Source organism: Halomonas korlensis, assembly GCF_900116705.1.
In the GTDB taxonomy this organism is placed as follows: domain Bacteria; phylum Pseudomonadota; class Gammaproteobacteria; order Pseudomonadales; family Halomonadaceae; genus Halomonas; species Halomonas korlensis.
In genome coordinates, this window is sequence record NZ_FPBP01000002.1 from 236399 (window position 1) to 348278 (window position 111880).

The following is a 111880-nucleotide window of genomic DNA, read 5'->3' on the forward strand; positions in this document are numbered from 1 at the left end:
GATCCTCATCGTCCATGAGGATCACCATCTTACCCTGGCGAATGTCCTCGACCAGTTCAGCAATGGGGGCCATGCCCCCGGAGGAGGTGTGCACCATGGTATCTCCAGTGATTCAGCGTGACAGGCCTGGCGGCTCATCTCGAAACGGCGTCAGGGTACCGTGGCGCGGCGTCGGGCGCCAGTAGAGTGCACCGTGGCGCGGCGTCGGGCGCCAGTAGAGAGCACCGTGGCGCGGCGTCGGACGCCAGTAGAGTGCAGCGTGGCGCGGCGTCGGGCGCCGGTTCATACGCTCGGCGCCGATGCGGCAACAGGCCTAGGAGCGGGGTCGGGCGATAATCCGCCAATCGTGACCCACGGCACGGATATCGAGAATCTCGAGCGGCCGCTGGTGGGCCATTTCCGCCAGGCCCGGCAGCGCAAACAAGGGCCTCGCCTCGCCACCCAGCAGGGTGGGCGCGATGAAGAGCTGCATCTCGTCGACCAGGCCGGCATCGAGCATGGCCCCCGCCAGGGTCGCCCCGGTCTCGAGCAACACCTCGTTGGCCTGCTCGGTCTCGGCCAGATAGCGCAGCAAGGCATGCAGGTCCACCCGCCCTTCCGGCCCGGCCGGCATATCCACCACCTCGGCGCCGGCACGCTCAAGCCGCTGGCGCCTTTCGTCGTCATGGCCGGCGCGGGTCGCCACCAGGGTGCGGCCCGGCTCGCTCAGACAGGCCGCCGCCTGGGGCAGGCGCAACTGTGTGTCGACGACGACCCTCAGCGGCTGTCGCCGGGCAATGGCCTCGGCATCGTCGAGGTCGAGCGCCTCCGGTCGCACGGTGAGTCGCGAGTTGTCGAAGGTGACCGAGTCGACACCGGTCAGCACCGCGCTCGACTTCGCCCGCAGGCGCTGTACTTCTCGGCGTGCCTGCGGGCCGGTGATCCATTGCGACTCGCCGGACTGCATGGCGGTGCGGCCATCGAGGCTCATCGCCATCTTCAGGCGCACGAAGGGGCGACCGTGGTTCATGCGCATCACGAAGCCCGGGTTGAGCGCCAGCGCCTGGTCTTCCAGCAAACCGACCCTGACCTCGATTCTCGCGTCACGCAACATGGTGATACCGCGGCCCGCCACGGCGGGATTGGGGTCGGCCATGGCGATTACTACCGTCTTTACTTTCGCCTCGATCAGGGCTTGGGCGCAGGGGCCAGTACGTCCTTGGTGCGAGCAGGGCTCGAGTGTGACATAGGCCGTGGCGCCCCGGGCGGCCTCACCGGCGGCGCGCAGGGCATGGATCTCGGCATGCGGCTCGCCGGCACGGACATGATACCCCTCGCCGACCACGCGCTGGCGTTTGACCAGCACACAGCCGACCCGTGGATTGGGATGGGTGGTATAGAGGCCGCGACGCGCCAGTTGCAGGGCGCGGGCCATCCAGGTTTCCGGGGGCTGCTTGGCCATGCCATGGGCTCCCTTTCTTTCGCGAGCGTTAGCGCTCAGCTGTTAGGCGTGTCGTGCGGGGCGCCCGGCTCTTGAGATAGCCGGTCGATCTCGGCGCGAAACTCGTCGATATCCTGAAAGCGGCGATACACCGAGGCAAAGCGAATGAAGGCAATCTGGTCGAGGCGCTTGAGCGCGCTCATGACTTCCTCGCCGATGATCCGGGCGTTGATCTCCCGCTCGCCGCGAGCACGCAACGTCTGGCGAATCCGCTCCACCGCCGCCTCGATGGCTTCGGCGCTGACCGGACGCTTTTCAAGGGCACGCAACATGCCGGCACGCAGCTTGGCCTCATTGAAGTCCTCTCGTGTCCCATCGCCCTTGATGACTCGCGGCATCACCAGCTCGGCCGTCTCGTAGGTGGTAAAGCGTTCGCCGCACGCCACGCATTGACGGCGGCGGCGCACCTGATCGCCCTCGGCGACCAGGCGCGAGTCGGTCACCTTGGTGTCATGGGTTCCGCAGAAGGGACAATGCATCGAAGGATTCCAGGTCGTCAGGGAAATAACGTTGCCATAGTGTAACGTTTCCCCTTGTATACGCCCAGCCGATGCCGGATGGGAAGCGCCCCAAACTGGCCAAGCTGGCACATACTATGCAGGGAATGCTGTTAAACAATGCGTGCTTTCCCAGGCAACCGACCGGAAATTCTTCATGTCCACGATGCCCACCCTGCCCCGCCATCTCGATCACGCTGAATTCGTCAACCGGGCCCGCGCGCGCCTGACCCTCCTTTATGGCCAACGCGACGAGGAAGTACTGGAGCGCCTTCTCGCGCTGGTGGCGCACCAGGGCAGTGCACTACTCGCCAGACGGCCGGACAGCCCGCGACCCTTGTGGAGCGAGCGAGACCAATGGCTGATCACTTACGGCGACGGCCTGCTCGACGGCGACCGCCCGCCCCTCGAGGCCTTGGCTAATTTTCTCGACAACCGCCTGCCAGGAACCTTCAGCGGCGTGCATATCCTGCCGTTCTTTCCCTGGAGCAGCGACGACGGATTCGCGGTGATCGATTACCGCGAGGTTGAACCGTCACTCGGCGACTGGTCGCATATCCGCCAGCTGGCCGAGCGTGGCGACCTGGCGTTCGATCTGGTGCTTAACCACGTCTCGCGCGAGTCGCTATGGTTCGTCGATTACCTGAGCAACAGCCCACCGGGACGCGACTTCTTCATCGAAATGGACCCGGCCACCGACCTCTCGGCGGTGGTGCGCCCGCGCAACAGTCCGCTGCTGGTGCCGGTGGCCACCCGGCGTGGTACCCGGCATCTCTGGGCCACCTTCTCCGACGATCAGATCGATCTTGACTTTGCCAATCCCGACGTACTGCTGGAATTCATCGACATCCTGCTTTTCTATCTTCAGCAGGGCGCGCGCATCATCCGCCTGGACGCCATCGCCTATCTCTGGAAGCAAATCGGCACCAGCTGTGTTCACCTGCCCCAGACCCATGAGGTCGTGCGCCTGATGCGTACCGTCGTCGACTATCTAGCGCCGGGCACTCTGCTGCTGACCGAGACCAACGTCCCCCACCTCGAGAACATCAGCTACTTTGGCTTGGAACATCTTTCCGGCCCTGACGATGCCCCGGACGAGGCGCACCTGGTCTACCAATTCCCGCTACCGCCGCTGCTGCTGCATACCCTCACCAGCGGCGAGGCCGGGACACTCGCGACCTGGCTCGCAAGCCTGCCCGAGCTGCCGCCGGGTTGCAGTTACCTCAACTTCACCGCCAGCCACGACGGCATCGGCGTGCGTCCGCTGGAAGGCAGGTTGCCTACTCACGAGATCGAGGCGCTAACGGAACTGATGCATCGCTTCGGCGGCTTTGTGAGCATGCGCGCCAACCCCGGGGGCGAGGACACGCCCTACGAGATCAACATCACCTGGTTCGATGCCATGAAAGGCACACGGCGCGGCGCCGACCCCTGGCAGGTCGAGCGTTTTTTGTGCAGCCAGAACCTGATGATGGCGCTGCAAGGCATCCCCGCGCTGTATCTCCACTCGCTGACGGCCTCGCTCAGCGATCACGAAGGTGTGGAGCGCAGCGGACGGCTGCGCTCGCTCAACCGCCGCCGCTGGCAGCGCGAGGAGCTCGACGAGTTGCTCGACAGCCGCAACACGCCGACTCGGGAAGTCTTCATGGCCCTCAAGCGCCGCCTGGCGGTGCGCCGCAACGAGCCCTGCTTTCACCCGGACGCGCCTCAGCGCGTGATCACTTCGCCACCGGAATTATTGGTACTGGAACGAGGCCCACTGCCCAATGGACGTCGGCTGCTGGCGATCCACAACGTCACCGACCGGCGCCAGCCGCTGGCCCTGCCCGAGCTCGACGCACGATGCTGGTATGACCTGCTGGAGAGGGCCACGGTGAAACGGATCGACAGCCTCGCGCCCTACCGCAGCCTGTGGTTGGTCAGCGAGGATCAGTGAGCCTTGTCGTGCGACGCCTGAGGTCTGGTCTGCACCGGCTGTACGGGAGCGTCGAAAGACAGCGTCTCGCCATTGGCGAATTCCAGCGTGATGTTCACCCTCTCGCCTTCCATCAGGGGTTGCGTCAGGTTGATCAGCATCAAGTGCAGGCCGCCGGGGGCAAGCTCGGTGCTACCACCGGCGGGAATGCCCACCTGGGACACGCGGCGCATCTGCATTACGCCATCTACATGCTGATGCTCGTGCAATTCAAGCACCTCGGCCGCCGGCGAGGACGCCGCGACGATCTCGGTGTCCTCATCCCCGGCATTATGCAGCACCATGAAGGCCGCCGAGGTCGTCGACACCGGGGGCACCGCGCGCACCTGGGTATCTTCCACCGTGACCGACTGGGCCATCGCCACGTGACTGGCCAGCGCGAGCATCAACGCTGTCAGGGTGGGCAGGAATAACCGCATATCGTTGTCTCCTCAGTACATGTCAGCCGACTGTTATACCGCACTATCGTCGCGATGTGCTGGTGGATGCGACGTTTCGTCTCCGGCAGCGCCTCTCCCGCCGAGGCCGCCATCACGATGGTCAGGGTCGTGACAGGACCCGCTTCATGGCAGAATCTGACGCGCTTCATTGTCAGGAAACTTCATCGTCAGGAAATTGCCATGCCCTTGTCTGTCCGTTTTTCCCTACCGTCTCCCGTTGCCGTTGCCGTTGCCGTTGCCCTGGCCCTGGCTTGCGCCTTGGCGTTGCCGGCGTCGGCCGATGATCACTGGCCGGCCCCGGTCAAGGCGCTCACCGCCCAGGGGCTGACCATTCATGCCGAGTTCGAGGCGCCCGCCGGGCTGACCGGCTACGCCGCCAGCTACGAGGGTGGCGAGGTTGCCATCTACCTGACCGCCGATGGTCAGCACGCAGTGGTAGGTACCCTGGTGGACGCGGAGGGCACGGATCTCTCCAATGCCGCATTGGACGAGCATATCCGCGCCGCCCAGGACGCCGCCGCCTGGGAAGAGGTCGAGAAAGGGGCGTGGATTCGCGATGGCGACAGCCAGGCGCCACGTGTGATCTACACCTTTTCAGATCCCAACTGCCCCTTCTGCCGCGAATTATGGGAAGCGACCCGCCCCTGGGTCGACGCCGGCGAGGTGCAGATTCGTCATGTGATGGTGGGCATTCTCGCCCAGGACAGCCCCGCCAAGGCCGCCGCCTTGCTGGGTGCCGAGGACCCGGTCGCAGCACTTGACGCGCACTACGCTGGGCGCGTGGAAATCGAGGCCTCCGCCCAGCCCCGCGACATCGAAGAGCAGGTCTACGCTAACAATCAGCTGTTCGAATCGCTGGGGCTGATCGCCACACCGTCGACCTTTTATCGTGACGGCGAGCGCACCCAGAGGGTGGAAGGCATGCCGAGCGAGGAGCGCCTGATCGACATGATGGGCGGCGAAGCCCCCTGAAGCCTTTCCTACCCTGCTCTCCGAACCCTGCTATCCGAACCCCGCTACCCGAAACACGAACTTCCCACCGGCTTGGCCAGGCGGGAGGTTCGCGATGCCGCGAAGGCAGCGGGAGTTACTTCTCTTTTAGATCCTCGAAGCGCGACTGGCCGACGTTCCAAGGCGTGACCTCGTCGCCCTTCTCGCCCCAGTTGGCGTGGTCGCCCAGCACGTGGCTGTCATGCTCGCGCACCTGACCGTAGCTGGAGTTCTTGTGGAAGGTGGGCCCGAACTTCTCCAGGGTCTCTTCCACGTCGCCGGTATAGCGCGGGTCCTGCGGGCGCTCCTGCCGGGTCATGTAGTAGGCAATGTCCCACGCCTGCTGGTCGGAGAGTGAGAGCGGCTGGCCCAGCGGCATGTTGTTCTTGATGAATCCGGCCGCGGTCTCGGTCCGCACGATGCCTGCGCCCCAATTATTGGAACCGTCACCCCAAGGCGCCGGAAAAACGTACTCGCCATCTTGGTAAAGGCCAGAACCGTCCTCGCTGTGGCAGATCGCGCACTGCGCCTGGTAGAGCTCCTCGCCACGCTGGTAGCTCAGCTTTTCGGGACGCTCCGGTGCCGGAAAGCCGCGGCCATAGATCGGCTGGTCGGGATACATCGGCGCGCCCTTGGCCAACCACTGGTGGTAGGCCGACAGCGCCAGCATGTCGTCACTGCCGTACTCGGGCGGCACGCCGTTCATGGAATAGGCGAAGCAGCCGGCGATGCGCTCCTCCAGGTTGTTGACGTGGTCGTTCTTGCCGCGATAGCTGGGCAGAGTGACCGCCGCCGGCCAGATTGGCGCGCTGAACGGTTGGCGCCCCTCGCCGAGATGACAGCTGGAGCAGTTCATCTCGTTGAAGACGTTCTCGCCGCGCAGCTGCTGGGTGTTGGTGAAGAGGTCGTAGCCGCGACGGATGACCTCCTTGGTTTCCGGATGCAAGTCGGCTTTCTCGAGATCCGCCATGGTCGGCGGAATGTGGACAAGCTCGCCCTCTTGGGGGGCCGGGTAACCAAGTTCCACCAGCGTCGCAACCGTCGACGGCATAGGCTCGGCAAGGGTGGCCAGGCTCATCCCGGCGGTCAGGGCTGCACTGGCCAGGGCCAAGGGTATCTTGTGAGCGGTCATTGGCTTTCCCCCTGCTCGGGCGCCACGGACTGGTTGGCCAGCCAGGCGGAAACGGCGCGTATGTCGTCATCGCCCATGCGCTTGGCGATGGCACCCATGAGGTTCTGCGGGTCGTTATCACGCTCGCCTGCCTGCCAGGCATGCAGCTGGCTCTTGATGTAACCGGCGTGCTGGCTGGCGATACCCGGAAAGGTGTCGCCAGCGCCCTCGTTGCGCGGACCGTGACAACTCTTGCAGGAGACGATGTACTCATCCCAGTCGCCGCGCAGGGCGAGCTGCTCGCCGCGGGCCAGCAGCGCCTCGTCGGCATCGCCGCCGCCCTGGGCCGCGGTCACCGGCATCTCGCTGTAGTAGGCGGCCACGTCGGCAATCTGCTGATCATCGAGCATGTTGGCGAAGGGTTGCATGCTGGCGTTATGACGACGGTCTGCCTTGAAGTCGTGGAGCTGCTTGGCGATGTAGCCGGCGTCCAGACCGGCCAGACGGGGCCAGGATTCGCCGCCGGGCACGTTCATGCCGCTGCCGTCGGCCTGGTGGCAAGCCACGCAGGTCCCCGCGGCCGTCTCGCCACGCTCGACGTCGCCGTTCTGGGCCTCGGCCTTGCCGTCGACCAGACCGAGGCCCAGCAGCAGGCCGAGCCCACCGGCGATGTACTTGCTGGTCATCATGGTTGCCCCTCTATGTTGTTATCGACCCTTGCGCGGTCAGCTCTACGGCTCGCCTGGACCAGGAAGCCCAGGTGGGCTTTCCGCTCGCTTACATCCTGAAGGACAGCTCTCTCCAAGCGACGTAAACTCTTATCGTTATAGCCTATCGTCGCGGAAAAACCCGATTATCAGGCGCTGGTGGGCACCGCTCTCGCCAGGAACCAGCCAGCGACCATCGCCACCAGCAGGGCGGCCAATGGAAGCGTTAATCCGGCGATGGAAGCGACGGCCGGCCCGGGGCAGTAGCCGGACAGCCCCCAACCGATGCCGAACAGCGCGGCGCCGCCGATCAGGCGGCCGTCCAGGTCTCGTCGGGTCGGCAGTTGGAAAGCCTCGCCATAGAGCGGGCTGGGACGACGCAGCACCAGCCGGTAGCCGATGAAGTTGGTCACCACCGCACCGCCGAGCACAAACATCAGGGTCGGGTCCCAGGCGCCGGCGACATCCAGAAAGCCCAGCACTCGAGCGGGGTCGGTCATGCCGGAGATGCCCAGACCCAGGCCGAAGATCAGCCCGGCGACATAGCCCATCACTGGTTTCAACGTCGATGTCTTCATGCGCCACCTCCGATGATGTGCCGAACCACGTAGACGGTGATCATTGCCGCCGCCAGAAAGGTCAGGGTCGCTACCAAGGAGCGCGGCGACAGTCGAGCCAGACCGCACACGCCATGCCCACTGGTACAGCCACTGCCGAGTCCGGTACCGACGCCGACCAGCAGGCCGGCGACGAGCATCAGCATTACCCCGCCTGCGGGCTCACCGATGACCTGGCCCGTCACGTCGACCGCGCCGCCGGCAACGTTGCCCAGCCCGCCGCCGGAGAGCATCAGCACGATGGGGCCGCTGATCAGGCCAAGCACGAAGGTGAGGCGCCAGGCGCTGTCGCCCTTGGGACGGGCGGTGATCAGGGTTCCAATGATGCCGCTGATACCGGCGATTCGGCCCAGGGTCGCCATCAGCCAAGTGGCGGACAGGCCGATCAGCACGCCGCCGACCAGCCCATGCAGGGTTGCGCTCAAATCCACGTTTGTTTCTCCTTAAGTGAGTCCTTCAGCGCATCCGCGGATGCGGTTGTGGGAGGTCGTTGATGGGGTCGGGGCGCGTCCCGAGCCGCTGCATCTCGGCGCAGCGCCGCGACAAGCTACCGTCGCTGTGGCCGCGAAGCTCCTGCCAGGCGTCGAAGGTGCTCAGGAACACCTTGCCGGTCATCTCGTGGCAGAAATCGGTGTGCTGCAGGCGATCCATCACCGGTCCCTTGACCTCAGCCAGGTGCAGCATCACACCGGCGTCCTTCAGGCGGGCATTGATCGCCTCCAGGCTCTCCAGCGCCGAGGCATCGATAACGTTGACTGCCTGGCAGGCCAGCACCAGCTGCTCGAGGCTGGGCTGGCGGGTGGCAATATCCATCACGGTGTCCTCGAGGAAGCGGGCATTGGCAAAGTAGAGGCTCTCGTCCACCCGCAGGATGGCCAGGCGCTCGTCGGTCTCGACGGTGTGGCGCTCGACATTACGAAAATGCTCGGTGCCCGGCACCCGTCCGACCAAGGCGCTGTGGGGCCGGCTGGTGCGATAGAGGTGCAGCGCCAGCGACAGCCCCACGCCGACCATGATGCCGACTTCCACACCCTGCAGCAGGGTCATGGCAATGGTCGCCAGCATGGCCGCCACATCGCTTCGCGAGTAGCTCCAGGTCCGTTTCACCGCCCCAAGGTCAACCAGGGAGAGCACCGCGACGATGATGGTAGCCGCCAGGGTGGCGATCGGCAGGTAGGCGATCAGCGGGGTCAGCAGCAGCGCCGCCACGGCGATGCCCACGGCAGTAAAGGCCCCCGCCGCCGGCGTCTCGGCGCCGGCATCGAAATTCACCACCGAACGCGCAAAACCACCGGTCACCGGCATGCCGCCGGTCAGCGAGGAAGCGATGTTCGAGGTGCCAAGCCCCACCAGTTCCTGGTCGGGGTCGATGCGCTGGCGGCGCTTGGCGGCAAGCGTCTGACCCACCGACACCGATTCGACGAAGCCGACGATGCTGATCAGCAGGGCCGCCACGAACAGCTCCCGCCACAGCCCCATGTCCAGCCCCGGCAGCGTCAATGGCGGCAGGCCAGCCGGCACCTCGCCGACCACGGCCACACCGTACTGGTCCAGTCCCAGCGCCCAAGTGGCGAGCGTGGTCGCCGCCACGGCGAGAATCGGTGCCGCCTTGGTCAACATGTCCGCCGGACGCGCCGAGACCCCCGCACGGAGCAACCCCGGCTTCAGCCAGCGTCGTGCGGCATACAGAAAAGCCAATACCGACAGGCCGATCACCAGGGTCGGAAGGTTCACGTCGCTCAAGTGACGCATCATGCTGGCCAGAAGCTGGGGCAGGTGTTGGCCGCTGGCCTCGACGCCCAGCAGGTGCTTGGCCTGCCCAGCGGCAATGATCAGGCCGGAGGCGGTGATGAAGCCGGAGATCACCGGGTGGCTCAGGAAGTTGGCCAGAAAGCCCAACCGCGCCACGCCCATCACGGTCAGGATCAGCCCCGACATCAGCGTCAGCACCAGCGCCGCACCGAGATACTCGGGGCCGCCCTGGGAAGCCACTTGCCCGACCGCCGCGGCGGTCATCAACGAGACCACCGCCACCGGCCCGACCGCCAGGGTGCGGCTGGTGCCGAACACTGCATAGACAACCAGCGGCGCGATACTTGCGTAGAGCCCCACTTCTGGCGGCAGGCCGGCCAGCATGGCATAGGCCAACGACTGCGGGATCAGCATGATGGTGACGATCACCGCGGCCAGCAAATCGCTGGAAAGGGTCCCGCGGTCGTAATGCGGCAGCCATTGCAGGATCGGCAGGTAGCGCTTCGGGTTCATCGCTCAGCGCTGTCCGGCAGCGGCTTCCAACTGCGGGCGCCGCTCCTCCAGGTCATGGCCGGCGGCGTGGGCGGCAGACAGCAGTGCCGGAATATCGCAGCTCGCCTGCTGGCTGCGCGCATGGGCCCAGAGATGGACTGCACGCTTGCCGGTGCGGCAGAAGGCCAGGATCGGTGTGGGCAACGCATCAATCGCGCGGCCGAAGGCTTCAATATCCGCCTCGCCATACTCACCCGGAGCGACCGGGATAGCGCGCCATTGCAGACCAAGCTCGGCGGCCCGAGCACTCAACGCACGGTCGTCGGGATGATCCTTGGCCTCACCGGGGCGACGGTTGCAGATCACCGAGCGGAAGCCGCGGCGGGCGACTTCGTCGAGATCGGTAGGCGAAACGGCACTGGTGATGGCGAAGCCAGGTTCGAGTTCGTGAATTTGCATGTTGCTTCCTCTGCAGGTGAGCGTTGAACAGGGTAGGCCGGGTCAGAACGTATTGATCGGCACCTTGAGATAGACCTGGCCGTTGTCCTCGGCCGGTGGCAGGTGGCCGGCGCGCATGTTGACCTGCACCGACGGCAGGATCAGCTTGGGCATGCCCAGGGTCGCATCGCGCTCGGTGCGCATCGTCACGAACTCGTCCTCGCTGATGCCCTCATGCACGTGCACGTTGTGTTCGCGCTGTTCGGCCACGCTGGTCTCGTGCAGGTACTCCTCTCGATCCGGCGCCTTGTAGTCGTGGCACAGGAACAAGCGCGTCTCGCTCGGCAGCGCCAGCACCTTCTGTATCGAACGGTAAAGAGTACGCGCGTCGCCACCGGGAAAATCGCAGCGCGCCGTGCCGTAGTCCGGCATGAACAGGGTATCGCCGACGAAGGCGGCATCACCGATCACATAGGTCAGGCAGGCGGGGGTATGGCCCGGGGTGTGCAGCACCCGCCCTTCCAGTTTACCGATGGTGAAGGTATCGCCCTCCTCGAAGAGGCGATCGAACTGGCTGCCGTCACGGGCAAACTCGGTGCCGGCATTGAAGGCCTTGCCGAAGATTTCCTGCACCTCGATGATCCTGGCGCCAATGCCAGTCTTGCCGCCCAGCGAGTCGTGCAGATAGGGCGCGGCGGACAAGTGGTCGGCGTGCACATGGGTCTCGAGGATCCATTCCACCGTCAGCCCCTCAGCCTTGACGAAAGCGATGATCTCATCGGCGGAGCGCACGTCGGTACGCCCGGCGGCGTAGTCGAAATCGAGCACCGAGTCGATGATCGCACAAGCCTTGCTGTCGGGATCCTGCACCACGTAACTGAAGGTGTTGGTGGGCTCGTCGAAGAAATGGGTGACTATTGGCTTGGCTACCTTTGCGCTGGACATAAAAATTGTCTCCGTGAGTGTTGCTGGTTCACGCTATGACATGGCGCAGCCGAAAAAGTTCTAACGATATATTTTTTTCGACTACCAAGACCTACTACCAAGACTTAGGGAGCCGAAACCTTCACTATTGGCATTGGCTCGACCAGACCCTGAATGTCTCGGTCACGCCATGGCGCGGGTACCTCAGTCCCAGGCGGCATCTTCCAGCGCATCCAGGGGGATCTTCAGGTAGCGCCGACCGTTGTCCTCGGGCTCAGGTAACTGGCCACCCCGGATATTTACCTGCAACGAGTGCAGGATCAGCTTGGGCATCGGCAACTCGCTGTCCCGCTGGTCGCGCATGGCCACGTAGTCCGCCTCGGAGACGCCGCCGGCCAGATGCTTGTTGGTCTCACGCTGCTCGCGAACCGTGCTCTCCCACTCGGGCTCGCGACCGTCCGGCATGTAGTCGTGCCCCGTGAAAACCCGCGTCTCGTCGGGCAGCGCCAGGATCGCCTGGATGGAATCCCACAACTGACGGGCATCACCGCCAGGGAAATCGGCCCGGGCGGTCCCGAAGTCCGGTTGGAAGAGCGTGTCATGGACAAAGGCGGTATCGCCGACCACATAGGTGATCGAGGCCAGGGTGTGGCCCGGCGAGAACATCACCTCGACCTCGAGTTCACCCAGCTTGAAGGTGTCACCCTTGACGAACAGGCGGTCCCACTGGGAGCCATCCGCCGGGAAGTCGGGCCAGTGATAAAGCTCCTTCCAAAGCGCCTGCACCTCGACCACCTTCTCGCCTATGGCTGTCGGCGCGCCGGTCTTCTCCTTCAAATACTGCGCCGCAGAGAAGTGATCGGCATGGGGGTGGGTATCAAGGATCCACTGTACCTTGAGCCCTTGGTCCGCCACGTAGGCGAGCAGCTCATCGGCGTGATGGGTCGCGGTGGCGCCCGTCTTCTCGTCGAAGTCGTAGACCGGGTCGATGATCGCGCACTTGCGGGTGGCCGGGTCGCTGACCACGTATTGGACGCTGAAGGTGCGTGGGTCAAAGAAGCCGGCCACGTCGGGGCTACCGGGGCCGGTGCTGCGAGAAAGCGCAAAGGTCTTCATGACATTATCCTTTGGTTCTCTTCAGATGCTCAAAAACTGTAAACAGGGATGGACGGATCGCGCATCATTTCCGCCATTGGCCCCGGGGCGGCCACGCCGACGCCCTCGCGAAGGCTCTCCTCGCCCAGGTCGCTGTTAGGCAGGTAGATCGCGCAGACATCCACCTGGGCTCCCTTCTCCATCAGCATGCCCAGGATGCCTTCCGGCTTGACCTGGCCCGCGGGGTTGCTGGGAGGGGTATTGATCGCTTCGGCACTTTCGTATCCCTCGACAGCCAAGTGTCCGGCAGCGTCGCAGAGCAGGATGTGCAGGTCGGTGCCCTGCTGCTGCATGGCGTTGGAGAGGATCATGGCCATGCCTTGGGTTTGCAGCGAATCGCTGGTGAGGATCACCAGAGCCCGGTCTTCCCGTTCATCGCCTCCGTGGTTGTCAGCCAATGCGAGGCCAGAGAAACCAATGGTGGAAGTGGCGGCTGCCAGTGCCAGAGTCAGGATTGTCTTGAGTATCATGCGGTCACCTCATTGGGTTTGGTCAATGTCTCTGGCCCCACCAGAAAAGGCGGAGAACCAGATTTCTGGATATCAGCCGGCGGGGCGCCAGGCGACGTCGGGGTTTATCTCGTAGCCCCATGGCAAGCCCGAATTGCGCCAGCCATCCACAGCCCTTACGCCTTGCGAATCACCCTCATCGAGCTTTCCCCCCTCAAAGCCGTCGGTCATGGAGTAGACGTTGCTATATCCCATTTCGGTGATCACATCGGCAGCAGGGGCACTGCGGGTGGCGCCGGAACGACACATGACGATGATCGGGTCGTCCTCGGCTACGCCCAGCGCTTCAATCTCGGTCCTCACCTGTGCTTCGAAGTCGGAATTCTTGACCATGGGCCAAGTCTTCGCCTCCTCATCGAAGTTATCGCGGTCGGCCAGCACCCAGGGCACATGGATATCGGTGGGCTCGGCGAAGCCGGTGAACTTGATCTCGATGGGATCGCGCACGTCGATCAAGACGGCCCGATCGTTCTTCTGCATGAGTTCATGTGCCTCCGTGGCCGTGACATATAGGCCCAGCTTTGTCTCCCGGTACGCCTCGACTTCTTCGGCAAGGGCCGGTGCGGCTGCCAACATCATTGAAAGCGCCAGCAAGGAAAATGATGGTATCAAGGACTTTTTCATAACTTTTTCCTATAACGTAATAACTTTACTCCCGATATGATAATCCTAGCCGCCTTGCCGTGCCATGACACGCGGCAAGTGGTCGCAGTTTGATCCAGATCAAGCCATTTTGCGGAGATGGATCGCAGGGTGGCGCAGAGTGGCAAGTCGTCGGCAGAGTGTGGCGTAGAGTGGCAAGTTATTGGCAGGCTGTTAGACTGACGGGGTTCGCTTGACGGGGTGCCGGTGAATCCGGCTGAGATGGCGCAGGCTGGCTTCAGGGTCAGCACCAGCGCTGGTCCCGTGGAACCTGATCCGGCTAATTCCCGATAGGGAGGGTACCGGCGTAGGGATTCAGGCGTTGGGCCGTCTTGTCGCCATAGCCGGCTCTCCTCCCTTCCTTATGCTTGCCCGCGCTCCGGATCGTCACTTTCGGAGGAACAAGATGGGCTATCGCTTCGACGACCTCACCACCGCCTGCCGGGACGACTGGCGTGCCTATATCGAGCACGACTTCGTGCGCGGGCTTGGTGCCGGCACCCTGGACCGTGGCGCCTTTCGCCACTACCTGCAGCAGGATTACCTGTTCCTGATTCACTTCGCTCGGGCCTTTGCCCTGGCCGCCTACAAGAGCCGTAGTCTGGCGGATCTGCGCCATGCCCATGAAGGGCTCAAGGCGATTCTCGATGTGGAACTCGACCTTCACGTGGGCTACTGCCGTGACTGGGGGATCAGCGAAGACGATCTGGCCCGGTTGCCCGAGGCGCGAGCCACCCTGGCCTATACCCGCTATGTGCTGGACACCGGCAACCGCGGCGACCTGCTCGACCTTCACGTGGCGCTGGCGCCTTGCCTGGTCGGCTACGGCGAGATTGCCAACTGGCTTAGTGCCCAGTCATTCACGCAACGCGGCGAGGCCAACCCTTTCGAGGCCTGGATCGCCATGTACGAGAGCGATGACTTTCAGGGCGCCATGCGCGCCGAACTCGACTGGCTCGACGCGCGACTGGCCGACGTCACGCCGGCACGCTTCAATGAGCTCGCAACGATCTTTCGTGATGCCACGCGCCTTGAGATCGATTTCTGGCAGATGGGGCTCGACCAGCGCCTCTGAGGCGCCCTGGCCAACCCCCCTTCGCCTTTTTTTGGCCGGCTATCCCCCGCTGGTGTTGTCCTGCTCCACGGCATCAAACATGCGCGCCGGCAGGTCGGGAATCGCCGCCTTGACCCGGCTCCAGCTGGGAATAAAGGGGCGCTCGCTGGGGTTATCCAGAAAGGTATTGCCCGCCTCGAGCAGGTTGGCGGCGAACAGCTCCACCGCACGCTCCTCGCCGTGCCGGTCCAGGCTCAGGCCGTTCATCACGGCGTCGTGGTCATAGGCTTCGATCAGATCCAGTGCCAGCCGGTAATAAGTGGCCTTCAGGGTACGAAACCCTTCGGCGCTGAAGGTCACGCCCTGGGTGGCCAGCTTGCGATAGAGCGCCTTGGCGATGTCCAGGCTCATGCGGTTCAGCCCGCCCGAGGGATCATTTTCCGAGACCGGTTGATGCTTATGATCGTAGGCATCGGCCAGATCCACCTGGCAGAGCTGCTTGGTGGAATAGTTGCGATGCACCTCGGAGAGCACGCCGATTTCCAGGCCCCAGTCGGCGGGGATGCGAATGCCGTCGAGCACCTCGGTGCGCATGGAAAACTCGCCGGAGAGCGCGTAGCGATAGCTGTCCAGATACTCCAGGTAGGGCAAGGGGCCGTACATGAGCTTGAGTGCCCGCAGCAGCGGCGTGACCATCAGCCGCGACACCCTTCCGTTAAGCCGCCCTTCCGCGATGCGCGGGTAATAGCCCTTGCAGAATTCGTAATTGAGATGCGGGTGTGCCACCGGGTAGAAGAGTCGCGCCAGCATGCCGCGCTCATAGGTGAGAATGTCGCAATCATGCAGTGCTACCACGGTGGCGCGTCCGGAAGCCTGCACGTAGCCACCGCAGTACCAGACATTGCGCCCCTTGCCCGGCTGCTGGGGCGCCAGGCCGCGCTCATCGAGCTCGGCATCCAACGCCCGCAGGCGCGGGCCGTCGTTCCACAGCAGGCGGTGATGCTGGGGCAGCCTAGCAAAGAACGCCCGGGCATACCCGAACTGCTCGCGATCGGCAGCGTCCAGCCCGATCACCACCTCATTGAGATACGGCACCTGGGCGATTTCGTCGACGATATTTGACAGCGCCGGGCCTTCCAGCTCGGAAAACAGCGAAGGCAGGATGAGGCTCATCGGCCGGCGCGCGGAAAATGTCACCAGTTCCGCTTCGAGCTCCTCGACAGGCCGCCGGGTCAGGTTATGGAAGTCGGTGATGATGCCATTCTGGTGGAAATCACTCATGAGCATCCCTCCCCTCGGTCGCCAACGGCCCCCACCAGTGATCGAGCCCCTCGGCCCAACCGGCAGGACCGCTCGCCTTGCTGCGATAGAGCGCTGGCTGGTCGGGTGATACCTCAAGATCATGACCCCCACGGATCAATACTGCCTGGTCGACTCGCTCGAGCATCGCGACATCGTTGGGGCCGTCGCCCAGCGCCAGGGTCAAGGGATGATGCCCGCGGAGTGATTCGAAGCGCTCGATCAGCCAGCCGACCGCACTGCCCTTGTCGCACTCCCCCGTGACATGCCAGAAGCGCCCTCCTTGCACTATACGCAGGCCATCCCCGCGCAGGCCTTCGCGCAAACGCACCAGCATGGCGTCCTCGTCCTCCCAGATCAGCGGTTCGCTGCCCTCGCGTAACCGCGCCAGCCGCGCCTCGGGTTCCGTCAGGCCGGTCAGCTCCATTACCTGTTCCAGTGTCATCTCGCTCATTGTGGAGAACGAGGCATCCAGACGCTCCCGCCATACCGAAAGACGCTGGCGGATCAAGCCGATATCCACACCAAGCGTACGTATTACCAGCCCATCAGACCCGGCATCGCGGTCGAGCCGCGCGTGGCACCAGGCATGAGGCAGCCCCACGATGGCGCCGTTCTCGGCAATGAACGGCGTCTGCTGCAGTTCCATGGCCTGGCGCAGCGGTATCAGCTCGCTGCGTGTCTTGCTGGTCACCGGAATTACCGGCACCCCACAGGCACTCAAGCGCTCCAGCCAGCCCTTGGCCGGCGTCCAGTCGTAGCTGTGATGATCGAGCAGGGAGCCGTCCAGGTCGGAGAAGACCAGGCGTGGTCGGCAGGCGGAATCAGGAGAGAGCGGATCACGTGAGAGCGGCATCGGCAGGGTCCAGGTAGGAAGCTCGACAGATGGCTTGCAGCTAACGTGCCAAAAGCAGGAGTGGGTAGGTACGCTCACCCGATATCACACCGCCTCAACGTAGCAGAGGGTAAGAGCCACGGCGATGTCATAATGATTCTCGAGGATCGAAGCATCAGGTTCAGTCAAAGACCTGCCTGCAGCCAAGGCTAAACGTCGAACGGTCCACCTATCCGTGCACCAAACAGGCCTAATGTTCCGCTGCCCATGCCCAACTGGTAAGCTACACGACTGCTTAAACTGACATGACACCGGCTCGAGGCCATATGCCCGACGTAAAACGCTTTGCCTTTGTGGTTTCCGATCTATATGGCGGTGGTGCGCAGCGAGTCCTGCTCAACGCGGCTGAAGGCCTGCGGCAGCGCGGACACCAAATTTGCGTATATCTTTTAAGAGATAAGATAGAGCATCGAATTCCCTCCGGCCTCGAAGTCGTCAACTTGGCCGTGGTGAACAGGATTACGAAAGCGCTGGCAAACCCGTTACTAGAAAAGTGGCAGGCGCACACCATTAAGAGAGCCTTGGAAGCCTTTCGTCCCGATATCACTATTTGTTGTTCTTGCGACAAAATAACCCGTCACATCAAAGGGCTAAACCTCTATCTATGGGTACACTCCAATAGTGTCGAAGGTTTACCGAACCGTGAACAGCAGAAAAAATTAATATATAAGTTACAACGCCTCTATCAAGGAAAAAAACTGATCGTTGTTTCGAAGGGCATAAAGCACGCTCTCGTTACCCAAGCCGGTTTGACAGCTGAAAGCATCAAAGTTATCTATAACCCCTTTGACCAAGATTGCCTAAAAGAAGGTGCCACAGAAGAAACGTTACCCCGCCATCTTCCCAAGGAATATTTTATCCATGTAGGCACCTTCGAAATACGCAAAAGGCACGATCGTTTACTGCGTGCCTATCGTGAGAGCGGCTCGCAAACACCTCTAGTCATCATGGGTAAGGGTTCCGCAGCCGAAACCCAAGCCATTGGCGACTGCATCAAGGATCTAGGGTTGGAAGATAAAGTCATCGTGATGGGTTACCAGGCCAATCCTTATCCGCTGATAGCCAGTGCCAAGGCATTGCTTCTCACCTCGGACAGAGAAGGCCTACCCACGGTCTTGATCGAAGCATTGCTGCTTCACACACCGGTAATCAGCGTCGACTGCCCCAGCGGCCCCAGCGAGATCTTGACACATGAGTTAGTCGACTATCTCATTCCTCCAGAAAACGAAAAGGGCCTGGCCAACGCGATCAAACGCATGGACCAGGCCCCGGTGATTGTCATGGAACGCCACTACAAACAGTTTCTTAAAGAAACCGTACTCCCCCAGTTCGAGGCGCTGTGAAACTGCTTGACATTCCCTTCGATGACCGCCGTCGGTGTTATCTGGTCTTCCGCCCCAATGGACTACCGGATCAGCTGGAATTGACGAGCACCTCTACGACCAAAGCCTTCGAGGCAGTGGGCAGCAGCCGATTTTATCTCTCCCGAGACCAGCGCTTTCTGGCCAAAGTGGTACAGGACAAATTCTCCAAGCGGCGCGCTCCGGTCAAATGGTTATTGCGTGACTATCTGGAAAAGCGTTGGCTATTCCAATCGGACGCCCACAAGGAGTACCAGAGCCTGCAGATTCTGCGCAGAGCGGGCTTGAAAACACCAGATTGCTACGGGTGGGGTGTGTCGTTCAACCCCAGCAATCACAACGGTTCGCTGTTATTGATGGAATGCCTACAAGACGCACGGCCTGGGGGCGAAGTCTTTGACAGCTTGGATGAAAGCGGTCGAATGGTGCTCCTAGAGTACTTCTGCGAGGAAGTCATGCAACTCGCCCGTGCCGGCTACGTACACCGTGACTTGCACTACAACAACCTGTTGCTCGATCGGAATAAGAACATCGTCTGGATTGACGCTCATGTGCGTCCCCTACCCCGTGATCAAGCCTCACAATGGCCGATGCTTATCGGCTCTTTAACTGAACAGAAGTTAAGGGGAGAAGTCTATCGACAATATATGGAGAAGCGTCTACATGATGCTTGGCTCTGAATTCAGGTTATTTTGTGAGTTCAATGTATTGGCTGGCGACAACAGCCGGCAGAAAGGCTTGGTAGTGTTCAGAGGTAATGACAGGGGGCTCACGCAGGATATCTGTAATCCTTCGCCCAAATAGACAAGGGTCACCCATCGGCACTAGGCAAGTCTGCAAACCTGCTTTGAGAATCTCTCGAGGCCCCGAAGGGCAATCGGTACTTACCACTGGCGTACCACATACCAGAGCCTCGGCAATGACCCTCCCGAACCCTTCATAATCGGAGGAAAGAAGTAAAAGATCCGCATGATGGATATAAGGATACGGATTGACCTGCTTGCCAATAAACTTGACCTTATCTGCCAGACCCAAGGTATGTGCTAATGCTTTGGCTTGTTCCTGTTCACCATCCCCTACAATGACAAGCGGATGGACGACGCCACTCACCCGATAAGCCTTCAACAACACGTCATAGCGTTTCTGCCTTCGGTCTAGACGACCCACATACACGATATATTTCTCGAACTCCACTTGCTGAAGCATCAATTGCTGTATGGAAATCGCGTCAATCACATTATAAATAAGGCGTGCTTCGCGGGGAGCTACTTTATACTGTTTTAAGGAATCGAGTATACCTTGTGAAATAGCAATCACGCGCCGCCCATGATACAGGCGGCTAAGTTTTCGTAGCTTCCTATGGCTAGGCCGTTTATGTCCGAAAAAAGCTGCCACTGGGTCCGTTCGTATGCACAGCCAAGCCTGTTCTGCGAGAGATGAGCGATTCACGACCTGATGGCTATAGTGCAGGTTGGCAATAACGAGGTCATAATGCTGTGGGTCCTTATCGACCCATTGGTCTAATTTCTTTGCATGGAGACGATAACGATGCAGCTTTTGCCAAAAATTACGGTAGCGAAACGGAATAGCATGCACCGTCATGGCTTCTGTATCGTGTCGCATAATGTCATCACTCAGCACCACGATAGTAACCTTGCAACCCTGTCCGATCAGCGCCCTTGCCAAATCGAGAATCGAAATAGGCGCACCACCCCCGCCCAGATGATCCGTGATAAATAAAAATCTTTTGTTCGAGCATGCGCTATATTCATTCATGGGAGTTATCTGTCAACAGACGAGACATTGAGGCTTTGCGTGAACCTGTTCTATCATTTTCATTCAAACTTCTGATGATTTTAGCTGGCATACCTGCCAATACGATATTATCCCCGAAGGGCTTAGTGACAACTGCATTGGCACCAACAAGCACGTTATTTCCGACACAGCCATTCCCGACAAATTTGGCGCCCGGGTAAATGGTAACGTTATTACCTATACGCAAAATGCGATTGTCCTTTTTTTGAGGTGATGCCCCAATCGTTACTTGCTGGAAAATACGCACATTGCTGCCTATCTCCGCACCACCACCAATAACAATTGAGGTAGGATGAGGAAACTTCAGCCCAGCGCCGATTTGGGCATCGTGGCCGACATGCACGCCATAGCGTCGAGCCAGGCGATTCAAACTCCTTTCAGACAGCCATACAAAACCAAGACCTTTCAGCAACTGACCGATACGAAGCATGACGACCGCCTGACGGTTAGGTGAACCAAAAAATCTGACCTTGAGTAGTCGCAGCAATCTCCAACGCGACTTGGATTTGAGAACTTCCTCATCACAGCAATCGAGAAACTCTTTCCACCTCATCGCTGGTTATTCCTTTTGGTCACTCGAAACTGCGCCCACAACACCACCAGCCAGAAGGCATACACCATCACGCCACTGTTGTGTTCCATCAGCGTCTGGGTCAGGCCAAAATCGATATAGGCGACCGGTAATAACACTCCGGCCACCGCCAAAGCCCGTACTTCCAGATTGGCTGCATGGATTTGCCTCGCAAACAATGTCATCGGCACCAGATAGAGGGCCAGCAAGGCCATCAGGCCGATCACACCACGTTTGGCGGTGGCGTCGATGAATTCGTTATGGGCATGGTCATAACGTTGAGCCACATAACGGTTGACCACACCCTGCTCGCTCAGCTCGAGCATCGCCTCGTGGTAGCCGTTGCTACCCCAACCGACCAGGGGCTTCTCCTGAATCAAGTGCAGCGCACCTTTCCACATCTCGAATCTCGCTCCCACCGAAGACGTTTGGCTCTCGCCCGAGAGATAGCGCGAAACGTCACTGAAGGCCTCCTTCGATCGCTCCTGAACTCCAGTCTGTGGCAAGGCATACACTGACCCGGCGCCTACTAATACTATGGCGATGACACCAAGTTTAAATTTGGTCGGCAAGTCGCGCCCATAGCCCCGATAGAGTACCAACATGATGAAGGGAATACCCACCCACCCCCCGCGGCTGCCCGAGAACAGCGAGCCCAGAATGCCCCCCAGCGCACCAAGTAACAAGAACGTTACCCACCACTTGGCGCGTGCTTGCACCACGGCCCAGCCCAGGCCTGCCAGACACAGGATACCCAGCAGCATGCTGATGTTGCCGAACTGGATCACATAGGTGAATCCTCCTGCTCGCCACTCGCCTTCAACCAGCTTTTGCCAGCTTGCCCAGCCACCCGACGATAAGGCTCCAACTGCCGCCCCCGACCAGAGCGCCGCCTGGCGAGGCGGATATGTCATCAGCAGCAACATCGCTGGCAAAGCAAATAAAAAACGGCTGGGTTTATCAAGGCCGCTGGTTCCCTGCCCGTCGATGAGGGACTCAGTCATCCAGATCAGCGCATAAGCAAGCATGACCGCGATGATGCACCAGTCGTCTCGCCCTAACGCGACATGCTGCCGATTCAAGATCAGCACCACGCTCCCCAACAGCAACAGCCCTGCCCCCAGCGAATACCCACTAGGCACAATCAAGGTGATGGCACCGAACAGGAACACAGCCAGGCTGGTGTAATACTGCATCGGAAGGAAGGCGGGTACTGAGCGGAACAGTGACGACATCGTGTGGTATGGCTCCAAGTGAAACGAAATGGCCGGCATGAAAGCCGGCCATTCTAGCAAATTCAGGAAACGTTGCCGTGACTCAGCCGCGGTAACCGTCCGGGTTATTTGACTGCCAGTGCCAAGTATCGCGGATCATGTCATCCAGCGAGAATTCCGCTCGCCAGCCGAGTTCTCTGGCCGCCTTGTCCGCATCCGCCCAGAAGGCCGGTAAATCTCCATCGCGCCGGGGAGCAAAGCGGTACGGCACCTTCTGCTTCGTCACACGCTCAAAGCTTCTGACCATCTGCATCACCGAAAACCCACGCCCAGTTCCTAGGTTATAAGTATGGACACCCGGCGTTTCGACTTGTGCCAACGCCTTGAGATGGCCCACTGCCAAGTCCACGACATGAAGATAGTCCCGCTCGCAGGTGCCATCCTCTGTCGGATAATCATTACCGAAGACAGAAAGTTCCTTGAGTCGCCCCACGGCCACTTGCGAGATGAAAGGCATCAGGTTGTTGGGAATTCCTTTGGGATCCTCCCCAATTAAGCCGGAAGGATGCGCACCGATGGGATTAAAGTACCGCAACAAGGTAACAGACCAACGAGGGTCCGTGGCACTTAGGTCTTCCAGTATTTTCTCGACCATGGCCTTGGACGCCCCGTAAGGATTGGAAGTGGACCCTCGCGGCATTGTTTCCTCATAAGGTATGGGCGCTTCGCTGCCATATACGGTTGCCGAAGAGCTGAAGACGAGGCGATGAACGTCGGCAGCCGCCATTACCTCGCACAGTGACAAGGTGCCATAGACATTATTCTCGTAGTATTCAATTGGCTTGGAGACGCTCTCACCCACAGCTTTCAATCCGGCGAAGTGAATCACCGCATCGATATCATACCGGGTGAACACAACCGTCAGGTTTTCGCGGTCACGTATATCACATTTTACAAATTCGAATGATTTGCCGGTGATCTTCTCAACCCGCTGAAGCGCCAACTCGGAACCATTGCAGAGGTTATCAACTACCACCACACTATGGCCCGCATTCAACAACTCAACCACTGTATGAGAACCGATATAGCCGGCACCACCAGTCACCAACACTTTCATGCAATAGCCTTTGAGTGGTTAATAAGCATGAGGATGAAAAAGCCCACGCCAAACAGTCAAGAATAGAATCTTAAGGTCAAGCCAGACTGACCAATTATCGATATACCAAAGATCATACTCTATACGCATCTTTAGGTCGGTATCGCCCCGCCAACCGTGCACTTGGGCCCAACCAGTAATACCTGCATGTACCATATGTTTTTGCATGTAACCTGGGATTTCGTGCTTGAATCGTTCAACGAAAACTGTCCGTTCCGGTCGCGGCCCCACAAGGGACATATCCCCTTTTAGCACATTAATCAACTGGGGCAACTCATCAAGACTCGATCGCCTTAGCCAACGGCCAATACGTGTGGTTTTCTTGTGCATGGCATTCCCCCAATTGATACCATTACTCTCGCTATTCAAAGGCATGGTGCGAAATTTCAACATTTGGAAAGGCACACCATTCCAACTAGTGCGTTCCTGACGATAAAGCACTGGCCCTTGGGATGTCAGCTTGACTGCGATAGCGATGAGCAACATCAGTGGAGAAAGAACCAACAATGCAATCCCAGCCAAGATTTTGTCTTCAAGTGCCTTGATGAAACGGGCCGCCCCGCTCATCGGGCTACAACTCATATCCAGCAAATAGAGCCCCGCCACTGTCGAGATATCATGATTCAACAATCGTAATCCCTGCATATCCGGCAAGTAGCGAACATTACCAATACAGTGAACAAGATCGCGCAATACCTTCTCCACCGCCAAGCCACGCGAAAGCGGCAGGCAAACCCAGATTTCATCCGTGCTCACATTGGCATCCATTTCACTATCGAACGCACGGCAGTCTTTAATCTCAAGCGTTGAGCATCCTGCCGCATCCATCAGTCGAACGGCCACAACGTCGAAACCAGCTGATGGCTGTTTTCTGATGTGTTTCAGAGCTGTCCTACAGGACTCAAGGTCCCCGACCAGCATGACGTCCTTGCGATTACGTCCTTGGCTGCGAATCCGATTCAAGATGGGATAAGCAAGTGTACGAACTCCTACGCTCAATACGAAAGAATTGATCAGCCATAACCCCAGCCAGATGCGCGAAAATCTTGCCCCTGTCTTGCTGAAGTAGAGGTAGGCAAAAATCATCGCAGCGAGTATTACGAAAGCATGAGCGATGCGCACTACCAGCTCGACCCGTACGGCTCCGCGCCATGAGCGATAGATGCCACAAGAGGAGAATACAATAAGCCCCAACAACGTCCCAGAGAGCATCATCCATTGATAGCGCTCCACCATATCTACCAATGAGCCGAAACGCATCAAGTAGGCAAGAAAGCCTCCACCGAGAAATGCTGTGGCATCGACCGTTCGAGCAGCAATATGGGAATATGGGCCAAAGCCCGACAATGTCTTGGCGTTCTTGGCCATGATCAGGAATACCGCTTAACAAGTTCATCGTGTGAGCGTCGCGTTCGGCCACGCAACGCGTCACTCACTGCTGTCCACCAAAGCTTCAGATAGCGACGCTTATCATCATAATGGCGCACCGCAAACAGCCAACCCAGCACCTTGATAGGCACAACCAGGGCGAACCAAGGCCCCGCCGCAATGCGATACATCACTAGGCCATTGCGATAAGTATAGTAAGCCTTCCACAAAGGAGCATAGGCTACTACGTTATTGCTGAAGGTAGAGCAATCATGAACAAAATGAATATTAGGAAGGAACATATGTCGCCCCCCCGAACGGCTTAGCATTAGCGTGTAAATAATGTCATCGCCGTATATGAACAGTTCGCCGCGTGGTAGTCCAATGCGCCTTACCGCTTCTGCACTAACGAAACATCCCACAAAAGATGATGAGTCAATCGCCACCCGATCAGCATCTTTACGATAGTAGCCATCAGGAATATGGAAGCCTTCACGCGAACGCCCTGTCGTTACCCCCAAGATGGTGCGCAACAGCAATCGCCCATGCCAGAATGGATTCCAGCTAGGGCGATTCATTTCACAGATGCTGCCATCGGGGTAAAAGACAGCTGCAGCGGCGCTATCGACTCCCTGCAGGTCCTGAGCCATGAACTGCGCGAGAGCACCTGGCGCCGGCCGGGCATCGTCATCGAAACACACGAGCCAGTCAGGGGAAAACCGTTCAAGCACTTCACGGAAACCGATTTCGAAGCCTCCGGCCCCGCCCAGATTTCTCTCGGGTGTGAGGACAATCAGCCTCGCCTCATCAAGTGCGGCTAACCACTCGCGGCTTCCATCGGTAGAACCATTGTCTACCACCACCAGACCGCACACTGGCTCATCGAGCACGGCACACACAGCTTGCTTTAGGTATTCAATACGATTGAAAGATACAACGACAGCGGCCAACCGTATCGGGTTGGCCGCCGACTCGCGATGCTTTTGCTCAGGCATTCCGTTGGCTAGCCTCTTGGCCTAGATCTCGACAAAAAACGCCGGGACAGGTTGTTGATTTTCATTACAATTTAGAAAGTCGCGTGCAGTATCCAATGCTTCGCGAATGGTCACATCCATATCGAGGTAACGATAAGTTCCCAAGCGGCCGACGAAGGTGACATTCTTGACCTGCTGGGCCTTGGCCACATAATCAGATAACAGTGCCTTCTCCTTAACCAGACGAATCGGATAATAAGGAATATCATCTACCTCACAAAACCGACTATATTCGCGATAACAGATGCTTCCTTCGTGTTCCTCCCAGGGCGAGAAATGCTTGTGCTCGGTAATGCGAGTATAAGGCACCGATTCCTCTCCATAGTTCATCACTGCACAGCCCTGGTAGTCGCCCTGATAGGTGAAGCGCTCAAAATCCAAGGTCCGATAGCCCAAGCGCCCTAGCTTATAATCGAAGAAGCCATCCAGGGGTCCAGAAAAAAATACGTGATCGAAGTCGGCGGCTTGGTTGCGTTCGAAACGAGTATTCAATTGCACAACGATATTCGGATGATCGAGTATGCCCTCCACCAATCGGGTATAACCATGCTCCGGCATGCCCTGGTAACGGTGAAAGAAGTAGTTATCGTTGTAGTTGAAGCGAACTGGCAGGCGCTTGAGAATGCTGGCTGGCAGCTCGCTAGGGTGACACCCCCACTGTTTCTGGGTGTAACCCTTGAAGAAAGCCTCATAAAGCTCGGGCCCCACAAAACGTAACGCCTGCTCCTCGAAGGTCAGGGGGTTCTCGATGGACATGTCCGCCTGGGCCTCGATGAAGTTTCGGGCCTCGTCGGGGCGCATCGTCTTGCCGAAGAATTGATTGATAGTGTGCAAGTTTATCGGTAGCGAAAAGACCTGGCCACGCGAGGTCGCCTTCACTCGGTTCACATACGGCTTAAAGGCCGTGAAGCGATTGACATATTCCCATACCTCCTGATCGTCGGTATGAAAGATATGCGGGCCGTAGGTGTGGACCATTACGCCGGTTTCAGCGTCGCGTTCGGTATGGCAGTTGCCCGCGATATGTGAACGCTCGTCCACGACAGTGACTTCGTGGCCTGCCTCGGCCAATTCCCGGCCAATTACAGCTCCTGAAAAGCCAGCTCCGACCAGGCAATATTTCATTTGCCACCTCGCAGCCGCGCCCAGAGAACCCTTGGATGAAGACTACGGAGCTTTGGATAAAACAGATTCAACTTTTCACCTAATCGATTGGCATGGACGCCCGGCTCAGCCGCGGCCATGATATGGCCCAAAGTAAGCGAGCCATTATCCATAGCTTGGCGAATATGTCGATTGATGATCAATGTTCGGTAGTGCTGGTGCGTTTTCGACTTGGTGATCGAGTTGTCGGAGCTGTCCCCACGGGCCGTATCGCGCACATGGTAACAAGCCGTGGTATCCGGAACATAGGCAATATCGAAATGCTTGATGAAGCGCAGGTTGAACTCCCAATCGCCAACCACTGGCAGTGACTCATCGTACCCTTCCAGCAACTCAAGAGCTTGATGCGAGTACATGAAGGCAATTGGCATGAAGGGATTGTTCTGTACCACGCGTGGAATAGTGAATGCCGTCACCTCAGGGAGGAATACCGAGGTATTACGAGTCACGATCTGGTTATCTACGACCGCTTCCACCACCTTAACAGTATGTGCCACCGCCCCCTGCACACTATCATGCTGTTGTAATCGCAATACGCCGACGCACACCTCCAGAAAGTCCGGAGCCCAGCTGTCATCATCATCATGAATCACATAATAGTCAGCTGAAAAGTCTTTCAAGCCGATATTACTGGCCGCCTCCATGCCAACGGAGGCGGGATTATGCACTACTGAAACCCTCTCACGAATATCCTTACTCAGCTGCGCAGCGGCGAGGTCAACAGGCTCGGGATCTCCCCCATCGTTGACGATGGTGCAATGCCAACCTTTGAAGGTCTGTTGCGTAATACTGATAAGAGCACGCTCGAGGAACAGTGGACGATCCTTCGTCCGCGTGACAATCTGCACGCTAGCCATGAAATATTCTACCTCTTGTAACGCTGAATAATATCGACCAGGCGTGCATGATCCTCGGCATCGACAACATGAAAATCGCAATCCCTGTCTTTCATGAGTTGCTGGAGCTTGCTGTTTAACTCATGCTCTTTGCGGTGTCGCCGGCTCACGTGAAAGAGCTGCTGCAAGTCATGCTCGCCCTCTTCCAGACCAGAGCTATCGTCCAGCAAGATAACCGCGAGGTTATGTTTCCAGCGCAGCACCTCCAGAAACTCCGGTGCCTCCTCTCCCATCGAGAACACGACCCGGGTACCTTGTGGGTGTTGAGCCACCAGATCACCCAAGAAGAATGGCCAGCGATGGCGTGCGACAGCAGGCTCAACGCGACGATACCCCGCTACTGCCTCGCGGCCTTCACCGAAGTCGATCATATCGGCGCGTAGCAGGTCTCCGTAAGTCACCGTGTCGGGTACCTGCTTGATGGCCTGCAAGGCTTGCCGCTTGAGGCTGTCATCAAGGGAAAAAACCACAACCAAAGGTGCAGGTATTGTTTTACAGAAGGCAACAGGGTCAGTAGGAGCTACCGCTAAAGAGCACCAGGCCTGTGCCTGAGTAGCGCGGCTAAGCGCCAGTGAGGCAATGAAGCGCTGTCGGAATTCCTCGTAGTGAGTGTCGATATAAACCTGATACTCCGCTTCACTCATGGCGCCAATGCGACTTAGGTTCTCCTTGAGGGCAAGGGCGCGTAGAGAAATCTTACGGGCAAAATATTGGGTCTCGCCCAACAACTCGGGCAAGGCATCGTCATAATAGATACGAGGCACGCCCCAACTGTTGAACTGGTAGCGTGTCAGGGGCGCCTGGCTGATTTCGCTGGCGGGTACGAGGTTGGCCACCATGGTCTGGAAAAACATCTCATCGGGAATCCATGTATAACGATAGAAGTGGCTCAGCTCCTCATTCTCATCAAGTAGCTTCAGCACAGCATCGACCGTCTCGACACGCAGACACCACCATTGGGACCCCATGAAAGGCGTGTGATCCAGAGGCAGCCTGCGCCTTACACCCAGTAGCTTCTGGACTTTGTTGGCTGCACGGAAGCGAAATTCCTGGAAGCGCCAATTGAAGACATGGTAATACTCCCAGCGCTCCTCCTGAATACCATCGGTGACCCACCGGCTGGCCTGGGCGTCGACCACCTCGATATGATCCTTTCCGCTTTTCGCTAGGTGACTACTCAAGCGCTCCACCGGCTTGACCGGCATGCAGGAACCCGAGATGAGCATCAAGTAGTCACAATTATATCCATGGCGCTTCGCCAGAGTCAGGCAGTTGAGTGTGGCCTGGATGATAGACCACTCACCCCAAACCACCTTAACTCGCTCCGCCAGATACAGCTTGCCAGGCAAGTTCTCGAGACCCCAACTGCTACAGTCGGCCTCTAGATCATGCGGAGAGCTGGCATCGTAATGCAGAAAAATATCCGCACTGGCTGACAGCAACGACACGATCAAGTGCCGAAGTTGATCGGGACTTTCATGAGCCAAGAGTACGAACGACACCTTCATTGGCTTACCATTCTCCCTTGTTGATCAGCCCCAGCCGCGCCAAGGTTCGCCAATCCTCATATTTCTCGGATATCATGGGTTCATACAGGCCCTGACGATTCTTGATAACCTGATCGTATTGTTTGTATTCTGCTGAGTCATTGAAATGCTGCTTGGCTATCAGTTCCTTCTCGACCTTGCCCCGAAGCTGACTGATAAACTTGAAATGCAAGAGGGCGCCTGTCGTATGAATTGGTGAGCAGGTCTCATTGAGCCGCCTCGGCACAACCATATGCATCGATTCCACATAGGCGAAGTGCGGTTTCCACTTCACCAAAGGCACCTTGTTCAAGGCCGGTGCACTCTCTGGCTTACGCTTGGAAAAAACCCGACGCCTTACGCCACCTTGCAGCCAGATATTATGCAAAGGTTCGGAATATGTTTTGACGTAACCTGACTTATCAAAAAAACTGCATGCAGATAATGGGTCCGCTCCCTCCTCGTAGAAGCACTCCTCGACAGGTCGATCACCATACATGTCCACCATGCAGGTAAACAGCGACTCCTGCCGAATAGATGAAAGATAGGAGGTTAGTTCCTTTAAATCACGCGTATCAATCTCAGGATACACAAGAAACTCATCAGGATCACAGGTTATACACCAATGGCCGCTGCCATATTTTCTCAGCAAATAGTTGACCCAATGCATACCAAAGTTTGAAGCCTTGTAACTTGCCTCAGTATAAAAAGTAGTCACATCCTGCTGGCCCGCCACCACCTCATTAAAATGATCGGAAGATGCATTATCGACCAGAAAAAAGTGACCAACTCCCAACTTACGATAGTAATCGAGAAAAAAAGGAAGGCGGTGCGCTTCATCTTTCATTACTGAGAAAAGGATAATGTCATTTATTTTTATTTTTTTTCGGTTATCCTGCTGGACATTAAACTCTCGTGAATGCTTAAAAGTACAAAGATGAAGCGTCGCAAACCTGACTACCATCTTTAGTTTATCTAGCACCCAGCTCAACAATGCTTTAAGCCTCAAACTGGCACTCCTATTGACCCTTGGTCTTGACAGAGACGCTTCAGCATCTCGGGGATATAGATACGATAGGCTCGTTCATCGTTGACAAAGGCTGGAGTCTTTCGCTCTTGGCCTAAGTCACTTTCATCGAAGAGCTTTTCTTTACCAAAGTACTTTTTGGCTACTGCTCGATTCGATTTATCAAAGTGGTTAAGCACATATTCGATTTGCGAACTGGTGAAGATATCCTTTCTTCCATTATCTTCTATTACATTTACTTCTTCCAGAACCGATAGGATACGCTTTCTAGCTTTCGGGGGCAGATGATAAAGGTCCAGTCTTCGGACAATATCCAGGCGGGCTGTCGTCAAGGAGGCATTGCCGTCTTGGTAAGGGTTCAGCCAGCGCTGATCAATCCCGACATGAGAAAGGAAATCCGAAACTGTATCCTTGATCCAACCTGTTCCTGCTACATTGATATATAGTTGCTGCCGAGGAACCACGCTGACAATCCGATCAAGCAGACACTTATAGTCAATCCAATAGAAGTCTTCCATGTGATTAATGAAGAACTCGGGAGTTGCACTGGAAAACTTCGAATCCCATGGCCACTTTATATGTTGGTTGTACCAAGATTCTAGCCAGCGATCCTGACGCTTGAGATAAACGGAGGCCGTGACATCGAAGTGCGTGGAAAGTAGTGAAAGCCAGCTTTCGATGTCGATCAGGCAAAAATCTTCCGAAGACAAAATCACTTGTTTCGTCAAATCGTTGCACTCTGCCTTAATTCGGCTCACAACTTCTCCCGGAGCTACTTTCCCTGACTTCAGTTGCCAAGCGAGCTTTACATGGCGATGGTGCACGCCAAGTTTTGGGTATAGTATTCCATGGCTTTTGAGTATTCCGACACTACCAGATAAAGCCTTGTGTATTGACGTTGTACCGGTGCGATGGATCCCAAAGTGAATATGGAGCTTCATGAATCAGCCTTTATTCCGGAATATAAGTGAACCGCGGATCTCGCCTGATGATTTCCACCTCCTTTTCATAACGCTCCTTGAATGTATCAAGCTGGGCTTTGGTAAACGGCATGAAAGGATTAGATTTGGTAGTCTGCGGGTGGTTGTCCATCATGCCAACTAGTCTACGGGTCGACTGGTCTGAATAAGACTCAGCATACAGCTTGACAATTTCATAGGCTTCTTGGGAAATCTTCGACCTCTTTACCCAGCTACCTTGGCTGGCCTCAGATAATTCTAGCCGCTTGCCAATTAGCTCATGTAAGTACTTGTCACCATCGACTACATACTTGAAATCGTTGACATATATATGCTTGGCACCAACCAATGCCAAGTCTTCCAACATTGGTAGCCAGCTTATATTCTTGCTGCTGATTCCCGACATATAGTCTTCAAATGCAAGAAACTTAAAGTGTCTTAACGATTCTGAATAGCGAGACACCAAATAATCGGGAAAGCTTCTAATAGTGACATATATTTCTACATCACATCCTTCGAGACCGCTGTGTACCTTTTTCACTTTCTGCTTGGCCCAAGGATAGAAGGCTTGTCGTCGGGGAGCATCGGTACCACCCAGAATATTCTCATCTGAAATAATCAGGCGGTTACAGTTCATAAATGGAAAAAGGGCATCAAAGACTGCTTGCTTACCAAAAGAAATATCGCCGAGTTTAGATGTCAAACGCTTTCTTAGCTCATCCAGCCCAATATAATTAATCCTGTTTTTTTTAAGCTCTTCTCTGCTATTCCACAACCTTGACTGCACATAAGTAGTAGCAGTCTTGTGCACACCCAAGTGCAATGCTATCTGCGGTTTGATTAACACTGAGGGCTCACTTCTCTAGACTTTAAGTTAATAAAATTACTTAAATTTAAAAACCTTTGTTACATCAACGCCAGGAAACCTAACGTTTATCATCTCATTTACTTTAAGTGCTGACAAGCATTCAGCCTTTTTGAACTCATCTCTATTATATCGATAGCTATCATTGTATTCATGCGTCGACACTAAATAGCATGGTTCACGACTATCAATAACGGAAGGTACATATTCATCTATTTTAAGATGGTTGCCTTTAATACTCATGACAAAATCATGTAACCTGTAACGTCCCGAAACATACGCCAACCCTGCAGCTATAAATGGCTTTTTTTCTTTTATCAATATAAATGAATTTTCTTGATGCGACTTTCCCACATAATATCCTTTTGGGAAGGATACAGCATAACCAAAAAAAGCCAATTTTAAATAATTTTTTAACCTTGACACGTAATCATATGACACTGCATCATCGTCATCTAGTCTTGCTGTAATAACTGCACCTTTTTCATCTTTTAAAAGCTTCGCCGACAAAAGCTCCCTTTCAAACTTCACAGGATTAACATCTGCAGAGATAAAATAAGTATATATATATTTTCTTTTTTCCACGGCTTTATATAGTCTTTCTTTCCACTTGTCCGGCAAAAGGTCAGAGCAACGCAAGCACACTATAAACTCTTTATCTTCTTGGGCATCAAGAGATGGAAGACACAAGTTCTCAAATAAGCAAAACCGCTCTTCCATTCTTTCTTCATTAAATAAGAATCTAGCTTTTTTCTCAACATCCACTTTGCCATTTATTGCAGCTCCACCATGCTGCTGGAATGGATGCCTATCAGCTTGTATATGTGAAAACCGAACAAATATTACAATTTTTTCTTTTTTTATTTTACTGTTTTCTTTTTCAAAAATTTTTTCCCATTTTTCATCTTTACTCACGAAATCATCCTCTCATAATCAACCCGAAGTTAATTAATAAAAATAAATAAACCTCATGTTGCAAAAAACACTATCAGATTTCAATACTTCTATCACAAACCCTATTAACTTGGCCTTCAGAGTGAGATACAAGCAGCACAGACTGCTCGGAATGCAACTTCTTCATCATTTCAACTTCAGCTTTCTTCTTGAACTGCTTGTCTCCTACACTTAACACTTCATCTAAAAGCAGTACATCAGGCGTCATATACATTGCCACAGTAAAACCCAGCCTAGCACGCATTCCCGAAGAGTATGTCTTGACCGGTTCATATATGAAATCGCCGAGCTCAGAAAACTCAGCGATATCCTCCATACGAGCCTCGACCTGCTTGCGAGTATAGCCCATCAGCATACCGCTGATTATTGCATTATCGGTGCCAGGCAACTCAGAATCAAAGCCAGCCTGAAGGGTCAGCAAGGAAGCGGTAACGCCATAATTGACAATTACACCGCTGTCCGGCTGAATGATACCTGCTATTACCTTCAAGAGTGTCGATTTACCGGCGCCGTTGCGTCCGACGATTCCCAGCGTCTCACCCCGATGAATGTCGAAACTTATGCCTTCCAAAGCCTGGAAGTACTCGGGCTTACGGAAGAGCCCTCCCCGCCGCTTGTAGCGAACGCCGACATTGCGCAGGGAGATGATGACTCCCTTTTCTTCCGCTGTATCTGCCTCTTTGATTTCTTCAGCTATCCCCATCATTCAATCACCACCCTAGGGAATACCGGCTCGAGGCGCCGGTAGCTGACGATGACTATCATCAGGCCCAGTAGGGAGCCCAATGTCACCCAACCAAGACCGCTCCAGTCCGGCCACTGGTTCTCGAAAAAAATCTGCCGGTACTGGTAAAGAAGATTAGCCATGGGGTTGGCAAAAAATATCGATCGCCACTCCTCGGGGATGCGGTCTATGGTGTAGAAGATACCGCTGCTAAACAGCAGGAATTGGATACCAGTGGGAATCAGGTTGGTGAGATCGCGTACGAAGGGCACAATCATTGCCAAAAGACAGCTCACCACCGTCATCAGCAACAGCTGCACCAGCACGATGGGAATGAACGCCAGCCAGTGGATAGTCGGCGGCAGACCATATAGAACCAGAAATAGCCCCAGCATCGCAAATACCAGGCACTGTTTACCGGTATTCTGCACGATTCCTACCAAGGGGAAGAACAGCGGTGAGATGCGCACCTTGTGCATCAGGCCCTTGCCGCCCAAGATCGAATTGGAGGTCTGCTGCACCGTCTTTGCAAACCACTGGAAAGGCACCAGGCCAGTCAGCAGGTAGGCGATGAAGCCGGGCCCGCCCCGTTCCATCAGAACGCCGAACACGATGTAGAACACCGTCATATAGAGCACGGGGTCGAGGACCCACCACAGATAACGCAGATGGTTCTTGCTGGCCTCGCTCTTGAGGTTTAGACGCGCCTTGGTCCAGACCAAATCGATAAAGGTTCGCCAATCACGGCGCTGGGGCGGCGTGATGGTGTGCTCGGCCTCTTCTTCCGTGTCATCTTCGTCCTGTAAGCTTTCGAGCCAGGCATTGCCGTACTCCCGGGCGAGCCTCAGTTGCCGCGCCGAGCGTTCGTTGCCCATGGCCTGGGCGGCATCGGCCGCCCGTGTGAAACCTTCGGCATGCTGGGGAAAGCGCGCTCGCACCTCCGCCCAGCGTGCCAGGGCGGTTTCCCAGTCTTTAGCATACATGGCCAATTCGGCGTATTGCAGCCAGGGGGCGGGAGCGTCCTCAAACACCTCGCGAGCCAAGCGGTTGAACGCCATCGCGGTATCCAGCTCCCCGGCACTTTCGCTGACCTGAGCAGACTTCAGCAGAAGAGCCTGGCTTTCAGGAAAATCCGCCCGTGCCTGAGCCATCAGCGCCATGGCCTCGTCCAGCCGCTCCTGCTCGCAACGCAGGGTAGCCAGTTCCAGCACGGGGCCAGGCTGGTCGGGAAAACGCTTCCGTGCTGCGTTCAGCAGTTCCTCGGCCACCTCATACTGATCAACGTGTCGATGAGCCACCGCCGCCTGGACCCAGGCGGCCTCAACCTCGGGGTATACCTGACGCAGGATGCTCCAACGCTCGCAGGCCCTCTCCCAGTTACCGCTCTGCATGGCCTGTCGAGGCCAGCCAAGCACGCTTCGGGCCGGAGGGAGCGTTTCTCCCTTCAATGCTTCGGTCGCTACTTCCTCGTTCATCACAGGCAGGCTTTTACCAACTGGGTGAACTCGGCGGTCTTCAGTTTCACCTCGGCCGCCCTAGGCACCTCGCAGGGACTATAGAAGCCGGCGAAGCCGCGCAGTTGGCCGTAACGGGTCCGCTGGGTGTCGGTCACAAGCATCGTCTATGTAGCTCCTCGTAAAATGTCGCAGGAAAGCTGGTTATTCAGAGTAATCGGCATCAGCCAATGCTCATCGACCCATTGCCAAGCACAGCGGTCTTATGAAGCTAGTTTGCCGAGGCAACAGTAATTAAGAAACGGGTAAAACTCGCACCCAGCACGTCACGCAAGAAAGTGAAAGGTCGAAAATCAATAGGAATGCCAGCGCTGCCATCAGCTCCACTTCAGTTAATTACTTAATTAAAAGAAATTTGCGAGATTGCTAGCCGACAAGGGGGTTGCTATCCCTTTTCGTGATTAGCAGCTGCAGCGCCTATATCTGAACAAGTTAAATCAAGAAAATGCTTTTCTCAGGCTAAGCTTTTTAAGCTAGAGTTTTACTAAACTCAGCTAATAAAAAAAGCAAAAACTCACTATTGAGGAAAAGTCAACAAGGGTCAATCAATGTGTAATAGGCCCCAGGCGAAACGTCACAGGCACGCTACCGCCCGGGGATATTACGGGCGCATTCCCTTGCCCTCTTGAACGAGGATACCGCCGGAGCTGCGTTCAATGCCGGTATCGTTTGATGACGGCGTATTCTACGGAAAGGCGCCGTCAGTATCCATTCCGACGGCGCTGCGGGGGTTCGCGGGTCATTTCCTGAGCATGGGGTGCGCTAATGATTGCTCAGTCGCGATACACCGGCAAGCGGCGGCAGACGACCCCGACCTTGCTTGGCTTTCACGTCGGCTTCGATGGCGGCGGTGTCGCTGCCTTTGGCCATGACGTAGAGGATGTCGCAGATCCGACTGGCTATCTCTTGCCTGGCCTCTTCCTGCCCTTCCCGCTTGGTGTCATTGAGCAGCGATACCTCATCCCGCAACGCTCACTCCCGCACGAAAGCCAGCCGACGCGCTTCCCCGTCCGCACTGAGTTCGCGGATGCGGCTCCTGGCACTCTTGACGGGTTCGTGGCCAACCTTGGTCATGGTGAGTTCCTCCTGCCGGTGCGTGAAAAGGTGATCCAGGCGCTAGCAGGCCTTCTGGCAAGCCCAGGTGGTCGGTGGGGCAACAGTACCTGACGTATCCAGACCTCGAACGCTCGTCGCAGCCCGGATGCTCTGCGGCCTTGAGCCAGTCCAACAGGCTGCCCAACAAGAATCCTCGTTACTCGTCTTTGCATGTTATCCAGTGACCCAACCGATGTCTTAGATCGTATAACCTGGCCTCGGATACCGATCCCATCCGACCCAGCAGAAGTGAACCATCAAGCACCGCCAAACGAGAGAGTCGGAATACGCTAGTCACCTTGAGCCCAGTCGCACGAAGCTCCTCATCATCGAAACTCAGTACCCAATCTAGTTCTGGATGAGCATGACGCAGGCGAGAGGACACCATGCATACCAGCCAATCATCATGGAATTGATCAAGACGATGTAGCAGGAGTACCGGCCGCTTCTTGCTATGCGTTAGATCGGTATAGGGAAACGGCATCAGCGCAAGCTGGCCGGCACGCTTCATTGCCAGCGTTCCATGAGATCGTCTTCGGAGTAGATCTCCGGCTCGTCGTCTAACCCACGCATGGCTTGCTCGGCACTCATGGCACGAAACTGTTGCTCTGACCAATCGGCCTGCTCACCTTGCGCTGAATCGCTATGACGTTGTTCCAGAAACGCCACGAAATCCATGACCTCCTGCTGACGGAAGGCCGGCAGTCGGCTGATCTTAGCAACGAGTTCTTCAAGCTGCATTGAACTTACCTCTTAGAAGCCGCCCATGATGGACTTCAGCATAGCACAGCGCCCCCTGGCTTCCGTGGGCTCCACTCCATTAAGCCAACCTGGCTCAGATAATCGGTACGAACGGCACGCAGCCGCCCTGCATGGCGACGAACATTAGCATCGCGCTCAACTTACCCATCGAAATCAAAGCTCAAGTCCTCAGGCGCCAACCACGTACAATTCCTGGTCTTGCTTGACCAGGGCCAGCGGCAGAATGGCGGCGGCCTTGGCAAGCTCACCGGCAACCAGCGGGGTCAGTGCTTAGTTTCTGCCCGTAACCTGACGACCTCTTCCATGGAAAGCCCTGCAATCTCCGCGACCATCGCATCATTCATCTCGGTACGAACGATCAGATTACGAGCAGTCTCTTGCTTGGCTTCGTGACGGCCTTCAGCCTGACCTTCCCGCTTGGCGTCATTGAGCAGCGAGACCTCATCCCGCAGTGCCCGTTCCCGTACGAAAGCCAGCCGACGCGCTTCCTCGTCCGCACTGAGTTCGCGGATGCGGCTCATGGCACGCTTGACGGGTTCGTGGGCAACCTTGGCCATGGTGAGTTCCTCCTGCCAGTGCGTGAGGTGATTCAGGCGCGTAGCGGGCCTTCTGGCAAGCCCAGGTGGTCGGCCTTGTTCAGTTCGACAGGCTCATCTGCAAGATGCCCCCAGCGACACCTCGGGCTTACGTTCATCGATACACCGGCAAGCGGCGGCAGACGACCCCGACCTTGGCTTTCACGTCGGCTTCGATGGAGGCGGTGTCGCTGCCTTTGGCCATGACATCGAGGATGTCGCAGATCCAGCCGGCGAGCTCCTGGCACTCGGCCTCGGCGAAGCCGCGGGTAGTCACCGCCGGAGTGCCGATGCGCAGGCCCGAGGTGACAAACGGGCTCTGTGGGTCGCCGGGCACGGCGTTCTTGTTGACGGTGATGTGAGCGCGGCCCAGGGCGGCGTCGGCGTCCTTGCCGGTCAGGCCCTGCTTGATCAGCGAGAGCAGGAAGAGATGATCCTCGGTGCCACCGGAAACGACCTCGTAGCCACGCTTGATGAACACGCCGGCCATCGCCTGGGCGTTTTTCACTACCTGCTGCTGGTAGGTCTTGAAGCCAGGCTCCATGGCTTCCTTGAAGCAGATCGCCTTGGCGGCGATAACGTGCTCGAGCGGCCCGCCCTGCCCGCCGGGGAACACGGCGGATTGCAGCTTCTTCTCGATGTCGGCGTTGCCCTCGGACGAGAGGATCAGGCCGCCACGCGGACCGCGCAGGGTCTTGTGGGTGGTGGTGGTGACCACATGGGCGTGGGGCAGCGGGGTCGGGTAGACACCCGCGGCGACCAGGCCGGCCACGTGGGCCATGTCGACCAGCAGGAAAGCGCCTACGTCGTCGGCGATCTTGCGGAATCTTGCCCAGGCGATGATCTGCGAATAGGCCGAGAAGCCGGCGATGATCATCTTCGGCTGGTGCTCGCGGGCGAGGCGTGCCACCTCGTCGTAATCGATGTAGCCGCGCTCGTCGATGCCGTACTGCACGGCGTGGTAGTGCTTGCCGGAGAAGTTGGGCTTGGCGCCATGGGTCAGGTGGCCGCCGGCGTCCAGGCTCATGCCAAGGATGGTGTCGCCCGGCTTGATCAATGCCTGGAACACCGCGCCATTGGCCTGGGAGCCGGAGTGCGGCTGCACGTTGGCGTAGCTGGCGCCGAATAGCTGCTTGGCATAGTCGATGGCCAGTTGCTCGACGATATCGACGTTCTCGCAGCCGCCGTAGTAGCGTTTGCCGGGGTAGCCTTCCGCGTACTTGTTGGTCAGCTGGCTGCCCTGCGCCTCGAGCACGCGGGGGCTGGCGTAGTTCTCGGAGGCGATCAGCTCGATGTGCGCCTCCTGACGCGCGACTTCCTTTTGCATTGCATCGAACAGGACATCATCGAAACCGGCAATCTGCATGTCACGGCTGAACATCGGCGGAAACCCTCGCATCACGGAAGAAAACTGAGGCCTGCATGATACCCCAGCCTATGGCGCCTTTCACATGAAAGGCCGTCACGCACACCCGCCTCAATGCTCATGCGAGATCAAGTCAGATTGAAACACCGCCGCACTCACCGGCGGCCCAGCGTCAGCGCGTCTCGACCTGCATGGAAAGCTTGACCGGCAACGCCAGGGGGTCGGCGGAAAGCGCGTCGATCTCGCTGTCCGGGGGCAGCGTGAGACGAATCTCAAGCTCGCTGGCGCGCCCATCCATCATATCGACCAGGCCGGCCAGCACCGCGCCGATCTCCGGGCCAAGCATCATGCCGAAGCCCCGGGCCTGGGTACGCGCCTGGGCGATGAAGTCGGCCTCGCTCACGCCCTGGGTGGCGGCCATGATCGGAGCCAGGCGACCGAACAGCCCCTGGTTGGAGAGCACATTGGTAATCTCGCCGCCGAGGATCGTCAGGCCTTCGAGATCGTCGAGCCCCTCGATACCGGCCAGGTAGCGTTCGGGCTCGACGCCCTCGGGCAGCCTGACCGGCAAGTCCACGTCCAGGTTCCAGCGGAAGGCGTTGTCGGCATCGATGTGGCTGTCGCTGAGCAGGCGCGTCTCACCGTTGTCGGTTTCCCACTGCCCGGAAAAGACAGCGTCCATCAGCAGCTCGCCGCTGCCATCGGTCAGCACGTTGCTGGCCATGCGCAGCTGGGTACGCTCATCAACCGGGGCGAGCTCGATCATGCGCGCCAGGTCAAGCTTCAGGGCGTCGAGGCGCAACTCGCCACCCTCGGCCATGCTGCCGTCCGCCACCAGCCGTTCGAGGCTCGCGACCAGGTTGTCCGATTCGACCATGAGCTCGCGCATGTCGAGGCTGTCGAAGCGCTCATCGCCCTGTTGATCGAGCCCGGCGAGACCTTCCATTACCAGGCTGCCAACCGTGAAGCGACCGGTGCCGAGCTCGCTACCCCCTTCACCGTGGCCGGCGATGCCGCTGAGTTCCAGGCGGCCGATGGCCGACGGTGTCAGCTCAACGCCGTGCAGGCTCTCGATCTCGAGCCGGCCGCTGCCCTCGGCGTCGAGCTCGTCACCCAGATAGCGCCGCGCCGCCTCGGTGCTCATGTCGGCCGAGAGGTTGTCGACCTGCAGTTCGCCGATCGAGACCTCATTCGAGTGCAGCGATTCGTGGAAGGGAAACACCGCCCGGGAGGGCTCTTCCATGACGATGCGCTCGACTTCGAGCAGCGGCAGCTCGGTCAGCTCGTCGAGCACGCTCAGGCCCTCGAGATGCACCGAGTCGGGGCTGTCGTAGTCGCCGCGCACCTCGTAACGGTCGAGCAGCAGGCGCTCACCGGAATCGCTTTCGAAGCGGATCGCCTCGGCGCTGATGCGATTGCGCACCATCGCCTCGGAGACCTCGCCGATCTCAAGCTCGCCGCGGTCGGCAAACAGCGCCCGCAGATCGGCTTCCAGACGCTGGGCATCGGCGCTGGCCGTCGTGGCGGCAAGCAACAGGGCCAGGGCGGTCGCCGGCAAGGCCAGTGGGTGTACAGCGAACATGCGTGTTCTCCAGTGTTTTCAAAAGCATGTCAAGATCGAAAGTGCGTCAGGATCGACGATAAGCCACCGGCAGCGCGGCGGCTCTAAGACAGTTTATGCAAAGGCGGCCACGCCTGCCTATCCACCCCGTCTGCCTACCTGGCCGTTTGATAGGTGCGTGATAAGCTACCGACAGATCATTTACAAGGCATTTCATGACCATTCTACTCGACCCCAAGAACGACTATGTCTTCAAGCGGCTGTTTTCCGAAGCACCAGATCTCCTGGTGGATTTCGACCTGTTCACGGCTACAGAAGCCCAGCAACAGCAGGCCGTATGGCGTTTCGAGATGCGCGACGAGTCCCAGCCAGAGGTCACGCTGGGGAACATCCTGCAGATGAACCTGATCGAATTGGGAAAAGCAGACCGCTTGAACCTTGCCCCCGGCCCAATGGCCGCCTGGGTGACGTTCTTTGAGCACTGGCAGGAGGAATTAACCATGGCGAACGTTGTCCATGAACCCGTCAAGCAGGCCATGAGCCGTATTCGGCAGCTCAGCGCTGACGAGGAGGCCCAGCGCCTAGCGTTTGTGCGGGAGCGTGCCCTGCGCGACGAGGTGTCGTTGCTGAACGATGCAAAACGGGAAGGCCGTGTGGAAGTAGCGCGGAATCTGATTGCGATGGATTTACTGAGTAACGCTCAGATTGCTACCGCGTCAGGCTTAACGGAGGCAGAGGTTGAAGCACTTCATGATGAAGCACAGCAAGTCTCATAAGCCGTAACTCAACTCAGAACTGGTGAAGAACCCCACCGTTTGGCATTTGTATAGCCCACCATTCATTGAATAATCGCAATGGCGCGAACGCCCTTGAAGTCTGACCCCCAAGGGCGCGTCCCGATAGGCGCCTATGCCTCCCCGAGCAGGCCGAGGCTCGCCGCCGGGGCCTGACGACGCAGCCCGCGCGACAGCAGCTGGCCGATGGCGCCGATCAATAGCGCCCCGAACAGCGGCAAAATCAGCCACATGCCCCAGTGTATCCGCGGCACCAGGTCGAGCCAGACTATGTAAATACCCGCCGCGGCGAGTTCCGCGAGCAGCGCGCCCATCAGGCCGCTGGCGAGGCCGAGAATCGCGAACTCGGCGCCCTGCACGCGCGCAAGAAGCCGATTGCCGGCGCCGAACACGCGCAATAGGCCGCTCTCGTGGGCGCGCACCGGCCGGCTGGCGGTCAGCGCAGCATAGAGCACGCTGACCCCGGCCAGCAGCACGAAGCCGAGTACCAGCTCCACGGCCCGTGTTACCTGGGTGAGCACGTCGCGCACCTGGCCGAGGATGGCATCGACGTTGAGCAGCGAGACGCCGGGGAATTCCTGCACCAGCCTCCGCTGGGTCTCGGTTTCGCCATCTTGTAGGTGGAAGGCGGTGATGTAGCTATGGCCGAAGCGCTCAAGCACCCCCGGCGGGAAGATCACGTAGAAGTTGGGGCGAAAGCTGTCCCAGTTCAGGTTGCGCAGGCTGGTCAGCTCGCCTATGACTTCGGCGCTGCCGATGGTGAAGGTCAGGGTATCACCCAGCGCGAGTCCGAAGCGCTCGGCCAGGCCGTCCTCCATGGAGATCGGCACGCGCTCGACGCTGGCCTCGGCCTGCACCTCGCCGTACCAGCCGGCGTCGTCCTCCAGCGCGTCGAACCACTCCCCTTCCACCAGGCGATTGCCTTCGGGCAGGGTGTCCTGCCAGGTCAGGTTGAGCTCGCGGCGCAGGGCGTTGTCGCCCCGCGATTCCGCCGGCACTGCTTCACGGGGGTCCTGGTCATTGATGGCGGTGATACGTCCGCGCACCATCGGGTAGAGGGCGCTGCGGGCATCGGCCGCGCCTTCGAGCACCTCGGCAAACGCCTCGCGCTCGGCGGGCTGGATGTTGATGGCGAAGTAGTTGGGGGTATCCTCGGGCAGCTGGTCCTGCCAGGTGCTGAGCAGGTCGCCGCGCACCATGACGATCATCGCCATGGCGAAGAAGGTCACCGAAAACGCCAGCAGCTGGCCGAGGCTGGCACTGCGCCGGCGGGCCAGTTGCTGACCGCCCAGCCGCAACGCCTGCGCCAGGCCACCCTCCTGCCCGCCGCGGCGCGGCAAGGCGGAAGCGAGCCGAAGCACCCCGCCAAGCAAGAGGCTGCCGAGCCCCCAGAGCACGCCCAGCATCACCAGGCCGCCGACCAGCAGCCCCACCGAGAGCCACAGATCGCCGGAGTAGAGCCACAGCAAGCCGCCAAATACCAGGCTCGCCATCGCCAGCACCAGCCAGGCCGAGGCCGGCAGCGGGTCGAGCTCGCGGCGCAGCACCTTGAGGGCGCTGACCTTCTTCAATCGCAACAAGGTGGGTCCGGCGAAGCCGACCAGCACCGCCAGGGCGGTAAACACGCCCATCAGCAGCGGCAGCAGGCCCGGGGGTGGCAGCTCCAGCGACAGGAAGGTAGACAACAACCGCAGCAGCGCGGCCTGGCCGATCAATCCCAGCACCGCGCCGACCGCCGAGGCGGCCAGCGCCAGCCACAGCAGTTGCAGCGAGAACAGCCGGACCAGCTCGGCCTGGGTGGCGCCGAAGCAGCGCATCAGCGCCGCGGTATCCAGGTGACGATCCACGTAGCGCCTTGTCGCCATGGCCACCGCGACCCCGGCCAGCAGCACCGCCGCGAGCCCGGCGAGGCTCAGGTACTTCTCGGCACGCTCCAGCGCGGAGCCGAGCTGGGGCCGGTCGCGCGTCACGTCCTGGACTTCCACCCCCTCACGGCGCAGCCGCTCGACGAGCGGCGCCACGCTCTCCACCGCCTCCGCCGGGCCGGCGGCCAGCAGCTCGAACTCGACCCGCGAGCCCTCCTGGACGAGGTCGGTAGCGTCCATGTCGTCGATGTGCATCATCAACCGGGGATTGAAGCTGCCGAAGCCGGCGGACTGGTCCGCCTCACGCTCGATCAGCCCGCCGACCGCGAGTTCCGTCTGGCCGACATTGACGCGGTCGCCGACCTCCACCTCGAGCAGCTGGGCCAGACGTGGCGCCAGCCACACCTCGCCCGGCGAGGGTCCGTGAGCAAGCAACTCGACGCCCTCGCCAAGGTCGACGCGGTTCTGGCCGTAATGCGGGTAGACGCTGTCGACGATCTTGAGGCTCGCGGGCTGGAACGCCTGGTCATGGCGGATCATCGAGACCATATCGACCTGGTCGCTGAGCGTGAGGCCGGCCTCCTCGAGGGTGCGGCGCAGCTCGGGGTCGAACGGGCGGCTCTGCTCCAGCACCAGGTCACCGCCGAGCAGCTGCCCGGCCTGGCGGGTCAGGCCGCGGTCGAGGCGGTCAAGAAAGAAGCCGATCATCGTCGAGGCGGCGACCGCCAGCGCAAGCGCCATGAACAACGCGCGCACGTCGGCGGCGCGCAGGTCGCGAATCAAGCCGCGGGCCGAGAGACGCAGCATCCGCGTGCCTGTCGCCATCCGGGTCGGTTGGCTCATGCGCTGACCTCCTCGGGCATCCGCTCGACCAGCCGGCCGCCTTCGAGATGCAGGCAGCGGTCGCAGCGCCTGGCCAGGGCATGATCGTGGGTCACCAGCACCAGGGTGGTGCCCGCCTGGTGGTTGAGGTCGAACAGCGCCTCGATGATGCGCTCGCCGGTGGCAGGGTCGAGGTTACCCGTGGGCTCGTCGGCGAATACCAGCTCGGCGCCGGTGACGAAGGCGCGGGCCAATGCCACACGCTGCTGCTCGCCGCCGGAGAGCTGCTTGGGCAGATGGTTCAGCCGCTCGCCGAGCCCCACGCGGGTCAGCCAGTCGCGGGCGCATTGCTCGGCATCGGGCTGGGGCGAGAGTTCCAGCGGCAGCAGCACGTTCTCCAGCGCCGTGAGGGTCGGCAGCAGTTGGAAGTTTTGGAACACGAACCCGACCCGGCCGGCGCGCAGCCGCGCCCGTCCGTCTTCGTCCAGCGCCGCCAATGACTGGCCGAACAGCGACAATTCGCCGCGCGTCGGCGCGTCGAGCCCGGCCAGCAGCCCCAGCAGCGTCGACTTGCCCGCCCCGCTCTGGCCGAGGATGGCCACACTTTCGCCAGGGAACACCGTGAGCCTGAGGTCACTCAGAATCGTGAGGCGCCGTTCGCCGCTATCGACCTCCTTGACGAGATGGTCGGCGTGTAGAATCGGCGTGACATCCGTTCGAGAGGCATTGGTCATGGTGAGAGCATTCCCTGTAGGTCTGGTTGGCGCTGTCGTGAGGCGGACAGTGACACGAGCGACGGCCCGGTGGCTGGTGGTATTGCTGGCACTGGTCGCGGCCCCGGCGATCGCCGAGCCGCGCCCGGTGATCCTGATCATGGGAGACAGCCTGAGCGCCGCCTATGGCATCGAACAAGAAGCGGGCTGGGTCGGGCTGCTCGAAGCGCGCCTGGACACCACGGCCAAGGTGATCAATGCCAGCATCAGCGGCGAGACCAGCAGCGGCGGCGCCAGCCGGCTTCCCGAATTGCTCGGACAGCACGAGCCGGACATCGTTCTATTAGAACTCGGCGGCAACGACGGCCTGCGTGGCCTGCCCCCGACCCAGTTCGAGGCCAACATGCGCCGCATGATCGAGGCGAGCCTGGCGGTTGATGCCGAGGTGGTGCTGCTCGGCATCGATATTCCGCCCAACTATGGTCAAGCCTATCGCAATGCCTTTGCCGACGTCTTCGTTCGGCTGGCCGACGACTACGATCTCCCGCTGCTGCCCTTCCTGCTGGAAGACGTGGCGCTGGTCGACGGGCTGATGCAGGACGATGGCATCCACCCCACCACCGAGGCGCAGCCGATCATCCTCGACAACGTCTGGCCGGTGCTCGAACCGCTGCTGGAACGCAATGGCACCGATATCGCCGAGCAGGCGGTCGAGTAGCGAGCGGTCTATTCTTGGTCTATATTCTGACCATTGGATACCCAACAGCGGGGCACGCGCCATGCGCACCGAAACCATCAGCTACTTGAAACAGAATGCCGCGACGTTGGATGTCGAGGAGCCATTAATCATCACCCAGAAGGGCAAGCCGACCTATGTGGTGGAATCCTACGCCGCCCACGAGCGTCGCGAGCAGGCCATCGCCCTGCTCAAGCTGTTGAGCCTGGGCGAGAAGAGCCGCGAGGAAGGCAAGACCATGAGCGCCGAGCAGTTCATGGAGCGCGTAAAAACGCGCCATGCTTCCAGGCGAGGTGATGCGGAGTGACACCACACTGGCATGTGGTATTCGAGGAAACGGCGAATGCCTCCCTGGAAGCCTGCGAAAACTTTCTGCTTGATCGGCTCGAGCTTGAAGTGAGCCAGGTCGAGGACATCGCCATCGGCTTGATCGCAACTAGCCTGGAACGACTAACGCAAAGGCCGGAGACCTATCCTGCCTCCCGCCTCGCGCTGGAACTGGGTATCAGTCACTTTCGTGAACTCCTTATCGATAACTACCGCGTCATCTATCGTTATTGGCCCGAGCAGGGGCAAGTATCGGTCTACCTGTTCGCCCACCAGCGCCAAAATTTCAAGCAGCTGCTGTTCGAATATCAGCTGCTTTCCTGAACGGCTAGAGCCGGACTTTTCTGCCATTGCTGGAGCCCCAGTCCGCCAAGGATCAGCACCAACCCGATCAGGGTCGAGGGCAAAATCGGTTCGCCGACGACGAGAAACAGCAGCAGCAGCGACACCGGTGGCGAGAGGAAGATCAGGTTCGAGACCTTGGCGGTGCGCGAGACCCTGTGGACTGCCAGCTGCCAAAATACGAAGGCGATGCCCATCTCGAACAACCCCACGTAGACGCCTGCGCCGAAGGCCAGCGCGCCATGCCATTGCAGGCCGGGGCCGACCAGCAACAATACCGTGAGCACCGGCACCCCGACGCTGAAGTTCTGCCACTGGGCGACCAGCGGCGAGCGATGGTCGCGCGCGTTGAGCAGCCAGTAGAGCGCCCAGATCAGCGTCGAGGCCAACGCACAGGCCACGCCCAGCGGGTCGGCGAAGGCGACATCGAACACTTTACCGCGTGTGGCGATCACCCAGACTCCCGCATAGGCGACCAGCCCGGCCAGCACGTCCATGCGCGTGATACGCTGACCGAGCAGCGGCACGGCAAGAAAGGCCATGGCCAGCGCCCAGGTGTAGTTGAGCGCCATCGCCTCCTGGCCGGGCAGCCGGTCATACGCGGCGAACAGCACCAGATAATAGGCCACCGGATTCATTAGCCCGGCCCAGGCGGCGGTGCGCCAGCCTCCCCTCAGCGCCTCACGCAGCCGCCCCTGGCGCGCTACCAGCACGCCCATCAGCGCCCAGGACACCAGCGATGCCAGCCACATCAGCTCCAATGGGCCCATGTAGCCCAGCGCCACCTTGAAGGCGGTCGCCACCGTCGACCAGAGCGCCACCGCGCCCAGGCCATAGAGCATCGCCTGACGATCCTGATCGGCGACCAGGCTCATCGATCGATATGCCCCAGATCGCGTGATGGATCGAGGCGGTCGCGCACGGCCTGCTTAAGCGGTTTGATATCAGGAAAGCCGCCGTCGCGCTTACGCTCCCAGAGCGACTCGTTATCGTAGAATATCTCGAAGTATCCGCCGTGGGAGGGCACCAAGGCGACCTCGTCGAGCAGCTCGCCGAAGGTGGACAGCAGCTCCTGAGCGTACCAGGCGCTGCGCAGCAGCCACTGGCACTGTGTACAGTAGTGAATGCGAATGCGTGGCATGGCAACCTCCGTGTTGTGACGATAGTGGTTCAAACGGACCTTACCCGATGATAACAGCCAGGACCCGACGATGGCCTCTTCCCCTATCAGTCAGACCCATCTCTATGAATGGCTTACCGGCGACGAGGACAGCCGGATGTGCCAGGACATTCCCGACGAGGCCTGCGAGGAGCAGCCTCGCCACTTTTTTCTTCACCTTGTGGCGGCACTCGGCAACAAGCTGGCCGATGAGCTTTCCAGCGCGAGGCTGGTATTGCCCTGGCTACTGGGGGTGATCGGTGCCCCACTGTGGATGGTCGGGCTGCTGGTGCCGATTCGCGAGTCCGGTGCCCTGCTGCCGCAGCTGTTCGTGGCGGGCTTCATCCGCCTGAAGCCGCGGCGCAAGTGGGTCTGGGTCGTCGGTGGCGCCTTGCAGGCGCTGGCCGCGGTCGCCCTCGCCCTGCTGGCGCTGGTCGGCCAGGGCGGGGTCGGTGGTGCCTTGGTACTGTTGGCCCTGGTCTTGCTGTCGCTGGCCCGGGGGCTGTCATCGATCGCCACCAAGGACGTGATGGGCAAGACGATCGCCAAGCAGCGCCGCGGCAACCTGATGGGCTGGAGCGGCAGCGTGGCCGGTGCAGTGACCCTGCTGGCCGGCGCCGTGTTGATGCTGTTCGACGAGCGTCCGGGTGAGCTCGCGCTTGCCGTGCTGTTGGGTGTGGCGGCCGCGGGTTGGGCGCTGAATGCCTTGTGCGCGGCGCGTATCCACGAAACGCCAGGTGCCGTGGAGGGCGGCGAGAGTATCCGCGACAGCTTGATGCTGGGACTGCGCCTGCTGCGCGAGGATCGCACCTTCCGGCATTTCAATATTGCGCGCGGCCTGCTGCTCTCAAGCGCCCTGGCCCTACCCTACGTGGCCCTGCTCGGCCAGCGTCAGAGCGGTGCCGAACTCGGCGGGCTGGGCATCCTGATCGTGGTGTCGGGGCTTGCCGGGATGCTGGCGAGCCCCCTCTGGGGCAAGCGTGCCGATGCCTCCAGCCGGGTCGTCATGCGTGATGCCGGCCTGGGGGCGGCGGCCGGCTGTTTGCTCGGGGCGGCTATTGCCTGGTTGCCGGGCGCCTGGACTGAAACGGTCGTCCCCTATGCGCTGGTCTATGCCTTGCTGGTGATCGTGCATACCGGCGCTCGCCTGGGCCGCAAGACCTATATCGTCGACATGGCTGGAAGCGACAATCGAGCGCTCTATGTGGCGCTGTCCAATACCTTTACCGGCGTGCTGATGCTGGTGTTGGGCGGTGTCGTCGGGGCGCTGGCACAGTGGCTTGGACCCGCGGCACTGCTGGTGTTGCTGGCGATCATGGCGCTGGCCGCAGCGGTGAGCGCCCAGCGGCTCGACGAGGTGGAATAGGCGCATTGCGCCTCACGCGTTGAAATCCCGTCCGCGCCTCGCCATGATGTTAGCAGACACTGGTATGTGCTGATGTCGCCACCCCTGGCGACCAGAACAGGATTCGCGACAGGAACGCCCAGAATGAAACGATCCCCCTTGATCAGCCCCGAACTGCTGGAACGCATCATCGATGCCTCGGAAGACGGCATCGTGGTCGCCGAGCAGGAAGGCGACGAAAACATCCTGATCTACGTGAACAAGGGTTTCGAGCGCCTGACGGGCTACAGCACCGACGAGATTCTCTATCGCGATTGCCGTTTCCTGCAGAACGAGGACCGCGACCAGCCGGGCCTGGCTGCTATCCGCCAGGCGCTAGCCGAAGGCCGCCCCTGTCGCGAGGTGCTGCGTAACTATCGCAAGGACGGCACCCTGTTCTACAACGAGCTCTCGATCACCCCGGTATTTGACGAAGACGACAACCTCACTTATTACATCGGCGTTCAGAAGGACGTGACCGAGCGCGTCGAGGCGCAGCTCGAACTCGAGCGCCTCAAGCAGCAACATGGCATCGAGTGAAGTTCCGGCCTTCGAGTGAACCTCACACGACGTCGCACGATAACAATCGACACAAAAAATACGCCGCCAGGCCTTGCCCTTCCCTCCATCTCGCTATATATAGCCAGCAGGCAACCGTAGTTGCCCGATAACGCTTCATGTCCCGGCATTCGGACGAGAAGCGATGACGAATGTTATGGGCCCCTCATCAACTGGGGCTCGGGGAGGATATCGAATGAGCCGCAGCACCCTGGTCAACGATTTGCTGGACGACGAGCTGGATACCCACGAGGCGATGAACGACGACGATTACGGCCGTTCACGCCCCAGCAGCCGAGCCGATACCCTGCGCGCGCGACGGCGTGTCGAGGCACTGCTGGAAGACCGCCGCCTGCGCCGCGCCATCGAGGATGACTGGCGCCTCGAGGAAGAATAGACGGGACAAGCAGGACAAGGCGCCACCGGCATCGCGGCGGCGTCGCGCGATTTCCCCAGGGCCGGCCGTGACGAGGCTGGCCTTTCCCCGGCCCGGCCACTATCATCATGGCCACTGACATCCCCCAACCAAATGGCTTTCCATGGCGCAATACGTCTACACCATGAACCGGGTGGGCAAGGTCGTGCCCCCCAAGAAACATATCCTCAAGGATATCTCGCTGTCCTTCTTCCCGGGTGCCAAGATCGGCGTGCTGGGCCTGAATGGCTCCGGTAAGTCGACGCTGCTGCGCATCATGGCCGGCGTCGATACCGAAATTGAAGGCGAGGCGCGTCCGATGCCGGGCCTCAACATCGGCTACTTGCCCCAAGAGCCCCAACTCGACGACGAGAAGAACGTCCGCGAGACCGTGGAAGAGGCGCTGGGCGAGATCAAGCAGGCCCAGGAAAAGCTCGACGCCGTCTATGCCGCCTACGCCGAGCCGGATGCCGACTTCGACGCCCTGGCTGCCGAGCAGGCCAAGCTCGAGAATCTCATCGAGGCGTCCGACGCCCATAACCTCGAGCGCAAACTGGAAGTCGCCGCCGAAGCGCTGCGCCTGCCGCCCTGGGAAGCTCGTGTCGGCAATCTATCGGGTGGCGAGCGGCGCCGCGTGGCGCTATGCCGTCTGCTGCTTTCCAACCCGGACATGTTGCTGCTCGACGAGCCCACCAACCACCTGGACGCCGAATCGGTGGCCTGGCTGGAGCGCTTCCTGCATGACTACTCCGGCACCGTCGTAGCTGTCACCCACGACCGTTACTTCCTTGACAACGTGGCCGGCTGGATTCTCGAACTCGACCGTGGCCAGGGCATCCCCTTCGAGGGCAACTATTCCCAGTGGCTCGAGGCCAAGGAGCAGCGCCTGGAAAAAGAGGCCAAGCAGGAGGCCTCGAAGAACAAGGCGATCAAGCAGGAGCTCGAGTGGGTGCGCAGCAATGCCAAGGGCCGCCAGGCCAAGAGCAAGGCGCGCCTCAACCGCTTCGAGGAGATGCAGTCCGGCGATTTCCAGAAGCGTAACGAGACCAACGAGATCTACATTCCGCCCGGTCCGCGCCTGGGCGACAAGGTCATCGAGTTTCACGACGTGGCCAAGGCCTTCGATGGCCAGTTGCTCTACGAAAACCTGTCGTTCAGCATTCCCAAGGGCGCCCTCGTCGGCATCGTCGGCGGCAACGGTGCCGGCAAATCGACGCTGTTCAAGCTGATCACGGGCCAGGAAAGCCCCGATGCCGGCGAGGTAGTGCTCGGCGACACGGTCGACATCGCCTACGTCGAGCAGTTGCGCGACGCGCTCGACAACAAGCAGACGGTGTGGGAGGCGGTCTCCGACGGCCAGGACATGCTCAACATCAATGGCTACGAGGTATCGTCGCGGGCCTATGTCGGCCGCTTCAACTTCAAGGGCAACGACCAGCAGAAGCGCCTCTCGGAGCTCTCGGGCGGTGAGCGTGGTCGTCTTCAGCTCGCCCAGACTCTCAAGCAGGGCGCCAACGTGCTGCTGCTCGACGAGCCATCCAACGACCTGGACATCGAGACCCTGCGTGCGCTGGAAGAAGCCCTGCTGGCCTTCCCTGGCTGCGCCATGGTGATCTCCCACGATCGCTGGTTCCTCGACCGTATCGCCACCCACATCCTCGCCTTCGAGGGTGAATCGCAGGTCGAGTTCTTCGAGGGCAACTATACCGAGTACGAGGCCGATCATCGCAAGCGGGTCGGTAACGATACCCCGCACCGCATGAAGTACAAGCGTATTGACGCCTGATGGCTCGCTGGCCATGCTGAGCCATTAGCCCCGTCTGTTCTTTCAGGCGGGGCTTCTTTTCGTTTAACGCATTTTCCGGTTCGCGCTGACCGCTTTTGCACCCCCCGTTCGTGTCGCCCTGCAAGGATGTCTCGATGATCGCTCCGCTCCACTACCCGCTGCAGATCACCAAGGCGTTTCGCCAGAGCATTGCCTATCTGCCCAGCCTGCTGGCGCTGGGCTATTTCCTGGTGGGATTGCTCGCGGTGGTACCGCGCGAAGGGTTCATCTCGATGCCCGGCTGGCTCGAGTTCGTGCGCTTCAACGATACCGACACCTTGCGCACGCTGCTCTCGACGCTGATCGCCGGCATGATATCGCTGGTGGTGTTCAGTTTCTCGATGGTGATGTCGGTGCTCTCCCAGGCCGGTGGCCAGTTTTCGCACAAGCTGGTCTTTGGCCTGGTGACCGAGCGCCACCATCAATGGGTGCTGGGCAACTATCTGGGCACCATCCTGTTCATCCTGATGCTCCTGATGGTGCCGGAAAACGGCGGGTCTCCCGGCACATGGCGCTCGCTTGCCGCCTATCTGGGGGTGGCCATGGTCATCCACTGCCTGGCCCTGTTCGTCTACTTCATTCACAAGACGTCCCAGACGGTGCAGGTCAATTCGGTAGTCGCCGGCCTGCATCTGGCCACGAGCCGATCGCTGGCTAAACTGAAGCATCGCCAGCAGTCGCCCCGCTTCGCGCGGGTGCCCGCCTCGACACCCGCTTCGATGTCCGCATCGCATTCACTTCACGAGATCCGCTCACGCCAGACGGGATTTATCCAGAACGCCAATTTCGCCAAGCTCGCCGAACTTGCCGCCCGCATCGATGGCGTCATTTATCTGAACTTTTCTCCAGGCGACTTCACCCTGGACGACTTCCCGCTGCTGTATGTCGACGCGTCCACCGAGCCCGATCCCGACTGGGCCGACGAGGCGCGGGGGCATATGCTCTATGGCGAGGGTGAGTCGATTCAGGACATACACGTTCATGGCCTGACGCAGCTGATGGAAATGGCCGTCAAGGCCCTGTCGCCCGGCATCAACGACCCGGGCACCGCACGCCTGTGCATCAACCAGCTGACCGACTTGCTACGCCGCCGGCTGAATTTCACCCCCTGCAACGCCATGCTCGACCATGAGGACCGCTTGCGCGTCACCTGGCCGGCGGAAAGCTTCGAGAGCCTGATCTACCGGGTGTTCTCGCCGATTCTCCACTACGGCCACGATGACATAACTATCGGTTTGAGCCTGCTCAAGGCGTTGAAGAGCCTCTCGCTGTATGCCGAAGGGGCGGAGCGAGCGTTGCTGCAAGCCTATGCCGAGCGGGTCATCGGCGCGCTGGCCGAGGCCGCCGACCACCGGCTGGATCGCGACTTCATCAACGCACGCCTGAACAGCGGCGAGCATCGCCTCGAGCTTCCCGACCAGCTCGGTTTTCGTGAATAGAGCATCGCGAATAAGCCCATCGCAAAGGAGCCATCGAGAATAGGCTATCGCGAATAAAGCCGCGGCTCGCCTTTGGGGCGGGTCTTGAAGCGCCGATGCAGCCAGAGATACTGCTCGGGATGCTTGCGGATGGCCGCTTCGATGACGGCGTTGATGCGAGTGGCGTCGACCACGTCGTCGCCACTGGGAAAGTCTTCCAGGGGCGGCAGGTACTCCATGGTGTAGGTGCGGTCATCCGGGTTGCGATGAAAGATCAACGGTATCACCGGCGCGCCAGTCATCTGCGCAATACGCCCAGTCATTCTGACCGAAGCCGCCTGAATCCCGAAGAAGGGCGCGAAGACACTGGGCTTGCGGCCGAAGTCCTGGTCAGGCGAATACCAGACGCAGTGCCCGGCCTTGATCCGCCTGACCACGCCGCGCAGGTCGTGGCGGTCCAGGGTGACGTCGAAGTAATCCTGACGGGCGCGACCCATGAAGCGATCGAAGAGCGGGTTGTTGTGGGGGCGATAGACGGCGTCCGCGCGGAAGAAGAGCGAATGCAGCGCCGCGCCCAGATCGAGAGTCGAGAAATGCATGCCCAGAATCAGCGCGCCCTGCCCCTCGCGTTGCAACCGCGCCATGTGCGCCTGGCCCTTGAAGACAACCCGATGACGCAGGTGCTCGGGATCGCGACACCAGGCCGTGGCGGTCTCGAGGATACCGATGCCGTTGGCCCGGAGCGTCTCCTTGACCAGTGCCTGCTGCTGCGCCTCGCTTAGCTCAGGAAAACACAGCCGAATATTGGTCTCGGTGATGCGACGCCGCCGCCCGGCGAATCGTCGGGCCAGGCGACCGATAAGCGTGCCGGTCCACAGCTTGAGCCGCCAGGGCAGCCAGGCGGCAACGTGCATGGCGCCGATGGCCAGCCAGGTGGCCCAATAGCGCGGATGGAAAAACGAAAGGGGTCGGTCGTTACGTGGCATGCCCTGGCCCGATGACGTTGAGGACGTTGGAGGCGTTGAAGAAAAAGCAGTAAGCGCTCAATCAGCGCCGCCATGATACCGTCTCGGCACCCGCGGCAGCACCCCGGTCAGCAGGGTGTAGCTGATGGTGTCGCAGTGACGGGCCACCTCGTCGACGGACAGCACCTCTCCCGTCGCGGCGCGACCCCACAACACCACTTCGCTGCCGATATCGGCCTCGGGAATGTCGGTGATGTCGACCGTCAGCATGTCCATCGACACCTTGCCGACGAGGGCCGCGCGTCGCCCCGCCACCAGCACCGGCGTGCCGTCTGCGGCGTGGCGGTCGTAGCCATCGCCATAGCCGCCGGCCACCACGGCGATTCGCGAGGGACGAGGCGCCTTCCAGCGCCCGCCATAGCCCACCGGCTCACCGGCGGCGAGCGTCTGCACGGCAATAATCGCCGAGCGCAGCGTCATGACCGGCCGCAGCTGGCGGCTCGTCGCGTTGGAGGCTTCCAATGGATCGCTGCCGTAGAGCATCACCCCGGGGCGATTCCAGGCGCCGTAGGCCTGGGGCCAGGCCAGCGTCGCCGGCGAGTTGGCCAGGCACAACGGTGCGTCGAGCCGCTCGGCCAGCTTGCTCAGCACGGCCATCTGTTGATGGAAATAGCCAGGCTCCATGGCGTCGGCGGTCGCGAAGTGGCTCATCAGGTGCAGGTCGCACGCCTGCGCCGACGCTGCAGCCAGCCGCGCCCATACCGCCTCGGCGCGGTGGGGAGCAAAGCCCAGGCGGTGCATGCCGGAATCGACCTTGAGCCAGACCGGAATCGGGTGAGCGGGACGATAGGCGAGCAGCGCCTCGACTTGCCAATCGCTGTGCACGGCCATCCATAGATTCAACGCCTCGACATCGCCGAGCTCTGACGCCTCGAAGATGCCCTCCATCAGCACAATGGGGGTGGTGATGCCCGCCATGCGCAGGCTCGCGGCCTCCTCCAGACTGGCCACGGCAAAGGCCGGAGCCAGGCCATCGAGAGCGCGAGCGCAGGCAATGGCGCCGTGCCCGTAGCCATCGGCCTTGAGCACGGCGAGCGTTCGACTGTGGGGAGCGAGGCCGCGAGCGAGGCGGTAATTGTGCCGCAGAGCGTCGAGGTCGATATCGGCGTTCAACGGCCGGCTCATGCCAGGCGTTTCCTCATTCGAAGATCGCGTCCAGCGACAGTCCCTGCTTGTCGAGGACTCGACGCAGCTTCTTCAAGGCCTCGACCTGGATCTGCCTGACCCGTTCGCGTGTCAGGCCGATCTCCTCGCCTACCTGCTCAAGCGTGGCCGCCTCATGCCCGCGCAGGCCGAAGCGGCGCACGACCACTTCCATCTGCTTTTCGGTAAGCTCGGCGAGCCAGTCGTCAACATGCTGCTTGACGTCGCCGTCGACCAGGCAGGATTCAGGGCCCTGGTCGTTGTCGTCGGCCAGCGTATCGATCAGCGGCTTGTCACTTTCGCCGCCCATCGGATAGTCCACCGACGACACACGCTCGTTGAGGCCCATCATTTTCTTGACGGCATCCACCGGCTTGTCGAGATAGTCGGCGATTTCCTCGGCAGTGGCCTCATGATCGAGCTTCTGGGTCAGCTCGCGTGCTGCCCGCAGATAAATGTTGAGTTCCTTCACGACATGGATCGGCAGGCGAATCGTGCGGGTCTGGTTCATCAGCGCGCGCTCGATGGTCTGGCGAATCCACCAGGTGGCATAGGTCGAGAAGCGAAATCCGCGCTCGGGATCGAATTTCTCGACGGCGCGTATCAGCCCCAGGTTACCCTCCTCGATCAGGTCGAGCAGCGTCAGGCCGCGGTTGAGATAACGTCTGGCGATCTTGACCACCAGACGCAGGTTGGACTCGATCATCCGCGAGCGGCCCATCGGGTCGCCCTGCTGGGAGAGGCGTCCGTAAAAGACCTCCTCTTCCGGCGTCAAGAGCGGCGAGAAACCGATCTCGTTCAGATAGATCTGGGTGGCATCGAGACTATGATGATGACGGTCCTCACGATTCAGCGCCTTCTCGAAGGCTGTCTCGTCGACGCTGGTTACCTCATCAAGTCGCGGTTCTTCCTCCTCTCTCTCGATGGCGTCATCATCGGCCTCTTCGATCTTGTCGAGATTCACATCCTGAAGATCCCGTTCAAGCATGCTCATCAATAGCTACCCCGTGGTTGCGTCCAAGAGCCGCTAGTCCCTTGGCGGATGGATCGGCGCAAACATTTTTTGGTGTGGCTCAGCGACGCGTCGGCGCTGTTATTCGACGTCGGGCATCACGTTCGCCACACCTGTATTAATTATATTTAATAACCTGTCTTCAATAACCTGTCTTAAATGTCTAACTCGATTTTGCCTGCCATTTCCTGTCTTGTCGGCAAGGCAAAAAGGCTTATATCAATCTCAGCGTGACGGAAGGAAGTCAAGGGGATTTTCGGGTTGGCCATCCTTGCGAACCTCGAAATGGAGTCGGGTGTCCTCGGCGTCACTGTCGCCCATCGTGGCGATGGTTTCGCCGGCCTCGACCACATCGTTTTCCTTGACCATCAGACTGTCGTTGTGGGCATAGGCACTGAGAAACTGATCGTTATGCTTGAGCAGCACCAGGTTGCCATAACCCCTGACCCCGCTGCCGGCATAGACCACGATGCCGGGTCCAGCCGCCTTGACAGGTTGCCCCTTTTGTCCAGCGATATCAATCCCGGCGGTGATGCTTGCGCCCTCGCCGAATCGACCGACGACCTCGCCATCCACCGGCCATTGCCACGGCACCTCATCGACCGGTGTGTAAGTGCGCCCGGAACGCTGCTCCGACGCCGGCTCACCGGCCACCGAGGTGCCGGCATCCGCCTGCTGCGGCGCCCCTTCCTCGGGACTCGCTGCGGTGTTCGTCGGGTCTTCTTGTGTCTCGCTGGCCGGCTCCTCCTGAACGGCATCGTCCGCTTCGGCCATCGCGACCTGCTGGCTCTCGGTCTCCTGGGTCGCTTCGCTGGCGACACGTTCCGCTTCGAGAGACTCGCGCTCGGCGGCATCACGTTCGCTGAGCGAGCCATCGGCCCCGGGGCTTTCGAAATTGTAGACGGGACCGGGGCCTTCCCGTGACCCGCTCACCGCCGCGGCGCCCAGCATGGCGGTCTCGCTGGGTCCTTCGGCGTCAGGGTCGCCGACGGCGTCTTCCAGTGGCCTGGCCGTCAGCTGGCGATTGCGCTCGATGGCCTCATCATCCGGGCGCAACCAATCGGCATCACCATCCGATTCATCGGACGCACCGAGGGCGGTGGCAACGACGCCGCGCGGTTCGCTACCGGCATTTTCACCGGCGCCTGAGGAGTCTGAAGAGGCCTGCGCCCGACCGTCGCCGCCCAATACCAGCTGCTGGCCAGGCTCGATGCGATAGGGAGGCCCAATCCGGTTGCGCTGGGCCAGGTCGCGATGGTCCATGTTGTGTCGCCAGGCGATGCCGTAGAGGGTATCGCCGGCCTGCACGGTGTAGTCGGAGGATGAGGAGTCTGCACGGCTGGCCGACAGGTCACGGACCTGCACGGATGGCTCCCGAGCTTGCTGGCCGGCGCAGCCGGCCAGTGCCAGAGACAGGCTGGAAATCAGCAAAACCTTACGCATCGGAGCCTTCCTCCTTGTTGGTGGGTCGAGATGAAGATGGGGGGTGAGTGGTCTTTGACCGAGATGGCGAGCCATCCTGGTCGGGTGGCCGAGACGGGTCGGGCGGCCGAGAAGAAGTATCATCGGACCCCGAGGGCGGCAGCGTCTGGCCCGTGCGAGCCAGCCAAAGTACCAGCGTCGAGCCTATCAGGATCAACACCACGATGCCGCCGAGCTGGGCGCTTTCGCCTGTCAGCAGGGCGTAGTCACCGGGCGTCAGGTAACGGTAATCCAGGGGGATCATCTGCCCCTCCGGACCCAGTTGGTAGCGTATCAGCTCCCGCCAGGGCCAGAGTACCGGCAGAGAACCGATGATGAAGCCCACCAGCAGTTGAAGCGTGGCCGTATGGTGGTGGTGCAGCAGCCAGGAGAGCAGCCGCGAGAAAACGAAGAGGCCGAACAGGCAGCCCAGCCCGAAGATGCCCAGCAGGCCGACGTCGAAGCTACGGATACCGTCCATGACGGTGCCGTAGAGCCCCATGGTCAGCAACAGGAAGCTGCCCGAGACACCCGGCAGCAGCATCGCGCTGATGGCGATTGACCCGCCCAACAGCAGCGTCAGGTTCTGGCTGCCGAGCATCCCGATGATCGGCATCAGCGAGGGCAGCCAATGCGCCAGCAGGAGCCCGACGACCAGCGGCAGGATATGCCACCAGCGCCAGTCAGCGGGATGCCGGCTCACCACCAGCGCCGAGGCGGCTACCAGCCCGAAGAAGAAACCGTTGAGCAATAGCGGGTGGTCCTCCATCAGCCAGACCACCAGGTGCGCCACGCTGATCAGGCTGACGGCGACCCCCGCCAGCAAGGGCATGAGGAAGGGCAGATTGAGATGCATCGCCAACCCCCTCAGGCCGCCGCGACGCCAGGCACCGAAGGCGGAGGGGCCGAACTGCTTGATGCTGTGAATCAACTCTTCGTAAATGCCGGTGACGAAGGCGATGGTGCCGCCCGAGACCCCAGGGACCGCGTCGGCCGCCCCCATGCCAGCGCCCCTGAGAAAGATACCGAAAAAACGCTTCACCGAATGACTCCTTCCAGCAACGGCACGAAGCGTACCGGTTCCAGTCGCTGATGTTCGAATGCCGAGCCCCGGCGACGTACCCGGGTCAGCCACTGTTGCCCCTGCGCATCGGCCAGGGGCGTGATCAACACGCCGGTGTCCGCCAACTGCGCGAGCAGCGGTGCGGGCATCTCACCGGCGCAGGCCGTGAGCAGGATGACGTCGAAAGGCGCCTGCTCCGGCCAACCGTGTCCCCCGTCGGCCAGACGCAGCCGGAAATTGCTTGCCTGCAGCAGACGCAGCCGCTGCCCGGCGCGACGATGCAGGGCGTTGATTCGCTCCACCGACCAGAGTTCCGGCACCAGCCGGGACAGCACAAGCGTCTGATAACCGGAGCCAGTACCCACCTCGAGCACGCGTGAAGGCTGTTCCTGGATGACCAGTTCGGTCATCCGCGCCACGATCCACGGCTGCGACAGGGTCTGGCCGTGACCGATGGGCAGCGAGGTATCCTCGTAGGCGCGATGCGACAGCGCCTCGTCGAGAAACAAGTGGCGCGGCTCGCGCGCCATGACCTCGAGGACTCGCGGGTCGCGGATGCCCTGATCGGCAAGGCGGGACGCCATGCGGTCGCGGGTGCGCTGCGACGTCATACCAATGCCGCGCAGCGGGTCGATTCCGGGTTCAGGTGAGTGCATTCAGCCAGCCCTGAACATCGTCGATGGCGGCGTGGCGTGTCAGATCGGTCTGCAGCGGAGTGATCGACACGAAGCCCGCTTCCACGGCGGCGAAGTCGGTATCCGCGCCGTCATCGGCGTTCTCGCCCACCGCGGCGATCCAGTAGCGCTTGCGCCCCCGAGGGTCCAGCACCTCCAGCGGGCGCGCGGCAGGCCCCCGATAACCCATGCGCGTGACGCGAAAGCCCTGAATGTCTTCCCAGGGCAGGTCGGGCACGTTGACATTGAGCAGGCTGCGCGGCGGCAGGGAGAGCTGGTCCGACGCCCCGACCAGGCTCGCCGCCACCCGGCCGGCGGTGTCGAAGTAGCGCGAGCCGACCAGCGACATGGCGATGGCCGCCATCCCCAGGTTGCGCCCCTCCATGGCCGCGGCGACGGTGCCGGAATAAAGCACGTCGTCACCCAGATTGCCGCCATGGTTGATGCCAGAGATGACCAGGTCGGGTTTCTCGTTCCAGACGCCGTTGACGCCGAGGTAAACGCAGTCGGCCGGGGTGCCGTCGACGCTGTAGAAGCCATTGTCGAGCGACGCCAGCGTCAACGGCCGGCTCAGCGTCAGGGAGTTGCTGGCGCCGCTCTTGTCGCGATCCGGCGCCACCACGCGCAGTTTGGCATGGGGCAACAGGGCCTCGTAGAGGGCGAGCAGCCCCGGGGCATGCACACCATCATCATTGGAAAGCAGCAATCGTCGCATGGAGTGTCCTCGTTGGCCTCCCGGCTCACAGGCCAGGGTGCATAATCAATTCGCGCAGCACCGCGGTGGCGAAGGCGCCCCTGGGCAGGCTGAACGTCAGCAGCGCCTCTCCCCCGGCAGGGCCTGCGTAACGCTCGAGCCTCGGGTCAGCCAGCGCCAGGCGTAGCGATCGGCGCGCGAGGCGCACGCCCGCCTGCTCAAGCCCCCGGCAGAGCCCCGGATAGCGCTCGGGGAGCGCTGCCTCGAAGTCGCGTGCCTCGCCCTTGGCTGCCGAGTCGCCGACGCCCCACAGCACGCCGGTGGGGTGCAGGTCGAGGCGGGCGGCACGCTGTCGCAGCTCAGCATCAGGCGTCTCGACGCCGAACTGACTGGCCGTGCCGTCGAGCATCACCACCTCGCCGGGCAGCGGTGTCGACCAGCTGCCGTGGCGGATCCGCGTGGCCAGCAACTCATTGAACAGCAGGCTGCGGGTCGCCGAGAGCAGCATGCCGTCGCGATCATCGCGCTTGCGCCAGCCGCGTGCCAGCAGGGCGCGAGCACGTACCAGGTTGCGCCCGTCGGGGCCGAAACGCTGGGGTCCGAAATAGTTGGCCACACCGTCACGACACAGCCGCGCCCAGCGCGCTTCGAGACTCGGGTCCTCGGCGGCCGCGCCCGTGACGCGCAGGTGAAAGCGGTTGGCCCGATGCACGCCACGCTTGAGCTTACGAGGGTGTCGCCCCTGATCCAACACGCGGATACCCAGCACCGCGAGTCGCTCGACCAGTTCGCTGGGCGACTCTCGTCCCGGCAGCTGGACCGAGAACCACTGCCGCGTCACCGCCACGCGATCCTTCATGCCAGAATAGCCCACCGCCCTTGACGAGACCTCGCAGCAGCGGGACAGCTCGCGGGCTACCATGGCCGTGGTCAGGTCGCGCTTTTCGACCCATAGCCACAGATGCTCACCCTCGCCTTCAGGCGCGAAGTCCAGGCACTCCTCGACCCGAAAGTCCTCGGGGCTGGCGCGGAACTCACCGGGCAGCGGCGCACCGAAATCCTCGTCCAGCACCCGCGGCCAGGCCGGCGGCCAATCGATAGGATCCAGTCCCGCCTTATCCACGCGCGGCCTCCGCGTCATGGCCTACCAACAATGCCACGGCTTCTGCAGCGATGCCCTCGCCACGGCCAGTAAACCCCAGCCGTTCGGTAGTAGTGGCCTTGACGTTCACCGCCCCGATCTCGACCCCCACATCCGCGGCGATATTGGCCGCCATGGCGGCAATGTACGGCGCCATCTTGGGCGCCTGGGCGATTACGGTGGCGTCCAGGTTACTAATCCGATACCCGGCCTCCCTCACCAGCGCCACGACCCGACGCAGCAGTGCGCGGCTGTCGGCGCCGGCCCAGGCCGGGTCAGTGTCGGGGAAGTGGCGACCGATATCGCCAAGCGCACAGGCGCCCAGCAGGGCATCACTAACGGCGTGCAGCAGCACGTCGCCATCGGAGTGGGCGACGAAGCCGTGATCGAAGGGCAAGGCGACCCCGCCGATCATTAATCGGTCACCCTCGCCGAAGCGGTGCACGTCGAAGCCGTGGCCGATGCGAATCATAGTGTTCTCACCATGGTCAAATAGAGGCCTTTGCCGAGGGTGAGGCGGCCTGTGCAGCCGGCTGCTGGGCTGACTGCCGCTGGGCAGACAGCACCAGCGCAGCAAGGCCCAGGTCCTCGGGATGGGTAATCTTGAGATTGTCGCGTCGCCCGACCACCAAGCGCGGCGACAGGCCGAGAGCTTCCACGGCCGAGGCCTCGTCGGTCACCGCGATGCCACTCGCGCGAGCATGACGCAGGGCACGGCACAGCAGGTCATAACGAAAACCCTGGGGAGTCAGGGCATGCCAGAGCCCGTCACGCGGCTGTGTCGCGGCCACGCGCCCCTCGCCATCGTCGCGCTTCACGGTATCGGCCACGCGGGTGGCCAGCAGGCCACCCACCGGATCCTCGGCGAGGCAGGCCTCCAGCCGCCGCAGGTCCTCCACGGTGACGCAGGGCCTGGCCGCATCGTGGACCAGAACCAGGTCGTCGTCTGCCGCCTCGCCGGCGATCGCTTCCAGGGCGTGGATGACCGAATCGACCCGCTCGGCCCCGCCGGGCGCTCGGCGCCAGTCGGCGAACGGCACCCAGGCCGGGTCGAAGCAGCGATCCTCAATATCCAGACACAGGCACAGCCGCGACGCGGGAAAGGCCTGAAGGAGCCGGTCCAGCGTGTGGGCGAGTACGGGGCGCGTGTCGATCGTCAGGTACTGCTTGGGAATCTCTGCGCCCATGCGTCGCCCCTGCCCCGCGGCAGGTACCACCAGCCAGGTTGTCTCGCTCATCGCTCGCCCTCAGTGCTGCCAGGTTCAGGGGCGACATCCATGCGGCCGGCGCCCGACTGGGGAGGGGTCACGTCGACCACCACGCCGGGAACCCAGAAGAATTGCTCGTCGGTGCGCACCATACCCAGATCGCTGCGTGCGCGCTCCTCGATGGCATCGAGGCCGGTCTTGAGGTCGACCACCTCGGCGGCCAGCCGAGCATTACGATCGCGCAACGGCCGGTTTTCCTCCTCGAGAACCGCGACCCGCTGTCGGATCTCCTGCAACTCACGCACCCCGCCCTGGCCCAACCACAACCGATACTGCAGCAGGGCAAGCAGGACGACGAGCACGATGGCCAACCACTTGAGCATTCAATACGTCCGTCTGATACGACAATGGCGGGCATTATGCCACCTTCCCTTGCCACCCTCACACCCGAAACGGCAATGCCTGCTCCGCCGCCTGCGCATAGGCTTTCACATGGGCGCGCTCCTGGGCACAGAAGCGGGCCACGGCGTCACGCAGGCCCGGGTCGTCGATATGGTGCAGCGAGGTCAGAAGCCGGGGAGCGAAGCCGCGGCTGAGCTTGTGCTCGCCCTGCGTGCCAGGGTCGAAGGTGGTCAGCCCCGTCGCCAGACAATGCTCGATCCCCTGGTAATAGCACGCCTCGAAGTGCAGGCAGTCGGCCACCACTTCACTGCCCCAATAGCGCCCATACAGCGTGCTTGTACCCTGCAGGCACAGCGCCGCCGCCACCGGCGTGTCGTCGAGGCGAGCCTGAATCAGCACCATCGCCTCGGGCATGGTGCGTCGCAGACGGGTGAAGAACTCCTGATTGAGATAACCATGGCGCCCCCGCTCGAGGTAGGTGATCTCGTAGCAGCGATAGAAATGCGCCAGCGCGGCGTCATCGATCTGCTCGCCGGCCAGGCGATGCAGGGTCAGGCCCTGGTCGGCCACCAGGCGGCGCTCGCGACGGATCGCCTTGCGTCGTTTGGAGGTCATGGCTGCCAGGAAGCCATCGAAATCGCCATAGTCGCGGTCGTGCCACTGGAACTGCACGCCGTGACGCGCCAGCAGGTCGGGACGCGCCTCGCGCCAGGCATCGACCTCGGCCTGTTCGGCGAACAGCAGGTGCCAGCTCGACAGCCCACCGACCTCCCAGGCCGTGGCCAACGCCTCGCGCGCGGCGCGGGCATCGACCCCCGGCGCCAGCGCCAGACGCGGGCCCGGCGCCGGCGTATAAGGAATGGCGGTGAGTCCCTTGGGATAGTAGCGACCGCCGGCGCGCTCCCAGGCCTCGGCCCAGGCCCAGTCGAAGACATATTCGCCGAAGGAATGATGCTTGTGATAGAACGGCATGACGCCGACCAGCGCGGCTCCTTGCCAGAGCGTCAGGTGACGCGGTACCCAGCCGGTCGCCCGGCTCACCGAGCCACTGACCTCCAGCGCATGCAGGAACTCATGACGCAGGAAGGGATGGTCGTCACCGATCAGGGCATTCCAGGCCTCGGGCGCGACGGCCTCGATGGCCGGCACTTCTTTCACTACCAGTCTCACTACCTGCTCGTGCGGGCGGCTTGGCGACATGGAGGCTCCCATTGAAAAGAGGCGCGATGGCTGACAAGCCACCGACTTAGCGCCTACATTGTGCGCAGACCCCCGTGGCGATGCCACCCTCCACCCACCTGGGAGACCCGAATGGCCGATGCCCGAGCGCTGCAGGCCCGACTGGCGCTGCAGCGCCACGCCTTCGCTTGCGATCCTTACCCCACAGCGCAGGTTCGTCGCGATCGCCTGGCGCGTCTCGCCACGCTGACACGCAACCATCGCGATGAAATCATCCAGGCAATCAGCCAGGACTTCGGGCATCGCGCCGAGGCCGAGACGCGGCTGGCGGAGATCGCTCCTCTGCTCCAGGCAGTGCATCACGCGCGCCGCCACGTGAAACGCTGGATGCGACCGGAAAGAGCTGCCGTCCCCTGGCGCCTGAAGCCCGCCAGTGCCCGGCTTCTTCATCAGCCCCTGGGCGTGGTGGGTATTGTCGCGCCGGCGCACTTTCCCTGGCAGCTGGCGCTGCTGCCGGCCGTCGCGGCATTGGCCGCGGGCAATCGGGTGATGATCAAGCCCAGCGAGCACACCCCCGCCACCAGCAAACTGATGGCCAGGCTCATTGCCCGCCATTTCGCTCCCGAGGAGCTATGCGTAATGACCGGTGACGCGGCGCTCGGCGCGGCCTTCGCCGCCCTGCCCTTCGACCACCTGCTGTTCTGTGGCAGTGCTCAGAACGGGCGTGAGGTGGCCAAGTCCGCCGCCGCCAACCTGACGCCGCTCACCCTGGCGCTCGGCGGCAAGTCGCCGGTCATTGTTGCCGACGACGCCGACCTCACCCACGCGGCCCGCCGCATCGCCTTCGGCAAGTGGTTCAATGCCGGCCAGTCCTGCCTGGCGCCCGACCATGTGCTGATCGATGCCTCACGCGTGCCGGCCTTCATCGAGGCGCTGCGCGAGGCGGTCAACACCTTCTATCCCGACGGCACCGCCAGCAAGGACTACACGGCGATCCTCGGCGCTCCCCAGCGTGGCAGGCTCCTGGGCATGCTCGAACAGGCGCAGGACCATGGCTGTCGCGTCATTCCGCTCGGCGTGGAGCAAACACAGCAGGAAGCCAAGCTGCCGCCTACGCTGATCATTGACCCCAATGAAGGGCTCGATGTCATGCGGGAGGAAATCTTCGGCCCATGGTTGCCCGTCATCGGGGTGCGTGACTTTGATGCTGCCTTAGCACTCGTCAATGTTGATGCAGACGGCAATGACAGAGCCCCCAGCAATACCGAAGCACGACCACTGGCGCTCTATGCGTTTACCCGCGACCCGGCCCGGCGCCAACGCATCCTGGCGCAGACGCCCGCCGGTAGCGTGGTCTTCGATGACATCCTCTGGCAGGGCGCCGCCCCGACCCTGCCGTTCGTTGGCGTGGGTGGGAGTGGCACGGGCAGCTATGGCGGCGAGACCGGCTTTCGTCATTTCAGCCATCAGCGCAGCGTCTTGTCGTCATCGCCACGCAACACCGCGACGCGACTCGTTCCGCCCTGGCGGCGCTGGAAATTGCGCCTTTTGGGTTATTGAACAACCTGGAAAACGCTTGGTAATAAAACTACAAAAATACCCCTAAGTCGCGTAAAGTTGCCAGGAACCCGCCTGTCAATTGGTAAGTTTACCAAATAACCAATTTCCGATTTCGAGGTGTCCCATGGCCAGCACAATTCCCGACCTCAACGATACCGTGAGAGATGTCACCGAGCGTATCCGTCAGCGCTCCGCCCAGCGCCGCGACCTCTACGAGGCACACATGGCCGCCCAGCACAGGCAGGGCGTACACCGCGGGGAGCTCTCCTGCGGCAACCTGGCGCATGGCTTTGCCGGCTGCGATGTTGCCCCCGACAAGGATCGGCTCAAGCTGACCAACAGCGCCAATGTGGGCATCGTGTCGTCGTACAACGATATGCTCTCGGCCCATCGTCCCTTCGAGGACTATCCTGCCGTTATCAAGGAGGCGGCACGCGGCATGGGCAGCACGGCGCAGTTCGCCGGTGGCGTGCCCGCCATGTGCGACGGGGTCACCCAGGGCCAGCCCGGCATGGAACTGTCGCTGTTCTCCCGCGATGTCATCGCCATGGCGACTGCCGTGGCGCTATCGCACAACATGTTCGATGCGGCGCTTTATCTGGGCATCTGCGACAAGATCGTGCCGGGACTGTTCATCGGCGCGGCGCGTTTCGGTCACCTGCCAGCGGTGTTCGTGCCGGGCGGGCCGATGACCAGCGGCCTGCCCAACAACGAGAAGGCGCGCATCCGCCAGCTCTATGCCGAAGGCAAGGCCAGCCGCGACGATCTGCTCGAGGCCGAATCGCAGTCCTACCACAGCCCCGGCACCTGTACCTTCTATGGCACGGCCAACTCCAACCAGCTGATGATGGAGATGATGGGGCTGCACCTGCCCGGCGCCTCGTTCGTCAATCCCGGCACGCCACTGCGCGAGGCGCTGACGCGCTACGCCACCGAGCAGGCGATCCGCAATACCGAGCAGAGCGGCGACTACCGCCCGTTTTACCGACAGATCGACGAGCGCGCGATCGTCAACGCCATGGTCGGCCTGCTGGCCTCGGGCGGTTCCACCAACCACACCATGCATCTGGTGGCGATGGCCGCGGCGGCCGGCATCACCATCAATTGGGACGACTTCACTGCGCTCTCGGCGGTGGTGCCGAGCATGACCCGCATCTACCCCAACGGTAGCGCCGACGTGAACCACTTCCAGGCTGCAGGCGGCATGAGCCTGCTGATCCGCGAACTGATCGGCGCCGGCCTGATGCATGCCGACATTGCCACCGTGTTCGGCACCGACATGACCGCCTATACCCAGGAGCCCTTCCTGGAGGACGGCAAGCTGGTATGGCGTGAAGGTCCGGAAACCAGCATGGACGAGGACGTGCTGCGTCCGGTCGCCAACCCCTTCTCACCCACCGGCGGCCTGGTGGTGCTCGACGGTAACCTCGGCCGCGGCGTGATCAAGATCTCCGCGGTCAAGCAGGCGCATCGTGTGGTCGAGGCGCCGGTCAAGATCTTCAATGACCAGAACCAGGTGAAGGCCGCCTTCGAATCGGGAGAGCTCGACCGCGACGTGATCGTGGTGGTCCGCTTCCAGGGCCCCAAGGCCAACGGCATGCCCGAATTGCACAAGCTGACCCCTTTCCTGGGCGTACTTCAGGATCGCGGCTATCGGGTCGCGCTGGTCACCGACGGTCGCATGTCGGGCGCCTCGGGCAAGGTGCCGGCCGCCATTCACGTGACGCCGGAGGCTGTCGATAGAGGGCCGCTGGCGCGGTTGCGTGATGGCGACGTGGTTCACCTTGATGCCGAGCGCGGCGAGCTGAACGTGCGGGTCGATGCCGCTGAATTCGCCGGCCGCAGCGTGATCGAACCCAACCTGGAGCACTACCATTTCGGCCTGGGTCGTGAGCTGTTCGGCGGCTTTCGCCACCTGGCCATGCGCGCCGAGGAAGGGGCCGGCGTGTTCGGCAGTTTCGAGAACGAGGTACTGTCTCGCGAGTTGGAGAAGATCGAGCAGGAGGATCAATGACCCGACCCGCGCTGATCGGTGATGTCGGCGGTACCAATGCGCGTTTCGCCCTGGTGACGCCGGGCACCTTCGCGCCTCAGCACATCCTGAGCCTGCCCTGCGCCGACTATCCGGGCCTGGTCGAGGCCGTGCGGGACTACCTGGCCAGGGTCGGCCAGACAGGTGACGACGCGCCCCATGAGGCGTGCCTGGCCTTCGCCTGCCCGGTCGATGGCGACTGGATCGCCATGACCAATAATCACTGGCGCTTCTCGCGTCGTGAGGCCGAGCAGGCGCTGGGCCTGTCGCTGTTCAAGGCGATCAACGATTTTACCGCCCAGGCGCTGGGCGTCCCGCATGTGGCGGCCGAGGCGCTGGTGGAGGTGCAGGCCGGCGAGTCGGTTGCCCATGCCGCCCGGCTGGTGATCGGGCCGGGCACCGGCCTTGGCGTCGCCGGGCTCGTCCCCGGGCGCAACGCCTGGATTCCGCTGCCTACCGAGGGTGGCCACGCCACCTTTGCGCCTACCGACGAGCGCGAGGAGAACCTGCTGCGCCACTTTCGCAACCGTTACGGTCGCGTCTCGGTAGAGCGCATCCTCTGCGGCCAGGGGCTCGTCGATCTGTACCTGGCCCATTGCTCGCTGAAGGGTGCCCCGCCCCGCCACCAACACCCTGCCGAGGTAACCCAGGCTGCGGCGAGCGGCGACAGCATCGCCCGTGATACCCTGCTGCGATTCCTCAAGATCCTCGGCGATGTCTGTGGCGATGCCGCGCTGATCATGGGCGCGCGAGGCGGGGTCTTTCTGTGCGGCGGCATCCTGCCGCGGCTTCTCGACTGGTTGCCGCAGAGCCGCTTTCGCGAAGGCTTTACCGCCAAGGGACGCATGGGCGCCTACACCGCCGCTATCCCGGTTCAGGTGGTTACCGCCCCATGGACCGGCCTGCTGGGGGCCGCCGAGGCCCTGCACAACCCCGAGGTCCACTGACCCCTGAGACCCATTGACCAAGGAGCTCGAATGATTCCCGAATCGCTCGCCGCACTGATCGACGAAACCTGCGGCCAGCGCCGTGTCAGCTGGGCAGGCAGGGAAGTCTGGATAGCCAACGAGCCCTGGGGCCAGCTGGCGGTATCGCTACAGGGCGCTCAACCCCTGCATTTTCGTCCCGCAAGAGATGATGGCGATGGCTGGCTTTGGGTGACGCCGACGCCACAGGACCCGCCCGGGACGATCCGTGGCGGCATTCCGCTCTGTTGGCCCTGGTTCGCCAACGAGCGCACCGCCGACGAATCGCCGGACCGCACCGGACCGATGCATGGCCTGGCCCGCCAGGCCGACTGGCATCTGGAGGCCGTCGACGAGCACGAGGGCGGCGTGGAGCTGCATCTCTCGCCGGCGCAGCGGCTCCACACGCAGCTGATTCCCCGAGCGGTGATCCAGGCCAACGGCCAGCGATTGCACGTCGAGTTGATCACCGAACACGTCGGCGAAACGCCGATCAAGACCAGTGGCGCCCTGCACACCTATCTCGCGGTGTCAGACGCACATGCCTGCCGAGTCGAGGGCCTGGCCGGCGCCCGTTTCCTGGACAAGCTCGCCGATTTCGCCGAACGCGAACAACAGGGCGAGCTGGGCGTACGCGGTGGGCTCGACCGCATCTACCACAGCAACGCCACGCTGATGCTCGACGATGGCCAGCGTCGCCTGTGCATTGCGCGCCAGGGCAGCGATTCGGCGGTGATCTGGCAGCCCGGCGAGATCCCACTCACCGATACCTCGATCGATGCTGCCCGGCGTTTCCTCTGCGTGGAAGCGGCTAACACCCGCCTCGATCCGGTATGGCTGGTGCCCGGTGCCCAGCACCTGCTGGGCACCACACTAAGCCTGGAGACGCCCTCATGACCCCCGTCATCGCCTTCGGCGAAGCCCTTGTCGACATGCTCTCGAGCCGACTGAGCGATCAGTCCGATAGCCCGGAAACCTTTACGCCCTACGCCGGCGGCGCGCCGGCCAATGTGGCCGTGGCCTGCGCGCGTCTTGGCGTGCCCAGCCGCTTTCTGGGCATGCTGGGCAAGGATCATTTCGGTGACTTCCTCGCCGCGGAACTCGCCGGCCACGGGGTCGATACGTCCGGGGTGGTGCACACCCGCGAGGCACGCACCGCGCTGGCCTTCGTCTACCGTGACACCAACGGCGAGCGGACCTTCGACTTTTACCGGCCACCGGCCGCGGACCTGCTGTATCGCCTGGAGCACCTGCCTGCCGGGGTCTTCGCCGAACCGGCGATTCTGCACCTGTGCAGCAACAGCCTCACCGAGCCGGAGATCGCCGAGACCACCCTGGCGATGGCCGACATGGCCCGTCGCGCCGGCTGCCTGGTGAGCGTGGACGCCAACCTGCGCCACACTCTCTGGGACGAAGGGGCCGTGGACGTCACCCTGGTCACCCGCCTGCTCGACGCGGCCGACCTGCTCAAGCTGACGACCGATGAGTTGGATCACCTGCGTGCCGACCACCCGCGCGATGCCTGGCTGGCCGAGCGTCTCGTTGCCGGTGTGAAGCTGGCGGTCATCACCGACGGAGCCGGCGAGGTAACGCTCAAGGGCGCGACGCTTGAGGAGCGCGTCAGGCCGCCGAAGGTCACGGCGGTTGACACCACGGCGGGCGGTGACGCCTTTATCGGTGGCCTGCTGGCCGAGCTCGCCGAGTTCACCGCCCGCACGGGCATCGACGGCGACTGGTATCACGATCGTGACTTCCTGCGGCGTGCAGTGCAGACCGCCTGCCGCTGCGGCGCCCACGCCGTCACCCGCCCGGGCGCCTACGCTGCGCTGCCCGACCGTGACGATCTCGAACGCCTACGCCCCTGAGATAAAAACGATGTAAAAAAACCCGGCCATCGCTGGCCGGGGAAAGACAGCATCCGCTGTCGAAAGAGCTCGATAGCTTATCGAGCGACTCGCCGCTCAGTGATGAAATTTATCCGCGGCCTCCTTGGCCAGCAGGCGAATGCCGTTCCAGTCCTCGGCGTCGACCAGCGACTTGGGCGTCAACCAGGAGCCGCCGACACACATCACGTTCTTGAGGGCCAGGTAGTCTTCGGCATTGTTAACGCCGATGCCACCGGTAGGACAGAAGCGCGCCTCGGGAATCGGCCCGGCGAAGGACTTCAGCGCCTTGACGCCACCGCTGGCCTCCGCGGGGAAGAACTTGAAGCGCCGATAGCCGTACTGCCAGCCGACCATCAGCTCGGATACCGTGGCCACCCCAGGCAGCATGGGCACCGGGCTCTCGACCCCATAACGATACAGCGCCTCGGTGGTGCCCGGCGTGACCACGAAGTCGGCGCCGACCTGCTCGGCCTGGCGATACTGCGCCGGCGTCAGTACGGTGCCCACGCCGATGCTGGCCTGGGGCAGCGCCGCTTTCATGCGCTTGATCGCCTCGAGGGCACAGTCGGTTCTCAAGGTCACCTCGAGTACCGTCAGGCCGCCCTCAAACAGCGCCCTGGCCAGCGGAACCGCATCCTCGACGCGTTCGATCGCCAGTACCGGTATCACCTCGGCCTTGTGACAGATGCTGTCGAGCTCGGTGGTACGGGTGGATGGCAGCTGCTTGTCGATAGTCATGTTCGTATCTCCAGACGTTCAGGCGCGCTGCGGCAGGCGCAAGATCAGATCAGGGGGCCCAGTAGATGGCCAACGGGCAGGCCAGGAAGGCCCGGATGGGCAGCTCGCGGCTATCGTCGCCGGTCAGCGCCCGCGCGAGCACGCTGCGTTTTTCCTCGCCGGTCAGGTGCAGGACATGGCGCCGCGCCTGATGCAGCCGGTCGGCACTGAGGGTGATGCGTGGCTGTGGCTGGCTGGGCGTGCGCACGGCGACCACTGGCTCGGCGGTCGTCAGCGCCAGCGATAGCTCCCGGCTGTCGGGAAACAACGAGGCGGTATGGCCGTCGCCGCCCATGCCGAGGATCACCACGCTGGCCGGCCACCACAGGGGCCGGAGCCGCGCGGCGACCTCGGCGGCGCCCTGCTCGGGGGTCGCGGCCTCGCTGGTCAGCGGCACGAAGGTCGCCGCCGCAGCCGGGCCCTGAAGCAGGTGCTCACGCACCAAACGGGCGTTGCTGTCCGAGGCCGTCTCGGCTACCCAACGTTCGTCGGCGAGCGTCACGTCGACCTGCGACCAGGGAAGCTCGACGGCCGACAGCGCATGAAAGAAGGGCACCGGCGTGGACCCGCCGGATACGACCAGCAAGGCCCTCTCTTGCGAAGCCAGGTCGTGTCGCAGGGCCTCGGCCACCGCTTCGGCGAGCTGGGTGGCCAGTTGATCGCGGGGTGAATCGCTCATCTTGGTTCTCTCACTTTCAATAAGCCTCGCACTATCAATAATCCTCGTACCAGCTGCGGCCATCTTGGGTGATCATGGCGATGGAGGCGACCGGCCCCCAGGAGCCGGCCGGGTAGCGCCGTGGCGCCTCGTCACGATCCTGCCAGGCGGCAATCAGGCTGTCGCACCAGTGCCAGGCGTGCTCGATCTCGTCGCGGCGCACGAAGAGGTACTGGCGCCCCTTCATCACCTCGAGCAGCAGCCGCTCGTAGGCATCGGGGATACGCGTCTTGGGAAAGGCGCTGCTGAAATCCAGGTGCAGGGGGCCGCGACGCAGGCGCATGCCCTTGTCCAGCCCGCTGTCCTTGGTCAACACCTCCAGGGCCATGCCTTCCTCGGGCTGCAGGCGAATCACCAGCTTGTTGGCGGCCAGGTCGCGCTGATCGGGGTCGAAGATGTAGTGGGGTTGCTGGCGAAAATGGATGATGATCTGTGAGAGCTTTTCGGGCATCCGCTTGCCCGTTCTCAGGTAGAACGGCACGCCGGCCCAACGCCAGTTGGCCACCCCGGTCTTCATGGCCACGAAAGTCTCGGTATGGCTCTCGGTGTTGGCGTCCTCCTCGTCAAGGTAGCCAGGCACGCTCTTGCCGTCGATAGTGCCGGCGGTGTATTGCCCACGCACTACGTCGCGTCCCAGCATATTGTCGGTAAAGGGTTTGAGCGCCTTGAGCACCTTGACCTTCTCGTCGCGGATCGCATCGGCGTCGAGGTTAGCCGGGGGGTCCATGGCGATCAGACAGACCAGCTGCAGCAGGTGATTCTGCACCATGTCGCGCAGCTGCCCGGCCTGGTCAAAATAGCCCCAGCGCCCTTCGATGCCGACTTTTTCGGCAACGGTGATTTCCACGTGGGAAATGTTGTTCTGATTCCACTGGGTGCCGAACAACGGGTTGGCGAAGCGCAAGGCAATCAGGTTCTGTACCGTCTCCTTGCCAAGATAATGGTCGATCCGATAGATGCTCGACTCGGGAAAGACGGCGCCAATGGCGTCATTGACCCGGCAAGAGGACGGTAGGTCATAGCCAATGGGCTTCTCGACCACCACGCGGCTCGACGCGTCGAGACTGCCGCTGGCTTGCAGATGTGCGCAGATATCGCCATAGAGGCTCGCCCCCACCGCCAGGTAGACCACCATGGGCCGCTCCAGCCCTTCCTGCCGCCAAGTGTGAATGGCGGCATAGCCTTCTTCGCTGGCGAAGTCGAGCCGACGATAATCGAGGCGCGCCAGAAAGGAGGCGAGAACGCTACGGTCCAGCTCCTCGGCCTTGACGTAGGTCGTAAGCGTCGCCTCGACCTTGGCCTTGAAGCCTTCGAGGTCGGTATCCTGGCGGGCGAGCCCCAGCAGGCGGGTGCGGGCGTCGAGCAGGCCCTCGCGCTCGAGCTGATAGAGCGCCGGAAACAGCTTACGCTGTGCCAGGTCACCGAGTGCGCCGAACAACGCCAGGTCGATTTCCGTGCTGGCCGCCTGGCCGGACCGGCTGGTTTGACTCATGTGCGCCCCCATCTGGTTAACTTAGCAAAAAAATACGCAACCAACGCAATAGTGGCAAGTTATTTTTGTAAACTTACAAATATTATCTATACCTTTGCTGTCGCATTCGCGCCGGGCTATGACGCCACGCTACGATAACCAGCATAAGGTAGTTAAATGACTACATCACCCCTTCGACCTTATGTGAATGCTGTTACATCGCCACGCTTCATGGAGATCGCACGCCATATGGCCAGTCATGACTTGCTCGACCGCATTCGCCAACGCCTCGAGGAACTCAACCGTTCCGAGCGCAAGGTCGCCGACGTCATCCTCGCCGACCCGACCTCCGCCACCAGCATGAGCATCGCCACCCTGGCTCAGGCCGCCTCGGTGAGCGAACCCACGGTGAACCGCTTCTGTCGCAGTTTTCTCGCCAAGGGGTATCCCGACTTCAAGATCAAGCTGGCCCAGAGCCTGGCCGGGGGCACGCCCTACGTGAGCCGCGCCGTGGAACCCAACGACGGAGCCGCCGATTACACGCAGAAGATCTTCGGGGCGACCATCGCCGCGCTGGACGAGGCACGGCGCCAGGCCGACCCGCAGCGCATCGAGCGCGTGGTGGATTACCTGATCCAGGCCAAGCAGGTTCATTTCTTCGGTCTCGGCGCCTCGGGGGCCGTGGCCCAGGACGCCCAGCACAAGTTCTTTCGCTTCAACCTGCCGGTGACCGCCTATATCGACGTGCTGATGCAGCGCATGGTGGCCTCGACCTGCCGCACCGGCGATGTGGTGGTGGTGATTTCCTGGACCGGGCGCACCCGCGAGCTGGTCGACATCGCTCGTCTGGCCCGTGACAGCGGCGCCGTGGTACTGGGCATCACGGCGCCGGGCTCGCCGCTGGCTCGCGAGTGTACCGAGACGCTGGAAGTCGATACCCCCGAGGACACCGACTACTACATGCCAATGACCTCACGGATGATTCAACTGACACTGATCGATGTGCTGGCCACCGGCGTGACGCTGCGTCGCGGCGAGGACTTCCTCGAGCATCTCAAGAAGATCAAGGACAGTCTGCTGGAGACCCGCTACCCGGCCCTGGAACGGCACTGACGCGCGACGTGTGCCTTCTATTCAGCGGAATGCCTATGCGGTGGGCCTTCCCCGCCGCATTTATCTTGCCACCGACGCAATGTCACGCCTACGGAGCGCCTCATGGGTTACCGCACCCTGATACGCGATCATCGCGGCCTGCTGGGCATCGCCTTTCTGGCGATGTTCACCTCCAGTCTGGGCCAGAGCTTTTTCATCGGCCTTTTTCAGGTGCCCATCACGGCGCGGCTGGGGCTTTCTGCCGGCCAGTTCGGCATGGCCTATGCCGTAGTGACGCTAATCGCCGGTTTCATCGTGCTGCGGATTGGCCCGAGTATCGACTGGGTGCCGCCGCGTCGTTTCGCTCTGGCGATACTCGGAGGTCTGCTCTCCGGCATGCTGCTGTTGACGCTCACGCCCTGGTGGTGGACCGCCCTGCTCGGCCTGGGCCTGGTACGCCTGTGCGGTCAGGGAATGATGCCGCATCTGGGCAATACCCTGGCAGGCCGGGAGTTCACCACCTTGCGTGGGCGGGCCCTGGGGCTGGTCAGCATGGGGATCATGCTTGGGGAGATAGCGCTGCCCCCGTTAATGGCCGCCCTGCTGGTGTGGCTCGGCTGGCGCGAACTATGGTGGCTGTTCGCGCTGACCCTTGGCGTACTCTGGGTCCCGCTGCTGTTGCGCGGCGCCTGGCCGAAGGCCCCGGGGACACGTCCGACACGGGGGCAGCGCCGCGATGGCCCGCGCCCGTTTCGCGACAAGCGTTTCTGGCAACTGCTGCCGCTGTTGATGATCCTGCCGATCACCATGACCGGGCTCTTCATCTACCAGGCCCGCATGACCGAGGACCTGGGGAGTTCGCTGAGCGTATACGCGCTGGCCCTGACCGGCATGGGCCTGGCCAAGCTCCCCGGCGCGCTGCTGGGCGGACGCTGGGTCGATCGCCTGGGCCCGGTCCGCATGGCGCAGTGCTACCTGCTGCCCTTCGCGCTGGCACTGCTCCTCGCCCTCACCGCGGGCGGCAACCTTGGGGTCTGGGCGCTGATGGTGGGTGGCGGACTTGCGATCGGCTCGCAGGAGTCCATCGCCACCAGTCTGTTGGTCAAGCTCTGGGGCGCCGAATATCTCGGCACCCTGCGCGCCACACTCAGCGCCTGCATGGTGTTCGCAACGGGCCTTGCGCCCGCGCTGCTCGGGGTCGCACTGGACCTGGGGGCCGACTTCACGCTGATACTCGCCGGCATGCTGGCCTTTCTCGTCACCGGCTGGGCACTGGCCCAGGGTGTGCTGGCGAGCCCAGAGGCTAGAGGCATCTAACAGGCTCAGCGTAGCAGCAGCACCGGCACACTCGCCTTGCGCAGCATCGTGGTGGTGGTGCTGCCGACCAGCAGGTGACGAATCCGCGAGTGGCCATAGGCGCCCATCACCAGCATGTCGATGCCGTGCTCTTCCTGATAGCGCCGCAGGGTCTCCTCGACCTCGCCGGCGCGGATTGCTCCTTCAGCCTCGTGGCCCGCCTCGCGCAGGGTCGCCAGCGCCCAGTCGAGTTGGGAGCGGTTGTCGCCGGTTTCCGCACCGACGATCACGACATGGCAGGGAATGCCGTTGAACAGCGGGCTCTTGGCCATCATCTCCACCCCCTTGCGAGTGGTCTTGCTGCCGTCAAAGGCAAGCATCACCTTGGTGGGCGTACGGAATGCCTCGGACACCATGAGGATCGGCCGATGCAGGGTGCGCACCACCCGCTCCAGGTTGGACCCTAGGTGTTCACTGGCCTGATGCGCGGTCTCGCCGCGCTTGCCCACCACCAGCAGGCGGATATCGCGCTCGAGCTCTTCCAGGGTCTCCACCAGGGTACCGTTGCGCTGACGCGTGGCGGGGTCGGCCACGCCCTTCTCCATTGCCCGTTCCTTGGCCGCCTTGAGCATCAGCCGCCCCTGTTCCTGCGCCACCTTGGCGCGCTGCTCGTCGAGCTGGGACAGCTCTTCGAGCAGGTGCTCGCGCGAGCCCAGGCCGATGTTGCCGGAAAGGTCCGCCTCGGCGGTTTGCGGATGATTGTCCACCACGTGCAGGAAGGTCAGCGGGGCATCCAGTGTCTGGCTGGCCCAGGCGGCGTAGTCGCACACCCCCTCGGAGAATTGCGAGCCGTCGATGGCGGCCATTACTTGATCTGTCATCTCAGTGTCCTCCCATGAGTTTCTCGACGGCCGCCGGGTCGTCATGTACGGCATAACGGTCGACGATCGTGGCGCTGGCTTCGTTGAGCCCGATCAGCTCCACTTCGGTTCCTTCGCGGCGGAACTTGATCACTACGCGATCCAGGGTCTGGACGGCGGTAATATCCCAGAAATGGGCACGCGACAGGTCGATGGTGACCTTCTCGACTGTGTCCTTGAAGTCAAAGGCCTCGCCGAAACGCTCGGAAGAGGCGAAGAATACCTGCCCCACGACCTTGTAGATACGATGGTTGCCATCGCTGGCTTCCTCGGAGCCGATATAGAGAATATTACCGACCTTGTTGGCGAAGTTCATGGCGGCGAACAACACGCCGACGAAGACGCCGATGGCCAGGTTGTGGGTGCCCACGGTCACCACTACGGTGGCCACCATCACCATATTGGTGCTCATTGGGTGCTTCTTGAGGTCACGGATCGACGACCAGCTGAAGGTGCCGATGGCCACCATGATCATGACTGCCACCAGGGCCGCCATGGGAATCTGCGAGACCCAGTCGGCGAGGAACACCACCATCAGCAGCAACGCCACGCCGGCGATCAGGGTCGACAGGCGACGGCGGCCTCCGGACTTGATGTTGATCACGGACTGGCCAATCATCGCGCAGCCCGCCATGCCGCCAAGCAGGCCGGCGCCAATATTGGCGATGCCCTGGCCCTTGCACTCACGGTTCTTGTCACTCTTGGTATCGGTCAAGTCGTCGATAATGGTGGCGGTCATCATCGACTCCAGCAGGCCGACCACGGTGAGCATCAATGAATAGGGCAGGATAATCAGCAGCGTCTCGAGGTTGAGCGGCACGTCAGGCCACAGGAAGACCGGCAGGCTGTCGGGCAGCTCGCCCATGTCGCCCACGCTTCTGATCTCCATCCCGGTCAGCAAATACACGGCGGTGAGCACCACGATGCAAACCAGCGGCGAGGGGATGGTCTTGCCGATCACCGGCACATACGGGAACAGGTAGATGATGCCCAGGCCGGCCAGCGTCATGGCGTAGACGTGCCAGGTCACGCCCGTCAGTTCCGGCAGCTGCGCCATGAAGATCAGGATCGCCAGGGCATTGACGAAGCCGGTGACCACCGAGCGGGAGACGAAGCGCATCAGCTCGGCGAGCCGGAGATAGCCGGCGACGATCTGCAGCACGCCGGTGAGCAAGGTCGCGGCGAGCAGATACTCGAGCCCATGCTCTTTGACCAGGGTGATCATCAGCAGCGCCATGGCGCCGGTGGCGGCCGAGATCATGCCCGAACGCCCCCCGGTGAAGGCGATGATCACACAGATGGCGAAAGAGGCGTAAAGGCCGACCTTGGGGTCTACGCCGGCGATGATCGAGAAGGCAATGGCCTCGGGGATCAGCGCCAACGCCACGACGATACCCGCCAGGGTGTCGCCCTTGAGGTTGGAGAACCAACTCAGTTTCATTTTTTCGTACATGCTGCGATCCAGTCAGGGGAGTGAGGAGACGCGCGCGAAGATGCGGTCGCCAACGACGTATTCATGGGGCAATACAAGGCAAATGCAGGGCGCAGAATGGCGCGCAGGGGCGCCGGAGGCATCACAAGGATGCCAGGCGATGACGCATCGAGGCGGTATCGCCGAAGGAGGGAGGTAGCGCTAGGGCGGCGTGGCCAGCCCTGTCAGGGGAGTCGTCACGTTCTGTCGTTCCCTTGCTCTTCGGGGCGGGGCTTTGGGTAGACGAAAGGTCAGGCCCGTAGTGAGCGCGGGAGTCTAGCAGAGACATTGATGCCCTGCACGCTTAGGCATTGTATCCCCTGGGCCTTGCATCTTCAGGGCCACGACCGGATGGCCGTGACCGGAAAGGCAAGCGTCAGGAGGCATCACCTTCGCCCGGCGCGGCTCCGCCCGTACGGGCCCTGGCCGCAGGAGAGGCCTTCATGTGCTTGAAGGCTTCCATGATGTCCATGGGCAACGGGAAGACGATCGTTGAGGCGTTGCGATTGCTCATGTCGCTCATGGTCTGCAGATAGCGCAGTTGCAGTGCGGCAGAATTCTCGGACATCACGTTAGCGGCCTCGACGAGCTTCTGTGAGGCCTGCAGTTCACCCTCGGCATGGATCACCTTGGCCCGCCGTTCACGCTCGGCCTCTGCCTGGCGGGCGATAGCGCGAATCATGCTCTCGTCCAGATCGACATGCTTGATCTCGACATTGGCGACCTTGATCCCCCAGCCTTCGGCCGAGGCGTCGATGATTTCCTGGATGTCATCGTTGAGCTTGTCGCGCTCGGACAGCATTTCGTCCAGGTCGTGCTTGCCGAGCACCGAGCGCAGCGTGGTCTGGGCCAACTGGCTGGTGGCATTGACGAAGTGTTCGACCTGGATGATGGCCTTTTCGGGGTCGACGACGCGGAAATAGATCACCGCATTGACCTTGACGGTGACATTATCTCGCGAGATGACGTCCTGCTCGGGCACGTCCATGGTGATCACGCGCAGGTCAACCACTTCCATCTTCTGGATCCCGGGGATGATGATGATCAGGCCAGGCCCCTTCACGGACTGGAAGCGACCGAGAAAGAACACCACCCCGCGCTTGTATTCGGGCAGGATGCGGATCGAGGCGGCGATCAGCATCACCAGCAGGACGATCGGTACGAGATAGGAAATCCACATGGCTTGCTCTCCTTTGCTATGTCCGACGACAGCAGGTGCCGACATCGGGAATCCTGTCAAAGCCTCAGTGCGTCTTGTTCAGTGCGCCTTGTCGAGTGGTTCGACGACCAGGGTCAGCCCGTCGACGGCCGTCACCCTGACCACCTGGCCCTTACGCAGCGGTTCACTGCTCCTGGCGTTCCAGCGCTCGCCCAACAGGCGCACGTGCCCCTGCTCCTCGAACGCCTCCGCGGCCGTGGCCTCGCTACCCACCATGTCGTCTTGCCCCGTCTTCGCCGGTTGTCGCCGGAGTCCGATGAAGCGAGTCACGACCCACAGCATGAGCCCCGCCGACAGCAGCGCGATCCCTCCGATCATGGGCAACGAGATACGCAGGTTTTCTGCATCCATTAGAATCACCGATCCGATCACGAAGGCGACGATGCCGCCGATGCCCAATATGCCGAAACTGGGCATCAACGCTTCGCCCACAATCAGCCCGAGCCCCACCAGGATCAGCGCCAGGCCGGCGTAGTTGATCGGCAGCAACTGGAAGGCGAAAAGCGCCAGCAGCAGACAGATGATGCCGATGGTGCCGGGAATCAGGCTCCCCGGGCTGGACAGCTCGAAGATCAGCCCATAGAAGCCGATGATCATCAGGAAATAGGCCACATTGGGGTTGGTAATCACGGCAAGTAGTTTGGTGCGCCAGTCCGGGTCGAGACGCTCGATGGTAAGCTCGGTCGTCGCCAGGGTCCGCTCGCCCTGGTCCATCACCACGCGGCGCCCGTCGATCTGCGTCAGCAAGTCCTCGACATCACGGGCGACGACATCTATGACGTCTTGCTCCAGCGCTTCTCGGGCGGTGAGGTTGACCGCCTCGCGCACCGCCTGCTCGGCCCAGTCGGCGTTACGGTCATGGCGCTGGGCCAACGAGCGGATATAGGCGACGGCGTCCTCGAGCACCTTGCGCTCCATGGCGGTCTCACCCCGGCGTGGGGGAGCTGTCTGCTCGGCGTCTTCTCCCCCTGCTTCCTCCCCCTCTGCTTCCTCCCCCTCTGTTTCCTCCCCTGCGCCTTCATCCGCTTCGCTGTCCTGGGCAGGCGGTTGCCCGTCATCGCCCCTGCCTTCGTCCTGTTCTTCCTCAAGCCCCGGCAGGCCACCACCGCCCAACTGCACCGGTGTCGCCGATCCCAGATGGGTGGCGGGTGCCATCGCCGCCACATGGCTGGCATACAGCAGGTAGGTCCCGGCACTGGCCGCGCGGCTCCCCGCCGGCGAGACATAAATGGCAACCGGCACGCTGGCGGTAAGCATGGCGCGAATCATGGTGCGCATCGAGGCATCCAAGCCCCCCGGCGTGTCCATCGCCACGACCACGATTTCCGCTTCGCGTTCTTCGGCCAGCGACAGGCCTCGCGTAAAGTAATCGCTGATGGCGGGGCCGATGGCATCGTCGACCGTCATGACCAGCGCCAGCCGCTCCCCCTGCTGCGCCTGGGCCTGCCAGGCCAGAAACGCGCCGAGCACCAGACACAGCAGACTTGCCAGCATCACGACTCGCCCGGTCATGCCCCTGTGATATAGATTCGTCCGGCGTGGATGCGTCCGGCGTGGATTCGTCATTTCGTGCCCACCCTGCGGCTGCTTTCCCTGAGAGTCGCGACAGGGCACAGCAGTTCGGTCATTGCCGCTATCAGCCTAGGCAGTGGACCCGAATGCAGCAACAGCCTGCGCGCGCCGGGTCGGGCGACGCTTCGCTCGCGAGACCTGTCTCAAAGCCCTTGCCTCATAGATCGTGCGGCTCGCCGGCAAAGCGTTTCTGTACCTCCACCATATAGGCAGCCAGCGAGGTCAGCTCTTCGCCGCCCCATTCCAGCGGCTCAGCCGCCATCGGCGCGACCATGCAGACCTGGACCATCTCGTCGGCATGCACTTCCGACATGCCGAACTGGTCATCGGCCATCGCCACCCGATGAGGGAAGGGCTGCTGGAAGGTCGCGTTGTATCCGGTATCGCTGCCCTCGCTGCCGTGACAGGTGGCGCAGGACAAGCCATTGGTGCTCAAGGTGGTGTCGGAATAAAGCGCCTTGCCACGGGCCAGCATCTCCCTCGGATTGCCGCCGGTCTCGCTGTAGTCCGGCGAGTAGTCGTCGGGTCTTGCCACCCCAGCGTTCGGCCCTCCCTCGGCGTCTCCTTCCGCCTCTCCCTCTCCTTCCGCCTCTCCCTCTCCTTCCGCCTCTCCCTCTCCTTCCGCTTCTCCTTCAGCCCAGGCATCTCCTTCTGCTTCTGCTTCTGCCTCAGCCTCAGCTTCACCTTCCGCTTCGCCCTGCGCCTCGGCTTCGGCATGATTGCTGGCCAGCAGCAGCGATGTCTTGGATACCGGCGTCATTTCCAACTGCGTCGACGAGTCGCTTGCCGTGGCCTGCAGGATGGCGCCGCCGGCCACCAGGGCGAGCAGGGGCGCCGAATAGGCAAGCGGTCGATTCAGGCGGCCGAGGAGCTTGCGGCGTTTCTCGTCATGCTGTGACATGATTTTTACCTCCGTGGTGACCCCGTTCCGATGGGATCGGGATGGATCTTGTTATTCCGCCGTGTCATTACGCTTTACCTCGGCGGTCTCTTTTCTGTCGGCCATAGCGAAGAGGGCTTACAACACGTTGCGATACCAATCGCTCGGCATGTGACGATTCTGATGGCGCCATCGGCAAGGTCATGCCTTGGCAATGTAAGGAAATCACGCCACGTGCGACCATGGACAACCAACAGCCCATACACCGAGGAGCGTCATGTCGAATACCGCCGCTCGCCCTGCCGCGTCGCAGGCCCTGCAAGACCTGTGTCGTCCGCTCGCCATGGCACTGGCCCGGGCGGGCCATGACGAAGGCATACAGGCAATGCACCCCATGGCCGATACGGGCCTCGCCCATCACCACGTGTGGCTTGCGCGCGAACAGATCGACTGGGTGGCAAGACTGCCCAAGCAGAGCCAGATGCGACTCGACCCCGCCGCCAACCTCGACTATCAGGCGGCCTGCTTTGTGCGCGCCAGCCAGGGCGGTCACGCCCCTGCCCTGCATGGGATCCTTCCGCCCGGTCCAGAGCTGCCGCGCGGTGGACTATTGGTCAGCGCCATCCGGGGTCGCCAGGCGCGATTGCCGGAGGACCTTCCCGCCATCGCCGAGGCGCTGGCCAGCTTCCATGTGCTCGACGTACCTGACGCCGAGGCGCGCCCGCCGCTGCTGTCGCCGGCCGATCCGTGGGCAGCGATGCTCGACGAGGTGAGGGATCAGGCCAGCTTTCTCGATCAGGCCGAGCTGGATGCCGACGCCAGACAGCTGATCGAGACCGAACTGATCGCTCTGCCCGAACGGCTGCCTCCCGGGCCCGACGCCGCACCGCGGCTGATCAGCTTCGATGCCCACCCCGGCAACTTCCTGATCACCGAGTCAGGCCGTGCGGTGCTGGTGGACCTGGAGAAATGCCGCTATGGCCTGCCCGGCTTCGACCTGGCCCATGCCAGCCTGTATACCTCCACGACGTGGGACCTTCACAGTAGCGCGGTGCTGACGCCCGCCGAGGTAGCGGGCTTCTACCGGCACTGGATCGCCGCGAGTGGCTTCGAGGGCGACGCCGCCATGCTGCTGGCATGCCGGCGAGCCATGTGGCTGTGGTCACTGACCTGGTGCGCGAAGTGGCGAGCCAGTCATCTTCGCGCCCGGGATGCCAAAGCCCGCGGCGAGGACTGGTCCGCCGAGTTGAGCGATGACGCGCTGATCGCCCATGTCCGTGACCGGGTCGACCATTATCTTTCTGCGGCCGCCATCGAGCATGTCCGCAAGGAGTTTCGCGCGCTGGCAAGCGCCCTCGCCGCTGATACCCCTTGACGACCACTTCAATGAATATTCCCTGACGAAGAAGGAACCCAGCGATGCGCGCGTTTTCATCCAGGTTCAGCGCCGCCCTGCCGGCACTACTGCTCACCACCACGGGCCTGCAGGCCGCTCCCGACCCGGACAATTGGGAGGCTGTACTCAACGAAGCCCGCGGCCAGACGGTGTACTGGTATGCCTGGGCCGGCGAGCAACGAACCAACGACTATATCGACTGGGTGGCCGAGCGGGTCGAGGCGCAGTTCGATATCGAACTCACCCACGTCAAGATGGGCGACACCGCCGAGGCGGTCTCCCGGGTACTGGCCGAGAAGCAGGCCGGCAACCATGACGACGGCAATGTCGACCTGGTCTGGATCAACGGCGAGAACTTCGCCGCTATGAAGGCCAACGATCTGCTGTTCGGCCCCTTCGCCGAGGCGTTGCCGAACTTCGCGCTTACCTACCCCGAGCACAACCCCGAAGTCGTCACCGACTTCACCCTGCCTACCGAGGGCTACGAGTCGCCCTGGGGCCGGGCGCAGATCACTTTCTACTACGATAGCGAGACGGTCGACTCGCCACCTGACAGCATCGTCGAACTGCTCGATTGGGCCGAGGCCAACCCCGGACGCTTCACCTACCCGCGGATTCCCGACTTCACCGGCAGCACCTTCCTCAAGCAGGCCTTGATCGCGCTGACCGACGAGGACGCGGCGCTCTACGCCCCGGTCGAGGAGAGCGACTTCGCGGCCGTCACTGCCCCGCTGTGGGACTATCTGGACGCACTTCACCCCCACCTGTGGCGCAGCGGTCGCCAGTTCCCCGCCACCGGACCCGAGATGCGCAGCCTGATGGGCGACGGTGAACTGGCGTTGGCCTTCACCTTCACTCCTTCTGAGCCGGCCGCGGCGGTGGCCGACTACGAGCTGCCACCCAGCACGCGCAGCTACGTGCCGGACGGCGGTACACTGGGCAACGTGCACTTCGTGGCCATTCCCTATAATTCGCCTCACAAGGCCGGCGCCATGGTAGTGGCCAACTTTCTGCTTTCGCCCGAAGCTCAAGCGCACAAGCAGGACCTCGCCGTCTGGGGGGACCATACCGTGCTTGACGTCGGCCGCCTCGATGACGAACACCAAGCCCTGTTCGCGCTGGATCAGGACAACCCGGCGATGCTGCCGGCGGATGCCTTGCAACGGACGCTGCCCGAGCCGCACCCCAGCTGGATGACGGCCCTGCAGGACGCCTGGCAAGCTCGCTATATCGGCAACTGATGGCGATGATCAACCCCCACGGCGCCCAGGCATGAGGCACGCTGAATAATGCTGCGCCTGGCGCCCGTGCTGCTCGTCATCCTGTTGGTCGCGCCAATTCTGGCCGGCCTGGCCATGGCGATGTTGCCGGCCTTCGGTTACCTGCCGGCGCTGGGGGGAGACAGCGTCTCGCTCGACCCTTGGCGGGCGCTGTTCGCCCAGCCGGGGATCTGGCACTCGGTCGCGGTCAGCCTCGCCAGCGGACTCGTCGCCACCGCCGTGTCGCTGGCGGTGGTGCTGCTCTACCTGGCCGCCGTGACCGGCAGCCGGTTCGATCGTTGGATACGGCGGCTGGTCTCGCCGCTGCTCTCCATTCCCCATGCCGCCGCGGCTTTCGGGCTGGCCTTCCTGATCGCCCCGTCGGGGCTGATCGCACGGCTTGCCTCGCCGGGGCTGACCGGCTGGGAGCGTCCACCGGATCTTTTGATCGTTCAGGATCCCTGGGGGTTGTCCTTGATCGCGGGGCTGGTGGTCAAGGAGATTCCCTTCCTGCTGCTGATGAGCTTGGCGGCCCTGCCCCAGCTCGACCCCGAACGCCGGGTGGCCATGGCCCGCTCGCTGGGTTATCGCCCGACGCTGGCCTGGTGGAAGGTCGTCGCCCCGTCGCTCTATCCGCTGATTCGCCTGCCGGTATTCGCGGTGATCGCCTACGCCTCGTCGGTGGTGGATGTGGCGATGATCCTCGGCCCCACCCTGCCCCCCACGCTTTCCGTCTCGATACTCACTTGGTTCAGCGATCCCGACCTCGACATGCGTTTCATGGCCTCGGCCGGGGCGATTCTGCAGCTCGGCGTGACCGCCACGGCGTTGGCGATCTGGTGGGGGCTGGAACGGCTCGTGGCCAGGCTGATGGGTATCTGGATCGCCCGCGGCGGACGGCGTCAGGGCGAGACGGGGCTGCGCGTCGCCGGCAAACTGTGGATTCTGCTGGTCACGGCAGTTGCCTTCGTCGGCATCGGCGGCCTGGCGATCCATTCCGTCGCCGGCTTCTGGCGCTTTCCCGATGCCCTGCCGGGCAGCTTAACGGCCAGTCACTGGGCTCAGGCGCTTCCCTCCCTCGAAGGGCCGATCGCCTCGACAGCGCTGATCGCCGTGGTCGCGACGCTGCTCGCGACTACCCTGGCCCTGGGGGCGCTGGAAAACGAGCAGCGCACCGGCCGATACCCCTCGCGGGCGCTTTGGCTGCTTTACCTGCCGCTGATCGTCCCGCAGATCGCCTTTCTGTTTGGTCTGGTGGTGGTGATGGAGCAGCTGGGTACTCGACCGACTCATGGTCTGATCGTCTTCGGTCACCTGCTGTTCGTGCTGCCTTACGTGTTCCTCTCGCTTTCGGAGGCCTACCGCCGCTTCGACCCACGCTGGTCACAGCTGGCGCTGACGCTGGGGGCCACGCGCAATACGGTCTTCTGGCGGGTGCGCCTGCCGATGCTGTTGGCGCCGATGCTCACCGCGATGGCCGTGGGGTTGGCGGTGAGCATCGGCCAGTATCTGCCCACCCAACTGCTGGGGGCCGGACGCGTGACCACCGTCACCACCGAGGCGGTATCATTGGCCGCCGGCGGTAACCGTCGGGTGATCGGCGTCTGGGCACTGGTTCAGGCCTGTCTGCCGCTGGCGGGCTTCATCATCGCGATCGGCCTGCCGAAATTGCTTTGGTCGAATCGCCGCGGCATGCAGGGAGCCCCATGACCATCACCCATCGACTCGAACTACGTGACATTGACATCCGCCTGGACGGCAAACCTCTGGTGGAGCTCAACGCCCACATCGGCCCCGGCGAGGTTCTCACCGTCATGGGTCCTTCCGGCTCGGGCAAGTCGACCCTGCTCGCCTATCTCGCCGGCTTCCTGGCACCGACTTTCCGGGCCGGGGGACAGGTGCTGCTGGACAGTCGCGATATCAGCGCCCTGCCGGCCGAGCGGCGCGGCATCGGCCTGCTGTTTCAGGACCCGCTGCTCTTTCCCCATCTCTCGGTGGCCGGCAACCTGCGCTTCGGCATGCCTCGAGCCACCGCCGACAAGGCCGCTCGGGTCGAGAAAGCGCTGGAGAACATTGGCCTCGCCGGCTTCGGCGATCGCGACCCGGCCACGCTTTCCGGCGGTCAAAAGGCCCGGGTGGCGCTGATGCGCCTGCTGCTGTCGACGCCTTGTGCGGTACTGCTCGACGAACCCTTCTCGAAGCTCGACACCCACCTACGCCACGAGATGCGCCAGCTGGTGTTCGACCGCCTGCGCGAGGCCGGCCTGCCCAGCCTGCTGGTCACCCACGACCGCGAAGACGCCGAGGATGCCGGCGGCCGTGTGATCGAGCTGTCGCATTGAGCGGTTGAGACATTGTTAAACTCACTCATTGGTCGAACAGGATCATCCACATTGCGTGGGCGTCGCTCAGTCGCCAGCCGCCTCGGTCGCGATGCTTTCGAGGGCGCCGGCCACCTTGTCCAGCGGCAGGTCACAGTCTCCCAACCCATGACGCTCGGCGAGGTAGTCGGGATGGTTCCACTCCAACCGGGTGCCTTCGTCCGTCTCGCGGATAACCATCTTCTGCGGCAGGTCGAGGGCCAGGCTGCCCTGGCACTGCATCATCGGGGTGCCCACCTCGGGATTGCCGAACACGAAAGTTCGTGTGGATGGCAGTGAAAGGTCGACCTTGCCGGCATTGGCCGCGTGATCGATCACCGTGACCAGGATCATGCCGCGATAGTCCAGTGCGGTACGCAACCGCTCGTCGACCTGATCGATGTCATGCTGACTGGTGCGCGACTCGATGCCCGAGGATTGCGCGAACAGCGCCTGTGGCACGGCCAGCAGCGTCCCTATCGCTAGAGTGCTCACAAGAAGGCGGAACCTGTGCATGAGGGAATCTCCCGATGTATGTGTTAATCAGCATTATGCATTGAAGCCGATCGCGCAAAGGGGAATGACTGGGCAATGACTGTAAGGTGTGCTCCTGGACGACGACTCAACTTGACAACAACCTCAAGGCCGACAACGACATGCCACCACCGCGGCTCGATATCATCATTCCGGCACTCGACGAGGCCGACCAGCTTCCAGCGTTGCTGGCAAGCCTGGCCCCCTTGCGCACAGCCGGTGCCGAGGTGGTGCTTGTCGACGGCGGCAGTCGCGACGCCACTCTGGCCATCGCCCGGGAAGGGGCCTGCCATTGCCTCTCGGCACCGAAGGGTCGGGCCAGCCAGATGAATGCCGGGGGCGAGGCCAGTCACGGCGAACACCTGCTGTTTCTGCATGCCGATACTCGCCTGCCGCCTGATGCCATGGCTCTTGTCGCCAAGGCCCTCGCGGGTAAGCGCTACTGGGGACGCTTCGATGTCCGCCTGACCGGGCGCCATCCGTTGCTGCCCTTGATTGGCGCTGCCATGAACCTGCGCTCGCGACTCACTGGCATCGCCACCGGCGACCAGGCGATGTTCATGACCCGCGAGGCCTTCCAAGCCGTCGGCGGCTTCCCCGCCCAGCCGCTGATGGAAGACATCGAGATGTCGCGTCGACTAAAGCGACTGTCGCCGCCGGCCTGCCTGCGCGCGAAGGCGACGAGCTCGGGAAGGCGCTGGGAGCGACAGGGAGCCTGGCGGACCATGCTGCTGATGTGGCGGCTGCGCTGGCGCTACTGGCGAGGCGAGCCTGCGGATAAACTGGCCCAGGAGTATCGCCATGTGCGCTGACGTCCGCGATGACCTGCCACTGGCGATACTGGCCAAGGCGCCGATACCGGGCAAGGTCAAGACCCGGCTGATACCGACCCTGGGGGCCGAGGGTGCCTGCCGACTTCATGAAAGATTGCTGCGCCATACCTTGGCGATTGCCCTGGCGACGACCTCACCCCGACGCATCACCCTGTGGACGGCACTGGATCATGCCCACCCGCTGTTTCTGACACTCGCCGGCCGACACGGCGTCACCCTTCGCGCCCAGCCCGAGGCCGACCTGGGGGAGCGCATGCATCACGCCCTGCAGGCCATGGGCGAACCGGGGCTTTTGATCGGCAGCGACTGTCCGGTCCTCACACCGACACTGCTGCGACGCTGCCGGGCCGAGCTGGCGTCGGTAGACGCCGTCTTTCTGCCGGCCGAGGATGGCGGATTTGCCCTGGTCGGCTTGAACCGCCCCGAGGCGCGGCTGTTCGCGGGCATCGATTGGGGCACGGACCGGGTGATGGTGCAGACCCGACGACGCGTCGCCGCGCTGGACTGGCAGCTTGCCTGCCCGGCCGTGGTATGGGACGTCGACCGTCCGGAAGATCTTTCGCGCCTCGCCGACATCGACCGACAACCCCAGATTGGAGGTGCCATCCCGTGACCCAAGACGCATCCGAGGCGCACCATCGGCGCCTGACGGAGGTACGCCCCCGGCTGGTTTCCTTTGCTTTGATGCACCTGCGGGACCTCTCGCGGGCCGAGGATGCCGTTCAGGAAGCCCTGGCGGCGGCCTTGGAGAAGGACGGAAGCTTTGCCGGACGCTCGGGCTACGAGACCTGGGTCTTCGGCATCCTCAAGTACAAGATCCTCGACGCCATGCGCGCCCAGAAGCGCCAGGGCACATGGCAGCCGCTCGAGGACGAGGGGGATGACGAGGCCATCGAGCGGCAGTTCCAGCAGAACGGGCGGTGGCAGAAAGATGCTCGGCCCTCGAGTTGGGGAGAACCCGAGGCGGCCTTCGAGAACGAGCACTTCTGGCGGGTCTTCGATGCCTGCATGATCGCCCTGCCGGACAGCGCCGCCAGGGTGTTTTCCCTGCGCGAGCTGATGGGCCTTTCCACCGAGGACATCTGCCGTGAGCTCGGCATCAAGGAGAACAACTGCTGGGTGATACTGCATCGCGCCCGGCTTCGGCTCAGGGCCTGCATAGAGAAAGGCTGGCTAAAGGAGACGGCGTCATGATGATGTGCAAAGAGGCGACCCGCCTGATGTCCTTGAAGCAGGATCGCCCACTGAGATTCCAGGAAAGGCTGTCGCTGCGGTTACACCTCTCGATGTGTGGCGCCTGCCGGGAGTGTAACAGGCAGTTTGCGCTGCTCCACAAGGCCGGCCAGCACAAGTCCCCCGCCAGCGATGACACGGACGAGGCACGAAGCGACTCATGAAGCTCCCATGCATCCGGGCAAGGCGTTGCCCCTTGCCTGGCTTTCACCTTGTCGTTCTTGCCCTGCCCGTCATCTCCTTGGCGTGTATTGCGGCCCCTCTCGAGGCGGCGACCTTCTCGGCGCGCGAGATGCACGACTGGCCCACCCGCTCCTTCGCGGACGAGACCGAATATCGACTCGTCGAACGCGGTGGCCGCGACGTTCTCGAGGCGCGATCGAGGGGCAAGGCGCCGCCGAAATATCGGGTGAAAAGCGACTACTTCATGGTCTCGGTGACCCGCTGTGCAATGGCGTCAAACAGAGCGTCCAGGTCGCGGGCAATAGCACCCAGCTCCTCTCCGGCCTCATCCACGTAGGGGTCGAGCAGATGACTCGGCGTCTTCCAGGAGAGCGTGGCGCTGCCATCGTCATTTTCGGTGACATAGAAGCGCATGGGAGCTTCGATCATCGCCGGGACGCTCAGCCGCAGGATTCGCACGGCATAGTCGTTGCGAAACACGCCGACGACCCGGTTGCCGGGGAGGGTGACCCCGCGGTTTGCGGCGGCCTCGGTGGGTCCGGCCTCGGTGACCACAAACATCCCCTCGGCCTCGACTGCCTCCCGCAAGACCTCCAGCAGCTCGTCATAGGCCAGCGAGGTGGGGGTCACTTGCCATCCCTGATCGGGCCAGCGGGTGTCGGCGACCGCTGGAACAGCCAGCATCAGCGCCAGCAGCCAGGTCGACAGTATCCTGCGCGTCATCAGGCTGTCCTCAGCGAGAGTTGAACCTGTTCGGCAGATTCTCCCTGCCAGTGACGCAGGGTGGAGGGATGCACGCCGAACGCTTCGGGCAGTTGAATGCCGGCCTGCTGCGCCAGCAAGGCGATGATCGCCATATGGTGAATGGTGTGGCTGGTCAGGAAGGCCAGCTCGCGGGCCAAGCTGGACGACACGGAGAGAATATCCTCGCCCAGGTGATAGCCCAGGGTCAGCGCATCCAGCGACCGCCCGCTGACCATCGACGACAGCCTTGCCTCGATGCCGGCCAGATGGCGCGCGGCTTGCTGCGGCCAACGCTCGAGAGCCTCGTCGCGACGGCGCTGCTCGTAGTCGATGACCTGGTCGCCCTTCTCGAGGCCATCGAGCAGGGCGTCATAATGGTCGATGATGTGGCGAACGTGCTTGCCGAGGGTATGACGTCCGTAGTCGCCGAAGGCTTGCCGATAGGTATCGGGGGCAAGATCGTCGAGCATGCCTCGCAGATGGGCAAGCGCCAGAAGGTTCTCCTCGATGAGCCCCGACGGGCAAGGGGATGGCCTGGAGGGATGACGTGACATGGCAGATGTCCTGTTGGGTCCGGTTATGGGAGACGGTACGGGGAAGACCAGGCCGGCATGCATGGTGTCCGGCCCGGCCTTGCCTTGTCGACTTTCACAGGCTTAGCTCAACCCTCGGCTTCGCCCTCACCTTCCGCTTCACCCTCACCTTCGCCTTCACCCTCACCTTCGCCTTCACCCTCACCTTCTGCTTCACCCTCGCCTTCGGCCTTCTCTTCATGGGCCTCAGCAAGCATCAGGGGAGCTTCCTGACCGTTGGTGTAGCTGTTGGAAAAACTCGCATCGGCGGGCGTCTCACTGGCCACGGCCTGGAAGGCCGCCCCACTGGCGGCCAACAGCAGCGCGGGTGCCGTATACCCCAGCTGGCGGCTGAGCCGACCCAGCAGGCTACGACGCTTCTCGTCTTGCAGTGTCATGATCATGACCTCCTCGATAAACCATGAGCGACATGCCTCGCATGTCGTCGTGCAGTGAAGTCGGCCAAGTGGCGCCGGCTTCTTCATCGACGATGCCCCTTGGAGCGACATCGCCATCTGCTCGTGCACCCCGTCACCCCCTGGCCATGACCAAGGCGGATTCCGTGCTCCAGATAGCGGGTTCGATGTTTGTAGACAGCCACTCGGCCAGCGAGGCGGACGACGGCGCGTCCCCACCGAGCGCCACGGCGAGACGCTCGAGCCCAGCGACCCACTCGCCCAGGGTCGACACGTCCTCGGCATCAAGCGCCTCGCCTTCGGCGGTGAGGCAACGTGGCAACAGGGCACCGAGGACCTCCAGCGTGGTAACGGGCGTGAGGACGGCATCGGCAGTCTCGCTGGAAGGCACCAGGATTCCTCGGACTGTCGCGGTTGTCGGCAATGCCGCCGAAGCAGCGTAACCGACGCCCGGCAGGGGAAACCCCAGCGGGTCGGCTGTTACCGGGTCTGACAGGTCAAGGCACACGCCGCGGGTCAGCCCTCCTCTCGATGCCGATACCAGTCGCTCCAGCACGGTGCGACTCGCCTCCCCCTCGGGGAGCAGACAGAGCACCCCAGCACCACATGGCGTAATCAGCAGGCTGGCGTCGATGACCGGACGTCCCGGCATCGGGGCCTGGCGAATCAGATGCCCCAGCAGGACTGGGACCAGCTGCGCCAGTGTCAGCCGCGAGGCGACGAGCCGGCCTTCGTCGGCCAAGGCGTAACCCGCCTTCTCGCGCAGCACGGCCAGGCGCGGCAGCCGGCTCACCGTCTCGTCACCTGACTCATCCAGCGGCGCAAGAGTCCCCGCCAAGAGCTTCGCCAGGCGTACCTCGGCAGGGCCGCTGGCGACTTCCAGCGCCCAGTGTCGGCCGTCGAGGCTCAGCTGCATGGCAGGCCTCGAGGTAAACGCCTTTGCTGGCGCCACGCGGGTCTCGGGCGCTATCGACTTCGGCGCCGATGGGTCGCCCTGCTGGCAGAGCAGGCCTTCACGACACCAGTCGCCCAGCGTGGTCCAGACATCGCGACGTAGTGCCGCGGCGTCCGGTGGGGTACCCGTCTCGGCGGTGGCACGCGCCAGCTCATCGGCGATGGCATCCGGGTCAAGCCCTTCGGTGGCCAGCAGCCAGATCAGCGCCGCCGTATCGTTGGGCCGGTAGTAACGGCCGCTGCGGGTGGCGTAGAGCGCAAGGCGCTCCTCCTCGAAAAGCTCTTCATTGAAAAGCTCCGCCACGTGGCGCCGTTGCAACCTTGGCCGCGGCAAGGGGCGATTGGCCAGTCCCTCGGCCAATTGCAGGTCGGCCAGGCTGAGTAGCGTGAAGTAGGGCAGGTAGCGTTCTGGCTCGGCGGCCGGCAGCACGGGTAGGAAGCCACCGGCGCGGGCCTGCTCGGCCCTGGCCTCGGCGACCAGCCGCGCGGTAGCGTCCTGACCCTGGCCGCTCGAGGTCGACTGGGCCTTGGCTTGCCCGGGAATATCGACCAGCGATACCAGGTCATGCACCAACCCGCCCTTGACCGCCGCCTCGATGCGCCCTCCTGTCTCCGGCGCGGCGCAGATGCCCAGCGACGGGCTAAGATTGCACTCGAGTATCCAGGGCTTGAGGGTATCGTCCACCAGGCAATCGAGCCCCAACAGCTCGTAGCAACCCCGCGGGTCGGCGCCGGCCTTTGCCGTGCGGCTGCGCATGGCGTCCACGGCGGAAATCGTAGTCAGAGCGACCAAGTCCTCGATCCGCTCGAAGAGCCGGGCGTCGTCGTGCCCCTGATCGCGCAGCCAGGCCCGGTAACGGTCGAGGTCGATAAACTCCACCGGCACCTCGGCACGAGTGTTCAGGGCGTTGATATCCGGGTTGGTCAGCTGGCTGTAGGGGTTATCGGCATCCTCGGGGTCCCAGGGCTCCGAAGCCAGCTTGGCGAAACCCTGGCGGTAGAGGTAGACGCGCAGCGGTTCGAGCGAGGCGATCAGTACGTAGAGCCGCAGGACATACTTGTGGCCGCGGATGGTATGGGGATTGGCCAGATACTCCTGGACCAGCCAGTCCTGGGCGAGCGGTGCCTCGGCGACATCTTTCAGCACCCGCACCCCCTTGCCTTTGGAGGCATTGGTGGGCTTGAGTATCCAGCGCTGGTCCGGATTGGCCAGGGCAGCCTCCTGCAGCGCGTGGTAGTCGCCAGGCATCACGTAGGCACGGGGGAAGAACGCCAACCGCCGGGCAAGGGTATGGTCGGCACCATGGCTCTCGTGGATGCGCTCGCGAAGCGTGGCGAGACTGTCATGGAGGCGGCTCTTGACGGTCAGCGCCGCATTGCCCGGGAAGTGATTCATCTTGCGCATCGGCGAGACCCGACGGAACTGCGCGGCATCCGGCATGCCAGTGATCCAGCCGGCGTCCCAGTCATGCTCGTCGCCGACCTCCCAGCCCAGGGGCTCGAGGGCCTCGCGGAAGAATCGGTCCTGCTCATCGGCTCGCTTGCCCCCCAGCCAGAAGCGTCTTGTCGGCGAATGCGGCTCGGTCATGCTCGGCATCTCCTCTCCGGCTATCGTGATTGGCTTGTGGTTATTGTTGCGTACTTACTGTGTCGTCGTGCTGACACGCTCCTTACAGCGATAGCAACCGGAACGCGATCTGTCGCGGATTTGATTTGTGGAACGATCGATACTAAATTGACGGCATGACACGAGGACGCCCCATCGCCTTCAGCCCGGACGAGGCTGCCAACGCCGCCATGCAGGTTTTCTGGGCGCGAGGCTACGCCAACGCTTCGACCCGTGACCTTCTCGAGGCCATGCGCCTCTCGCGCAGCAGCCTCTACCAGGCGTTCGGCAACAAGGAGCAGCTGTTCCTGGAGTCACTGCGACGCTATCGCGATGCGTTGGTGGGACGACTGGGGCGTCGTCTCGAGGCGGCGCCCTCGGCCATGGTCTTTCTGGAAGGTCTCTTTCGCGAGACGGCAGGGGAAGCCGACAGCGAGCGCGCCGCCCTGGGATGCCTGATCTTCAATTCGGCGAGCGAACTCGGTCAGCGCAGCGACCTGCCTGCACAGCACGCCCGCCAGAGCATTGCCGCCATCACCGCGCTGTTTCAACGGGCGCTGGACCAGGCGCAGGCAGCAGGTGACATCGCCCCGGAGCAGGACACTCGCGCCCTGGCCAGCTACCTGACGATGGGCATGGCCGGGCTCAGGACCTTGCTGAAAAGTGGCGCGGATGCCGAGCAGGCCGGCCAGGCGGTAGAGCTGCTCCTGGACGGCCTGCGACGCTGATCCTCCCCTTTTTTGCCATTTATGGAACGATCGATCCATAAATGGCGCAATAGCAGTACCCACGACCACGAAGGAGGCACACCCCATGTCCGCCGACTATCAGATGCAACTCGCGCCCCAGACCCTCGAGAATGCCGACGCCAAGGCCAAGCCGCTGCTCGAGCAAGCCAACGCCAAGCTGGGCTTCGTGCCCAACATGTACGCGGGCATGGCCAAGGCACCGGGGGTGCTGGACACCTACCTGCACGGCTATGAATTGTTTCGCGAGGATTCCGGCTTTGCGCCCCCCGAACAGGAAGTGGTGTTCCTGACCATTAGTCGCCTCAACGGCTGCGACTACTGCATGTCGGCCCACAGCATGCTCGCCGAGAAGATGTCCCAGGTACCGGCCGAGGTGATCGAAGCGATTCGCAACGACCAGCCGATTCCCGACGAACGCCTCGCGGCCCTCGCCGAGTTCACCAAGGTGATGTTCGAGAGTCGTGGCATGCCCCGCCAGGCCGACGTCAAGGCGTTCCTCGACGCCGGTTTCGAGGAGCAGCAGGTGCTGCAGATCGTGCTGGCCCTGGCGGTCAAGACGCTCTCCAACTATTCCAACCACGTCAACCATCCCGAACTCGACGAGGCCTTTTCCGGCCATGCCTGGCAGGGCTGAATGCATCTGCCCTCTTCCATCGGCGCCGGGGATAACCGCGCCGCTTTTTATTCATTTACAGAATATTTGGCTCAAGAAGAGTTCTTGGCGGCAGATTGCCCCGCTGGAAGGGCCCGCCTAGCATCGAGACACTACTTATGAAGGAGGATCTATCATGAGACGCACCCTGTTACTGGCCGCCGGCACCCTGGCCCTGTCCGGTCATGCCTACGCCCTGCATCCCTCTCCCCTGGTCGATGCCGCATGGCTCGAGGGTCAGCTCGACGGTGACGAACTGGTCGTGTTGGACGTACGCTCCGCCATCGATGACGGCGGCGACCGGGCGAGCTTCGAGGCCGCCCGCATCCCCGGCAGCCGCTACAGCAGCTATACCGATGCTGGCTGGCGCGAGGAGCGTGACGGGGTCGCCGGCCTGATGCCTGCGGTCGGTGACCTCGAGGCGCTAATCGGGGGCCTGGGCATCGACAACGACGACACCGTGGTCGTGGTCCCGGCCGGCACCGGACCCACCGACTTCGGCAGTGCCGCCCGCATCTACTGGACCTTCAAGGCCTTGGGGCACGACGAGGTAACGATTCTCAATGGCGGCTTTGCCGGCTGGGAGCAGCAGGGTCATAAGGTAGCCAGCGGACCGGTGAAGGCCCCGGACGCCGCTTCCTTCGAGGGCAGTCTGCGCGAATCGCTACTGGCCACCACCGAGGAGGTGGTAACGGCCCGTGAGGCAGACGAACAACTGGTGGATGCCCGCCCGCCGGCCTTCTACAAGGGTCAGACTCAGTCACCCGCCGCCCGCGTGCCGGGCACCATCCCGGGTTCGGTAAACCTGCCCCATGATGGCAGCTTTGAAGAGCGCGACGGCGCCTACTACCTGCAGCCGGACTCGCTGAAGGCTCGCATCGACGACCTTGGGCTCGACCCCGAGGCGCCCACCGTGGCCTTCTGCAACACCGGTCACTGGGCCGCCAGCGGCTGGTTTCAGCTCAGCGAGATCGGCGGGCTGGAGAACGTCACCATGTACGACGGCTCCATGGCCGCCTGGACCCGTGACGATGAACGCCCCGTCCAGCTGGCCGACCGGGGCATCGTCAGCGTCGGCGAACTGGCCGAGTAGTCTAGCCGCCTGAGTGTCCCTGCCACGACGCCCCGCGGCCAGATAACCGACCGCGGGGCGCTGGTATGTCATTCCGGTGGTCTAGCCTAATCGCTCGGCCAGGGCATCGAGGTCGGGCACGGTCATGTCGGGCTCGATGCCCCATGGGTCGAAAGGCGCATCCAGACTGCGCCGAACCCAGGCGGCATGCAGGCCGGCATGGCGGGCACCGATCACGTCGAAGGGATTGCTGGAGACCAACCAGGTATCGCCAGGGGCGACCTCGAGGCGATTTCTAAGATGGGCATAGACGGCAGGGTCGGGCTTGAAGCGCTTGACCTCCTCCACGCTGATCACTTCATCGAAGCGCTCCCGGATGCCGGCCTGACTCAGCAGCCCTTCGACTGCCTCCCGACTGCCGTTGGAAAACGCCACGCAGGTTACGCCAGCTTCCTGAAAGCGTGCGAGCGCCGCCGCGGCATCGGGGAAGGCCGGCAAGCGGGCATAGGTCGCCATCAAGTGGTCCTTGTCAGCGTCGGAGAAACGCGTCTGCAGCGCGCGGTCCGTGAACTCCAGCGCCTCGCGGGTGCACTGCGAGAAGTCCACGTAATCCCCCATCAGGCCACGACGAAAACTGTATTCCAGTTGCTTGTCGCGCCAGCGGCGGGAGAACTCGGGGGCCAACGCTGCCTTACCGCCCGTCGCCAGGCGCGTTTCCAGCTCGGCGACCACGCCGTGGGTATCGATCAAGGTGCCGTAAACATCAAAGGCCAGTACCGTTGCCATGCTCTTGCTCCATCAATCCATCGATCATTCAAGCCTGCGCCAGGGCGAGGGCCAGGACAAGTCGACCTGTGGCGACAGACCTCAGCCGGCCACGAGCCTCGTCAGGGCGAAGTTGGCGATGGCGGTATCCTGCACGCCGGTGCCGGTGAGGTCGCACACCGTCAGCGTGTCGTCCGTCAGGCGCAACCGCTGTCTTTCGGCGATCACCCGGCCCAGTTCATGGACCTTGAAGGGCACCTCCCCGCCTTCGAACGCCTTGAGCTCCCCGTTGCCCTCGCTCTGGGCGCGCGTGTCGCAGACGAAGGCGTCGGCGCAGGTCAGCACCGTGGCATCCAGCTCTCGCTTGTCGGGGCTGTCCGAGCCCATGGCGGTGACATGCACGCCCGTGGGCAGATCCCGGGCATGCAGCAGCGGCACCCGTGACGGGGTGGCGGTGACAATGATGTCCACCGCGGCACAGGCCTCGGCCACCTCGTTGTGGACGTTCACCCTGAGCCCGTCGGCCCGGAGCCGCTCGGCGTAGGTCTCCGCGCCCTGCCGGCGCCGCGCCCAGACATCGACGGTGTCGATGTTGCGCACCAGGCGCAGCGCCTGTACCTGGCGTTCGGCCTGCTCCCCGGCGCCCAGTACCGCCACCCGGCAACTGCTCTCCCGCGAAAGGTGCTTGGCGGCGATGGCGCCGGCCAGCGCGGTGCGCACCAGAGTCAGATAGCCCTCATCGAACAGGATGGCATCCACCAGCCCGGTCTTCGCCGAAAAGACCATCATCAAACCGTTGAGGCTCGGCAAGCCGATCTTGGGATTATCGAAGAAACCGGGGCTGACCTTGATGGCGAATCGCTCGGCGCCGCGGATATGAGCGGTCTTGACGTCGACCTCGCCATTGGACTCCTCGATGGCCATAGAGAGAATCGGCGGCTGGATGACCTCGCCACGGCCCAGGGCTTTGAAGCCCGCTTCCACGGCGGCTAGCGCTTCGTGATCGAGCGTTACGGCGGCCATGATGGCCTCGCGGTCATAGCACTGCATGAAACGCCCCCTCTCCATTACACGCAACTCAATCAGCCTACCTCAGCGCCCCGCTAGGGCGCGAGCACGGTCGAAGGTCTCCAGTGCAACGCCATTGCCGGAGAGGATCAGGGCCACTTTCTGACCCCGCACGTCCAGCTTGTGCTCGACGATGGCGGCCAGCCCCACCGCCGCGGCCCCCTCCACCAGCAGTTTCTCGTGCTCGAGGATATCGACCATGGCGTGAGCGATGGCCACCTCCGAGACTTGAAAATGCTCATCCATCACCTCGCGGGCCAGCGCCAAGGTACAACGATTGTCGCGGCCAATCCCGCCGCCCAGCGAATCGGCCAGACTCGCCACCTCCTCGACTTCGACGGGCCTCCCGGCCTGCAGGCTCTTCCACATGGCGGCCCCGTCCGACAGGCTGACACCGGTGATTCGCGTCGCCGGCCGGATCGCCTTGATAGCGGCCCCGATACCACCCAGCAGACCGCCGCCAGAGAGCCCGACGAAGACCCGGTCCAGCTCCGGCGCGTCCTCCATCAGCTCCAGGCCGATAGTGCCCTGCCCTGCGGCGACCAGCGCATCGTCGAACGGCGGTATCAGGGTCATGCCTTCCTCATCGACCAGGCGCGCGACCTCGATGAACGCCTCGTCCTGGTTTCGCCCGACACGACGCACCTCGGCGCCCAGCACCTCGATAGCTACCACCTTGTTCGCAGGAACCAGCCGCGAGAGGCAGATCACCGCCGGCACGCCAAGATGCGCCGCCGCATGGGCCACCGCCCGGCCATGGTTACCGGTGGAAGCGGTCGTCACCCCTGCCCGCAGGGCGTCGCGGCCATGGCGCTCGATCAGCGCAGCGATCATGTTGGTCGCGCCACGCAGCTTGAAGGCGCCGGTCGGCTGGAGGGTCTCGAGCTTGAGCAGGATCTCGGCGTCAAAGCGTGCCGACAGCGCAGGCGAGCGGACCAGCGGGGTGCGCACGGCCTGTCCGGCGATACGTTGGCGGGCCTGGTAGAGGGAGCATAGGGAAACGCCGTGCCGGGGCAGAGTCATGCCGCAATCTCACTCGTTGAGTTGCCATGCGTCTTTATCATGCTAGTCAAACGAGTCATTGGCGGATAATGAGCGGCCATTCGTCGCCATTGCCTTCATCAGAAGTCACTCCTGGCTTGATGTCGTAATCCACGGCGCGAATCGTCTTGCCACTGACCTCCGTGCCGTTCCAGCTCGGACAGGACGTTACCCAGCAGTAGGGCACAAGAAGAGTCCGCCGGTGTGGGCTTCAGCGTGCAATTGATCGCAAGAGCCGTCAGGGTCATGTCTCGATCCTCCTGGAAAGTTTACCCTCCCGGGCAAGAGGAAAAACCAACATTCCATTCAGCTCGACAGGAACCTGCCGACACTTTCGGCAACCTCTTGGGGCCTCTCTTCGGTAATCCAGTGCGCGGCATCCACCCACTCGAGGCGAGCGTTGGGCAGCGTCGAGTTCAGTTTTTCCGCGTATTCGGGTTTCTGAAAAGGATCGTGGTGCCCCCATAGGATCAAGGTTTCATGGGGAAGATGCGGTAGTTCATCGGCGATGGCGAGCGTGTATTCGGGATTGAGCCTACGCAAATTTCGAAAGAAGGCCCGCTTGCCTGCTTCGCCTCGCCAAGGCTCCACCATTATGTCTGCAAGTTCCGCGGTGGCAACGCTCTGGTCATGGAGTCCCTTGGGGAGAAAATCGCGGTGCATCTGCTCGAAATCGCCTAGGCTCATCTGCTGCTCGGCGCCGGGGTCCCGCAGCGGCTCGAATTCGGGAATCGGCCAGGAATCGAAACATACCGCATCGGCCAGCACCAGACGCTCGATCCGCTCGGGATAATTCACGGCCATGATCTGCGCTACTCCGCCTCCAATATCATGCGCCACGATATCGGCCCGTCGGATGCCCAGCGCGTCCATCAAGCCAAGCATTATTCGACTTTGTGCCTCAATCGAGACGTTGGCGTCGAGCGGTTTATCCGATTTGCCGTAGTTCAGCATGTCGGGGGCGATCACGCGACGGTCGCGTGCCAGCGTTGGAATGACATTACGCCACATCAGGCTCGATGTGGGAATGCCATGCAACAAGATGACGGGATTGCCTTCGCCTTGTTCTAGGTAAGCGATGCGATGACCGTCGACATGCAAATACTGGTGGTTCAGGCTGGTTCCTTCCATTGCAACGACTCCAGAGATTGATGGCTACTACGCTATGACCTGAAAGCATCAAGAACGCGGCTATCTAAATTTCACGCTCGATGCAGTAAATAAACGACAAGCCCCAGCGCTCCCGCTACCGTGGCGACCTTTTCACCGTAGAGAAGTGGCGGCTAAGTGCGGCACGAAGAGTGAGAAAGGACCGCATCATTTCGCATCCTCTTAACCTTCATGTCACCTCTAAATTGAACAGGTGCGCCTGGTGGATCTGTAAAATGGCTCGGTAACCTCAAAATAGGAACGACCAGTACAGAAGTCAAAGATACATGGATGCTCTTTCCTCCTCCGCAACGTTCAGAGCCTCGAGCCGACGTCAGAGGCGACGGTGGGATAGGCAAACATAGCCGTCTTGAGGTCCGCAGTGGTAAGGCCGTGGCGTATGGCCAGGGCGAACACGTTGATTGACCTTTTCCAGAGAGCCTGCCGTGCCTAAAATCCCGAACCAGGCTAAAAAGTAGGCCTGTAGCCGTCTTTAAGACTAGCTCGAAACCAGCGCCCTTTTCGGTGCGAGAAAGCATACGGCAAGATCGTGAGGCAGTTGGCCGCTATCCCCCGGCAGCAGGAGAGGTGTTTCACATCCTTGGTGAAAGTCTGGGCGCAGAGCTTGAGACCCTCCACCATGGTCAGGTAGGGAAATAGCTCATCGCCGAGCTCCTGCCCGGCCATCCTTGCACGCAACGCCAGCGCCGCCGATATCGACAGGTTGACGTTCGCGAAGACGGCGCAGCAACTGGGCTTCAGCCTCAAAGAGGTTGGAGACCTGCTCCGGCTGGAAGATGGCACCCACCGTCAGGAAGTCAGCGAGCTCGCCGTGAAAAAATTGCGGAACGTGCGGGAAACTTGATCGACTGCAGCCGATCGAGAAAGTGCTGAGAGACTTTTTGCAACAATGTCACGCCCAGCAGGACAGCGTCACCTGCCCCCTGATCGCGTCGTTGTATGAAGGAACCGGGAAAGGTCGGCCGCCCGAGATAAAATCATGTTGAGTTCTCTGTCATCCCATACTCAAGTGCGGCGTGCTCGCAGCTTCATCGACATAGAGAACTTAGATACAAAGAACAAAAAATGGCCGAGAGGTACTTCCCCGCGGCCATTGGGTTCGGCTGGGATTCGGTTTAGCCGACTGGCATTGTTGCCTTGACCACACCCTCACGAACCAGCTGCTCGGTGACCTTGTCCACCGCGCGCTTGGCGCGGGCAACGATCTCGTCGACCTCGGCACGGCTGGTGGTCAGCGGCGGCGCGAAGCCCAGGATATCCCCCTGCGGCATGGCGCGGGCGATGAGGTTCTCCTGCATGGCTGCGGCGGCGATGCGCGGACCGACCTTGAGCGCCGGATCGAAATGCGCCCGCCTGGCCGGGTCGGCGGAGAACTCCACCGCCGCCAGCATGCCCACGCCGCGCACCTGACCGACGATGGGGTGATCGCCGAAAGCCACCTGAAGTTGCTGCTGCAGGTAGGCGCCGGTCTCGGCGGCATTCTGAGTCAGTCCTTCGCGCGCGATAATCGCCAGGTTGGCCAGGCCCGCGGCGCAGCCCAGCGCATGGCCGGAGTAGGTCCAGCCGTGGCCGATCGGGCCGTACTCGCCGGTGCCCTGCTCGAGCACCTGCCAGACGCGGTCGCCGACGATCACGCCCGAGAGCGGCTGGTAAGCGCTGGTCAGGCCCTTGGCCACGGTGATCAGGTCGGGCTTGATGCCGTAGAAGTGACTGCCGAATTCGGTGCCGATGCGCCCGAAACCGCAGACGACCTCGTCGGCGATCAACAGGACGTCGTACTTGGTGAGCACGGACTGGATCTCGGCCCAGTAGCCTTCCGGCGGCGGCACGATGCCCCCAGTACCGAGCACCGGCTCGCCGATGAAGGCGGCCACGGTGTCCGGCCCTTCGGCCAGGATCATCTTCTCGAGCTTCGTCGCGCAGTGCTTGGAGAACTCACGCTCGGTCATGCCCTCGAGCTCGGCGGCGCGGTGGTAGTAGAACGGCGCTTCGGTGTGGCGAATGGTGTCGATCGGCAGGTCGAAGTGGTCATGAAATGCCTTGAGGCCGGTCAAGGAACCCGAGGCGATACCGGAGCCGTGGTAGCCACGCATCCGCGAGATCACCTTCTTTTTCTGGGGGCGGCCCAGCACGTTGTTGTAGTAACGCACGATCTTGAGCTGGGTCTCGTTGGCGTCCGAGCCCGACATGCCGTAGTAAACCTTGGACATGCCCGGACCGTAGAGCTCGAGGATCTTCTCGGAGAGCGCGATCTGCGGCTCGTTGGAGTGCCCCACATAAGTATGATAGTAGGACAGCTCCAGCGCCTGCTGGTAGATTGCTTCGGCGACCTCGGTACGGCCATAGCCGATGTTAACGCAGTAGAGCCCGGCAAACCCGTCGATGAACTCGCGGCCATCCTTGTCGACGATATGAATGCCCTTGCCGCCGGTAATCACCCGCCCCGGCGCATCGCCATGGGCGAAGTCGCGCAGGTGGGTGGAGGCATGGAAGGTCACCTTGCGATCGCGCTCGATCAGGTCCTGGTGCAAGCTCATATCTCTTCTCTCTCAGGTAAACTCCCCGGCTGCACCGGGGAGGATATTCAATTGATGGTAACAACTAATCATGAGAGCTCTGCGAGCGAAGGCCAGACAAGGCGGATCTTGACGAGAACAGCGGAGTTTACGTTCTGTAAATGAGCATGTTCGAATAAAGATCCAACGCCGCATGGCCGAGCGCAGCAAGCTCAACTACCAGAAACGGAGCCCAGCCCACCCAGGCAGTAATACTTGGTCGAGAGGTACTCATCGATCCCGGTGATGCCGCCCTCGCGGCCCAGCCCCGATTGCTTGACGCCGCCGAACGGCACCGGGGGCCCGGTCATCTTCACCGAGTTGACGCTGACCATGCCGTACTCCAGCGCGCGCAGCAGCTTCCAGATGCGGCGAATGTCATGGGTGTAGACGTAGGCCGCCAGGCCGTACTCGGTATCGTTGGCCATCTCGATGACCTGGTCGTCATCGGCGTAGGCGGTGATGCCGGCCACCGGGGCGAAATTCTCTTCGCGCCAGACCTTCATCTTCGGCGTCACGCCGGTCAAAAGCACCGGCATGAAAAAGTTCGGGCCGGGCGCGGCGCCCTGGTCGCCGGCCACCAGGGTGGCGCCCCGCGAGATGGCATCGTCGACGATGGCGGCGGCCTTCTCCACCGCCTGGCGATGGATCAATGGCCCCAGGTCGACCTCGCTTTCCAGGCCGTTACCCACGGTCAGCGCGGCCATGCGCTCGGCAAACTGCTCAACGAATTGATCATGAATCGACTCGTGGACCAGGATGCGATTGGCCGCCAGGCAGTCCTGACCGGCGGTCTGGAACTTGGCCGCCACGGCGGCATAGGCCGCTTCCTTGGGGTCCATGTCCGGGCCGACGATAAAGGGCGCGTTGCCGCCCAGCTCGAGAGAGACACGTTTCACGGTACTCGCGCTTTGCTCCAGCAGCAGCCGACCCACGCGGGTGGAGCCGGTGAAGGAGAGCGCCTTGACCCGCTCCTCGGCACACAGCAGTTTCGACACCTCGGGCGGGTCGCCCAGCACCACGTTGAACACACCGGCGGGAATCCCGGCCCGCTCGGCCAGCTCGGCCAGTGCCAGCGCCGAGAACGGGGTCTCGTTGGCGGGCTTGACGATCACCGTGCAGCCCGCCGCCATGGCCGCCGCGGCCTTGCGGGTGATCATCGCCAGCGGGAAGTTCCACGGCGTGATCAGTGCGGCGATACCTACCGGCTCCTTGATCGTGCCCAGCGCCGCGTTGGGAATGTGGCTCGGAATGGTCTCGCCGAAGGTGCGCTTGCCCTCCTCGGCGAACCAGCGCACGAAGCTGGCGCCATATTCCACCTCGCCACGCGCATCGGGCAACGGCTTGCCCTGCTCCAGCGTCATGATGGTAGCCAGATCCTCGCGATTGGCCTGCAGCAGGTCATACCAGGCGAGCAGGCGCTCGCAACGCTCGTCGGCACGCAAGGCCCGCCAGTGCACGAAGGCTGCGTCGGCCGCGTCCACCGCGGCGAGGATCTGATCGGCCTCAAGCCAGGGGATATGCCCCAGGGCTTCGCCGGTGGCCGGATCGATCACGGCCTCTTCGCGGCCGCCATCGCCATGGGTCCACTTGCCATCGACATAGGCGTACTGGCGAAACAGACGCGGATCTTCCAGAGCATTCAACAAAGTCTTGGACAGTTTCATGAGTACCTCCCCTGACACCGCGGCAGGGAACGGTCCTGCCGGGGCAATAAATGGCCGGGCCGCCTGATCGACAAGCATCCTGGGCGACTCGATGAAGACAGGGTAAGGGATTCGACGAGAGGGGACTTTTTGTTAATGGCACACTTTGCCAGAGAATCTTTTGTCCTGAGCGGGAAACGTGCGGTTTTTTCTGCGCATACGAGTACCGCCCCCGGCGAGGGGGCGGAAGGCTCAGCCGTTCGGGGGGTCGACCAGCGCCTGCTCGGTGAAGACCAGCAGACCGAGCTCGGGGCGATAGCCATGGATCTCGGTCACATCGAGTGCCTGCAGGAAGTAGAGAATTTCCTCGCTGACCACCTGCCCCGGCACCAGCACCGGGAAGCCCGGCGGATAGGGAATCACGAAGCTTGCCGACACCACGTCACGGCCGGCACGCATCTGCGCCTGAAGCTCGCCGTTGTCGAAACGCAGGTACTCGGTATTTTCCTCGTCATAGCTCAGGAAATAGGCACGACGGATATCCCCCTCCGGCGTGTTCCCGTCCGGGTCGGGCCGGAAGGCATCGTGGAAGCGACTGAAGTCCGGTAGCGGGGGAAGCTCCTGGGTGAGCGAGCGTACCCGGTTCTCGATGATCTTGCGCTCGGGGCGACTGCTCTCCTCCCAGCGGTATTCGAACTCCTTGGCCAGCTTGATCAGCACATCGAGCAGATAGGCGATGGAACCGCGCGTGGTGCCGATATTGGTCATGAACAGCACGGTGTTGCGCGAGGTCTTGTTGATCTGAATGCCGTACTTGTTCATCAGGTATTCGTTCTTGAAGGAGTCGCCGTCGACCCCGGTCGTGCCGATGGCGATGGTCACCCGGGTCGGGTCGACCACGAACTGGTCGCGCGCCCAGGCTTCTTCCATCTGGTTCCAGCCGGTCACCGGGTCGTAGTAGGACTCGACACCCGACTCGCGATATTCTTCGGGCACCATGTCGCTGTTCTTGAGTACCCGGAAGTACTTCTGCAGCAGCGGGTGGGTGTACAACTGCTCGCGCAGCGTCAGTGCTGCCTCTACCTGCGAGTGCACCAGTTCGAAACCTTCCATCTCGGCCTGCATGCGCCCAACGTCCAGCGAGGCGATGATCTGATAGTTGGGCGAAGTGGAAGTGTGGGTCATGTAGGCTTCATGGAACGGCGCCTCTACCCGCTGGCGGTAGTCCTGGTCCCAGACGTGAATCATCGAGCCCTGGCGCAGCGAGGTCAGGGTCTTGTGCGTGGAGTGCGTGGCATAGGCACGGATGCGCACGGTCTCGGGGTCCGGCATCAAGCGACGGTCGAGCCAGGTGGCGTCATCATCGGGGTCGAGCTGGTCGAACTCGGCCTTCCAGATAGCGTACTCATCCCGGTAGCTGGCACTGCGGTAGCGATCGCACAGGGTACGCGCGGTATGCATCGCGGTGCGCGGCCGATAGGTGGGGTTGAAACCCGCGAAGGCGAACCAGGCCTCGTCCCAGAGGAACACCAGATCGGGCTTGATCGCCAGACACTCTTCCATCACCCGGCGCACGTTATAAACCACACCGTCGAAAGTGCAGTTGGTCAGCAGCAGCATCTTGACCTTGTGGAGCTGACCGGCACGCTTGTAGCTCAACAACGTCTTCTTGATGTCATGCAATGGCACCGCACCGTACATGGAGTAATCGTTGAGCGGGTAGGAGTCCAGGTAACTCACATGGGCGCCGGCCAGCACCATGCCGTAGTGATGCGACTTGTGGCAGTCGCGGTCGATCAACACGATATCGCGGGGCTTGACCAGCGCCTGGACCACGATCTTGTTGGCGGTAGAGGTGCCGTTGGTCACGAAGAAGCTCTGCCGCGCCCCGAAGGCCCGGGCGGCATACTCCTGGGCCTTCTTGATCGGGCCGTAGGGTTGCAGCAGTGAGTCGAGCCCGCCGGAGGTCGCCGACGTCTCGGCGAGGAAGATGTTGATGCCGTAGAAGTCGATCATCTGCCCGGCCCAGTGTGACCGGGTAATCGACTTGCCGCGCGAGATGGGCATGGCATGAAAGACCCCGGTGGGCTTCCTGCTGTACTCACGCAGGGCATCGAAGAACGGCGTGCGGTAGCGGTTGTCGATGGCTCGCAGGATGGTGTGATGCTGCTCGATATAGTCCGTTTCGCGATAGAAGATGCGGTTGAAGTAACGGATGTCGCGGCTCGCCGTTGCCTCGACATCCCCGCTGGTGACCAGGAACTGGTCGATCTCGGGGCGCAGCTCGTTGATCATCGAGCTCAACAGGATGCTGCGCTCCGCCTCGGACTGGTTTTCCAGCGACTTCTCCGAGAGACCCTCGAGGTAGTTGCGCAGGGCACTGAGGTTGTACTTTGACTTGTAGGGAAACTCATAGCGGATCAGGCAGGCCTGGATATTGGGATTGACCAGCACCGCGATCAACGCGTCCTCAAAGCTTCTCACCGTGACCACGTCGTAAACGAAACGGTCCTCGGGACGGCGCATGTTGTGGAACGCCTCGCGGACCACCTCCTCCTCCTGGGGAGACAGGTTGTCGACGATCAACAGCTCGAAATACGGCTGCGCCGAGCTGTTCGATGCCGGATGGCCACGCCGCAGCTGGTTCAGGGCATCCAGGGTCTCGAGGTCTTCGGCATCGGCATCGGTTTCGCTGAGATCCACATGCCGCCGACGATAGGATTCGCTGATCAGCGCGCGCACCAGGCGCTTGACCACCTTCTCCAGCAGCACGTATTCCCCTCGGTTGAACAGCCCCCATAGATGCCGAAAGTCCTCCTTGGAAGGAAAGGCATGGTAGTCCTCGATGATTTCCAGTCGGGTCAGCTTGACGTCGATGGCCTTGATCAGGTTCTTGTCACGACTCCCGTCATCCAGGCGCACCAGCTGGCCGAGATCCCGCTTGAGGGCGTTCCAGGTATCGGCACGCAGTTGCGAGATCTTGTGGTAAAAACCCAATGCGGTATAAGGCGTTTCGGAATTGCTTGTCTCTTGCATGACGGCACCCGTGCGTAATGGAGATGATCGAAGGCCTTAGCCTGCCCCGGGGCTTCACCCGACATTCAGGTTGCGCGCACCGTAACGGACCATCAGTTGTTGTTCGGAAAAATCATCGAAGGAGAAGTCGAGCCATTTGCCCGGCCAATGGAACCGCGCCTGTCCGGCGCGAGGGTGATAGACCGCGGTATAGATGGTGCCCAGCCCACGTGAATAGTCGTGGCGAAACAGCGGCGGGGACGAGAAGGCCGAGATCAGGCGCTCCTCAGTCGTGGCCTCGTCGTCGACCAGGATCGACAGCTGACGCTCGCGGATCAGCGTCTCGGAGGCCAGGGCGTGTGCATACCACTCGATCTTCTTCTGATGATTGGTGGCCACCGCGACACGTCGGATGCTGGCCCGCCGGTCAGGTGCGATCATCGCCGTGACGTAGCGCCCGGCCGCATCGGCCACGGTGATGTTGTAGGCCATGTGAGTCGGCACCCGGGCCAGCACCTCGGCGGCTTCGGGGACGCTGTCGCAGAACTCGAGGATGTAGCGCAGGATGATCGGCGCGCCGAACCCGTCGCCCACCGCCTTGCGGCCACCGAAGGCCAGCGACACGGTCAGGCCGCGATCGTTGAGGCCATCCAGCACGCCCCATAGGCAGTCGGACATGGCGATCACCCCACGTCCGTTCCAGTTGGTGTAGAGAATCGTGCCTTCACACAGCTCCGGCGGGTAGTCGTAGTTGCGCGCCAGCACCGTCGAGGATGGGCTTGCCAGCACCGCCTGGGAGCAGCCGGTGATGTAGGGTGGTGGCTGGTAGAGACTCAGGAAACGCGAGGCCAGGTCTCCCCCGCCGGCCAGGTCGCACAAGGTCTGGTAGGTCGGCACCAGCTCGGGCATATGCTTTTTCAGCGCGTTATAGCAGGCCAGATAGGCGGGACGCTCGCGCTCGCCCTCGGCCAGGTACCACTGCTCATAGGCCGGCCAGTGGTAGTCGAACAACGACTGCCACTTGGGGCCCGGCGGCCCCTCGCGCACCGAACGAAAAACCAGCGTCTTTTCCATGTCGGCCAGTGAAGCGCCACGCGAGGTGACGCTTCTTACCTCCCTCAAGGAATCCTGCCTTCTCAAAGAATCTTGAAGTTGCCGCCGCCAACGGCATGGCTGACCGCAACCTCCTCCACGACCGGGTCCTGCAGCGACTGGCCGGCATACTGGCCGCGGATGCCGGCGATCCAGGCGTGGGCCCGTTCGTTGAGCTGGAAGTCATCGTCCATCAAGCGCCCACGGGTGATCAGGATGCCCAGGTCCGCCCCTTCGTAGCGGAAGTCGCCGGCCCCGCTGATGCGTAGAAAAAAGGCTTCGTTCTCATTCTCGGCAGCGTGCGGGTGGTAATTATAGTGATCGTAGGCAATGACACCGTCCGAGGTCATGCGCCACAGGCCGGTGCGCGGGGCCTGGGTGAGCAGGTCGACGCTCTCGTCGGTGTGCTTGATCACCAGCTGGCTCCAGCTGTCGACACTGTCCGGATGAGACCAGCGCTCGTTGATCTCGTCGATGTCGAGATCGAAATCGGCGTCCGAGAACTCCAGCAGATGGAAGAGAAACAGCGGGATATCGGAGTGGGCGAAGGCCGCGACGTTGGTCAGCGAGCTTGCGCCGGTGACCCGCGGGTTGAGCTCGCCGAGATAGACCTCCATTGAATCCATGTCGACCAGGAAGTCGAGCTCGAAATATCCACGGTAACCCTCCTCCCGCAGCGCCTCGCCGAAGAGGAAAGTATATTCACGCGCCTTGTCGCGCACTTCCTGACTGAAGGCACCGGCAAACATCTCGTTGCCGCACCAGCCGCCTTTATAGGGCGTCAGCGACTTGAAGCCCACCAGCTCGGTCATCAACGGACCCACCACGGTGCCGCAACGGGTGGAGCAGGCCTCGATGGCCGAGCCGCGACAATTGATGCGCTTCATGATCTTGACCTCGGATTCGGCCTCGATCTCTTCGGCATGCTTGTAATAGTCGTCTTCGCTGGCAATGAAGAAGGTGGTGTGGCCGGAATCGCCGAAAGCGGTCTGTACGACCAGGTCGGTGCCCAGGTCGCGGCTGACCTCACACAACTCCTGATAGCTGCCGACCTTGGCCAGTACGTTGGGCACGCTGGGCACGCCCACCTTGTTGCCGATGCGCACCGTCTCGATCTTGTTGTCCATGCGGCTACGCAGCGCCGCCGGCGGGAAGGCAACCTTGAGTCCCAGCTGCTGGCAGATCTCTTCGGTGTGCTCATCGAACATCAGGAACGCGGCCACACCGGCATTGTCGCCATCGGCGCGTGACTGAATGAAGTCGATGACCTCCTTGTGCTCGAGCAGGTAGTTGTTGATGTCCTCGATGCTTTCGAAATCGCGGGGGAATTTCTGCTTGGGGACGAAGACGTTGCGCTGCTGGCCCTCGAAGCAATCGATGTAATTGATGTGGCGGAAGTTACCCACCCAGTCGCCAATGCCAAGCAGGTTGAAATTGGTCGCCGAAATGAAGTAGATCGGCTCCTTGTTGTTCAGGAAGTGTCGGCGGACATCGGCAATGTTTTTTATTCTGCTCATCGGGGTCGCTCCATCGGTCTTGGCAGGCACCGGCCCGGCACCAGCAGGCACGGCAGTGGCAAACACTTGCGTTGGTAGCTGGCCAAACAGACGACGCAAGGCCAACATCAGGCGCTCGAGAATATTGTTCTCCTTTATGAGCTATTAACATTCTTGTTTTTTGCCTCACCGTCACTTGGCGGCGAGTGCCGGTCAGTCGTCATCGATCAGTAGTCCTCGACATTGGCCCGCAATGGCTTGGCCAGCGGGCCTAGGGTGTCGAGAAACGGCGTGGAGCGGGTTTCGCCCTGGTACAGCGAGAAGTCGACGCTGCGGTCGCGGAAGCTCTTCAAGGGCTGACCCAGGCCGCGCAGGCCGGTCTCACGCTCGCGACGCACCCGGTTGAGGTCGATCTCGATGGGCATGACTTCTTCTCCCGTACCGGCCTGATGGATGACGTCACCCGAGGGTCCGACGACGATGGAGCGGCCGTTACCGATGGCGCCGGCGCCATTGATATCGAAGAAGTAACATTGATTGATCGCGGCATTGGTTCGAGCAATCGACAGCTCGATGTCACGATCGATGGTATCGGTCATGGTGGGATGCAGGATCACCTCGGCGCCCATGGCGGCAAGGGTGCGGGTCGTCTCGGGGAACCACATGTCATAGCAGATCGAGACCCCGAAGCGCGCCACGTTGGGCACGTCGAAGGTGACGAACTCGCTGCCGCTCTCCACGCCCGCCTCATAGGGGAGGAAGGGGAACATCTTGCGATAGCGGGCCACGACCTGGCCATGCGGGTTGATCACCGACAGGGTGTTGTAGATCCGGTCATCGACCTTCTCGAACATCGAGCCAGGAATCAACCAGATGCGATGCTGCTCGGCGAGCTGGCAGAACATGGCTTCGGCATTGCTGGGCATCGGGTGGGCATGGAGCGGCGAGGCACCCATCGGCATCAGTTCACTGAACAGTACCATCTGGACTTGCGGGAAGCGGCTCATCAGCACATCGACCCGATGGCGCATGGCCTGGGTGTTGTCGCCGTGATGAAGGGCGTGCATCTGCACGCCGGCAATCGTGAAATAGGACATCGTGGTCTCTCTTCGTCAGGCGATCTCGAAATTCTTCCAGGGCGCTGTCGACACCGACCGGCACCATGCCGGTGGGATCGCCCGGCGGGGGTGAGTCTGGCTCACTAATGATGTACAAGCTTAAGCCAGTTCTTACGTCAATGACATCAACGCTGAAGTTTCGCTTGAGGTTTATCGACGCTGGAAATCCTGCACCACATCGTCTAGCGAGACACCCGGCGCGGGGCGCTTGACCGTCTTGGTGACGATGTAGGTGAAGTAGCGCTCGATGCCCGCCTCGCCGGTCAGCCAGGCATCGATCAAGCGTTGATAGGCATCGATGGAGTCGGCCTCGACCTTGATCAGGTAATCGACGCCACCGCCCACCGCCACGCATTCGGTGACCTCGGGCGTGGCGTGAACCAGCGCCTCGAAACGCGCGAAGCTGTCGGCATTGTGCGCCTTGAGCTCGATCTGCACCCACACTGGCGTGCGCCGCACCACCGCCTCGGCGTTGATACGCGCGCCGTAACCCTCGATGATGCCGGCCTTCTCCAGCCGGCGGACCCGCTCCCAGCAGGGGCTGACCGAGAGGTTGATTGCCTCGGCCAGTTTCGACTTGGTAATGCGCCCGTCTCGAGACAGAATCTCGAGGATCTTCAGGTCATAGCGATCAAGCTTCATGCGCGT

The 111880-nt window shown here is 61.9% G+C and carries 112 protein-coding genes and 1 riboswitch (1 of these 113 only partly in view); of the genes, 33 read left to right on the top strand and 79 right to left on the bottom strand.

What is annotated here, in order from left to right; all coding sequences use genetic code 11:
- The 4 genes in view from ribBA to nrdR are tightly spaced (at most 35 nt apart) and all read right to left on the bottom strand, a layout consistent with a single transcriptional unit that may run on beyond the window.
- Positions 1-97, bottom strand: partial view of a bifunctional 3,4-dihydroxy-2-butanone-4-phosphate synthase/GTP cyclohydrolase II gene (gene ribBA / locus BM341_RS03795; RefSeq protein ID WP_089793069.1) — the start only. 1070 nt of this gene lie to the left of the window's left edge; only the first 97 of its 1167 coding nucleotides appear in the window; the start codon lies at positions 95-97; its stop codon lies off the left edge, out of view.
- Positions 98-112: 15 nt separating this feature from the next.
- Complete coding sequence (locus BM341_RS19180; RefSeq protein ID WP_175507787.1) at positions 113-286, bottom strand: hypothetical protein; 174 nt, start codon at positions 284-286, stop codon at positions 113-115.
- 27 nt (positions 287-313) lie between these two features.
- Complete coding sequence (gene ribD / locus BM341_RS03800) at positions 314-1441, bottom strand: bifunctional diaminohydroxyphosphoribosylaminopyrimidine deaminase/5-amino-6-(5-phosphoribosylamino)uracil reductase RibD (RefSeq protein ID WP_089793071.1); 1128 nt, start codon at positions 1439-1441, stop codon at positions 314-316.
- Positions 1442-1476: 35 nt separating this feature from the next.
- Positions 1477-1959 carry a transcriptional regulator NrdR gene (gene nrdR / locus BM341_RS03805; protein WP_089793073.1) on the bottom strand — a complete coding sequence of 161 codons (483 nt, stop codon included), beginning with the start codon at positions 1957-1959 and terminating at the stop codon, positions 1477-1479.
- A gap of 175 nt (positions 1960-2134) precedes the next feature.
- Here nrdR and BM341_RS03810 point away from each other — a divergent pair, with 175 nt between their 5' ends.
- Positions 2135-3913, top strand: coding sequence for a sugar phosphorylase (locus BM341_RS03810; protein ID WP_425431972.1), 1779 nt, complete (start codon positions 2135-2137; stop codon positions 3911-3913).
- Here the strand turns inward: BM341_RS03810 and BM341_RS03815 are convergent.
- Positions 3907-4371, bottom strand: coding sequence for a copper chaperone PCu(A)C (locus BM341_RS03815; protein WP_089793075.1), 465 nt, complete (start codon positions 4369-4371; stop codon positions 3907-3909). The two genes, BM341_RS03810 and BM341_RS03815, sit on opposite strands and share 7 nt — an antisense overlap.
- A gap of 201 nt (positions 4372-4572) precedes the next feature.
- Between BM341_RS03815 and dsbG the strand changes: the two genes are divergently transcribed.
- Positions 4573-5364, top strand: a complete 792-nt coding sequence (gene dsbG / locus BM341_RS03820; RefSeq protein ID WP_089793077.1) for a thiol:disulfide interchange protein DsbG — start codon at positions 4573-4575, stop codon at positions 5362-5364.
- A gap of 115 nt (positions 5365-5479) precedes the next feature.
- Here the strand turns inward: dsbG and BM341_RS03825 are convergent, their stop codons facing one another.
- The 10 genes from BM341_RS03825 to BM341_RS03870 all read right to left on the bottom strand — a co-directional run bounded on the left by BM341_RS03825 (position 5480) and on the right by BM341_RS03870 (position 13711).
- Positions 5480-6514, bottom strand: a complete 1035-nt coding sequence (locus tag BM341_RS03825) for a c-type cytochrome (protein WP_175507788.1) — start codon at positions 6512-6514, stop codon at positions 5480-5482.
- Positions 6511-7182: a c-type cytochrome gene (locus BM341_RS03830; RefSeq protein ID WP_245784147.1), complete on the bottom strand. Its 672-nt coding sequence runs from the start codon at positions 7180-7182 to the stop codon at positions 6511-6513. The genes BM341_RS03825 and BM341_RS03830 overlap by 4 nt, the downstream gene beginning before the upstream one ends.
- Positions 7183-7349: 167 nt before the next feature.
- A complete protein-coding gene (locus tag BM341_RS03835; protein ID WP_175507789.1) occupies positions 7350-7778 on the bottom strand; it encodes a DUF6691 family protein in 429 nt (142 codons plus the stop codon).
- Positions 7775-8248, bottom strand: a complete 474-nt coding sequence (locus tag BM341_RS03840) for a YeeE/YedE family protein (protein ID WP_089793081.1) — start codon at positions 8246-8248, stop codon at positions 7775-7777. The genes BM341_RS03835 and BM341_RS03840 overlap by 4 nt, the downstream gene beginning before the upstream one ends.
- Positions 8249-8273: 25 nt before the next feature.
- Positions 8274-10082, bottom strand: coding sequence for a SulP family inorganic anion transporter (locus tag BM341_RS03845; protein WP_089793082.1), 1809 nt, complete (start codon positions 10080-10082; stop codon positions 8274-8276).
- Positions 10083-10085: 3 nt separating this feature from the next.
- The gene (locus BM341_RS03850) at positions 10086-10520 is read right to left on the bottom strand and encodes a protein tyrosine phosphatase family protein (RefSeq protein WP_089793084.1); all 435 of its coding nucleotides are present in this window, start codon (positions 10518-10520) and stop codon (positions 10086-10088) included.
- A 42-nt stretch (positions 10521-10562) separates the two neighbouring features.
- Positions 10563-11444, bottom strand: a complete 882-nt coding sequence (locus tag BM341_RS03855) for an MBL fold metallo-hydrolase (protein WP_089793086.1) — start codon at positions 11442-11444, stop codon at positions 10563-10565.
- Positions 11445-11627: 183 nt separating this feature from the next.
- Positions 11628-12539, bottom strand: a complete 912-nt coding sequence (locus BM341_RS03860) for an MBL fold metallo-hydrolase (RefSeq protein WP_089793088.1) — start codon at positions 12537-12539, stop codon at positions 11628-11630.
- Positions 12540-12568: 29 nt separating this feature from the next.
- Positions 12569-13048 (bottom strand): DsrE family protein, encoded by a 480-nt coding sequence (locus BM341_RS03865; protein WP_245784148.1) that lies wholly within the window; start codon positions 13046-13048, stop codon positions 12569-12571.
- A 72-nt stretch (positions 13049-13120) separates the two neighbouring features.
- Complete coding sequence (locus BM341_RS03870; RefSeq protein WP_089793090.1) at positions 13121-13711, bottom strand: rhodanese-like domain-containing protein; 591 nt, start codon at positions 13709-13711, stop codon at positions 13121-13123.
- A gap of 205 nt (positions 13712-13916) precedes the next feature.
- Positions 13917-14061: riboswitch (TPP riboswitch) on the top strand.
- Between the two features lie 74 nt (positions 14062-14135).
- Between BM341_RS03870 and tenA the strand changes: the two genes are divergently transcribed.
- Positions 14136-14804 (top strand): thiaminase II, encoded by a 669-nt coding sequence (gene tenA / locus BM341_RS03875; RefSeq protein ID WP_089793092.1) that lies wholly within the window; start codon positions 14136-14138, stop codon positions 14802-14804.
- A gap of 39 nt (positions 14805-14843) precedes the next feature.
- Here the strand turns inward: tenA and BM341_RS03880 are convergent, their stop codons facing one another.
- Both BM341_RS03880 and BM341_RS03885 read right to left on the bottom strand, forming a co-directional pair.
- Positions 14844-16064, bottom strand: coding sequence for a glycosyltransferase family protein (locus tag BM341_RS03880; protein ID WP_089793093.1), 1221 nt, complete (start codon positions 16062-16064; stop codon positions 14844-14846).
- Positions 16057-16938 carry an HAD-IIB family hydrolase gene (locus tag BM341_RS03885; protein WP_089793095.1) on the bottom strand — a complete coding sequence of 294 codons (882 nt, stop codon included), beginning with the start codon at positions 16936-16938 and terminating at the stop codon, positions 16057-16059. The genes BM341_RS03880 and BM341_RS03885 overlap by 8 nt, the downstream gene beginning before the upstream one ends.
- Positions 16939-17243: 305 nt before the next feature.
- Here BM341_RS03885 and BM341_RS03890 point away from each other — a divergent pair, with 305 nt between their 5' ends.
- Complete coding sequence (locus tag BM341_RS03890; protein ID WP_089793097.1) at positions 17244-18320, top strand: glycosyltransferase; 1077 nt, start codon at positions 17244-17246, stop codon at positions 18318-18320.
- Positions 18317-19018 carry an RIO1 family regulatory kinase/ATPase domain-containing protein gene (locus tag BM341_RS03895; protein WP_089793099.1) on the top strand — a complete coding sequence of 234 codons (702 nt, stop codon included), beginning with the start codon at positions 18317-18319 and terminating at the stop codon, positions 19016-19018. Before BM341_RS03890 ends, BM341_RS03895 begins: the two co-directional genes overlap by 4 nt.
- Before the next feature lie 7 nt (positions 19019-19025).
- Here BM341_RS03895 and BM341_RS03900 read toward each other — a convergent pair whose 3' ends face one another.
- From BM341_RS03900 to BM341_RS04000, 22 genes are all read right to left on the bottom strand, one after another.
- On the bottom strand, positions 19026-20114 hold the full coding sequence (locus BM341_RS03900) for a glycosyltransferase (RefSeq protein WP_089793101.1): 1089 nt from the start codon (positions 20112-20114) through the stop codon (positions 19026-19028).
- On the bottom strand, positions 20107-20706 hold the full coding sequence (locus BM341_RS03905) for a serine O-acetyltransferase (RefSeq protein WP_089793103.1): 600 nt from the start codon (positions 20704-20706) through the stop codon (positions 20107-20109). The genes BM341_RS03900 and BM341_RS03905 overlap by 8 nt, the downstream gene beginning before the upstream one ends.
- Positions 20703-21959, bottom strand: coding sequence for an O-antigen ligase family protein (locus BM341_RS03910; protein WP_089793105.1), 1257 nt, complete (start codon positions 21957-21959; stop codon positions 20703-20705). Before BM341_RS03910 ends, BM341_RS03905 begins: the two co-directional genes overlap by 4 nt.
- An 82-nt stretch (positions 21960-22041) precedes the next feature.
- A complete protein-coding gene (gene galE, locus BM341_RS03915; protein WP_089793107.1) occupies positions 22042-23055 on the bottom strand; it encodes a UDP-glucose 4-epimerase GalE in 1014 nt (337 codons plus the stop codon).
- Positions 23056-23073: 18 nt separating this feature from the next.
- Positions 23074-24462: an undecaprenyl-phosphate glucose phosphotransferase gene (locus tag BM341_RS03920; RefSeq protein WP_089793109.1), complete on the bottom strand. Its 1389-nt coding sequence runs from the start codon at positions 24460-24462 to the stop codon at positions 23074-23076.
- Positions 24463-24464: 2 nt separating this feature from the next.
- Entirely contained in the window at positions 24465-25457 is a 993-nt protein-coding gene (locus BM341_RS03925; RefSeq protein ID WP_089793111.1) for a glycosyltransferase, read from the bottom strand.
- Positions 25458-25478: 21 nt separating this feature from the next.
- Positions 25479-26621, bottom strand: coding sequence for a UDP-galactopyranose mutase (gene glf, locus BM341_RS03930; RefSeq protein ID WP_089793112.1), 1143 nt, complete (start codon positions 26619-26621; stop codon positions 25479-25481).
- Complete coding sequence (locus tag BM341_RS03935) at positions 26618-27517, bottom strand: glycosyltransferase family 2 protein (protein WP_089793114.1); 900 nt, start codon at positions 27515-27517, stop codon at positions 26618-26620. Before BM341_RS03935 ends, glf begins: the two co-directional genes overlap by 4 nt.
- Positions 27518-27525: 8 nt before the next feature.
- Positions 27526-29064, bottom strand: a complete 1539-nt coding sequence (locus BM341_RS03940) for a beta-1,6-N-acetylglucosaminyltransferase (protein ID WP_089793117.1) — start codon at positions 29062-29064, stop codon at positions 27526-27528.
- A gap of 4 nt (positions 29065-29068) precedes the next feature.
- Positions 29069-30091, bottom strand: coding sequence for a glycosyltransferase family 2 protein (locus tag BM341_RS03945; protein ID WP_089793118.1), 1023 nt, complete (start codon positions 30089-30091; stop codon positions 29069-29071).
- The gene (locus BM341_RS03950) at positions 30088-31050 is read right to left on the bottom strand and encodes a hypothetical protein (RefSeq protein WP_139232968.1); all 963 of its coding nucleotides are present in this window, start codon (positions 31048-31050) and stop codon (positions 30088-30090) included. Before BM341_RS03950 ends, BM341_RS03945 begins: the two co-directional genes overlap by 4 nt.
- Positions 31051-31060: 10 nt before the next feature.
- Entirely contained in the window at positions 31061-31915 is an 855-nt protein-coding gene (locus BM341_RS18925) for a hypothetical protein (protein ID WP_139232969.1), read from the bottom strand.
- Positions 31916-31951: 36 nt separating this feature from the next.
- Complete coding sequence (locus BM341_RS03960) at positions 31952-32848, bottom strand: glycosyltransferase (RefSeq protein WP_089793123.1); 897 nt, start codon at positions 32846-32848, stop codon at positions 31952-31954.
- A gap of 73 nt (positions 32849-32921) precedes the next feature.
- Positions 32922-33593 carry an ABC transporter ATP-binding protein gene (locus BM341_RS03965; protein WP_245784149.1) on the bottom strand — a complete coding sequence of 224 codons (672 nt, stop codon included), beginning with the start codon at positions 33591-33593 and terminating at the stop codon, positions 32922-32924.
- Complete coding sequence (locus tag BM341_RS03970; protein WP_245784150.1) at positions 33590-35086, bottom strand: ABC transporter permease; 1497 nt, start codon at positions 35084-35086, stop codon at positions 33590-33592. The genes BM341_RS03965 and BM341_RS03970 overlap by 4 nt, the downstream gene beginning before the upstream one ends.
- Positions 35086-35229 (bottom strand): hypothetical protein, encoded by a 144-nt coding sequence (locus BM341_RS19185; protein ID WP_175507790.1) that lies wholly within the window; start codon positions 35227-35229, stop codon positions 35086-35088. The genes BM341_RS03970 and BM341_RS19185 overlap by 1 nt, the downstream gene beginning before the upstream one ends.
- A 658-nt stretch (positions 35230-35887) precedes the next feature.
- Entirely contained in the window at positions 35888-36094 is a 207-nt protein-coding gene (locus BM341_RS03975) for a hypothetical protein (RefSeq protein WP_089793128.1), read from the bottom strand.
- A 283-nt stretch (positions 36095-36377) separates the two neighbouring features.
- Positions 36378-36731, bottom strand: coding sequence for a type II toxin-antitoxin system PemK/MazF family toxin (locus BM341_RS19775; protein WP_089793130.1), 354 nt, complete (start codon positions 36729-36731; stop codon positions 36378-36380).
- Entirely contained in the window at positions 36728-36961 is a 234-nt protein-coding gene (locus BM341_RS03985; protein ID WP_089793132.1) for a DUF2281 domain-containing protein, read from the bottom strand. Before BM341_RS03985 ends, BM341_RS19775 begins: the two co-directional genes overlap by 4 nt.
- A gap of 284 nt (positions 36962-37245) precedes the next feature.
- Positions 37246-37539 carry a hypothetical protein gene (locus BM341_RS03990; protein WP_217646169.1) on the bottom strand — a complete coding sequence of 98 codons (294 nt, stop codon included), beginning with the start codon at positions 37537-37539 and terminating at the stop codon, positions 37246-37248.
- A 133-nt stretch (positions 37540-37672) separates the two neighbouring features.
- Complete coding sequence (gene glyA, locus BM341_RS03995) at positions 37673-38938, bottom strand: serine hydroxymethyltransferase (RefSeq protein ID WP_089793134.1); 1266 nt, start codon at positions 38936-38938, stop codon at positions 37673-37675.
- Between the two features lie 157 nt (positions 38939-39095).
- Entirely contained in the window at positions 39096-40505 is a 1410-nt protein-coding gene (locus BM341_RS04000) for a hypothetical protein (RefSeq protein ID WP_089793136.1), read from the bottom strand.
- 194 nt (positions 40506-40699) lie between these two features.
- Between BM341_RS04000 and BM341_RS04005 the strand changes: the two genes are divergently transcribed.
- Positions 40700-41260, top strand: a complete 561-nt coding sequence (locus BM341_RS04005; RefSeq protein ID WP_089793138.1) for a hypothetical protein — start codon at positions 40700-40702, stop codon at positions 41258-41260.
- Between the two features lie 131 nt (positions 41261-41391).
- Here BM341_RS04005 and BM341_RS04010 read toward each other — a convergent pair whose 3' ends face one another.
- On the bottom strand, positions 41392-43986 hold the full coding sequence (locus BM341_RS04010) for an ABC transporter permease (protein ID WP_245784151.1): 2595 nt from the start codon (positions 43984-43986) through the stop codon (positions 41392-41394).
- Entirely contained in the window at positions 43983-44699 is a 717-nt protein-coding gene (locus BM341_RS04015; protein ID WP_089793140.1) for an ABC transporter ATP-binding protein, read from the bottom strand. Before BM341_RS04015 ends, BM341_RS04010 begins: the two co-directional genes overlap by 4 nt.
- Here BM341_RS04015 and BM341_RS04020 point away from each other — a divergent pair.
- The 3 genes from BM341_RS04020 to BM341_RS04030 all read left to right on the top strand — a co-directional run bounded on the left by BM341_RS04020 (position 44698) and on the right by BM341_RS04030 (position 46065).
- Complete coding sequence (locus BM341_RS04020) at positions 44698-45396, top strand: arylesterase (RefSeq protein WP_089793143.1); 699 nt, start codon at positions 44698-44700, stop codon at positions 45394-45396. The two genes, BM341_RS04015 and BM341_RS04020, sit on opposite strands and share 2 nt — an antisense overlap.
- A gap of 61 nt (positions 45397-45457) precedes the next feature.
- A complete protein-coding gene (locus BM341_RS04025) occupies positions 45458-45721 on the top strand; it encodes a type II toxin-antitoxin system Phd/YefM family antitoxin (protein ID WP_089793145.1) in 264 nt (87 codons plus the stop codon).
- Complete coding sequence (locus BM341_RS04030) at positions 45718-46065, top strand: type II toxin-antitoxin system RelE/ParE family toxin (RefSeq protein WP_089793147.1); 348 nt, start codon at positions 45718-45720, stop codon at positions 46063-46065. Before BM341_RS04025 ends, BM341_RS04030 begins: the two co-directional genes overlap by 4 nt.
- Here the strand turns inward: BM341_RS04030 and BM341_RS04035 are convergent.
- Together BM341_RS04035 and BM341_RS04040 are read right to left on the bottom strand one after the other, a co-directional pair.
- Complete coding sequence (locus tag BM341_RS04035) at positions 46050-46958, bottom strand: DMT family transporter (RefSeq protein ID WP_245784152.1); 909 nt, start codon at positions 46956-46958, stop codon at positions 46050-46052. The two genes, BM341_RS04030 and BM341_RS04035, sit on opposite strands and share 16 nt — an antisense overlap.
- The gene (locus BM341_RS04040; protein ID WP_089793149.1) at positions 46955-47224 is read right to left on the bottom strand and encodes an Rdx family protein; all 270 of its coding nucleotides are present in this window, start codon (positions 47222-47224) and stop codon (positions 46955-46957) included. The genes BM341_RS04035 and BM341_RS04040 overlap by 4 nt, the downstream gene beginning before the upstream one ends.
- 70 nt (positions 47225-47294) lie before the next feature.
- Between BM341_RS04040 and BM341_RS04045 the strand changes: the two genes are divergently transcribed.
- From BM341_RS04045 to BM341_RS04065, 5 genes are all read left to right on the top strand, one after another.
- Positions 47295-48608, top strand: coding sequence for an MFS transporter (locus tag BM341_RS04045; protein WP_089793150.1), 1314 nt, complete (start codon positions 47295-47297; stop codon positions 48606-48608).
- A gap of 123 nt (positions 48609-48731) precedes the next feature.
- The gene (locus BM341_RS04050) at positions 48732-49166 is read left to right on the top strand and encodes a PAS domain-containing protein (RefSeq protein ID WP_089793152.1); all 435 of its coding nucleotides are present in this window, start codon (positions 48732-48734) and stop codon (positions 49164-49166) included.
- A 214-nt stretch (positions 49167-49380) separates the two neighbouring features.
- Positions 49381-49581 (top strand): PA3496 family putative envelope integrity protein, encoded by a 201-nt coding sequence (locus BM341_RS04055; protein WP_089793154.1) that lies wholly within the window; start codon positions 49381-49383, stop codon positions 49579-49581.
- 142 nt (positions 49582-49723) lie between these two features.
- On the top strand, positions 49724-51385 hold the full coding sequence (gene ettA / locus BM341_RS04060; RefSeq protein ID WP_089793157.1) for an energy-dependent translational throttle protein EttA: 1662 nt from the start codon (positions 49724-49726) through the stop codon (positions 51383-51385).
- Between the two features lie 134 nt (positions 51386-51519).
- Positions 51520-52863 carry a DUF2254 domain-containing protein gene (locus tag BM341_RS04065; protein ID WP_089793158.1) on the top strand — a complete coding sequence of 448 codons (1344 nt, stop codon included), beginning with the start codon at positions 51520-51522 and terminating at the stop codon, positions 52861-52863.
- A gap of 44 nt (positions 52864-52907) precedes the next feature.
- On the opposite strand, the gene lpxL is transcribed toward BM341_RS04065, so the two are convergent.
- The 12 genes from lpxL to BM341_RS04125 form a co-directional block, all read right to left on the bottom strand.
- Complete coding sequence (gene lpxL / locus BM341_RS04070; protein ID WP_089793160.1) at positions 52908-53828, bottom strand: LpxL/LpxP family Kdo(2)-lipid IV(A) lauroyl/palmitoleoyl acyltransferase; 921 nt, start codon at positions 53826-53828, stop codon at positions 52908-52910.
- A gap of 57 nt (positions 53829-53885) precedes the next feature.
- The gene (gene alr, locus BM341_RS04075) at positions 53886-54992 is read right to left on the bottom strand and encodes an alanine racemase (protein ID WP_089793162.1); all 1107 of its coding nucleotides are present in this window, start codon (positions 54990-54992) and stop codon (positions 53886-53888) included.
- Positions 54993-55005: 13 nt separating this feature from the next.
- Positions 55006-56004 (bottom strand): RNA polymerase sigma factor RpoS, encoded by a 999-nt coding sequence (gene rpoS, locus BM341_RS04080; RefSeq protein WP_089793164.1) that lies wholly within the window; start codon positions 56002-56004, stop codon positions 55006-55008.
- A 243-nt stretch (positions 56005-56247) separates the two neighbouring features.
- Positions 56248-57465, bottom strand: coding sequence for a peptidoglycan DD-metalloendopeptidase family protein (locus tag BM341_RS04085; RefSeq protein ID WP_089793166.1), 1218 nt, complete (start codon positions 57463-57465; stop codon positions 56248-56250).
- The gene (locus tag BM341_RS04090) at positions 57458-58525 is read right to left on the bottom strand and encodes a DUF368 domain-containing protein (RefSeq protein ID WP_089793168.1); all 1068 of its coding nucleotides are present in this window, start codon (positions 58523-58525) and stop codon (positions 57458-57460) included. The genes BM341_RS04085 and BM341_RS04090 overlap by 8 nt, the downstream gene beginning before the upstream one ends.
- Positions 58522-59202 (bottom strand): protein-L-isoaspartate(D-aspartate) O-methyltransferase, encoded by a 681-nt coding sequence (locus tag BM341_RS04095; protein WP_089793170.1) that lies wholly within the window; start codon positions 59200-59202, stop codon positions 58522-58524. The genes BM341_RS04090 and BM341_RS04095 overlap by 4 nt, the downstream gene beginning before the upstream one ends.
- On the bottom strand, positions 59189-59935 hold the full coding sequence (gene surE / locus BM341_RS04100; protein WP_089793172.1) for a 5'/3'-nucleotidase SurE: 747 nt from the start codon (positions 59933-59935) through the stop codon (positions 59189-59191). The genes BM341_RS04095 and surE overlap by 14 nt, the downstream gene beginning before the upstream one ends.
- Positions 59936-59960: 25 nt before the next feature.
- Positions 59961-61037: a tRNA pseudouridine(13) synthase TruD gene (gene truD, locus BM341_RS04105; protein ID WP_245784153.1), complete on the bottom strand. Its 1077-nt coding sequence runs from the start codon at positions 61035-61037 to the stop codon at positions 59961-59963.
- Positions 61030-61524, bottom strand: coding sequence for a 2-C-methyl-D-erythritol 2,4-cyclodiphosphate synthase (gene ispF / locus BM341_RS04110; protein ID WP_089793447.1), 495 nt, complete (start codon positions 61522-61524; stop codon positions 61030-61032). The genes truD and ispF overlap by 8 nt, the downstream gene beginning before the upstream one ends.
- Positions 61525-61543: 19 nt before the next feature.
- Complete coding sequence (ispD, locus tag BM341_RS04115; protein WP_089793176.1) at positions 61544-62293, bottom strand: 2-C-methyl-D-erythritol 4-phosphate cytidylyltransferase; 750 nt, start codon at positions 62291-62293, stop codon at positions 61544-61546.
- Positions 62290-62646, bottom strand: a complete 357-nt coding sequence (gene ftsB / locus BM341_RS04120; RefSeq protein ID WP_089793179.1) for a cell division protein FtsB — start codon at positions 62644-62646, stop codon at positions 62290-62292. Before ftsB ends, ispD begins: the two co-directional genes overlap by 4 nt.
- Positions 62647-62704: 58 nt before the next feature.
- Positions 62705-63865, bottom strand: coding sequence for a GNAT family N-acetyltransferase (locus BM341_RS04125; protein WP_089793181.1), 1161 nt, complete (start codon positions 63863-63865; stop codon positions 62705-62707).
- 111 nt (positions 63866-63976) lie between these two features.
- On the opposite strand from BM341_RS04125, the gene BM341_RS04130 reads away from it, so the two are divergent.
- From BM341_RS04130 to BM341_RS04150, 5 genes are all read left to right on the top strand, one after another.
- Positions 63977-65404, top strand: coding sequence for an aldehyde dehydrogenase family protein (locus BM341_RS04130; protein WP_089793183.1), 1428 nt, complete (start codon positions 63977-63979; stop codon positions 65402-65404).
- Positions 65405-65528: 124 nt separating this feature from the next.
- The gene (edd, locus tag BM341_RS04135) at positions 65529-67418 is read left to right on the top strand and encodes a phosphogluconate dehydratase (RefSeq protein WP_089793185.1); all 1890 of its coding nucleotides are present in this window, start codon (positions 65529-65531) and stop codon (positions 67416-67418) included.
- Complete coding sequence (gene glk / locus BM341_RS04140; RefSeq protein ID WP_089793187.1) at positions 67415-68383, top strand: glucokinase; 969 nt, start codon at positions 67415-67417, stop codon at positions 68381-68383. Before edd ends, glk begins: the two co-directional genes overlap by 4 nt.
- A gap of 30 nt (positions 68384-68413) precedes the next feature.
- Positions 68414-69298, top strand: a complete 885-nt coding sequence (locus tag BM341_RS04145; RefSeq protein WP_089793189.1) for a D-hexose-6-phosphate mutarotase — start codon at positions 68414-68416, stop codon at positions 69296-69298.
- On the top strand, positions 69295-70266 hold the full coding sequence (locus BM341_RS04150; RefSeq protein ID WP_089793191.1) for a carbohydrate kinase family protein: 972 nt from the start codon (positions 69295-69297) through the stop codon (positions 70264-70266). Before BM341_RS04145 ends, BM341_RS04150 begins: the two co-directional genes overlap by 4 nt.
- 96 nt (positions 70267-70362) lie before the next feature.
- Here the strand turns inward: BM341_RS04150 and BM341_RS04155 are convergent, their stop codons facing one another.
- From BM341_RS04155 to zwf, 3 genes are read right to left on the bottom strand one after another with little or no spacing between them, the layout of a single operon-like run.
- Positions 70363-71025: a bifunctional 4-hydroxy-2-oxoglutarate aldolase/2-dehydro-3-deoxy-phosphogluconate aldolase gene (locus BM341_RS04155; protein WP_089793193.1), complete on the bottom strand. Its 663-nt coding sequence runs from the start codon at positions 71023-71025 to the stop codon at positions 70363-70365.
- A 49-nt stretch (positions 71026-71074) separates the two neighbouring features.
- Positions 71075-71743 carry a 6-phosphogluconolactonase gene (gene pgl / locus BM341_RS04160; RefSeq protein WP_089793195.1) on the bottom strand — a complete coding sequence of 223 codons (669 nt, stop codon included), beginning with the start codon at positions 71741-71743 and terminating at the stop codon, positions 71075-71077.
- 34 nt (positions 71744-71777) lie between these two features.
- Positions 71778-73274, bottom strand: coding sequence for a glucose-6-phosphate dehydrogenase (gene zwf / locus BM341_RS04165; protein WP_089793197.1), 1497 nt, complete (start codon positions 73272-73274; stop codon positions 71778-71780).
- 228 nt (positions 73275-73502) lie between these two features.
- Here zwf and BM341_RS04170 point away from each other — a divergent pair, with 228 nt between their 5' ends.
- Positions 73503-74366, top strand: a complete 864-nt coding sequence (locus BM341_RS04170) for a MurR/RpiR family transcriptional regulator (protein ID WP_089793199.1) — start codon at positions 73503-73505, stop codon at positions 74364-74366.
- A 102-nt stretch (positions 74367-74468) separates the two neighbouring features.
- Positions 74469-75662: an MFS transporter gene (locus BM341_RS04175; protein ID WP_089793201.1), complete on the top strand. Its 1194-nt coding sequence runs from the start codon at positions 74469-74471 to the stop codon at positions 75660-75662.
- Positions 75663-75667: 5 nt separating this feature from the next.
- Here the strand turns inward: BM341_RS04175 and BM341_RS04180 are convergent, their stop codons facing one another.
- From BM341_RS04180 to BM341_RS04200, 5 genes are all read right to left on the bottom strand, one after another.
- On the bottom strand, positions 75668-76522 hold the full coding sequence (locus BM341_RS04180) for a universal stress protein (RefSeq protein WP_089793202.1): 855 nt from the start codon (positions 76520-76522) through the stop codon (positions 75668-75670).
- A 1-nt stretch (position 76523) separates the two neighbouring features.
- Positions 76524-78014: a SulP family inorganic anion transporter gene (locus BM341_RS04185; protein WP_089793204.1), complete on the bottom strand. Its 1491-nt coding sequence runs from the start codon at positions 78012-78014 to the stop codon at positions 76524-76526.
- 394 nt (positions 78015-78408) lie between these two features.
- Entirely contained in the window at positions 78409-79212 is an 804-nt protein-coding gene (locus BM341_RS04190; RefSeq protein WP_089793206.1) for a slipin family protein, read from the bottom strand.
- Positions 79213-79290: 78 nt separating this feature from the next.
- Positions 79291-80745 carry an NfeD family protein gene (locus BM341_RS04195; RefSeq protein WP_245784154.1) on the bottom strand — a complete coding sequence of 485 codons (1455 nt, stop codon included), beginning with the start codon at positions 80743-80745 and terminating at the stop codon, positions 79291-79293.
- A 235-nt stretch (positions 80746-80980) separates the two neighbouring features.
- Positions 80981-81724, bottom strand: coding sequence for a hypothetical protein (locus tag BM341_RS04200; RefSeq protein ID WP_089793210.1), 744 nt, complete (start codon positions 81722-81724; stop codon positions 80981-80983).
- A gap of 256 nt (positions 81725-81980) precedes the next feature.
- Here BM341_RS04200 and BM341_RS04205 point away from each other — a divergent pair, with 256 nt between their 5' ends.
- From BM341_RS04205 to BM341_RS04220, 4 genes are read left to right on the top strand one after another with little or no spacing between them, the layout of a single operon-like run.
- A complete protein-coding gene (locus tag BM341_RS04205; RefSeq protein ID WP_089793212.1) occupies positions 81981-83078 on the top strand; it encodes an aminoglycoside phosphotransferase family protein in 1098 nt (365 codons plus the stop codon).
- Between the two features lie 44 nt (positions 83079-83122).
- Positions 83123-84340 carry an ABC transporter substrate-binding protein gene (locus tag BM341_RS04210; RefSeq protein ID WP_089793214.1) on the top strand — a complete coding sequence of 406 codons (1218 nt, stop codon included), beginning with the start codon at positions 83123-83125 and terminating at the stop codon, positions 84338-84340.
- 48 nt (positions 84341-84388) lie between these two features.
- Positions 84389-86068, top strand: coding sequence for an ABC transporter permease (locus BM341_RS04215; protein ID WP_089793216.1), 1680 nt, complete (start codon positions 84389-84391; stop codon positions 86066-86068).
- On the top strand, positions 86065-86700 hold the full coding sequence (locus tag BM341_RS04220) for an ATP-binding cassette domain-containing protein (protein WP_089793218.1): 636 nt from the start codon (positions 86065-86067) through the stop codon (positions 86698-86700). The genes BM341_RS04215 and BM341_RS04220 overlap by 4 nt, the downstream gene beginning before the upstream one ends.
- Before the next feature lie 66 nt (positions 86701-86766).
- On the opposite strand, the gene BM341_RS04225 is transcribed toward BM341_RS04220, so the two are convergent.
- A complete protein-coding gene (locus BM341_RS04225; RefSeq protein ID WP_089793220.1) occupies positions 86767-87234 on the bottom strand; it encodes a DUF302 domain-containing protein in 468 nt (155 codons plus the stop codon).
- An 86-nt stretch (positions 87235-87320) separates the two neighbouring features.
- Here BM341_RS04225 and BM341_RS04230 point away from each other — a divergent pair, with 86 nt between their 5' ends.
- Genes BM341_RS04230 through BM341_RS04245 form a run of 4 tightly spaced genes read left to right on the top strand, consistent with a single transcriptional unit; the run spans position 87321 to position 89482 of the window.
- The gene (locus BM341_RS04230) at positions 87321-88064 is read left to right on the top strand and encodes a TIGR04283 family arsenosugar biosynthesis glycosyltransferase (RefSeq protein ID WP_342713862.1); all 744 of its coding nucleotides are present in this window, start codon (positions 87321-87323) and stop codon (positions 88062-88064) included.
- On the top strand, positions 88054-88698 hold the full coding sequence (locus BM341_RS04235; RefSeq protein WP_089793221.1) for a TIGR04282 family arsenosugar biosynthesis glycosyltransferase: 645 nt from the start codon (positions 88054-88056) through the stop codon (positions 88696-88698). The genes BM341_RS04230 and BM341_RS04235 overlap by 11 nt, the downstream gene beginning before the upstream one ends.
- Entirely contained in the window at positions 88695-89279 is a 585-nt protein-coding gene (locus BM341_RS04240) for a sigma-70 family RNA polymerase sigma factor (protein ID WP_245784155.1), read from the top strand. The genes BM341_RS04235 and BM341_RS04240 overlap by 4 nt, the downstream gene beginning before the upstream one ends.
- On the top strand, positions 89276-89482 hold the full coding sequence (locus BM341_RS04245) for a zf-HC2 domain-containing protein (protein WP_089793225.1): 207 nt from the start codon (positions 89276-89278) through the stop codon (positions 89480-89482). The genes BM341_RS04240 and BM341_RS04245 overlap by 4 nt, the downstream gene beginning before the upstream one ends.
- Positions 89483-89738: 256 nt before the next feature.
- On the opposite strand, the gene BM341_RS04250 is transcribed toward BM341_RS04245, so the two are convergent.
- From BM341_RS04250 to BM341_RS04265, 4 genes are all read right to left on the bottom strand, one after another.
- Positions 89739-90224: a DUF302 domain-containing protein gene (locus BM341_RS04250; protein WP_089793226.1), complete on the bottom strand. Its 486-nt coding sequence runs from the start codon at positions 90222-90224 to the stop codon at positions 89739-89741.
- On the bottom strand, positions 90224-90799 hold the full coding sequence (locus BM341_RS04255; protein WP_175507792.1) for a DinB family protein: 576 nt from the start codon (positions 90797-90799) through the stop codon (positions 90224-90226). The genes BM341_RS04250 and BM341_RS04255 overlap by 1 nt, the downstream gene beginning before the upstream one ends.
- A 107-nt stretch (positions 90800-90906) precedes the next feature.
- A complete protein-coding gene (locus BM341_RS19190; protein ID WP_175507793.1) occupies positions 90907-91215 on the bottom strand; it encodes a hypothetical protein in 309 nt (102 codons plus the stop codon).
- Positions 91216-91348: 133 nt separating this feature from the next.
- On the bottom strand, positions 91349-93775 hold the full coding sequence (locus BM341_RS04265; protein ID WP_175507794.1) for a PqqD family peptide modification chaperone: 2427 nt from the start codon (positions 93773-93775) through the stop codon (positions 91349-91351).
- 155 nt (positions 93776-93930) lie between these two features.
- On the opposite strand from BM341_RS04265, the gene BM341_RS04270 reads away from it, so the two are divergent.
- From BM341_RS04270 to BM341_RS04280, 3 genes are all read left to right on the top strand, one after another.
- Positions 93931-94521 (top strand): TetR/AcrR family transcriptional regulator, encoded by a 591-nt coding sequence (locus BM341_RS04270; RefSeq protein ID WP_089793235.1) that lies wholly within the window; start codon positions 93931-93933, stop codon positions 94519-94521.
- Between the two features lie 85 nt (positions 94522-94606).
- Positions 94607-95176, top strand: coding sequence for a carboxymuconolactone decarboxylase family protein (locus tag BM341_RS04275; protein WP_089793237.1), 570 nt, complete (start codon positions 94607-94609; stop codon positions 95174-95176).
- Positions 95177-95330: 154 nt separating this feature from the next.
- A complete protein-coding gene (locus BM341_RS04280; protein ID WP_089793239.1) occupies positions 95331-96287 on the top strand; it encodes a sulfurtransferase in 957 nt (318 codons plus the stop codon).
- Positions 96288-96368: 81 nt separating this feature from the next.
- Here the strand turns inward: BM341_RS04280 and BM341_RS04285 are convergent, their stop codons facing one another.
- From BM341_RS04285 to BM341_RS04305, 4 genes are all read right to left on the bottom strand, one after another.
- Entirely contained in the window at positions 96369-97052 is a 684-nt protein-coding gene (locus BM341_RS04285) for a haloacid dehalogenase type II (RefSeq protein WP_089793241.1), read from the bottom strand.
- Between the two features lie 81 nt (positions 97053-97133).
- Positions 97134-98081 carry a cyclodeaminase gene (locus tag BM341_RS04290; protein WP_089793243.1) on the bottom strand — a complete coding sequence of 316 codons (948 nt, stop codon included), beginning with the start codon at positions 98079-98081 and terminating at the stop codon, positions 97134-97136.
- 42 nt (positions 98082-98123) lie between these two features.
- On the bottom strand, positions 98124-99122 hold the full coding sequence (gene eutB / locus BM341_RS04295) for a hydroxyectoine utilization dehydratase EutB (protein WP_089793245.1): 999 nt from the start codon (positions 99120-99122) through the stop codon (positions 98124-98126).
- Positions 99123-99446: 324 nt separating this feature from the next.
- A complete protein-coding gene (locus BM341_RS04305) occupies positions 99447-100271 on the bottom strand; it encodes an alpha/beta fold hydrolase (RefSeq protein WP_089793247.1) in 825 nt (274 codons plus the stop codon).
- A 742-nt stretch (positions 100272-101013) separates the two neighbouring features.
- On the opposite strand from BM341_RS04305, the gene BM341_RS19465 reads away from it, so the two are divergent.
- A complete protein-coding gene (locus tag BM341_RS19465; protein WP_245784156.1) occupies positions 101014-101154 on the top strand; it encodes a MerR family DNA-binding protein in 141 nt (46 codons plus the stop codon).
- Between the two features lie 271 nt (positions 101155-101425).
- Here BM341_RS19465 and BM341_RS04320 read toward each other — a convergent pair whose 3' ends face one another.
- The 7 genes from BM341_RS04320 to BM341_RS04350 form a co-directional block, all read right to left on the bottom strand.
- The gene (locus BM341_RS04320; RefSeq protein WP_089793251.1) at positions 101426-102847 is read right to left on the bottom strand and encodes an aminotransferase; all 1422 of its coding nucleotides are present in this window, start codon (positions 102845-102847) and stop codon (positions 101426-101428) included.
- 191 nt (positions 102848-103038) lie between these two features.
- Complete coding sequence (locus tag BM341_RS04325; protein WP_089793253.1) at positions 103039-104532, bottom strand: NAD-dependent succinate-semialdehyde dehydrogenase; 1494 nt, start codon at positions 104530-104532, stop codon at positions 103039-103041.
- 231 nt (positions 104533-104763) lie between these two features.
- Positions 104764-107547, bottom strand: coding sequence for an aminotransferase class I/II-fold pyridoxal phosphate-dependent enzyme (locus BM341_RS04330; protein WP_089793255.1), 2784 nt, complete (start codon positions 107545-107547; stop codon positions 104764-104766).
- 54 nt (positions 107548-107601) lie between these two features.
- Positions 107602-108648 carry a C45 family autoproteolytic acyltransferase/hydrolase gene (locus BM341_RS04335; RefSeq protein ID WP_245784157.1) on the bottom strand — a complete coding sequence of 349 codons (1047 nt, stop codon included), beginning with the start codon at positions 108646-108648 and terminating at the stop codon, positions 107602-107604.
- Positions 108649-108662: 14 nt separating this feature from the next.
- A complete protein-coding gene (locus tag BM341_RS04340) occupies positions 108663-110243 on the bottom strand; it encodes a biotin carboxylase (protein WP_281246479.1) in 1581 nt (526 codons plus the stop codon).
- Between the two features lie 98 nt (positions 110244-110341).
- A complete protein-coding gene (locus BM341_RS04345) occupies positions 110342-111211 on the bottom strand; it encodes a carbon-nitrogen hydrolase family protein (protein WP_089793258.1) in 870 nt (289 codons plus the stop codon).
- Between the two features lie 171 nt (positions 111212-111382).
- Entirely contained in the window at positions 111383-111874 is a 492-nt protein-coding gene (locus tag BM341_RS04350; protein ID WP_089793260.1) for an Lrp/AsnC family transcriptional regulator, read from the bottom strand.
- Between the last annotated feature and the right edge of the window lie 6 nt (positions 111875-111880).

What these genes read in the sequence shown, in the direction of transcription:
- BM341_RS19180 (WP_175507787.1), bottom strand. Translation starts at nt 286, where the DNA reads ATGAACCGGCGCCCGACGCCGCGCCACGCTGCACTCTACTGGCGTCCG.
- ribD (WP_089793071.1), bottom strand. Translation starts at nt 1,441, where the DNA reads ATGGCCAAGCAGCCCCCGGAAACCTGGATGGCCCGCGCCCTGCAACTG.
- nrdR (WP_089793073.1), bottom strand. Translation starts at nt 1,959, where the DNA reads ATGCATTGTCCCTTCTGCGGAACCCATGACACCAAGGTGACCGACTCG.
- BM341_RS03810 (WP_425431972.1), top strand. Translation starts at nt 2,135, where the DNA reads ATGTCCACGATGCCCACCCTGCCCCGCCATCTCGATCACGCTGAATTC.
- BM341_RS03815 (WP_089793075.1), bottom strand. Translation starts at nt 4,371, where the DNA reads ATGCGGTTATTCCTGCCCACCCTGACAGCGTTGATGCTCGCGCTGGCC.
- dsbG (WP_089793077.1), top strand. Translation starts at nt 4,573, where the DNA reads ATGCCCTTGTCTGTCCGTTTTTCCCTACCGTCTCCCGTTGCCGTTGCC.
- BM341_RS03825 (WP_175507788.1), bottom strand. Translation starts at nt 6,514, where the DNA reads ATGACCGCTCACAAGATACCCTTGGCCCTGGCCAGTGCAGCCCTGACC.
- BM341_RS03830 (WP_245784147.1), bottom strand. Translation starts at nt 7,182, where the DNA reads ATGATGACCAGCAAGTACATCGCCGGTGGGCTCGGCCTGCTGCTGGGC.
- BM341_RS03835 (WP_175507789.1), bottom strand. Translation starts at nt 7,778, where the DNA reads ATGAAGACATCGACGTTGAAACCAGTGATGGGCTATGTCGCCGGGCTG.
- BM341_RS03845 (WP_089793082.1), bottom strand. Translation starts at nt 10,082, where the DNA reads ATGAACCCGAAGCGCTACCTGCCGATCCTGCAATGGCTGCCGCATTAC.
- BM341_RS03850 (WP_089793084.1), bottom strand. Translation starts at nt 10,520, where the DNA reads ATGCAAATTCACGAACTCGAACCTGGCTTCGCCATCACCAGTGCCGTT.
- BM341_RS03855 (WP_089793086.1), bottom strand. Translation starts at nt 11,444, where the DNA reads ATGTCCAGCGCAAAGGTAGCCAAGCCAATAGTCACCCATTTCTTCGAC.
- BM341_RS03860 (WP_089793088.1), bottom strand. Translation starts at nt 12,539, where the DNA reads ATGAAGACCTTTGCGCTTTCTCGCAGCACCGGCCCCGGTAGCCCCGAC.
- BM341_RS03865 (WP_245784148.1), bottom strand. Translation starts at nt 13,048, where the DNA reads ATGATACTCAAGACAATCCTGACTCTGGCACTGGCAGCCGCCACTTCC.
- BM341_RS03870 (WP_089793090.1), bottom strand. Translation starts at nt 13,711, where the DNA reads ATGAAAAAGTCCTTGATACCATCATTTTCCTTGCTGGCGCTTTCAATG.
- tenA (WP_089793092.1), top strand. Translation starts at nt 14,136, where the DNA reads ATGGGCTATCGCTTCGACGACCTCACCACCGCCTGCCGGGACGACTGG.
- BM341_RS03880 (WP_089793093.1), bottom strand. Translation starts at nt 16,064, where the DNA reads ATGAGTGATTTCCACCAGAATGGCATCATCACCGACTTCCATAACCTG.
- BM341_RS03885 (WP_089793095.1), bottom strand. Translation starts at nt 16,938, where the DNA reads ATGCCGCTCTCACGTGATCCGCTCTCTCCTGATTCCGCCTGCCGACCA.
- BM341_RS03890 (WP_089793097.1), top strand. Translation starts at nt 17,244, where the DNA reads ATGCCCGACGTAAAACGCTTTGCCTTTGTGGTTTCCGATCTATATGGC.
- BM341_RS03900 (WP_089793101.1), bottom strand. Translation starts at nt 20,114, where the DNA reads ATGAATGAATATAGCGCATGCTCGAACAAAAGATTTTTATTTATCACG.
- BM341_RS03905 (WP_089793103.1), bottom strand. Translation starts at nt 20,706, where the DNA reads ATGAGGTGGAAAGAGTTTCTCGATTGCTGTGATGAGGAAGTTCTCAAA.
- BM341_RS03910 (WP_089793105.1), bottom strand. Translation starts at nt 21,959, where the DNA reads ATGTCGTCACTGTTCCGCTCAGTACCCGCCTTCCTTCCGATGCAGTAT.
- galE (WP_089793107.1), bottom strand. Translation starts at nt 23,055, where the DNA reads ATGAAAGTGTTGGTGACTGGTGGTGCCGGCTATATCGGTTCTCATACA.
- BM341_RS03920 (WP_089793109.1), bottom strand. Translation starts at nt 24,462, where the DNA reads ATGGCCAAGAACGCCAAGACATTGTCGGGCTTTGGCCCATATTCCCAT.
- BM341_RS03925 (WP_089793111.1), bottom strand. Translation starts at nt 25,457, where the DNA reads ATGCCTGAGCAAAAGCATCGCGAGTCGGCGGCCAACCCGATACGGTTG.
- glf (WP_089793112.1), bottom strand. Translation starts at nt 26,621, where the DNA reads ATGAAATATTGCCTGGTCGGAGCTGGCTTTTCAGGAGCTGTAATTGGC.
- BM341_RS03935 (WP_089793114.1), bottom strand. Translation starts at nt 27,517, where the DNA reads ATGGCTAGCGTGCAGATTGTCACGCGGACGAAGGATCGTCCACTGTTC.
- BM341_RS03940 (WP_089793117.1), bottom strand. Translation starts at nt 29,064, where the DNA reads ATGAAGGTGTCGTTCGTACTCTTGGCTCATGAAAGTCCCGATCAACTT.
- BM341_RS03950 (WP_139232968.1), bottom strand. Translation starts at nt 31,050, where the DNA reads ATGAAGCTCCATATTCACTTTGGGATCCATCGCACCGGTACAACGTCA.
- BM341_RS03965 (WP_245784149.1), bottom strand. Translation starts at nt 33,593, where the DNA reads ATGATGGGGATAGCTGAAGAAATCAAAGAGGCAGATACAGCGGAAGAA.
- BM341_RS03970 (WP_245784150.1), bottom strand. Translation starts at nt 35,086, where the DNA reads ATGAACGAGGAAGTAGCGACCGAAGCATTGAAGGGAGAAACGCTCCCT.
- BM341_RS19185 (WP_175507790.1), bottom strand. Translation starts at nt 35,229, where the DNA reads ATGCTTGTGACCGACACCCAGCGGACCCGTTACGGCCAACTGCGCGGC.
- BM341_RS19775 (WP_089793130.1), bottom strand. Translation starts at nt 36,731, where the DNA reads ATGAAGCGTGCCGGCCAGCTTGCGCTGATGCCGTTTCCCTATACCGAT.
- BM341_RS03985 (WP_089793132.1), bottom strand. Translation starts at nt 36,961, where the DNA reads ATGCAGCTTGAAGAACTCGTTGCTAAGATCAGCCGACTGCCGGCCTTC.
- BM341_RS03990 (WP_217646169.1), bottom strand. Translation starts at nt 37,539, where the DNA reads ATGGCCAAGGTTGCCCACGAACCCGTCAAGCGTGCCATGAGCCGCATC.
- glyA (WP_089793134.1), bottom strand. Translation starts at nt 38,938, where the DNA reads ATGTTCAGCCGTGACATGCAGATTGCCGGTTTCGATGATGTCCTGTTC.
- BM341_RS04000 (WP_089793136.1), bottom strand. Translation starts at nt 40,505, where the DNA reads ATGTTCGCTGTACACCCACTGGCCTTGCCGGCGACCGCCCTGGCCCTG.
- BM341_RS04005 (WP_089793138.1), top strand. Translation starts at nt 40,700, where the DNA reads ATGACCATTCTACTCGACCCCAAGAACGACTATGTCTTCAAGCGGCTG.
- BM341_RS04010 (WP_245784151.1), bottom strand. Translation starts at nt 43,986, where the DNA reads ATGAGCCAACCGACCCGGATGGCGACAGGCACGCGGATGCTGCGTCTC.
- BM341_RS04020 (WP_089793143.1), top strand. Translation starts at nt 44,698, where the DNA reads ATGGTGAGAGCATTCCCTGTAGGTCTGGTTGGCGCTGTCGTGAGGCGG.
- BM341_RS04015 (WP_089793140.1), bottom strand. Translation starts at nt 44,699, where the DNA reads ATGACCAATGCCTCTCGAACGGATGTCACGCCGATTCTACACGCCGAC.
- BM341_RS04025 (WP_089793145.1), top strand. Translation starts at nt 45,458, where the DNA reads ATGCGCACCGAAACCATCAGCTACTTGAAACAGAATGCCGCGACGTTG.
- BM341_RS04035 (WP_245784152.1), bottom strand. Translation starts at nt 46,958, where the DNA reads ATGAGCCTGGTCGCCGATCAGGATCGTCAGGCGATGCTCTATGGCCTG.
- BM341_RS04040 (WP_089793149.1), bottom strand. Translation starts at nt 47,224, where the DNA reads ATGCCACGCATTCGCATTCACTACTGTACACAGTGCCAGTGGCTGCTG.
- BM341_RS04045 (WP_089793150.1), top strand. Translation starts at nt 47,295, where the DNA reads ATGGCCTCTTCCCCTATCAGTCAGACCCATCTCTATGAATGGCTTACC.
- BM341_RS04050 (WP_089793152.1), top strand. Translation starts at nt 48,732, where the DNA reads ATGAAACGATCCCCCTTGATCAGCCCCGAACTGCTGGAACGCATCATC.
- BM341_RS04055 (WP_089793154.1), top strand. Translation starts at nt 49,381, where the DNA reads ATGAGCCGCAGCACCCTGGTCAACGATTTGCTGGACGACGAGCTGGAT.
- ettA (WP_089793157.1), top strand. Translation starts at nt 49,724, where the DNA reads ATGGCGCAATACGTCTACACCATGAACCGGGTGGGCAAGGTCGTGCCC.
- BM341_RS04065 (WP_089793158.1), top strand. Translation starts at nt 51,520, where the DNA reads ATGATCGCTCCGCTCCACTACCCGCTGCAGATCACCAAGGCGTTTCGC.
- lpxL (WP_089793160.1), bottom strand. Translation starts at nt 53,828, where the DNA reads ATGCCACGTAACGACCGACCCCTTTCGTTTTTCCATCCGCGCTATTGG.
- alr (WP_089793162.1), bottom strand. Translation starts at nt 54,992, where the DNA reads ATGAGCCGGCCGTTGAACGCCGATATCGACCTCGACGCTCTGCGGCAC.
- rpoS (WP_089793164.1), bottom strand. Translation starts at nt 56,004, where the DNA reads ATGAGCATGCTTGAACGGGATCTTCAGGATGTGAATCTCGACAAGATC.
- BM341_RS04085 (WP_089793166.1), bottom strand. Translation starts at nt 57,465, where the DNA reads ATGCGTAAGGTTTTGCTGATTTCCAGCCTGTCTCTGGCACTGGCCGGC.
- BM341_RS04095 (WP_089793170.1), bottom strand. Translation starts at nt 59,202, where the DNA reads ATGCACTCACCTGAACCCGGAATCGACCCGCTGCGCGGCATTGGTATG.
- surE (WP_089793172.1), bottom strand. Translation starts at nt 59,935, where the DNA reads ATGCGACGATTGCTGCTTTCCAATGATGATGGTGTGCATGCCCCGGGG.
- ispD (WP_089793176.1), bottom strand. Translation starts at nt 62,293, where the DNA reads ATGAGCGAGACAACCTGGCTGGTGGTACCTGCCGCGGGGCAGGGGCGA.
- ftsB (WP_089793179.1), bottom strand. Translation starts at nt 62,646, where the DNA reads ATGCTCAAGTGGTTGGCCATCGTGCTCGTCGTCCTGCTTGCCCTGCTG.
- BM341_RS04125 (WP_089793181.1), bottom strand. Translation starts at nt 63,865, where the DNA reads ATGTCGCCAAGCCGCCCGCACGAGCAGGTAGTGAGACTGGTAGTGAAA.
- BM341_RS04130 (WP_089793183.1), top strand. Translation starts at nt 63,977, where the DNA reads ATGGCCGATGCCCGAGCGCTGCAGGCCCGACTGGCGCTGCAGCGCCAC.
- edd (WP_089793185.1), top strand. Translation starts at nt 65,529, where the DNA reads ATGGCCAGCACAATTCCCGACCTCAACGATACCGTGAGAGATGTCACC.
- glk (WP_089793187.1), top strand. Translation starts at nt 67,415, where the DNA reads ATGACCCGACCCGCGCTGATCGGTGATGTCGGCGGTACCAATGCGCGT.
- BM341_RS04145 (WP_089793189.1), top strand. Translation starts at nt 68,414, where the DNA reads ATGATTCCCGAATCGCTCGCCGCACTGATCGACGAAACCTGCGGCCAG.
- BM341_RS04150 (WP_089793191.1), top strand. Translation starts at nt 69,295, where the DNA reads ATGACCCCCGTCATCGCCTTCGGCGAAGCCCTTGTCGACATGCTCTCG.
- BM341_RS04155 (WP_089793193.1), bottom strand. Translation starts at nt 71,025, where the DNA reads ATGACTATCGACAAGCAGCTGCCATCCACCCGTACCACCGAGCTCGAC.
- pgl (WP_089793195.1), bottom strand. Translation starts at nt 71,743, where the DNA reads ATGAGCGATTCACCCCGCGATCAACTGGCCACCCAGCTCGCCGAAGCG.
- zwf (WP_089793197.1), bottom strand. Translation starts at nt 73,274, where the DNA reads ATGAGTCAAACCAGCCGGTCCGGCCAGGCGGCCAGCACGGAAATCGAC.
- BM341_RS04170 (WP_089793199.1), top strand. Translation starts at nt 73,503, where the DNA reads ATGGCCAGTCATGACTTGCTCGACCGCATTCGCCAACGCCTCGAGGAA.
- BM341_RS04175 (WP_089793201.1), top strand. Translation starts at nt 74,469, where the DNA reads ATGGGTTACCGCACCCTGATACGCGATCATCGCGGCCTGCTGGGCATC.
- BM341_RS04180 (WP_089793202.1), bottom strand. Translation starts at nt 76,522, where the DNA reads ATGACAGATCAAGTAATGGCCGCCATCGACGGCTCGCAATTCTCCGAG.
- BM341_RS04185 (WP_089793204.1), bottom strand. Translation starts at nt 78,014, where the DNA reads ATGTACGAAAAAATGAAACTGAGTTGGTTCTCCAACCTCAAGGGCGAC.
- BM341_RS04190 (WP_089793206.1), bottom strand. Translation starts at nt 79,212, where the DNA reads ATGTGGATTTCCTATCTCGTACCGATCGTCCTGCTGGTGATGCTGATC.
- BM341_RS04195 (WP_245784154.1), bottom strand. Translation starts at nt 80,745, where the DNA reads ATGCTGGCAAGTCTGCTGTGTCTGGTGCTCGGCGCGTTTCTGGCCTGG.
- BM341_RS04200 (WP_089793210.1), bottom strand. Translation starts at nt 81,724, where the DNA reads ATGTCACAGCATGACGAGAAACGCCGCAAGCTCCTCGGCCGCCTGAAT.
- BM341_RS04205 (WP_089793212.1), top strand. Translation starts at nt 81,981, where the DNA reads ATGTCGAATACCGCCGCTCGCCCTGCCGCGTCGCAGGCCCTGCAAGAC.
- BM341_RS04210 (WP_089793214.1), top strand. Translation starts at nt 83,123, where the DNA reads ATGCGCGCGTTTTCATCCAGGTTCAGCGCCGCCCTGCCGGCACTACTG.
- BM341_RS04215 (WP_089793216.1), top strand. Translation starts at nt 84,389, where the DNA reads ATGCTGCGCCTGGCGCCCGTGCTGCTCGTCATCCTGTTGGTCGCGCCA.
- BM341_RS04220 (WP_089793218.1), top strand. Translation starts at nt 86,065, where the DNA reads ATGACCATCACCCATCGACTCGAACTACGTGACATTGACATCCGCCTG.
- BM341_RS04225 (WP_089793220.1), bottom strand. Translation starts at nt 87,234, where the DNA reads ATGCACAGGTTCCGCCTTCTTGTGAGCACTCTAGCGATAGGGACGCTG.
- BM341_RS04235 (WP_089793221.1), top strand. Translation starts at nt 88,054, where the DNA reads ATGTGCGCTGACGTCCGCGATGACCTGCCACTGGCGATACTGGCCAAG.
- BM341_RS04245 (WP_089793225.1), top strand. Translation starts at nt 89,276, where the DNA reads ATGATGATGTGCAAAGAGGCGACCCGCCTGATGTCCTTGAAGCAGGAT.
- BM341_RS04250 (WP_089793226.1), bottom strand. Translation starts at nt 90,224, where the DNA reads ATGACGCGCAGGATACTGTCGACCTGGCTGCTGGCGCTGATGCTGGCT.
- BM341_RS04255 (WP_175507792.1), bottom strand. Translation starts at nt 90,799, where the DNA reads ATGTCACGTCATCCCTCCAGGCCATCCCCTTGCCCGTCGGGGCTCATC.
- BM341_RS19190 (WP_175507793.1), bottom strand. Translation starts at nt 91,215, where the DNA reads ATGACACTGCAAGACGAGAAGCGTCGTAGCCTGCTGGGTCGGCTCAGC.
- BM341_RS04265 (WP_175507794.1), bottom strand. Translation starts at nt 93,775, where the DNA reads ATGACCGAGCCGCATTCGCCGACAAGACGCTTCTGGCTGGGGGGCAAG.
- BM341_RS04270 (WP_089793235.1), top strand. Translation starts at nt 93,931, where the DNA reads ATGACACGAGGACGCCCCATCGCCTTCAGCCCGGACGAGGCTGCCAAC.
- BM341_RS04275 (WP_089793237.1), top strand. Translation starts at nt 94,607, where the DNA reads ATGTCCGCCGACTATCAGATGCAACTCGCGCCCCAGACCCTCGAGAAT.
- BM341_RS04280 (WP_089793239.1), top strand. Translation starts at nt 95,331, where the DNA reads ATGAGACGCACCCTGTTACTGGCCGCCGGCACCCTGGCCCTGTCCGGT.
- BM341_RS04285 (WP_089793241.1), bottom strand. Translation starts at nt 97,052, where the DNA reads ATGGCAACGGTACTGGCCTTTGATGTTTACGGCACCTTGATCGATACC.
- BM341_RS04290 (WP_089793243.1), bottom strand. Translation starts at nt 98,081, where the DNA reads ATGCAGTGCTATGACCGCGAGGCCATCATGGCCGCCGTAACGCTCGAT.
- eutB (WP_089793245.1), bottom strand. Translation starts at nt 99,122, where the DNA reads ATGACTCTGCCCCGGCACGGCGTTTCCCTATGCTCCCTCTACCAGGCC.
- BM341_RS04305 (WP_089793247.1), bottom strand. Translation starts at nt 100,271, where the DNA reads ATGGAAGGAACCAGCCTGAACCACCAGTATTTGCATGTCGACGGTCAT.
- BM341_RS04320 (WP_089793251.1), bottom strand. Translation starts at nt 102,847, where the DNA reads ATGAGCTTGCACCAGGACCTGATCGAGCGCGATCGCAAGGTGACCTTC.
- BM341_RS04325 (WP_089793253.1), bottom strand. Translation starts at nt 104,532, where the DNA reads ATGAAACTGTCCAAGACTTTGTTGAATGCTCTGGAAGATCCGCGTCTG.
- BM341_RS04330 (WP_089793255.1), bottom strand. Translation starts at nt 107,547, where the DNA reads ATGCAAGAGACAAGCAATTCCGAAACGCCTTATACCGCATTGGGTTTT.
- BM341_RS04340 (WP_281246479.1), bottom strand. Translation starts at nt 110,243, where the DNA reads ATGTTGGCCTTGCGTCGTCTGTTTGGCCAGCTACCAACGCAAGTGTTT.
- BM341_RS04345 (WP_089793258.1), bottom strand. Translation starts at nt 111,211, where the DNA reads ATGTCCTATTTCACGATTGCCGGCGTGCAGATGCACGCCCTTCATCAC.
- BM341_RS04350 (WP_089793260.1), bottom strand. Translation starts at nt 111,874, where the DNA reads ATGAAGCTTGATCGCTATGACCTGAAGATCCTCGAGATTCTGTCTCGA.